Source organism: Sphingopyxis sp. DBS4, assembly GCF_024628865.1.
Lineage (GTDB): Bacteria > Pseudomonadota > Alphaproteobacteria > Sphingomonadales > Sphingomonadaceae > Sphingopyxis.
This window is the reverse complement of record NZ_CP102384.1, coordinates 2,395,348-2,508,839: the sequence shown is the minus strand read 5'-3', so window position 1 is coordinate 2,508,839 and position 113,492 is coordinate 2,395,348. Positions and strand designations below refer to the sequence as shown.

General features: G+C 66.2%; 105 protein-coding genes (2 of these 105 only partly in view). 54 read left to right on the top strand and 51 right to left on the bottom strand.

Features of this window, described 5'->3' with window-relative positions; genetic code table 11:
* The 8 genes from NP825_RS11930 to NP825_RS11895 form a co-directional block, all read left to right on the top strand.
* On the top strand, positions 1-351 hold the 3' portion of the coding sequence (locus NP825_RS11930) for a GspH/FimT family pseudopilin (RefSeq protein ID WP_257543687.1). It extends 126 nt beyond the left edge of the window; only the last 351 of its 477 coding nucleotides appear in the window; the start codon falls outside the window, past its left edge; it ends in the stop codon at positions 349-351.
* Positions 341-703: a type II secretion system minor pseudopilin GspI gene (gene gspI, locus NP825_RS11925; RefSeq protein ID WP_257543685.1), complete on the top strand. Its 363-nt coding sequence runs from the start codon at positions 341-343 to the stop codon at positions 701-703. Before NP825_RS11930 ends, gspI begins: the two co-directional genes overlap by 11 nt.
* Before the next feature lie 8 nt (positions 704-711).
* A complete protein-coding gene (gene gspJ / locus NP825_RS11920) occupies positions 712-1,422 on the top strand; it encodes a type II secretion system minor pseudopilin GspJ (RefSeq protein WP_257543683.1) in 711 nt (236 codons plus the stop codon).
* A complete protein-coding gene (gene gspK, locus NP825_RS11915) occupies positions 1,419-2,426 on the top strand; it encodes a type II secretion system minor pseudopilin GspK (RefSeq protein ID WP_257543681.1) in 1,008 nt (335 codons plus the stop codon). The genes gspJ and gspK overlap by 4 nt, the downstream gene beginning before the upstream one ends.
* A gap of 1 nt (position 2,427) precedes the next feature.
* Positions 2,428-3,573, top strand: coding sequence for a type II secretion system protein GspL (gspL, locus tag NP825_RS11910; protein WP_257543679.1), 1,146 nt, complete (start codon positions 2,428-2,430; stop codon positions 3,571-3,573).
* Positions 3,573-4,052 carry a type II secretion system protein M gene (locus NP825_RS11905; RefSeq protein WP_257543677.1) on the top strand — a complete coding sequence of 160 codons (480 nt, stop codon included), beginning with the start codon at positions 3,573-3,575 and terminating at the stop codon, positions 4,050-4,052. Before gspL ends, NP825_RS11905 begins: the two co-directional genes overlap by 1 nt.
* Positions 4,049-4,765: a type II secretion system protein N gene (gspN, locus tag NP825_RS11900; RefSeq protein WP_257543674.1), complete on the top strand. Its 717-nt coding sequence runs from the start codon at positions 4,049-4,051 to the stop codon at positions 4,763-4,765. The genes NP825_RS11905 and gspN overlap by 4 nt, the downstream gene beginning before the upstream one ends.
* A gap of 138 nt (positions 4,766-4,903) precedes the next feature.
* Positions 4,904-5,680: an A24 family peptidase gene (locus tag NP825_RS11895; RefSeq protein WP_257543672.1), complete on the top strand. Its 777-nt coding sequence runs from the start codon at positions 4,904-4,906 to the stop codon at positions 5,678-5,680.
* A gap of 172 nt (positions 5,681-5,852) precedes the next feature.
* Here the strand turns inward: NP825_RS11895 and pal are convergent, their stop codons facing one another.
* The 15 genes from pal to NP825_RS11820 all read right to left on the bottom strand — a co-directional run bounded on the left by pal (position 5,853) and on the right by NP825_RS11820 (position 15,850).
* The gene (pal, locus tag NP825_RS11890) at positions 5,853-6,362 is read right to left on the bottom strand and encodes a peptidoglycan-associated lipoprotein Pal (protein ID WP_257543670.1); all 510 of its coding nucleotides are present in this window, start codon (positions 6,360-6,362) and stop codon (positions 5,853-5,855) included.
* Between the two features lie 110 nt (positions 6,363-6,472).
* Positions 6,473-7,852, bottom strand: coding sequence for a Tol-Pal system beta propeller repeat protein TolB (gene tolB / locus NP825_RS11885; protein ID WP_374046490.1), 1,380 nt, complete (start codon positions 7,850-7,852; stop codon positions 6,473-6,475).
* Positions 7,849-8,676, bottom strand: coding sequence for a hypothetical protein (locus tag NP825_RS11880; RefSeq protein ID WP_257543666.1), 828 nt, complete (start codon positions 8,674-8,676; stop codon positions 7,849-7,851). The genes tolB and NP825_RS11880 overlap by 4 nt, the downstream gene beginning before the upstream one ends.
* 9 nt (positions 8,677-8,685) lie before the next feature.
* Positions 8,686-9,192, bottom strand: a complete 507-nt coding sequence (gene tolR / locus NP825_RS11875; protein ID WP_257543664.1) for a protein TolR — start codon at positions 9,190-9,192, stop codon at positions 8,686-8,688.
* Positions 9,192-9,890, bottom strand: a complete 699-nt coding sequence (gene tolQ / locus NP825_RS11870; RefSeq protein WP_257543662.1) for a protein TolQ — start codon at positions 9,888-9,890, stop codon at positions 9,192-9,194. Before tolQ ends, tolR begins: the two co-directional genes overlap by 1 nt.
* The gene (locus NP825_RS11865) at positions 9,884-10,348 is read right to left on the bottom strand and encodes a YbgC/FadM family acyl-CoA thioesterase (protein ID WP_257543660.1); all 465 of its coding nucleotides are present in this window, start codon (positions 10,346-10,348) and stop codon (positions 9,884-9,886) included. Before NP825_RS11865 ends, tolQ begins: the two co-directional genes overlap by 7 nt.
* Before the next feature lie 193 nt (positions 10,349-10,541).
* Complete coding sequence (gene ruvB / locus NP825_RS11860; protein ID WP_257543658.1) at positions 10,542-11,570, bottom strand: Holliday junction branch migration DNA helicase RuvB; 1,029 nt, start codon at positions 11,568-11,570, stop codon at positions 10,542-10,544.
* Positions 11,563-11,973 (bottom strand): GFA family protein, encoded by a 411-nt coding sequence (locus NP825_RS11855; protein ID WP_257543656.1) that lies wholly within the window; start codon positions 11,971-11,973, stop codon positions 11,563-11,565. Before NP825_RS11855 ends, ruvB begins: the two co-directional genes overlap by 8 nt.
* Positions 11,970-12,641 carry a hypothetical protein gene (locus NP825_RS11850; protein ID WP_257543654.1) on the bottom strand — a complete coding sequence of 224 codons (672 nt, stop codon included), beginning with the start codon at positions 12,639-12,641 and terminating at the stop codon, positions 11,970-11,972. The genes NP825_RS11855 and NP825_RS11850 overlap by 4 nt, the downstream gene beginning before the upstream one ends.
* Positions 12,638-13,237 (bottom strand): Holliday junction branch migration protein RuvA, encoded by a 600-nt coding sequence (gene ruvA, locus NP825_RS11845; RefSeq protein ID WP_257543651.1) that lies wholly within the window; start codon positions 13,235-13,237, stop codon positions 12,638-12,640. Before ruvA ends, NP825_RS11850 begins: the two co-directional genes overlap by 4 nt.
* Positions 13,238-13,446: 209 nt before the next feature.
* Positions 13,447-13,920, bottom strand: a complete 474-nt coding sequence (gene ruvC / locus NP825_RS11840; RefSeq protein WP_257543649.1) for a crossover junction endodeoxyribonuclease RuvC — start codon at positions 13,918-13,920, stop codon at positions 13,447-13,449.
* Between the two features lie 142 nt (positions 13,921-14,062).
* The gene (locus tag NP825_RS11835) at positions 14,063-14,809 is read right to left on the bottom strand and encodes a YebC/PmpR family DNA-binding transcriptional regulator (RefSeq protein ID WP_257543647.1); all 747 of its coding nucleotides are present in this window, start codon (positions 14,807-14,809) and stop codon (positions 14,063-14,065) included.
* A gap of 56 nt (positions 14,810-14,865) precedes the next feature.
* Entirely contained in the window at positions 14,866-15,183 is a 318-nt protein-coding gene (locus tag NP825_RS11830) for a YbjQ family protein (protein ID WP_257543645.1), read from the bottom strand.
* Between the two features lie 40 nt (positions 15,184-15,223).
* Positions 15,224-15,466, bottom strand: coding sequence for a DUF2312 domain-containing protein (locus tag NP825_RS11825; protein WP_058814959.1), 243 nt, complete (start codon positions 15,464-15,466; stop codon positions 15,224-15,226).
* 63 nt (positions 15,467-15,529) lie between these two features.
* Complete coding sequence (locus NP825_RS11820) at positions 15,530-15,850, bottom strand: DUF1244 domain-containing protein (RefSeq protein WP_257543639.1); 321 nt, start codon at positions 15,848-15,850, stop codon at positions 15,530-15,532.
* A 107-nt stretch (positions 15,851-15,957) separates the two neighbouring features.
* Here NP825_RS11820 and pyk point away from each other — a divergent pair, with 107 nt between their 5' ends.
* The 7 genes from pyk to NP825_RS11785 all read left to right on the top strand — a co-directional run bounded on the left by pyk (position 15,958) and on the right by NP825_RS11785 (position 25,569).
* A complete protein-coding gene (pyk, locus tag NP825_RS11815) occupies positions 15,958-17,412 on the top strand; it encodes a pyruvate kinase (protein WP_257543637.1) in 1,455 nt (484 codons plus the stop codon).
* A 333-nt stretch (positions 17,413-17,745) separates the two neighbouring features.
* Positions 17,746-18,519, top strand: coding sequence for an arginyltransferase (locus NP825_RS11810; protein WP_257543635.1), 774 nt, complete (start codon positions 17,746-17,748; stop codon positions 18,517-18,519).
* 82 nt (positions 18,520-18,601) lie between these two features.
* Positions 18,602-18,991, top strand: a complete 390-nt coding sequence (locus tag NP825_RS11805; RefSeq protein ID WP_257543632.1) for a DUF3060 domain-containing protein — start codon at positions 18,602-18,604, stop codon at positions 18,989-18,991.
* Positions 18,992-19,399: 408 nt separating this feature from the next.
* On the top strand, positions 19,400-21,835 hold the full coding sequence (locus NP825_RS11800; RefSeq protein ID WP_257543630.1) for a cyclic nucleotide-binding domain-containing protein: 2,436 nt from the start codon (positions 19,400-19,402) through the stop codon (positions 21,833-21,835).
* A complete protein-coding gene (locus tag NP825_RS11795; RefSeq protein WP_257543628.1) occupies positions 21,835-22,716 on the top strand; it encodes a hypothetical protein in 882 nt (293 codons plus the stop codon). The genes NP825_RS11800 and NP825_RS11795 overlap by 1 nt, the downstream gene beginning before the upstream one ends.
* A 17-nt stretch (positions 22,717-22,733) precedes the next feature.
* On the top strand, positions 22,734-24,671 hold the full coding sequence (locus NP825_RS11790; protein WP_257543625.1) for a cytochrome c3 family protein: 1,938 nt from the start codon (positions 22,734-22,736) through the stop codon (positions 24,669-24,671).
* A 49-nt stretch (positions 24,672-24,720) separates the two neighbouring features.
* On the top strand, positions 24,721-25,569 hold the full coding sequence (locus NP825_RS11785; protein WP_257543623.1) for a metallophosphoesterase: 849 nt from the start codon (positions 24,721-24,723) through the stop codon (positions 25,567-25,569).
* A gap of 34 nt (positions 25,570-25,603) precedes the next feature.
* Here the strand turns inward: NP825_RS11785 and NP825_RS11780 are convergent, their stop codons facing one another.
* The 7 genes from NP825_RS11780 to NP825_RS11750 all read right to left on the bottom strand — a co-directional run bounded on the left by NP825_RS11780 (position 25,604) and on the right by NP825_RS11750 (position 44,905).
* A complete protein-coding gene (locus NP825_RS11780; protein WP_257543621.1) occupies positions 25,604-26,548 on the bottom strand; it encodes a D-2-hydroxyacid dehydrogenase in 945 nt (314 codons plus the stop codon).
* A 108-nt stretch (positions 26,549-26,656) separates the two neighbouring features.
* Entirely contained in the window at positions 26,657-28,135 is a 1,479-nt protein-coding gene (cysS, locus tag NP825_RS11775) for a cysteine--tRNA ligase (protein WP_257543618.1), read from the bottom strand.
* Between the two features lie 46 nt (positions 28,136-28,181).
* Positions 28,182-36,917 carry a hypothetical protein gene (locus NP825_RS11770; protein ID WP_257543616.1) on the bottom strand — a complete coding sequence of 2,912 codons (8,736 nt, stop codon included), beginning with the start codon at positions 36,915-36,917 and terminating at the stop codon, positions 28,182-28,184.
* 30 nt (positions 36,918-36,947) lie between these two features.
* A complete protein-coding gene (locus NP825_RS11765; protein WP_306996672.1) occupies positions 36,948-38,696 on the bottom strand; it encodes a ShlB/FhaC/HecB family hemolysin secretion/activation protein in 1,749 nt (582 codons plus the stop codon).
* Between the two features lie 282 nt (positions 38,697-38,978).
* Positions 38,979-39,743 carry a hypothetical protein gene (locus tag NP825_RS11760; RefSeq protein ID WP_257543614.1) on the bottom strand — a complete coding sequence of 255 codons (765 nt, stop codon included), beginning with the start codon at positions 39,741-39,743 and terminating at the stop codon, positions 38,979-38,981.
* Positions 39,730-41,805 (bottom strand): adenylate/guanylate cyclase domain-containing protein, encoded by a 2,076-nt coding sequence (locus NP825_RS11755; RefSeq protein ID WP_257543612.1) that lies wholly within the window; start codon positions 41,803-41,805, stop codon positions 39,730-39,732. The genes NP825_RS11760 and NP825_RS11755 overlap by 14 nt, the downstream gene beginning before the upstream one ends.
* A gap of 4 nt (positions 41,806-41,809) precedes the next feature.
* Positions 41,810-44,905, bottom strand: coding sequence for a CHAT domain-containing protein (locus NP825_RS11750; protein WP_257543610.1), 3,096 nt, complete (start codon positions 44,903-44,905; stop codon positions 41,810-41,812).
* Between the two features lie 210 nt (positions 44,906-45,115).
* Between NP825_RS11750 and NP825_RS11745 the strand changes: the two genes are divergently transcribed.
* The 11 genes from NP825_RS11745 to NP825_RS11695 all read left to right on the top strand — a co-directional run bounded on the left by NP825_RS11745 (position 45,116) and on the right by NP825_RS11695 (position 54,480).
* On the top strand, positions 45,116-45,442 hold the full coding sequence (locus NP825_RS11745; RefSeq protein ID WP_257543608.1) for a DUF1476 domain-containing protein: 327 nt from the start codon (positions 45,116-45,118) through the stop codon (positions 45,440-45,442).
* Positions 45,443-45,452: 10 nt separating this feature from the next.
* Positions 45,453-45,686 (top strand): BolA/IbaG family iron-sulfur metabolism protein, encoded by a 234-nt coding sequence (locus NP825_RS11740; RefSeq protein WP_257543605.1) that lies wholly within the window; start codon positions 45,453-45,455, stop codon positions 45,684-45,686.
* Positions 45,687-45,736: 50 nt separating this feature from the next.
* Positions 45,737-46,069 carry a Grx4 family monothiol glutaredoxin gene (grxD, locus tag NP825_RS11735; RefSeq protein ID WP_257543603.1) on the top strand — a complete coding sequence of 111 codons (333 nt, stop codon included), beginning with the start codon at positions 45,737-45,739 and terminating at the stop codon, positions 46,067-46,069.
* Positions 46,070-46,347: 278 nt separating this feature from the next.
* On the top strand, positions 46,348-48,072 hold the full coding sequence (locus NP825_RS11730) for a cytochrome c biogenesis protein DipZ (protein ID WP_257543601.1): 1,725 nt from the start codon (positions 46,348-46,350) through the stop codon (positions 48,070-48,072).
* Between the two features lie 352 nt (positions 48,073-48,424).
* The gene (locus tag NP825_RS11725; RefSeq protein WP_257543599.1) at positions 48,425-48,793 is read left to right on the top strand and encodes a BlaI/MecI/CopY family transcriptional regulator; all 369 of its coding nucleotides are present in this window, start codon (positions 48,425-48,427) and stop codon (positions 48,791-48,793) included.
* Positions 48,790-50,496, top strand: coding sequence for a M56 family metallopeptidase (locus NP825_RS11720; protein ID WP_257543597.1), 1,707 nt, complete (start codon positions 48,790-48,792; stop codon positions 50,494-50,496). Before NP825_RS11725 ends, NP825_RS11720 begins: the two co-directional genes overlap by 4 nt.
* A 224-nt stretch (positions 50,497-50,720) precedes the next feature.
* Positions 50,721-51,638, top strand: a complete 918-nt coding sequence (locus tag NP825_RS11715) for an MBL fold metallo-hydrolase (protein ID WP_257543595.1) — start codon at positions 50,721-50,723, stop codon at positions 51,636-51,638.
* A complete protein-coding gene (locus tag NP825_RS11710) occupies positions 51,635-52,402 on the top strand; it encodes a hypothetical protein (RefSeq protein WP_257543593.1) in 768 nt (255 codons plus the stop codon). Before NP825_RS11715 ends, NP825_RS11710 begins: the two co-directional genes overlap by 4 nt.
* Complete coding sequence (locus tag NP825_RS11705; protein ID WP_257543591.1) at positions 52,399-53,022, top strand: DUF4230 domain-containing protein; 624 nt, start codon at positions 52,399-52,401, stop codon at positions 53,020-53,022. Before NP825_RS11710 ends, NP825_RS11705 begins: the two co-directional genes overlap by 4 nt.
* 71 nt (positions 53,023-53,093) lie before the next feature.
* Positions 53,094-54,083: a quinolinate synthase NadA gene (gene nadA / locus NP825_RS11700; RefSeq protein ID WP_257543589.1), complete on the top strand. Its 990-nt coding sequence runs from the start codon at positions 53,094-53,096 to the stop codon at positions 54,081-54,083.
* Positions 54,084-54,090: 7 nt separating this feature from the next.
* Positions 54,091-54,480, top strand: coding sequence for a hypothetical protein (locus NP825_RS11695; protein WP_257543587.1), 390 nt, complete (start codon positions 54,091-54,093; stop codon positions 54,478-54,480).
* A 3-nt stretch (positions 54,481-54,483) separates the two neighbouring features.
* On the opposite strand, the gene NP825_RS11690 is transcribed toward NP825_RS11695, so the two are convergent.
* Positions 54,484-54,678: a DNA-binding transcriptional regulator gene (locus NP825_RS11690; RefSeq protein ID WP_257543585.1), complete on the bottom strand. Its 195-nt coding sequence runs from the start codon at positions 54,676-54,678 to the stop codon at positions 54,484-54,486.
* A gap of 46 nt (positions 54,679-54,724) precedes the next feature.
* Complete coding sequence (locus tag NP825_RS11685) at positions 54,725-55,009, bottom strand: BrnT family toxin (protein ID WP_257543583.1); 285 nt, start codon at positions 55,007-55,009, stop codon at positions 54,725-54,727.
* A gap of 980 nt (positions 55,010-55,989) precedes the next feature.
* Here NP825_RS11685 and NP825_RS11680 point away from each other — a divergent pair.
* The 5 genes from NP825_RS11680 to NP825_RS11660 all read left to right on the top strand — a co-directional run bounded on the left by NP825_RS11680 (position 55,990) and on the right by NP825_RS11660 (position 63,134).
* On the top strand, positions 55,990-56,256 hold the full coding sequence (locus NP825_RS11680) for a GlsB/YeaQ/YmgE family stress response membrane protein (RefSeq protein WP_257543580.1): 267 nt from the start codon (positions 55,990-55,992) through the stop codon (positions 56,254-56,256).
* Between the two features lie 116 nt (positions 56,257-56,372).
* Positions 56,373-56,645, top strand: coding sequence for a GlsB/YeaQ/YmgE family stress response membrane protein (locus NP825_RS11675; protein WP_257543578.1), 273 nt, complete (start codon positions 56,373-56,375; stop codon positions 56,643-56,645).
* A 350-nt stretch (positions 56,646-56,995) separates the two neighbouring features.
* Positions 56,996-58,174: an efflux RND transporter periplasmic adaptor subunit gene (locus NP825_RS11670; RefSeq protein WP_257551388.1), complete on the top strand. Its 1,179-nt coding sequence runs from the start codon at positions 56,996-56,998 to the stop codon at positions 58,172-58,174.
* A gap of 43 nt (positions 58,175-58,217) precedes the next feature.
* Positions 58,218-61,634: an efflux RND transporter permease subunit gene (locus NP825_RS11665; protein ID WP_257543575.1), complete on the top strand. Its 3,417-nt coding sequence runs from the start codon at positions 58,218-58,220 to the stop codon at positions 61,632-61,634.
* A 234-nt stretch (positions 61,635-61,868) separates the two neighbouring features.
* Positions 61,869-63,134, top strand: coding sequence for a DUF445 domain-containing protein (locus NP825_RS11660; protein WP_257543573.1), 1,266 nt, complete (start codon positions 61,869-61,871; stop codon positions 63,132-63,134).
* Positions 63,135-63,162: 28 nt separating this feature from the next.
* On the opposite strand, the gene NP825_RS11655 is transcribed toward NP825_RS11660, so the two are convergent.
* Positions 63,163-63,954: an SDR family NAD(P)-dependent oxidoreductase gene (locus NP825_RS11655; protein ID WP_257543571.1), complete on the bottom strand. Its 792-nt coding sequence runs from the start codon at positions 63,952-63,954 to the stop codon at positions 63,163-63,165.
* A 47-nt stretch (positions 63,955-64,001) separates the two neighbouring features.
* On the opposite strand from NP825_RS11655, the gene pepN reads away from it, so the two are divergent.
* Positions 64,002-66,596 carry an aminopeptidase N gene (gene pepN, locus NP825_RS11650; protein WP_257543569.1) on the top strand — a complete coding sequence of 865 codons (2,595 nt, stop codon included), beginning with the start codon at positions 64,002-64,004 and terminating at the stop codon, positions 66,594-66,596.
* On the opposite strand, the gene NP825_RS11645 is transcribed toward pepN, so the two are convergent.
* The 6 genes from NP825_RS11645 to NP825_RS11620 form a co-directional block, all read right to left on the bottom strand.
* Positions 66,597-66,893, bottom strand: coding sequence for a hypothetical protein (locus NP825_RS11645; protein WP_257543567.1), 297 nt, complete (start codon positions 66,891-66,893; stop codon positions 66,597-66,599).
* Positions 66,894-67,114: 221 nt separating this feature from the next.
* Entirely contained in the window at positions 67,115-67,435 is a 321-nt protein-coding gene (locus tag NP825_RS11640; RefSeq protein ID WP_257543565.1) for a multidrug efflux SMR transporter, read from the bottom strand.
* A gap of 219 nt (positions 67,436-67,654) precedes the next feature.
* Positions 67,655-68,251 (bottom strand): ABC-type transport auxiliary lipoprotein family protein, encoded by a 597-nt coding sequence (locus NP825_RS11635; RefSeq protein WP_257543562.1) that lies wholly within the window; start codon positions 68,249-68,251, stop codon positions 67,655-67,657.
* An 11-nt stretch (positions 68,252-68,262) separates the two neighbouring features.
* Entirely contained in the window at positions 68,263-69,204 is a 942-nt protein-coding gene (locus NP825_RS11630; protein WP_257543560.1) for an MlaD family protein, read from the bottom strand.
* Positions 69,204-70,070: an ABC transporter ATP-binding protein gene (locus NP825_RS11625; RefSeq protein ID WP_257543558.1), complete on the bottom strand. Its 867-nt coding sequence runs from the start codon at positions 70,068-70,070 to the stop codon at positions 69,204-69,206. Before NP825_RS11625 ends, NP825_RS11630 begins: the two co-directional genes overlap by 1 nt.
* Positions 70,070-71,176, bottom strand: coding sequence for an ABC transporter permease (locus NP825_RS11620; protein ID WP_257543554.1), 1,107 nt, complete (start codon positions 71,174-71,176; stop codon positions 70,070-70,072). The genes NP825_RS11625 and NP825_RS11620 overlap by 1 nt, the downstream gene beginning before the upstream one ends.
* Before the next feature lie 89 nt (positions 71,177-71,265).
* Between NP825_RS11620 and NP825_RS11615 the strand changes: the two genes are divergently transcribed.
* Positions 71,266-71,985, top strand: a complete 720-nt coding sequence (locus NP825_RS11615; protein WP_257543552.1) for an HAD family phosphatase — start codon at positions 71,266-71,268, stop codon at positions 71,983-71,985.
* 102 nt (positions 71,986-72,087) lie between these two features.
* Here NP825_RS11615 and NP825_RS11610 read toward each other — a convergent pair whose 3' ends face one another.
* The 6 genes from NP825_RS11610 to lgt all read right to left on the bottom strand — a co-directional run bounded on the left by NP825_RS11610 (position 72,088) and on the right by lgt (position 78,020).
* Positions 72,088-73,380, bottom strand: coding sequence for a cystathionine gamma-synthase family protein (locus NP825_RS11610; protein WP_257543550.1), 1,293 nt, complete (start codon positions 73,378-73,380; stop codon positions 72,088-72,090).
* 84 nt (positions 73,381-73,464) lie between these two features.
* Positions 73,465-74,748: an MFS transporter gene (locus NP825_RS11605; protein WP_257543548.1), complete on the bottom strand. Its 1,284-nt coding sequence runs from the start codon at positions 74,746-74,748 to the stop codon at positions 73,465-73,467.
* A 111-nt stretch (positions 74,749-74,859) separates the two neighbouring features.
* The gene (pgeF, locus tag NP825_RS11600; protein WP_257543546.1) at positions 74,860-75,630 is read right to left on the bottom strand and encodes a peptidoglycan editing factor PgeF; all 771 of its coding nucleotides are present in this window, start codon (positions 75,628-75,630) and stop codon (positions 74,860-74,862) included.
* Positions 75,627-76,145, bottom strand: coding sequence for a GNAT family N-acetyltransferase (locus tag NP825_RS11595; RefSeq protein ID WP_257543543.1), 519 nt, complete (start codon positions 76,143-76,145; stop codon positions 75,627-75,629). The genes pgeF and NP825_RS11595 overlap by 4 nt, the downstream gene beginning before the upstream one ends.
* On the bottom strand, positions 76,142-77,206 hold the full coding sequence (locus tag NP825_RS11590; protein WP_374046489.1) for a class I SAM-dependent methyltransferase: 1,065 nt from the start codon (positions 77,204-77,206) through the stop codon (positions 76,142-76,144). The genes NP825_RS11595 and NP825_RS11590 overlap by 4 nt, the downstream gene beginning before the upstream one ends.
* Positions 77,199-78,020, bottom strand: coding sequence for a prolipoprotein diacylglyceryl transferase (gene lgt / locus NP825_RS11585; RefSeq protein WP_257551384.1), 822 nt, complete (start codon positions 78,018-78,020; stop codon positions 77,199-77,201). Before lgt ends, NP825_RS11590 begins: the two co-directional genes overlap by 8 nt.
* Positions 78,021-78,155: 135 nt before the next feature.
* On the opposite strand from lgt, the gene NP825_RS11580 reads away from it, so the two are divergent.
* From NP825_RS11580 to NP825_RS11570, 3 genes are all read left to right on the top strand, one after another.
* Positions 78,156-79,868: a class I adenylate-forming enzyme family protein gene (locus NP825_RS11580; RefSeq protein ID WP_257543541.1), complete on the top strand. Its 1,713-nt coding sequence runs from the start codon at positions 78,156-78,158 to the stop codon at positions 79,866-79,868.
* 161 nt (positions 79,869-80,029) lie between these two features.
* Entirely contained in the window at positions 80,030-81,274 is a 1,245-nt protein-coding gene (locus NP825_RS11575) for a cyclopropane-fatty-acyl-phospholipid synthase family protein (RefSeq protein ID WP_257543539.1), read from the top strand.
* 92 nt (positions 81,275-81,366) lie between these two features.
* Positions 81,367-82,524 carry a pyridoxal phosphate-dependent aminotransferase gene (locus NP825_RS11570; protein WP_257543537.1) on the top strand — a complete coding sequence of 386 codons (1,158 nt, stop codon included), beginning with the start codon at positions 81,367-81,369 and terminating at the stop codon, positions 82,522-82,524.
* Positions 82,525-82,535: 11 nt separating this feature from the next.
* Here the strand turns inward: NP825_RS11570 and NP825_RS11565 are convergent, their stop codons facing one another.
* Together NP825_RS11565 and NP825_RS11560 are read right to left on the bottom strand one after the other, a co-directional pair.
* The gene (locus NP825_RS11565) at positions 82,536-82,973 is read right to left on the bottom strand and encodes a DUF1801 domain-containing protein (RefSeq protein WP_257543535.1); all 438 of its coding nucleotides are present in this window, start codon (positions 82,971-82,973) and stop codon (positions 82,536-82,538) included.
* Between the two features lie 54 nt (positions 82,974-83,027).
* Positions 83,028-84,101: a tetratricopeptide repeat protein gene (locus NP825_RS11560; protein WP_257543533.1), complete on the bottom strand. Its 1,074-nt coding sequence runs from the start codon at positions 84,099-84,101 to the stop codon at positions 83,028-83,030.
* A 168-nt stretch (positions 84,102-84,269) separates the two neighbouring features.
* On the opposite strand from NP825_RS11560, the gene NP825_RS11555 reads away from it, so the two are divergent.
* The 8 genes from NP825_RS11555 (at position 84,270) to NP825_RS11520 (ending at position 91,389) form a co-directional block, all read left to right on the top strand.
* Positions 84,270-84,554: a hypothetical protein gene (locus NP825_RS11555; RefSeq protein WP_257543531.1), complete on the top strand. Its 285-nt coding sequence runs from the start codon at positions 84,270-84,272 to the stop codon at positions 84,552-84,554.
* A gap of 166 nt (positions 84,555-84,720) precedes the next feature.
* On the top strand, positions 84,721-85,374 hold the full coding sequence (locus NP825_RS11550; protein ID WP_257543529.1) for a hypothetical protein: 654 nt from the start codon (positions 84,721-84,723) through the stop codon (positions 85,372-85,374).
* 381 nt (positions 85,375-85,755) lie between these two features.
* Positions 85,756-86,973: an argininosuccinate synthase gene (locus NP825_RS11545; protein ID WP_257543527.1), complete on the top strand. Its 1,218-nt coding sequence runs from the start codon at positions 85,756-85,758 to the stop codon at positions 86,971-86,973.
* Between the two features lie 104 nt (positions 86,974-87,077).
* Positions 87,078-87,284: a hypothetical protein gene (locus NP825_RS11540; protein ID WP_257543525.1), complete on the top strand. Its 207-nt coding sequence runs from the start codon at positions 87,078-87,080 to the stop codon at positions 87,282-87,284.
* Between the two features lie 69 nt (positions 87,285-87,353).
* Complete coding sequence (locus NP825_RS11535) at positions 87,354-88,079, top strand: hypothetical protein (protein WP_257543523.1); 726 nt, start codon at positions 87,354-87,356, stop codon at positions 88,077-88,079.
* 42 nt (positions 88,080-88,121) lie between these two features.
* Positions 88,122-89,132 carry a low specificity L-threonine aldolase gene (locus tag NP825_RS11530; protein WP_257543521.1) on the top strand — a complete coding sequence of 337 codons (1,011 nt, stop codon included), beginning with the start codon at positions 88,122-88,124 and terminating at the stop codon, positions 89,130-89,132.
* On the top strand, positions 89,129-90,088 hold the full coding sequence (locus NP825_RS11525; RefSeq protein WP_257543519.1) for a DMT family transporter: 960 nt from the start codon (positions 89,129-89,131) through the stop codon (positions 90,086-90,088). Before NP825_RS11530 ends, NP825_RS11525 begins: the two co-directional genes overlap by 4 nt.
* A gap of 35 nt (positions 90,089-90,123) precedes the next feature.
* On the top strand, positions 90,124-91,389 hold the full coding sequence (locus tag NP825_RS11520) for a S9 family peptidase (protein WP_257543517.1): 1,266 nt from the start codon (positions 90,124-90,126) through the stop codon (positions 91,387-91,389).
* Here NP825_RS11520 and murA read toward each other — a convergent pair.
* The gene (murA, locus tag NP825_RS11515) at positions 91,376-92,659 is read right to left on the bottom strand and encodes a UDP-N-acetylglucosamine 1-carboxyvinyltransferase (protein ID WP_257543515.1); all 1,284 of its coding nucleotides are present in this window, start codon (positions 92,657-92,659) and stop codon (positions 91,376-91,378) included. The two genes, NP825_RS11520 and murA, sit on opposite strands and share 14 nt — an antisense overlap.
* A gap of 389 nt (positions 92,660-93,048) precedes the next feature.
* On the opposite strand from murA, the gene NP825_RS11510 reads away from it, so the two are divergent.
* Positions 93,049-94,020 (top strand): DUF3011 domain-containing protein, encoded by a 972-nt coding sequence (locus tag NP825_RS11510; RefSeq protein ID WP_257543513.1) that lies wholly within the window; start codon positions 93,049-93,051, stop codon positions 94,018-94,020.
* Between the two features lie 126 nt (positions 94,021-94,146).
* Here NP825_RS11510 and NP825_RS11505 read toward each other — a convergent pair whose 3' ends face one another.
* Together NP825_RS11505 and NP825_RS11500 are read right to left on the bottom strand one after the other, a co-directional pair.
* Complete coding sequence (locus NP825_RS11505) at positions 94,147-94,746, bottom strand: 2-hydroxychromene-2-carboxylate isomerase (protein WP_257543511.1); 600 nt, start codon at positions 94,744-94,746, stop codon at positions 94,147-94,149.
* Positions 94,747-94,946: 200 nt separating this feature from the next.
* Positions 94,947-95,672: an SDR family oxidoreductase gene (locus tag NP825_RS11500; RefSeq protein WP_257543509.1), complete on the bottom strand. Its 726-nt coding sequence runs from the start codon at positions 95,670-95,672 to the stop codon at positions 94,947-94,949.
* A 167-nt stretch (positions 95,673-95,839) separates the two neighbouring features.
* Here NP825_RS11500 and NP825_RS11495 point away from each other — a divergent pair, with 167 nt between their 5' ends.
* Complete coding sequence (locus NP825_RS11495) at positions 95,840-96,331, top strand: helix-turn-helix domain-containing protein (RefSeq protein ID WP_257543507.1); 492 nt, start codon at positions 95,840-95,842, stop codon at positions 96,329-96,331.
* A gap of 126 nt (positions 96,332-96,457) precedes the next feature.
* On the opposite strand, the gene clpS is transcribed toward NP825_RS11495, so the two are convergent.
* From clpS to NP825_RS11480, 3 genes are all read right to left on the bottom strand, one after another.
* Positions 96,458-96,823, bottom strand: a complete 366-nt coding sequence (gene clpS, locus NP825_RS11490) for an ATP-dependent Clp protease adapter ClpS (RefSeq protein ID WP_257543505.1) — start codon at positions 96,821-96,823, stop codon at positions 96,458-96,460.
* A gap of 191 nt (positions 96,824-97,014) precedes the next feature.
* Positions 97,015-97,743, bottom strand: coding sequence for a phasin family protein (locus tag NP825_RS11485; RefSeq protein ID WP_257543503.1), 729 nt, complete (start codon positions 97,741-97,743; stop codon positions 97,015-97,017).
* 123 nt (positions 97,744-97,866) lie between these two features.
* On the bottom strand, positions 97,867-99,648 hold the full coding sequence (locus NP825_RS11480; RefSeq protein WP_257543501.1) for an alpha/beta hydrolase: 1,782 nt from the start codon (positions 99,646-99,648) through the stop codon (positions 97,867-97,869).
* A gap of 115 nt (positions 99,649-99,763) precedes the next feature.
* Here NP825_RS11480 and NP825_RS11475 point away from each other — a divergent pair, with 115 nt between their 5' ends.
* Both NP825_RS11475 and NP825_RS11470 read left to right on the top strand, forming a co-directional pair.
* A complete protein-coding gene (locus NP825_RS11475; RefSeq protein ID WP_257543499.1) occupies positions 99,764-100,984 on the top strand; it encodes an LL-diaminopimelate aminotransferase in 1,221 nt (406 codons plus the stop codon).
* Positions 100,984-101,469: a DUF2721 domain-containing protein gene (locus tag NP825_RS11470; protein ID WP_257543497.1), complete on the top strand. Its 486-nt coding sequence runs from the start codon at positions 100,984-100,986 to the stop codon at positions 101,467-101,469. Before NP825_RS11475 ends, NP825_RS11470 begins: the two co-directional genes overlap by 1 nt.
* A 5-nt stretch (positions 101,470-101,474) precedes the next feature.
* On the opposite strand, the gene NP825_RS11465 is transcribed toward NP825_RS11470, so the two are convergent.
* Complete coding sequence (locus NP825_RS11465) at positions 101,475-102,065, bottom strand: NADPH-dependent FMN reductase (RefSeq protein WP_257543495.1); 591 nt, start codon at positions 102,063-102,065, stop codon at positions 101,475-101,477.
* A gap of 15 nt (positions 102,066-102,080) precedes the next feature.
* Positions 102,081-102,578 carry a murein L,D-transpeptidase family protein gene (locus tag NP825_RS11460; RefSeq protein WP_257543493.1) on the bottom strand — a complete coding sequence of 166 codons (498 nt, stop codon included), beginning with the start codon at positions 102,576-102,578 and terminating at the stop codon, positions 102,081-102,083.
* Positions 102,579-102,656: 78 nt separating this feature from the next.
* On the opposite strand from NP825_RS11460, the gene NP825_RS11455 reads away from it, so the two are divergent.
* Positions 102,657-103,550 carry a haloalkane dehalogenase gene (locus NP825_RS11455; RefSeq protein ID WP_257543491.1) on the top strand — a complete coding sequence of 298 codons (894 nt, stop codon included), beginning with the start codon at positions 102,657-102,659 and terminating at the stop codon, positions 103,548-103,550.
* On the opposite strand, the gene NP825_RS11450 is transcribed toward NP825_RS11455, so the two are convergent.
* Positions 103,540-104,829 (bottom strand): adenylosuccinate synthase, encoded by a 1,290-nt coding sequence (locus NP825_RS11450; RefSeq protein WP_257543489.1) that lies wholly within the window; start codon positions 104,827-104,829, stop codon positions 103,540-103,542. The two genes, NP825_RS11455 and NP825_RS11450, sit on opposite strands and share 11 nt — an antisense overlap.
* A 251-nt stretch (positions 104,830-105,080) precedes the next feature.
* Between NP825_RS11450 and NP825_RS11445 the strand changes: the two genes are divergently transcribed.
* A complete protein-coding gene (locus NP825_RS11445; RefSeq protein WP_257543487.1) occupies positions 105,081-105,458 on the top strand; it encodes a DOPA 4,5-dioxygenase family protein in 378 nt (125 codons plus the stop codon).
* Here NP825_RS11445 and NP825_RS11440 read toward each other — a convergent pair.
* The 3 genes from NP825_RS11440 to NP825_RS11430 all read right to left on the bottom strand — a co-directional run bounded on the left by NP825_RS11440 (position 105,455) and on the right by NP825_RS11430 (position 109,540).
* A complete protein-coding gene (locus NP825_RS11440) occupies positions 105,455-106,570 on the bottom strand; it encodes an ATP phosphoribosyltransferase regulatory subunit (protein ID WP_257543485.1) in 1,116 nt (371 codons plus the stop codon). The two genes, NP825_RS11445 and NP825_RS11440, sit on opposite strands and share 4 nt — an antisense overlap.
* 150 nt (positions 106,571-106,720) lie before the next feature.
* Positions 106,721-108,307, bottom strand: coding sequence for a phosphoglycerate dehydrogenase (gene serA, locus NP825_RS11435; protein WP_257543483.1), 1,587 nt, complete (start codon positions 108,305-108,307; stop codon positions 106,721-106,723).
* 105 nt (positions 108,308-108,412) lie between these two features.
* Positions 108,413-109,540, bottom strand: a complete 1,128-nt coding sequence (locus NP825_RS11430) for a phosphoserine transaminase (protein WP_257543481.1) — start codon at positions 109,538-109,540, stop codon at positions 108,413-108,415.
* Between the two features lie 170 nt (positions 109,541-109,710).
* Here NP825_RS11430 and NP825_RS11425 point away from each other — a divergent pair, with 170 nt between their 5' ends.
* From NP825_RS11425 to aspS, 4 genes are all read left to right on the top strand, one after another.
* A complete protein-coding gene (locus NP825_RS11425; protein WP_257543479.1) occupies positions 109,711-110,418 on the top strand; it encodes an extensin family protein in 708 nt (235 codons plus the stop codon).
* A 78-nt stretch (positions 110,419-110,496) separates the two neighbouring features.
* Complete coding sequence (locus NP825_RS11420; protein ID WP_257543477.1) at positions 110,497-111,357, top strand: cupin-like domain-containing protein; 861 nt, start codon at positions 110,497-110,499, stop codon at positions 111,355-111,357.
* A gap of 47 nt (positions 111,358-111,404) precedes the next feature.
* Complete coding sequence (locus tag NP825_RS11415) at positions 111,405-112,283, top strand: LOG family protein (RefSeq protein WP_257543475.1); 879 nt, start codon at positions 111,405-111,407, stop codon at positions 112,281-112,283.
* A gap of 198 nt (positions 112,284-112,481) precedes the next feature.
* Positions 112,482-113,492 carry the 5' portion of an aspartate--tRNA ligase gene (aspS, locus tag NP825_RS11410; RefSeq protein WP_257543473.1) on the top strand. It continues 771 nt past the right edge of the window, so 1,011 of the gene's 1,782 nt are visible here — the first part of the coding sequence; it begins with the start codon at positions 112,482-112,484; its stop codon lies beyond the right edge, outside the window.

The following is a 113,492-nucleotide window of genomic DNA, read 5'->3' as shown; positions in this document are numbered from 1 at the left end:
GAGGAGCGGACAGTGCGCAGCGAAGCCGATCGGCTCGCCGCGCGCCTTGCCGCCGCGCGCGACGTTGCGGTGATCGAGGGGCGCAGCATATCGGTGAGTTTCGCGCCCTCCGGCTATGGCTTCGAGCGGCGGATCGACGGCGCCTGGCAGCCGCTTCCGGGCCGCGCCTTCGAACAGCGGAGCTGGCCGAGCGGCATCCGCTTCACCGCGGGCGACGGACAGGCGGCGGCGCGCGTCCGCTTCGATCGCATCGGCACCAGCCCGACGCCGCAGGCGGTCGTGCTGAGCGGCGGCGACGCGCGCGAAATTGTGCGCATCTCGGCGATGGGGGAGGTCAGCCGTGGCCGATGACGCGCGCGGCTTCACCCTGCTGGAAATGCTCGTCGCGCTCAGCATCATCAGCATCGCGGCGCTGACGCTGGTGCGGCTCGACGCTTATGCGGTGCGCACCGCGGGCGATCTCGACGAAAGCACGATGGCGGGCATCGTCGCGCAAAACCGCGCGGTCGAGCTATGGACCGACCCGTCACCGCCGACGATCGGGGCAAGCGCGAGCAGCGTCGCCAATGCGGGACGAAACTGGCGTATCGAACAACGCGTCGCGCCGACCGCCGACGCCGCGCTGCTGCGCATCGACCTGATCGTGCGGCCCGAAAGCGGGCGCGGGCAGGCGGCGCTGACGATTATCAGGCCGTCGCGGTGAGGGAGGATATGACCCCACCGTGTGTCCCCGCGAAGGCGGGGACCCAGAGCGCCCTCGAGCGACGGTGCGCGCGCGCTCTTTGGACCCCCGCCTTCGCAGGGGAGCACGAAAGGGGCGACGAGCGCGGCTTCACGCTCGTCGAAATGCTCGTTTCGCTGTCGATCTTCGCGGCGATCGCGGCGATGGGCGTCGGCCTGCTCCGCAGCAGCGTCGATACGCAGGACGCGGTGCAGCAACGCCTGAAAGGCATGAGCGGGCTCAACCGCGTGCGCGCGGTGATGGCGAACGATCTGGCGCAGGCGGTGCAGCGTTCGACGCGCGGCCCTTCGGGTGAAGCCGTGCCCGCCTTTCTGGGCTCCGCCTCGGGCTTCGCTTTCGTTCACGCGGGCGCGCCGTCGGACGGCAGCGCGCGGCCTGAGGTCGAGCGTGTCGGCTATGCGCTGGTCGGCGGCGAATGGCGCCGTGCGACGCAGCCGATGCTCGACGGCACCGCGCTCTCCGACGGCGACCGGCTGGTCGATGAAGTCGCGAGCGTCGCCGTCCGTTATCGCGACGAGCGCGGCAACTGGTCCGAAAGCTGGACGAGCGACCCCGGCGACCGCCTGCCGCGCGCAGTCGAGGTGCGGCTGACCCGCACCGGCCGCGCCCCGCTGACGATGCTGTTCCTGACCGCTCCGGCTGCCCCCCCACCGCCGCCCGTGCAGGGGGCTGCGCCATGATGCGCGACGAACAGCGAGAGCGCGGCGCCGCGCTGCTGGCGGTGCTGTTGCTCGTCGCAGTGATGGCGGTGATCGCGGCGACCGCGCTCGACCGGTTGATGCTGGCGACGCGCATTGCCGGCAGCGCCGCGACGGTCGATCAGGGGCGTGCCTATGCCTTTGCCGCCGAGCAGATCGCGCTGCGGCGCGTCGCCAGCCTCGTCTCGCGCGACCCGACGCGGCTGACGCTTGAGGGCGGCTGGCTGGGGCGCGATTTCACCCTGCCGCTGCCCGGCGGCGAGGGGCGGGCGCGGCTGACCGATGCGAACAACTGCTTCAATCTCAACAGCCTGGTCGCCGAAGTGACGCCGGGCAGGCTCAGCCAGCGGTCGGGAGCGATCGCCCAGTTCGCAGCGCTGATGAAGCTGGTCGGCATCGATGACGGGCAGGCGCAGCAAATCGCAGGCGCGACCGCCGACTGGATCGACAGCGACAGCAACGAGGGGCCGCTCGGCGCCGAGGACAATGTCTATCGCGGGATGCAGGCGCATTATCTCGCCGCCAACCGCAAGATGGTGGACATCAGCGAACTGCGCGCGGTGCGCGGCGTGACCCCCAAAATCTATGCCCAGCTCAAACCCTGGATATGCGTGCTGCCCGAGGCCGATCCGGTGAAGCTCAACGTCAACACCCTGGCGCCCGAACAGGCGCCGCTGATCGCGATGCTGATGCCCGGCGAACTGACCGTCGCCGATGCGCGCGCGGCGCTGGCGACGCGGCCCGCCGGCGGCTATGGCAGCAGCGTGAGATTCTGGGAGGCGCGGGCGTTCGAGGGGCGCAAGCCGCCGCAGGATGTCGCCGAACAGGCCGGGGTGAACAGTCGCTGGCTGATGCTGACGACGAAGGTGACGATGGGGGACGGGGTTTTGACGGCAAGGTCGCTCATCGATGCCAATGGCGGCGCGGCCGGCGCCGGGCTGGCGTCGCCGCTGATCGTCCGCCGCGACTGGGGCGAGAGCGATTGAGATGAGCCGCACCCTGATCCTCTGGCTGCCCCCGGTGGCGGCGCTTGCGGACGAAACGGCCGTGCGCCCGGCGTGGCTGCGCGTCGATGATGGTGTCATTGTCGATTCGGGGCAGGACGACGGCTGGGTCGATGCATGGGAACGCCCGCAGGACGACGCTGCCGACGGTCGGCTGATCGCGCTGGCACCCGCTGCCGACGTGCCGCTGCGCTGGCACCATTACCCTGATGCCGCCCCGGCGCAGGCGGCGGCGGCGGCGCGGCTCGATGCGCTGAAGGACAGTCTGGGCGAAGCGTCCGCGCTGCACGTCGTCGCGGGCCAGCCCGCCGAGGCGGGGCAGGCGGTCCCCGTCGCGGTGACGACCCACGCCGCGATGACGGCGTGGACCGACTGGCTGGCGGCGCAGGGACTGTCGCCCGATACGATCCTTCCTGCGGCTGCGGCCGTGCCGCCGCCCGAGGCGGAAACGCTCTGGGCCGCCGAGGTCGGCGACGAGACGATCGTCCGCACCGCCGATCGCGCCTTTCTGTCCGACCCCGAACTCGATCCGCTGATCGCCGGCGAACGGACGATCGCGCCGCTCGATGCCGCGCAGATGCGTGAAGCGCTGTTGCTCTCGCTTGCCGCGCCGCCGCTCGACCTGCTCAGCGGCGCGTGGAAGCCGAAGCGGAACTGGGCCGTCGATCCGGCGCTGCTGCGGCTGGCGAAGCGGCTGCTGATCGCGCTGCTCGTCGTCAGCCTGATGGTGCCGGTCGTCCATGCGATTCGGCTGATGTCGGATAGCAGCCGCGCCGACGAAGTGACGGTAGAAACAGCGAAAAAGGCAGGAATTGCCGCGCCTAACGCCGAAGCGGCCGAGGCGGAGATCGACCGGCGCCTCGCCGCGGCGGGCGGCGGGCCGCTCGCTTTCTCGGTCCCGGCGTCGGCGCTCTACGATGCGATGCGCGATACGCCGGGCGTAACGCTCAAGAGCCTGGCGCATCGCACCGACGGCACGCTGACGACGACGCTCGCCGCACCGCGCGTCGACGACATCAACGCGGTGCTGCTCGCGCTGCAGGCGCATGGCTATCGCATCACGGCGCAGCCGATGGCGGGAGCCGACGGCCAGCAGATGGCCAATGTGACGATCCGGGCGGTGCCATGATGGACGCGGTGAAAAATTGGTGGGGCGGCCTGTCGATGCGCGAGCGCTGGCTCGTCGGCGTCGCGGGCGTGCTGGCGCTCGCGGTGCTCGGCTGGGTGCTCGGACGGCCGGCGGTTGCCGCCTTCGCCGACCTTGAAAGTCGGCACAGCGCCGCGATCGAGCGCGAGGGGCGCGTCGCGGCGAAAGTGCAATTGCTCGCGTCGCGGCCGGCGACGTCGGTGGCCGCGGCGGTTGATGCCGTGGCGGTCGACCAATATCTCGCGCAGTCGGCGGGCGAGATCGGGCTGACGCTCGACCGCAACGAGGCGCGGGGACAGGGGCAGGCGACGATCGCGATTGCGACCGCCAAGGCGCCGGTGCTGACCGACTGGCTCGCCTCGCTCGAGGGACAGGGTTTCATCGTCGATCAATTGACGATCACCCCGGCCGCCGACGGCACTGTCGGCATGACCGCCGAACTGAGAAAGGCCGGACAATGAGCGGGCGCAGGCGCTGGATGATCGGCGCGGCGTTGCTCGCGCTGCTGCTGATCGTCGCGACCTTTCCGATGCGGCTCGCGCTGTCGCTGTCGGGCGCGGCCGATGCGGGCATCGCGGCGCGTGAGGTTCGCGGGTCGGTGTGGTCGGGGACGCTGATCGACGCGCGGCTAGGCGTCTTGCCGCTCGGCACGGTGCGCGCGAGCCTGTCGCCGCTCGCGTTGCTCGGCGGCGATACAGAGCTTGCCTTCACACGCGCCGATGAACGACTTGGCGCGCTGTCGGGGCGGCTTCACGGAAGCGATCCGCGCGGCATGTCCGACGTCAACGGCGCGACTTCGCTGTCGGGCGGGCTCGGCATCGTTCCAGTTGACACGATCCGTTTCGAGGGTGTGTCGGTGCGTTTCGACGATGCCGGACAATGCGTCGAGGCGGCGGGGCGGCTGCAATTGATGGTGACCGCGCCGATCGCGGGGCTCGACCTGTCGCGCGGGCTGTTGGGGCCGATTGCCTGTGCGAACGGTCGCGCGCGGGCGGTGCTCGCCAGCCAGTCGGGGATGGAGCGGCTGGCGCTGTCGTTCGATGCGCGCGGGGCTTATCGTGCGCAATTCGCGATCAACGTCGATCGCGACCCGGCGATGGCGGCGGCGCTGACGGTGCTGGGGTTCAAGCCGGGGGCGAACGGATATGTGCTGACCGCGACGGGGCGGTTTTAGGGATGGTCTGAAAGCCCCGTTCTCCCGCGAAAGCGGGGGTCCATCTCCGGCCGGTGCGATCCGGGACCGATCGGATGATGGGTCCCCGCCTTCGCGGGGACACAGGGTTGAGCAAAGGCGGAGCGGGAAGGGCCGGAGATGATTGGATCGATCCTCGACGCCCTGCCTTTCGGCGCCGCCGTCCTTCTCGCCGGACTTATCGGCCTTACCTTTGGCAGTTTCATCGCGACGCTGGTGCTACGCTGGCCCGCTGGACGATCGGTATTGGGCCGCTCGCAATGCGACGGCTGTGGCCGGCCGCTTCGCGCGTGGGAGTTGGTGCCGCTGTTGTCGGTGTTCTGGATGCGCGGAGCGTGTGCGCGGTGCGGGGTGCGGATCGATCCGTTTCACGGACAGGTCGAGATCGCTTCGGGATTGATCGGCGTTGTCGCGCTGGCGCTCTTGCCCGGCACCGCGGGCTGGCTCTGGGCGCTGTTCGGCTGGCTGCTGCTGCCGCTCGCCTTGCTCGACGCACGGCATTTCTGGCTGCCCGACAGGCTCAATGCCGTGCTCGCGATCACTGGTCTGCTTCTGGCCGGTCCGATGCTTGGCGTCCCCTTGCTCGACCGCTGGATCGGGGCGCTTGCGGGCGGGCTGGTTCTCGCGGTTATCGCCTGGGCCTATCGCCGCCTGCGCAGCGATGAAGGAATGGGCGGTGGCGACCCCAAGCTCGTCGCGGCGATCGGCTGCTGGCTCGGCTGGCAGGCGCTGCCGCTGCTGCTGTTGCTCGCTAGCCTCGGCGGGCTGCTCTGGGCGCTTGTCGCGCACGGAAAAGGGGACCGGCCGTTGGCTCGACGGCCGGTCCCCTTCGGTCTTTTCGCTTGCGCCGCCGCCTGGGCGACGGTGCCGCTATGGCCGCTGCTTATCGCGCGATGACGCCCGATAAGCACCTTCCCTTCAGGGGAAGGATTGGGATGGGGTATTTTCAACCCGGTGTTCCCCCGCGAAGGCGGGGGGCCATCTGCGGTCGGTGCTATGCTGAACCGGTCGGAGATGGGTCCCCGCCTTCGCGGGGACACACCTGTATTTTATTCGCGGTCGACTTCGCTTATCGCGCGATGACGACGGTCACGGCGCGGCGGTTCTGTGCCCAGGCTTCCTCGTTCGAGCCGAGCGCCGCCGGGCGTTCCTTGCCATAGCTGATCACGTCGATCCGGCTCGGGTCGACGCCCAGCGTCGCGAGATAATTTTTCGCGGCATTGGCGCGGCGCTCGCCGAGCGCGATGTTATAGTCGCGGGTGCCGCGTTCGTCGGCGTGGCCCTCCAGCGTGACGCGCACCGCGGGATTGCGGGCGAGCCACTGCGCCTGGCTCTGCAGCGTCGCCTGATCCTCGGCATCGACGTTGTACTGATCGAAACCGAAGAAAATCCGGTCGGACGAAACATTGGCGACAAAGTCTTCCTGCGATCCGGGGACCACGCCGCCGGTATTCGTTCCCGTATCGGTGCCGGTTCCTTCGGGCGCGGGCGGCAGTTGTTCCGGCGCCTTCTTTGCACAGGCACCCACAGCAAGCATGGTGATCGCCGCGATCATCGCGGTGGTTTTGCGTATCGTCATGTCTTCTGTCCTCTTGTTGTTGCATTTTTCAGTCGTGACCGCGTGGGATTAACCCGCATTGAACGCAAAGAGTCAAACCCCGCGGATTTCCTTTGGTTCCGCGGCCGCGATCAGGGCAGGATCGGCCCCCAGCTCGGGTCCGATCCGTCCTGCGGCGTCGGCAGGCGGCGCAGGTTCACGCCGGTCAGGTCGACCTGCCACAGCGACGATTTGCCCGCCTTGCCCGGCGTGGTGCGAAAGAACTGGATGACGCGGCCGTTCGGCGACCAGGTCGGCGCCTCGTCCTGCCAGCTGTTGGTGAGCAGCCGCTCGCCGCCGCCCGATGGCGTCATCACGCCGACGCGGAACTCGCCGCCGCCCATCTTGGTGAAGGCAATCAGGTCGCCGCGCGGCGACCATTCGGGGGTCGCATAGCGCCCGCCGCCAAAGCTGATCCGCTGCTGGTTCGATCCGTCGATGTTCATCGTGTAAAGTTGCTGCCCGCCCGAGCGGTCGCTTTCGAACACGATCTTCTTGCCATCGGGCGAGAAACTGCCGCCGACGTCGATTCCCGGCGTGCTGGTCAGCCGCACCGGCGTGCCGCCCTCGGCCGAGATGCGATAGATGTCGGTGTTGCCGCCGACTGCCATCGAATAGAGGATCTGGCGGCCATCGGGCGACCAGCGCGGCGCAAAGGTCGCATTCTTGCTTTCGGTTACCAGCTTCTGCGTGCCCGCATTGACGTCGTAGATGAAGACGCGGACGCGGTCGTTCAAATAGCTGACATAGACGATCTTCTTGTAATCGGGCGAGAAGCGCGGGCTGAGCGCGAGCGCCTGGCCGTTGGTGATGAAGCGGTGGTTGCCGCCGTCCGAATCCATGATCGCCAGCCGTTTGATGCGGTTCCCCTTGGGGCCGCTCTCGGCAATGTAGGCGACGCGGCTGTCGAAGAAGGGCGATTCCCCCGACAGGCGCGAATAGATGGCGTCGGCGCATTTATGCGCGGCGCGGCGCCAGTCGGCGGGCTGGATCTCGTACCCCTGCCGCACCAGCTCGCTGCCGAGGTCGGTGTCGTAGAGGTAGCAGCCGACGACGAGCCCGCCGGTGCCGCTCGCCTGCACGAAGCCATGGACGACATTCTCGGCGTTCCGCGCCTGCCAGTCGGCGAATTGCGGCGCGCGCACTTCCGCCATGCTGATCGCGCGGACGCTGCCGGGACCGAGCGGCGCGTAGAGCCCGCTGCGTTCGAGGTCGGCGGCGATAACGTCGGCGATCTGCTTGCCGAGGCTCGCGGTGTTGAGCCCCGCGACATTGACCGCCGCCGGGGTCGCGAAGGCGGGGACCGCGATGACGGTGCGATCCTGCGACAGCGTGCCGGTGATCGATTCGCGCGGGCCGTCCGCCGGAGGCTGGACGACGGGCGGCTGCACCGACTGGGTCTGGGCGACCACGGGGCTGGCAACCGTCATCAGGAGGCCGGCGATCAAATATCTCGCAAGAGTCATGCTCATCTCACCTTGTCGAAGTCCAATGTGTAATTCTGCCAATAGCTGTAATTTTCTTCGGGCAAATCGAAGGGCGCGGCCGTTTCGACCGCCTTTTTCGCGCATTCCTGGTGGCGTGCGACCTGGAAGCGGTTGCTGTCATTCTGTCCCGACGTCGTCACGCTGGTGAAGCCCGCGAGTGCGCCCGTGGGGGTCAGCCGGAATTTGACGACGGTCTTCAGTTTCTCGACGTCGACCCCGCTGACCTTGCACCTGTCCCAGCGCGGGCCGACCTTGGCCTTGATGCTGACGTCGATCGAACGGCGCACCTCGGCCGAGGTCGTCGCGGCCGGCGCGCCCTTGCTCGCGGGCTGTTTGGGCTGCGTCCGCGACAGGCCGTCGACGATGCCGTCGAGGCGGCCGGTCGGGCGGCTCGTCGGCTTCTTCGCCGGGGCCTTCGGCGCGGGCTTGGGCGTCGCCTTTTGCGCGGCGGGGGGCATTTTCTTGGGCGGCGCTGGAACCGGGCGAGCGACCTGCTTCGGCGCGGGCGCCGGGGTCGGCCGCACGACCGGTTCGGGCAGCGGCGGCGCGGGGACGGGTTCTGGCGGCGCGGCGATGTCGTCCGCATCCTCTTCGCCCAGCCGTGCGGCGGGCGGGGTCTCGCTGATCACCGGCGCGGAGGACTGCGCCGCGGTTTCGGCGACCAGATCGACTTCCATCGGCGGATTGTCGAAACGCCGGTCGCCTGCGGTCCATTGCACCGAAAGCAGGCCGATCACGATGATATGCAGCGCCACCGCGATCGCGATGCCGGTCTTCTGATTCCCTCCGGGTGCGGATTGCGCAGCCATGGTCACCGCCTAGGGGTTCGTCTCTGAACCATCGGTGACCGCCGCTTCGGCCGGGGCCGGGGCATCCGATCCGGTGGTGACGAGCGCGATGCGCGTCAGCCCGGCACGGTTGAGCTCGCCCATCACGCGCATCACGCGGCCATAGTCGAGCCCCTTGTCGGCGCGCAGCATGATCTGGCGCGGCTTGTCGCCCTCTTTCTGCGCGCCGGCGATGGCATCAAGGCGGGCGGGAAGCTCGGCCTCTGGAACCACTTCGTCGCCGATATAGAGGGTGTCGTCGCCGTTGATCGAAAGCTGGATCGGTTCCTGCTCCTCGGTCTCGACCGGCTTCGCCCGGCTTTCGGGCAGATCGATCGGGACGGCGGAGGCGAGGAGGGGCGCGGTGATCATGAAGATGATCAGCAGCACCAGCATCACATCGACGAGCGGGGTGACGTTGATCTCCGCCATCGGCGCGCGGCGACCGCCGCGACCGCGCCGACGCCCTGCGCCGCCCGAAGGGCCGGTCATCGCCATCAGGCCTCGACCTCCAGTTCGCGACTGAACATCGCGTGCAGCCCGTCGGCGAAGCGGCCGAGCCGCGATTCGAGCCGGTTCAGCCGCTGCGAAAAGGCGTTGTAGGCGATCACCGCCGGAATGGCGGCGAACAGGCCGATCGCGGTCGCGAACAGCGCCTCGGCGATGCCGGGGGCGACGACCGCTAGGCTGCTGTTGTTCGACGCGGCGATCGCGGTGAAGCTGCGCATGATGCCCCAGACGGTGCCGAACAGGCCCACGAAGGGCGCGACCGCGCCGATGGTGGCGAGCGTGCCGATCTTTTCGGCCAGCCGGTCGACTTCGCCCGCGACGGCGCTGTTCATCGCGATACCCAGTCGCTCGCGCGTGCCCTCGCGGTCGACATTCCGGCCCTTGGTCGACCGGCGCCATTCGCCGATCCCTGCCGCGAGGATCTTCGCGCTCGGCAGTTCCTCGCCGCTGTTCTTGTCATAGAATTTGTCGATATTGTCGGCGCGCCAGAAATCGCGCTCGAACCCCTCCGACGCGCGCATCAGCTTGCCGACGCTGCGGCCGTGCGTGATGATCACCGCCCAGACATAGATCGACGCGAGTAGCAGCCCGATCATCACCGCCTTGACGATGATGTCGGCCTGAATGAACAGCGCGATGGGGGACAGCGTCGCCGCGTCGGCGGCCAGCTTGATATTGTCTAGCAAGGGTTGGTCTCTCCATTCATGATGGCGGTGAAACGGTCGGCCCAGCCCGCGGGCTGGCGGCGCGGCCGGCCTTCGGGTGACAGGAAGGCGGCGGTAACACGCCCCTCCGTTAACGTGTCCTGACCGCGAAGGATGCGCTGCGCGATGATCACGCTCGCGCCGCGCACCGCTTCGACAGTGCTGACGACGACGAGGTCGTCGTCGAGCTTTGCGGGGCTACGATATTTTATGGTCAGGTCGGTGACCGCCCAAGCGCCTTCGCCGCTCTCCATCGCCGCGCGCTGGTCGATTCCGGCGAGGCGCAGCATGTCGGAGCGCGCGCGTTCCATATAGCGGAGGTAATTGGCGTGATAGACGATGCCCGACAGGTCGGTGTCCTCGAAATAGACGCGCGCGCGGTAGTGATGCGCGGCCCCGACGAAGGCGCCGGGGACGAAGGGAGGAGGAACGGCCGCCATGGTTAAGACCGATAGCGGGGCATCGACTCGCCGCAAAGCCCTCTTCAACGGTTCGTCGCAGCGAAACGGCATTTGGTAGTTCCGTGCCCCTGCGAAGGCAGGGGCCCATCTTCAGACGGTCCATCCACTCGCAGAAGGCTGCAGGGTGTCGCAACGGCATGTGATGGACCCCTGCCTTCGCAGGGGCACGGGGCTATTTCCCCTGATCGAATAACCCGTCCTGCGTGCCCGTAGGCGGATTGAGGCCGAGATGCTTCCACGCGCTGGCATTGAGCATCCGCCCGCGCGCGGTGCGGGCGATCAGGCCGATCTGGAGCAGATAGGGCTCGATCACGTCCTCGATCGTGTCGCGCGGCTCGCTGAGACCCGCCGCGAGCGTGTCGGCGCCGACCGGGCCGCCGCGATAGATGTCGGCGATCATCGTCAGATAGCGCCGGTCCATCGCGTCGAGCCCGAGCGCGTCGACCTCCAGCCGGTTGAGTGCCGCGTCGGCGACTTTCGCGTCGACGATCTGTGCCCCCGCCACCGTCGCGAAATCGCGCACGCGGCGGAGCAGGCGGCCCGCGATACGCGGCGTGCCGCGCGAGCGCTTCGCGATCTCCAGCGCGCCATCGGGCGCGATGCCGAGGCCGAGCAGGCGCGCGGCGCGGCCGATCACCTGTTCGAGCTCGCCATGCGTATAGAAATTAAGCCGCACCGGAATGCCGAAGCGGTCGCGCAGCGGCGTCGTCAGCAGACCCTGCCGCGTCGTCGCGCCGACCAGCGTGAATTTGGGCAGGTCGATCCGCACGCTGCGCGCCGACGGCCCTTCGCCGATCATGATGTCGAGCGCGCGGTCCTCCATCGCGGGATAGAGGATTTCCTCGACCGCGGGGGCGAGGCGGTGGATCTCGTCGATGAACAGGACGTCGCCGTCCTCGAGATTGGTGAGCAGCGCGGCAAGGTCGCCCGCCTTGGCGATCACCGGGCCTGAAGTGGAGCGGAAGCCGACGCCGAGCTCGCGCGCGACGATCTGCGCCAGCGTCGTCTTGCCGAGCCCCGGCGGTCCGAAGAAGAGTACATGATCGAGCGCGTCGGACCGCGTCTTCGCCGCTTCGATGAAGATGCGCAGATTCTCGCGCGCCGCCGCTTGCCCGACGAACTCGGCGAGCGACTTGGGACGGAGCGCCGCGTCGGCGTCCTCGGGGGTGCGCAAGGGGGTGGTGAGGGCCGGCTCAGTCATAATGCTCTATTGCCTCGCCGGTAATCGAAACCCAAGGTTCCATCCGGTCCTCGTAAACCGAATAATCGGGTACGAAACCATGGCCCGGCTCGAAATTGCCGAGCGGTATTGCATAGGCGTCATGATAGGGCCGGGCTTTATACCAGACGCCCGAGCCGCAGGTGCCGCAAAAGAAGAAGTCGGCGGTGTTGCCGCTCTCGCCGGTATATTGCCACATCTTTGCGTTCGCTTCGCCCTCGATGCGGACCTGCTCGGCGGGAAAACGGACCTGCGCGGCAAAGGCGCTGCCGCTCCGCGCCTTGCATTCGCGGCAATGGCAGACCGACACGCGGATCGGCTCGCCGGTGCAGGTGATGCGGACCTGGCCGCAGCGGCAGGATGCGTGGCGGGTGGGGTCGGTCACTGACCGTCATCCCATTTTATAGGATCATGAGCTCGCATGTACTGCGCCGAATCCTGAACGCTTCGATGTGTCATCATCCAGCGCATGTCATCGATCCGAATTTTGCGATCAGGAGACAGTTCTCCCCATTTGCTCAAATAGGCCTCAATTGCGTCCGGATCGGATCGGCAATCGCGCATTACCTGTTGCCATTCGGTGATTGCTTCTTGGCCCAAGCGGCTAGGTACATACCCGCCTCCCATTGCGGCGCTAGCGGCGTCCCGAATTGTAAGACTGACGAAGTCGATCTTCGCATCAGCAATTTCGTCATCAGTTATGCCTAGCTCTCGAAGCCCGTTTTCAACGCGCATGACGCTTTGATAAACCCAATCGTCGCCAGACGCCCAGCGTCCGGTATTTACGGATGCTGCATTGGTGGCTCGTGCTTGAGTAACCGCTAATGCCTTCAGGCTCTGAAGCAGGTGTTCAGATTCTGAAATGTTTCGTTCAAGCTTGGCTTTCAGTGGACCGAACGACACCTCGATGAGCGATTCAAATTTTCCGGAGAGAGCGACCAGCACGACAGCACAAACAGCCATTACTGACGCTGCTAGATGAAACCAAGCCAAGGCAGTCACGCCGAGGACAAAGCAGATTTGACAGAGAAGGCGGCCCCAGTTTCTTTTCATTTGGCGGCCTTCTTGAGCGCCAGCCGTACCAGCGCGTCGAGGCTTGCCCCGGCACCCAGTTCCTCGCTTGCCGCCGCAACCGCAGCGCTCGCTTCGGCGGGTTTGAAGCCGAGGCCGGTGAGAGCGGCGACGGCGTCGGCGAGGGGGGCTGATGTGCCGGACAGGGCTGGATTCGAACTGGCGATCCCGCCCAGCGCCCCGGCTTTGTCCTTCAGTTCATGCGCGATCCGCTGCGCGAGCTTCGGGCCGACGCCGTTGGCGCGGGCGATCATGGCGCTGTCGCTGCTCGCCAGCGCGCGTTGCAAATCGCCGATCTCCAGCGCCGAGAGGATCGCGAGCGCCACCTTCGCGCCGACGCCCTGCACGCTGGTGAGCAGGCGGAACCAGTCGCGCTCCTCGGCCTTGGCAAAGCCGAGCAGGCGCAGGAAATCCTCGCCGACCAGCATTTCGGTGTGGATGGTCACATCGCCGCCGACCGGGCCGAGCGCATCCAATGTGCGCGCCGATGCTTCCACCAGATAACCGACGCCGCCGACGTCGATCACGGCATGGCCTGCGCCGCTTGAATCGAGCCGTCCGGTGAGTTTTGCGATCATGGAAGCCGTGCTAGCGCGGGGAGAACGAAAAGGGAATCAATTTCCCGCCGGCTGCTTTGCCACCTTCAAATAGCCCTTTCCTACATTATCCGGCTATGCCAGCCTTCATCAGGCTTTTCAGGCGGAGGGCACGGTCGGCCGAGTTGGGCGCATGATGGGGGCCGAAGGCGGCGTCGTTGGGCTGAACTTTCCTGAACTTTGGAATTTCGTCATACCGAGCTGCGATGGTTCGCATGGCAGATCGCGACTGCCAGCGCGTCGGCCGCGTCGGCGCCCGCGACCTTTGCGCCGGGCAGCAACACGCGCAGCATCGCCTGTACCTGTTCTTTCGCCGCGCCGCCGGTGCCGACGATGGCCTTCTTGACGAGGCGCGGGGCATATTCGGCCACGGGCAGCCCGCCGCGCGCGCAGGCGAGCAGCGCGACGCCGCGCGCGTGCGCCAGCTTCAACGTCGATTGCGGATTGTCGTTGACGAACACTTCCTCGACCGCCGCCTGTGCGGGGGCATGGTCGGCGATCACCGCTGCCAGCACTGTGTCGAGATGCGCGAGCCGGTCGGGCAGGGGCGCCTTGGCATCGGTCTTCACCTGCCCGTTGGCGATGTGACTGATCCGGCTGCCCTCGACGCGAATGATGCCCCAGCCGGTGCAACTGAGCGAAGGGTCGAGGCCGAGGATGATCACGTTCGCGATCCTCCCTGTGCCGCAGGCATGGGGAGGTGGCAGCCCGAAGGGCTGACGGAGGGGCGATGGCGCACCGGCCCCTCCACCACCGGCTTCGCCGGCGGTCCCCCTCCCCATCGCTTCGCGACAGGGAGGATTTGCATCAACCCAGTTTCTCCATCACCGCGTCGGGAATCTCATAATTACCCCACACGGTCTGGACGTCATCGTCGTCGTCGAGCGTGTCGATCAGCTTGAACAGGGTCTGCGCGACGCTTTCGTCGGCGATCTCGCTTTTCAGCGTCGGCTTCCACGCGAGCTTGACGCCTTCGGCCTCGCCGAGCTTGGCTTCGAGCGCTTTCGCGACCTCGTGCAGGCTGTCGACGCTGGTCCAGATGTCGTGGCCGTCCTCGGACGATTCGACGTCGTCGGCGCCCGCGTCGAGCGCGGCTTCGAACACCGTGTCGGCGTCGCCGGCCTTCGCGGGATAGCTGATCAGGCCGAGGCGGTCGAAGCCGTGGCTGACGCTGCCGCTGGTGCCGAGGTTGCCGCCGTTCTTGGCAAAGGCGGTGCGGACGTTGGTCGCGGTGCGGTTGCGGTTGTCGGTGAGCGCTTCGACGATCAGCGAGACGCCGCCGGGGCCATAGCCTTCGTAGCGGATTTCCTCGTAATTGTCGCCGTCGCCGCCCGCCGCCTTGTCGATTGCGCGCTGGATATTATCCTTGGGCATCGACTGCGCCTTGGCCGCGTTGACGGCCGCACGAAGACGGGCATTCGCGTCGGGGTCGGGCAGGCCCATCTTCGCCGCGACGGTGACTTCGCGCGCGAGCTTCGAGAAAAGGGCGCTGCGCTTCTTATCCTGCGCACCCTTGCGGTGCATGATGTTCTTGAACTTGCTATGGCCGGCCACAGCTACCTCCATCGGATGGAAAAAATGTGGCGCTGCCCCTAGCGCGGAGCGGGCGATCAGACAACCACGGCCGTTCCGCTGGCGGACACCATCAGCATCGACCCGTTCTGGCCGAGCACTTCATAGTCGAGATCGACGCCGATCACCGCATTGCCGCCGAGCTTCGCGGCCTCGGCCTCCATCTCGCCGAGCGCTTCCTTGCGCGCGCGGGCGAGGACATCCTCATATTTGCCCGAGCGGCCGCCGACGATGTCGGTGATGCTCGCGAACAGGTCGCGGAACAGGTTGGCGCCGACGATCACTTCGCCGGTGACGATGCCCAGATATTCGCGGACCGGATGGCCTTCGATGCTGTTGGTCGTGGTGCTGAACATCGTCACTCTCCTGTTGGGGGTTCAGGCCTGCCGGGCGGGCTCAGGCGATTCCGAGCGCTGATTTGTAAACGTCGAGGATCGCTTCCATTTCCTTGCGATCATGCACCGGCATTTTCCGCAGGCGCACGATCTGGCGCATGATCTTGGGGTCATAGCCCTGCGATTTCGATTCGAGGTAGACGTCGCGGATGTCGTCAGCGATGCCCTTTTTCTCTTCTTCCAGCCGCTCGATGCGCTCGATGAAAAGGCGCAGTTGTTCGTCGGACACGGTGGCTTCGCTCATTTTATACTCCGCTTGAGGTTTGGATGGGGTGGCGAGAATCGCCTCGGCGCCCGATTAGCGAGGTCAGGGATTCTTGGCCATGCTTTCTTCCATCCGCGCGAGCTGTTCGGGCGTCGCGGCGACATGGAAGCGCGCTTTCCACTCCTTGGTGGGCATTCCGTGGATTATCGCGCGGCCGGCCTCCTTGTCCAGGGCACCCGCTTCGGCGATCCAGTCGCCGAGGCAGTTGCGGCAGAATCCGGCGAGGCCCATCAGGTCGATGTTCGCGGCGTCGCTGCGATGTTGGAGCAAACGGACAAGGCGGCGGAAGGCCGCAGCGGCGGCGGCATCGTCGAGGCTGTCGAGCGCGTCGGTCTGGGCGCTCTGGTCGTCGCTGCAGGACATGGCGATATTCCTTCGTCTGGGGCGTTGCATAGCTATACGCGGCTTGCCTTCGCCGCAGCAACGCGCCTACGCATGCGTCCGGCATTTTTCCAGTCTTCGGAGCATCTGTGGTCCAGAGTTTTACGCCCCGCCAGCGCAAAGTGCGCATATTGGCGACGCTCGGCCCCGCGAGCGCGAATCCCGAGATGATCGCCGCACTCCACCGTGCGGGCGCCGACGCGTTTCGCGTCAACATGAGCCACGGCGACCATGAAGGCCATGCTCAGGTGATCGCCGCGATCCGCGCGCTGGAGAAGGAGACCGGGCGGCCGACGACGATCCTCGTCGACCTGCAGGGACCGAAGCTGCGCGTCGGAACCTTCAAGGACGGGCCCGCCGAACTGGTGAAGGGCGAAGGCTTTGTGCTCGACACCGACAAGGCGCCGGGCGACGCGGGGCGCGTCCATTTGCCGCACCCCGAGCTTTTCGCCGCGCTCGAACCCGGCACGCGATTGCTCGTCGACGACGGCAAGCTGGTGCTGCGCGTGCAGGCGGTTTCGCCCCAACGGATCGAGACGATCGTCGAGGTCGGCGGGCGGATTTCGGACCGCAAGGGCGTCAATGTCCCCGACGTCGTCGTGCCGCTCGCGGCGCTGACCGAGAAGGACCGCAAGGATCTGAGCTTCGCGCTCGAACAGCATGTCGACTGGATCGCACTCTCCTTCGTCCAGCGTCCCGAGGATGTCGCCGAGGCGCGGCGGCTGATCGGCGGCAAGGCGGCGCTGCTCGTTAAGTTCGAGAAGCCCGCGGGGGTCCAGCGGCTCGAAGAGATATTGGAGATCGCCGACGCCGCGATGGTCGCGCGCGGCGACTTGGGCGTCGAACTGCCGCCCGAGGCGGTGCCGCCGCTGCAGAAGCGGATCGTTGCGACCGCAAGGGCGATGGGCAAGCCGGTGGTCGTCGCGACCCAGATGCTCGAATCGATGATCGTTTCGCCCTCGCCGACGCGCGCCGAGGTGTCCGACGTTGCGACCGCCATCTATGACGGCGCCGACGCGATCATGCTCTCGGCCGAGACCGCGGCGGGGGCCTGGCCGGTCGAGGCGGTGACGATGATGGACAGCATCGCGCGCTCGGTCGAAAGCGATCCCGACTATTTCCGCCGCCTGCATTTCACCGAGACGCAGCCCGACGCGACCACCGCCGACGCGCTTGCCGAGGCGGCGGGGCGGATCATCCAGACGATCGCCGCCGACGCGATCATCTGCTTCACCGCCTCGGGCTCGACCGCGCGCCGCGTCGCGCGCGAGCGCCCGAACGCGCCGCTGCTGGTGCTGACGCCGAAGCGCGATGCGGCGCGGCGCATGGGGTTGCTGTGGGGCGCGCACGCGGTGCCGACCAAGGACATCGGCAGCTTCGAGGAGATGATCGCCAAGGGCAAGCGCATGGCGCTGCGCCACGGTATCGGCACGGCCGGGGCCAAGCTGGTGATGATGGCGGGGGTTCCCTTCGGCACGCCGGGGTCGACCAACGTGCTGCATGTCGCGACGCTGACCGGGGACGAACTGCGCGGCTATAGCTGACGCCTATTGTTCCGTCATCCCGGCCCTTCGACTGCGTTGGCAGGCGCTCAGGATAAACTTCCGCCAAAGGCGGAAGGCCGGGATCTCGCCGGTGCGTTATGGCGATAGGGCGAGATCCCGGCCTTCGCCGGGATGACGGCTGGGGAGTTTTGATTCAATCCGGCACAAAAGTTACCGCGCGATTCAGAAAATTTCGGAGTTGATTCAGTCCGGGACGGACAAAAATGGTAAATGATGTTTGCACCATTGACGGCAGGCGGCATAGTCGGTGCAAGTCGCGTGTCGGAACCCGCGTGGGAAGGGTTCGCATCATCGTCCGGAGGTCTGTCTCGCGTGTCCGCACCGTTCCGTTTTCCGCGCTTCTTCGTCACCAGCCCCGCGCCCTGCCCCTATCTGGAGGGCAAGACCGAGCGCAAGGTCTTCACCGAACTCAGCGGCAATAATGCGAACGAACTGAACGATGCGCTCGGCCGCATCGGGTTCCGTCGCAGCCAGTCGGTCGCCTATCGCCCGAGCTGCGCCGACTGTACGGCCTGCGTGTCGGTGCGCGTCTGCGCCGCCGAGTTCGCGCCGAGCAACTCGCAGAAGCGCACGATCCGCCGCAACCGCGACCTCGTCGCCACCGCCTGCAAGTCCTGGGCGACCGAGGAGCAATATGCGTTGCTGCGTTCCTACCTGGGCTCGCGCCATCCCAACGGCGGCATGGCCGACATGGACGAGCAGGATTTTGCCGACATGGTCGAGCAGACTCCGGTCGACAGCTATATGATCGAATATCGCGAGCCGACCGCCGACGGCAGCCGCGGCCGTCTGGTCGGCTGCTGCCTGACCGACCGGCAGGGCGACGGGCTGTCGATGATCTACAGCTTTTTCGATGCCAACCATCCGCTGCGCGAAGGGCTGGGCACCTATATCATCGCCGACCATGTGCTGCGCGCGGCGAAAGCCGGATTGCCTTACGTCTATCTCGGTTATTGGATCGAAGGGTCGGCGCGTATGGCGTATAAGGCACGCTTCCGCCCGCTCGAAAAGCTCGGCCCCGATGGCTGGTCACGCTTCGAGCCGATCGCATCGGACCGCATCGCGGCGATATTCGAATTGGCCTGACGCTTGGCCCGTTGACGCAGACCTTTTTCCATAGCATTGACGGGCAAGGGAATTTTCGAGGCGGGGAACGAAGGAGACGACCTTGTTCCGCTATCATCCTGCCGCGAAATTTCTGCTTCCCGCTCTTGCCGCCAGCCTTGCCTTCACTGCCGCGCCGCTCGCTGCGCAGCGGAATAACGGCACCGGAACGCGTGACGGCGCGGCCGTTAGCGGCGTCGATCAGGCGCACCGGATCGACTGCGGCGGACAGCCCGCCCAAGTATCGGGTTCGGACAATCATATCGAATTCGTGGGCGATTGCCCCAGCCTGACCGTCAACGGCGTGGACAACCAGATCAGCATCACGCTCCGCCCCGGTGCCCCGCTCACTGTGTCGGGCGTCGACAATGTCGTGACGTGGCGGATTGCCGGAAAGGGCAGGCCGAAGCTCGCAGTGAGTGGCGTCGACAATCAGGTGCGGCCGGGACGGTAGCCCCTTCATCGTCATTCCCGCGAAGGCGGGAATCCAGCTTTTCCCTTTCCCCTTTAATCTTCACGCTTTCGCGCCTTCCCGTGAAATTCAATCAATCTCACGCAAAGGCGCAAAGGCGCGAAGGAAGGAAAAAGCTGGATTCCCGCCTTCGCGGGAATGACGGTGGAAATGAATTAGGATGGAGGACACTTCCGCTTCTCATCCACTAGTTGCGAACGTCTCGCAGCAGCCTCTCGCCGGTTGACCTTTTCCCGCTTTCAAGGGCATAGCTCTTCATCCAGGACATAAGTCCGGGTCGCATCCATAGGTGATCGCTCAGGGGTGGGCGATTTGGGGGATTGGGATGCCTGTTCGCGCTTTCGTCAGCTTCGTCGCCGGGCATGATCGCCGCCGCAGGGATGCGCGCGCATGAGCGACGTCGTGAAGGTCGCGATCATCGGATCGGGGCCCGCCGGGCTCAGCGCCGCGGCGCGCGCGGGGCAGCTCGGGATGAGCCATGTCCTGCTTGAAAAGACCGACCATCTATCCGACACCATCTTCAAATATCAGAAGGGCAAGCGCGTCCTCGCGACGCCCGAGCGGCTGGACCTGCGCTCCGACTGCCGTTTTGCCGAGGGCGCGCGCGAATATATTCTCGGTAATTGGGACGAGGATGCCGCGAACAACAAGGTGAATGTCGTCAGGCACGCCGATGTCGCCGAAGTGACCGGCGAGAAGGGCGCATTCGTGATTCGGACCGCGAAAGGCGACGTCTATCACGCCGAAACGATCGTCCTCGCGATCGGGACGCAGGGCAACCCGAACCGGATGCGCTGCGGCGGCGCCGACCTGCCGCACATCATCTATCAGGTCGACGATCCCGAGGATTTCAAGGACAAGCATATCACCGTCGTCGGATCGGGTGACGCGGGGATCGAAAATGCGCTGGGCGTCGCCGAGGAAGCGCTGGAAAACACCGTCACCATCCTCAACCGATCCAAGGATTTCGCGCGCGCCAAGGCGAAGAACGTCTCCGACATGATGGAGGCGGGCGAGAACGGTTTCCTGTCGATCCGCACCGAGACGCAGCCCAAGCTGGTCGAACCCGGCTGGCTGACGCTCGAGACGCCGAATGGCGATGAAAAGATCGAGTGCGACGTGATCGTCGCGCGGCTGGGATCGGTCGCGCCGCGCGGCTTCGTCGAGTCGATGGGGATCGAGTTCACCGGCCCCGACCGCGAAGCCTTTCCCAAGCTGTCGCCGACTTTTGAATCGACGGTGCCCGGCATCTTCGTCATTGGCGCGCTCGCGGGCTATCCGCTGATCAAGCATTGCATGAACCAGGGCTATGACGTCGTCGAGTTCATCAACGGCAACATTAGCCTGACCCCCGCCGACGAAAAGGATCTGGCGGCGATCTTCGCGGGCTTGCCGCAGCAGAAATCGGTGACCGAATGGCTCGACTATCTGCGCGAGCGGGTGCGCATCTTCGCCGACGTTTCGCCGCTCCAGATGCGCGAGTTCATGCTCGATTCGAAGGTCGCTTTCTATCGCGCCGGTGAGGTGGTGTTCGAGAAGGGAGACCCCGGATCGTCGCTGTTCGCGATCGCCGACGGCCATGCCGAGGTCGAGGTCGCACCCGGCGTCACCGTGCCGATCGAGCAGGGATCGATTTTCGGCGAGGTCGGCCTGATCTCCGGCCGCAAGCGCGGCGCGACGATCCGCGCAGGCGCCGACAGCATTTTCGTCGAAGTGTCGCGCACCGCGGCGCTCAAGCTGATGGCCGCGGTGCCGGGCGCCAAGCGCGTGATCAACCGCATCTCGCTCGAACGCCAGTTGCTCCAGATATTCAAGGGCGGGCTGACCGTCGACGACTTGGGGCCCGTGGTCGACACCGCCGAGGTCGAGCGCATCCCCGCGGGCAAGGTGGTGGTGACTGAAGGCGAGCAGGGCGACGACGTCTATGTCATCCGCTCGGGCTCGATGGTCGTCGAGAAGGACATCGGCGGCAAGCCGATCTTCCTGCGCTATCTGCCCGCCGGCAGCTTCTTCGGCGAGATGGGCGTGCTGAGCGGCGCGCCGCGCAACGCGACGGTGAAGGCCGCGGTCGGCAGCGAAGTCATCAAGCTGACCGGCGAGAGCTTCCGCAAGATGCTCGCCGCGCGGCCGCAGGTGCGCGAGGCGACCGAGGCCGCGGTGGCCGAGCGCGCGCAGATGAACAGCTTCATCGAATCGCGCAAGGCAAGCTATTCGAGCGCGGTCGACCTTTATTCCGATACCGCGGGCTTCATCATGAAGGAGGGGCTGGGCGAAGCGACCGACGCGCTGCTGATCGACGAAAATCTGTGCGTCGGCTGTGACAATTGCGAAAAGGCGTGCGCCGACAGCCACGAAGGCCTGTCGCGGCTCGACCGCGAGGCGGGCAAGACCTTTGCGCATCTGCATGTGCCGACGAGTTGCCGCCACTGCGAGCATCCGCACTGCATGGCCGATTGCCCGCCGAACGTGATCCACCGCGGCCCCGACGGCGAGGTGTTCATGGAGCCCGGCTGCATCGGCTGCGGCAATTGCATGCGCAACTGCCCTTATGGCGTGATCCGCATGGAAGCCGCGCCGCCCGAGAAGCCGAGCCTGCTGCGCTGGCTGCTCACCGGCTTCGGTCCCGGCCCCGGCGAGCCGTCGCCCAAATGGACCAAGAAGCAATTGGGCGATGAAAAACCCAAGAAGATCGCGGTGAAGTGCGACATGTGCAAGGGCATCGCGGGTGGCCCGGCCTGCGTGCGTGCGTGCCCGACCGGCGCCGCGATCCGCGTGTCGCCCGAGGAATTCCTGTCGATCGCGCGGCTTCAGGAGGATGCGGGCTGATGGCATCGCTCTTTCAGCGGCGCCGCTCGAAGGCGACCCAGACCGAGCGCGTGCGCGAGCGGCGGCACGAGGGATTCCTGCGCTACGCCAATTTCCGCTGGGCGAAGATTTCGGGCGGGCTCTGCCTGCTGATCATCGTCTCCTATGCGCTGATCGACGTCACGCCGCGGCCGAGCGGCGGCACCTGGTATGGCTATACGCTGGGGACGATCGGGGCGCTGCTGATCCTGTGGCTGACCGCGCTCGGTTATCGCAAGCGCAAGATGACGAGCGATTACTGGTCCTTGAAGGCCTGGACCTCGGCGCATGTCTATCTGGGTTTGAGCCTGATCGTCATCGGGACGTGGCACACCGGCTTCCAGCTCGGCTGGAACGTCCACACGCTCGCCTGGGTGCTGATGATGCTGGTGATATTGTCGGGGCTGTACGGCGTCACCGTCTATGCGACCTTGCCCGCCGCGCTGTCGAATAACCGCGACGAGATGACGCAGATGCAGATGCTCGAGGCGATCCGCGCTTTTGACCGCCAGCTTCACACCGCCGCGCAGCCGCTGACGCCCGAGGATACCGCCCCGGTGCTCGCGGCGCTCGACGACGACCCGTTTGCGGGCGGCATCATGGCGCGATTGTCGGGGCGCTATCCCCGCTGCGCGACCGCCGCCGCGCTCGGTGCGCTCCGCGTATCGCGGAGCAGCAATGCCGAGGCGCGCGAGAAGGTGGTCGGCCTGCTCTCGCAGAAGGAAGCGGCGCTCGCGCGGCTGCGCCAGCATCTTCGCATTCGGGCTTTGCTCGAAATCTGGCTCTATGTGCATGTGCCGCTGACCTTTGCGCTGATCGCGGCGCTGTCGGCGCACATCATCAGCGTCTTCTTCTACTGGTAAGGCGGGGAGAGGGGACCATGAGCTTCATCCTGCGCCGCATCTCGACGACGAAGACCGGCAAGCAGATCATCCGCGACCAGGCGCTGCCGGGCGATACGATCACGCTCGGCCGCGACGCCGGCAACATCATCCATATCGCCGATCTGGCCGTGAATCCGCAGCACGCGACGATCACAAGCGCCGACGGCCGCCATGTCCGCGTCGCGGCGAGCGAGGGGCTGGGGTTCGATTTCAACGGCCGTACCGTCGACGCCGCCGACATCGACAGCGCCGCGGGCGCCGAACTGCGCTTCGGCGGCCACCGCCTGACGATCGCGCGCGAGGGCGACGACATCATCCTGCTCGTCGAGCGGATCGACGAATTGTCGCAGTCGTCGAAGGATGTCGACGAGGCCAAAGCCTTTTCGCTCGCCGGGGTGATGCCGGGCAAGCGGATGGGCGCCTGGACCTTCGGCATCATCGTTCTGCTCGCGTTCCTGATCGGACCGATCTGGGCGTGGCACAGCTTTCGGAATGTCGACGAGCGACCGCAGGGCTATCACGCCGACATGGCCTGGTCGTCGGGACCGCTATCGAGCGCCCACGCCAATCTGAAGGGTGATTGCCAGGCGTGCCACGTCGAGCCCTTCGTTGCGGTGACCGACAAGGCGTGCGTCGGCTGCCACACCGGCGAACACAAGGCGATGAGCATGGCGCACGCCAATGCGCCGACCGCGATGCTGCTCGCCGCGCGGCATCCGCCCGGGGTGGGCGAGAAGGTGCTCGCTGGGTTCGCGAAAGCGTTCAACCGCCCGCAGGGACGATGCGTCGACTGCCATACCGAGCATGAGGGCGCGGGGCCGATGCCCGCGACGCCGCAGAAATTCTGCGCCGACTGCCACGACGGGATGAAGGCGCGGCTGATCGATGCAGGATTCAAGCCGACGGTCGCCGATGCCGCCGATTTCGGCACGCTGCATCCCGAGTTCCGCCCGTGGGTCCATGCCGCGCCGGGCGCCAAGCCGATCCGCGCCTCGGGCACGGCGGCGCTGGACTATAATGGCCTCAAATTTCCGCACGACATTCACTTGAGCGCGACCAGCGGTGTCGCCCGCATGGCGGCCAGCTTCCGAGGCCGCTATGATTTCGGTAACAAGCTCGAATGCGAAAATTGCCATCGTCCGGAGAGCGACGGGGTGCGAATGAAGCCGGTCGAGATGGAGCGCGACTGCGCGATGTGCCACAGCCTCGCTTTCGAGACCGTCGGCGGCGTGACGCGCACCCTGCGCCACGGTGAACCCGATCAGGTCGTCGCCGATCTTTTCGCTTATTACCGCTCGACCCCGCCGACGCGGCCGCTGCAACTCGGCGGCATGGAGCGGCGTCGACCGGGTGCCTATGCCGAGGGGCAGGTCTACAACATCTATTTCCGCGAGGTCGCGGTGCGCCCGAACCGTGCAGAGGATGCGGTGCGCGCGGTCTTCTCGAAGGGCGGGGCCTGCTACGACTGTCACACGATCTTCGTGCCGGTATCGGGCAACCGCTGGCGCGTCCAGAAGGTCGTCCAGTCCCCGCGCTTCCTGTCGAAGGGCTGGTTCGATCACGCCGACCCCGGCCATGCCAAGGTCGAGTGCGCGACCTGCCATACCGAAGCGCCCCGGTCGAAGCGCTCCGAACAGCTTCTGGTTCCGGGGCTCGCGCCGTGCCGCACCTGCCATGTCGGCGAAAGCGGCGCCACGGTCGCAAAGGTGAAGGAGCCGACCCGATCCTCGTGCGCCATGTGCCACGAATATCACAGCGACGGGGGCAAGCCGTGGATGCCGGAACGCCAGCGCAAGAAAAAGGTCGCGATGGTTACCGATCATCCACCCCGGGAGGTCTATGCTGTGACGGCGATCACAGGTCCGGCGCGGCGCAAGCTTTATGATGTGACATGGCGCACACCGGTGCTGGGATTCGCAAGACAGGGCGGATGACGATGGGGCGGCCGCGACCAGGCGGCCGGAGCAGGGGCAGAGGACGGACATGCTGATCGCCCAGATCACCGATATTCATATCGGTTTCGATCCTGATAACCCCGCGGAATATAACCGCAAGCGGCTCGACGACGTGCTCGACGTGCTGATCGAGGGGCCGAACCGTCCCGACCTGTTGCTCGCGACCGGCGACATCACCGATCGCGGCGACCCCGACAGCTACCGCCGGCTGGCGACCGCTTTCTCGCGCTGCCCCTTTCCGGTGTGGCCGAGCGTCGGCAACCATGATCTGCGCGACAATTTTCACGCGCAGTTTCCGGGTTTTGACGACGGCAACGGCTTTATCCAATATGCGGTCGAGCTGCCCGAACTGCGGCTGGTCACGATCGACACGCTCGAGGAAGGGCGGCACGGCGGCGCCTTTTGCGACGCGCGGGCGGCGTGGCTCGACGCCGAGCTGGCGAAGGACCGGAACAAACCGACCTATATCGTGATGCATCACCCGCCCGTCGAAAGCGGCATCGAATGGATGAACACCCATCCCGACGAGCCATGGGTGCATCGCTTCACGGACGTCGTCCGCCGCCACGACCAGGTGCGCGGCCTTATTTGCGGCCACCTCCACCGCGCCGTCACCGTCGCGTGGGAAGGGCGCACGATCGCCATCTGCTCGTCGACCGCGCCGCAGGTCTCGCTCGACCTTCGCCCGATCGACGAGAACAAGCCCGACGATCGTCCGATGATCGTCGCCGAAGACCCCGCCTATGCGATCCACCGCTGGAACGGGCGCGAACTTGTGAGCTTCTACGACCACGCCGGGGCGCACACGATGCTCGCCAAATATGACGAGCGGCTGCAACCGCTGGTGCGCGAGCTGAAGGCCGAGCGGCCGGTCTGAACGCTTTTCCGTCGCGCTTGCGCAGACGGCGTTTTCAGTACCCCAGTGTCAAATCGACCCGCGGCTCGACCGGCTCGCCCTTGTGCCAGCGGCCCAGATTTTCGAGGAAACGTTCGGCGGCGCGGACGAACATCTTGTCCTGCGCGCGGCCTGAAAGGTGCATGGTGATGTGCGCGTTGTCGAGGCTCCACAGCACGTCGTCGGCGGGGAGCGGTTCGGGGGTGGTGACGTCGAGAAAGGCCGACGCGATCTGTTTCGCGTCGAGCGCTGCGACGAGCGCGTCCTGATCGACCACCGCGCCGCGCGCGATGTTGATCAGGGTCGCGGTGGGTTTCATCGCGGTCAGTTCGGCGGCGCCGATCATGCCGTCGGTTTCGGGGGTCGCGGGGACCGCGAGGATGACCCAGTCGAATTCGCCGAGCCGCGCGCGCCACTGGTCGGGGGTCAGCGTATTGGCGCCAGGGGACCGGCGCACGACGGTGACGTCGACCGCGAAGCCCTTCAGCCGCTCCTCGATCAGCTTGCCGATCGCGCCATAGCCGAGCAGCAGCGCCTTCGACCCATAGAGTTCGACCTTGCCCGGCGATTCGATCAGCCACTCGCGCCGCTCCTGCGCGCGGACGACGTCGCGATAGCCCTTGGCGACCGTGAGCATTCCCATCACGACATATTCGGCGATGGTGATCGCGTTGATACCCGCGCCGTTCGTCACCACCGTGCCGCGTTCCTTGAGCAGGTCGAGCGGCATGCCGTCGACCCCGGCATAGATCGAGTTGAGCCACTTCATCTTCGTCGCGGCAGTGACCGCGGCGGCCATGTCCTTCTTGTCGTACATGTCGAACCAGCCGATCTCGGCTTCGGGCGCGAGCGCCATCGCCTCTTCCTTGCTCATGAAGAAGCGCGGTTCGACCCAATCGGGCAGGCGGCTTTCGACGAGCGGCCGGATCAGGCCGGACAGGACGGTGATGGTTTTGGTCATGCATCTCCCCTCCCGCTTGCGGGAGGGGCCGGGGGAGGGCCTGTCCAAATACGCAACGGGTCGGGCCAACATGCCCTCCCCTAACCCCTCCCGCAAGCGGGAGGGGAATTAATTGTCCAGCCGCCAATCCCATCCCAGCGGGTCGCCGTCCATCACCTCGACACCTGCGGTGATGAGTTCGTCGCGCAACGCGTCGGAGGCGGCGAAATCCTTTGCCGCGCGGGCGTCCTTGCGGCGGGCGAGGATGGTCTCGATTGCCGGTTCGTTGATCGTTGCGGTTTTAGGGCGAAGCCGCAGCTCCTCGCGCGACAGCGTCAGCAGTTGCAGGCCGAGCACGGCGTCCATCGCCGCCAGCGTGGCGCGTTTCTGCCCCGCATCGACTTTTTTCATCGCTGCCGCCTCTTCGAGCAAAGTCAGCGCGACGGGGGTGTTGAGATCATCCGACATGGCGGCGTCGAATTTGGCGAGCAGGTCGGCAAGGCGGCGGTCGGCGATCTCCGCTTCGCCGGCATCGCGCACCGACGCGGCCGCCATCACCAGCCGCTTCAGCCGCGTCAGCGTGGCGCCGAGGCCTTCCCACGAAAATTCCAGCTCCGACCGGTAGTGCGCCTGCAGGCACATCAGGCGGTAAGCGAGGGGGTGGTAGCCCCGGTCGACCAGCAATTGCAGGCGCAGGAACTCGCCCGAGCTCTTCGACATCTTGCCGCCGCGATCGATCAGGAAATTATTGTGCATCCACATCCGGGCGCCCGAATGCTCGGCGCAGTCGAGGCTGCCGCAGCCGCGATAGGCCTGGTTCTGCGCGATCTCGTTCGGATGATGGATCTCGCGGTGATCGATGCCGCCGGTGTGGATATCGAAGGGCATCCCGAGCTCGGCCTCGCCCATCACCGAACATTCGAGGTGCCAGCCGGGCGCGCCGCGGCCCCAGGGCGAATCCCATTCCATCTGCCGCGTCTCGCCGGGCGGGGTCTTGCGCCAGATCGCGAAGTCGGCGGCGTGGCGCTTGCCCTCGACTTCCTCGATCCGGCCCTCCCCTTCGTCGGTCACCGCACGCGCGAGGCGGCCGTAATCGGCGACGGTCGAGACGTCGAAATAGAGGCCGCTGTCGAGCTCGTAGCAATGCGCATCGGCGATACGCTCCGCGAACGCGATCATCCGCGGCACATAGTCGGTCGCGACGGTCCATTTGGCGGGATCGCGGACGCCCAGCCAGCCGAGGTCGCGCTTGAATTCGGCGGTATAGAAAGCCGCGACATCCCACGCCGATTTGCCCTGCGAGGCCGCGGCCTTTTCCATCTTGTCGTCGCCGGCATCGGCGTCCGACGTCAGGTGGCCGACGTCGGTGATGTTGATGACATGGCGGAGTGTGTAGCCTTTGAACGACAGGGTGCGGCCGAGCGTGTCGGCAAAGACATAGGCGCGCATGTTGCCGATATGCTGATAATTATAGACCGTCGGTCCGCAGCTATAGACGCGGGCCTCGCCGGGATGGACGGGTCGGAAATCTTCCAGGCGGCGCGTCAGGCTGTTGAACAGCCGCAGAGGCGCGCCGGAATCCGCGAGCGGGGCAGGGGCGTCGGTCATATCCGCGCCCTTGCCCCGCTCCGGGGTGGTCCGTCAACCGAAAGGCTCAGGGCTGCGTGTCGGTGGTCGGCGTCCACAGATCGTCGTTGCCCGCGCCGGTCACCGGATCGTCGAGCAAAGGCTCGCCGGTCAGCGGGTCGAGGGCGCGCATCGTGATCAGCGCGGTCGGCAGGCTGGTGCCGTCGCCGCTGTCATCGTCGCCATCGACTTCCTTCTCGATCACGTCTTGGACCGGGAAGTTCGATTCATAGTCGGGCTGCTCGGGTGGGACGAAGGAGCAGGCGGCGACGCCGGCGATCAGGCAGCCGTTGAAGGTCGCCGCCGGGTTGTAGAGATCGGACGGGACCACCACGCCGCCGCCGTTGATCGTCAGCAGCGGGATCGTGTCGAGCCCCGTTACCTGCCCGTTCGGGCCCAGATGCACCCCGTTGAGCACGATCCGCGCATTGCCTTCGGTCGCGACATTGAGCCCGCCCGCGCCGAAGGTCAGGCCGCGCCGCTGGGCATAGTCGGTGCCGCTGCCGCTGTTCTGGACATAGGCATTGCCGTTGAAGTTCATGCCGCGCGCGAAAAGCGCCCCTTCGTCGAGGGTGATGCCGTCGTTCTGCGCCAGCCGCGTTTCGATCGCCTCGAGCGTGGTGGCATTGGCAACGTCGTCGATGGCCTCCGGCGTGGCGACGATGATATCCCTCGACCGCATGTTGAGCTGTCCGCCCGGTGCGTCGTTCGCGCCGACCAGGCGCACCGAACCCTGACCCAACAGGACTTCGAGCGCCGTGTCGGCGCGCAGATTGAGCGCGTTGGTGTCCGAAAGCCCGGTCAACTGGACATCGCCGAGAACGCGCATCTTGCCCGGCGTAAAGATCGACAGCGATCCGGTGGCGCCGAGATTTGCCCCCGACCCGCCCGCGGTCATGGTGAAGTCGTCGACCACGACATCGGGCTGCGCGGTTCCGCCGACCAGCGATGGGGCGGCGACGAATACCTCCGGCGCAAATATATCGACATTGTTGCCGAAGACGCGCGTCAACTCGTCGGCATCGATATGATAGCCATCGCGCGTCCCGGTGCCGCCGACGAAGGTCTGCTGCTCGTTGTTGCTGTTCTGGAACGACAGCCCCTGCGTCACGCCTGCCGTGCCGACGCGCGCGGCGCTGCCGATCTCGATATCGCCGGACGCCAGCGTGATATTCTCTCCGGTCACGATGCCGCTGATCTGCACCGACGTGAAGGCGTTTGCGTTGAGCGAACTCGTCACCGTGACATTGTTCAGCGTGACGGATCCGTTTGTCGCCGAGATGTTGGCGCTGTTCGCGGTCAGCGTATCGATGCTGATCCGCTCGCCCGCGCTGGCCAGGTCGACACGGCCCGCGATGTTGCCGTTGACGACGACCAAATCGCCGCTCGTTCGAACCGCCGCATCGCCGACATCGGTGACCAGATTGGCGAAGGTCAGATTGCCGCCATCGCCGATGAACAGGCTATCGCCGCTCGCGTCGACATCTCCGGTCGATGTCAGCGAGCCGAGGTTGATGAGGCCGTCGCTGCTGGCGAGAGTCGTCGCGCCGCCGCTTTCGACCCGGTCGGCGGCAATTCCCGTTGCACCCGCGAGGTTCATGTCGCCGCCGCTCGCGACGCCGGTCACGGCAATCGCGCCGTTGGCGGTCAGCGTGACATTGCCTTGCCCCGTAATGCGGCCGCCGTCGATGCCCGCGGCCGAGGCGATGACGACATCGCGTCCCGCGGTGAGCGTCTGGAGCGCGTTGCCGCCGGGGGTGGCCAGATCGGCGAGTTGGACGTTGCCGGCGTTGATCGCGATATCGCGACCCGCCTGCACGGAGCCGGTGACGTTGGCGGTCCCGGCCGCATCGACGACCACGTCGCTGAACGCGTCGAGCCCGGCCAGCGTCGTATCGCCGCCCGAGGTGCGGATGCTGCTGTCGCCGCCGGTGACGCCGAGGCCCAGCGTCTCCGCGCCGTTCAGCGCGATCGTGGTCGCGGCGGTCAGGAAGATGTCGTCGCCCGCCGACAGACCGCTCGCGCCGACCGACGCGCCCGACGACCGAAGGTCGATGTCGGCGCCGTCTAGCGAGGTCGATCCTTCGCCCTGCCCGATGGTGAAGCCGCCCGTCGGGGAATAGTTCAGCAGGAAGCCGTCGGGCCCGAGGCCGGTCGCGCTCACGTCATTTGCGATGACCGCACCCGTGGCCCGCACATCGAGATCGTCTCCGACGCTGATTTCCGAAAGGGTCGCGGGGCCTTGCGCGAGAATGAGCATGTCCTCGCCCGCCGCGGCGTTGGTCAGCGCGACCGACCGGCCGTTGACGCCGAACATCCCGCCGGCGCTGCTGTCGGTCAGGGTGACGTTGCCGGCAGCATCGACATAGACGTTGCCGCCGCTCGGCAGATCGGGGTTGGACGAGTCGGGATAGCCGCCCGTCGCGCTGACCGACGCGACGACATTGCCGCCCGCGCTTAGTAGCGCGTCGCCGCCGGCGCTATAGGTGCCGCTGATGTTCCCGGCCGCCAAAACGGAGATATTGCCGGTGATGGCGGCGTTGTCGATCGCGACCGCGCCGGTCGTGCCGGTCGCCGAAAGCGAAGCGGCGGCGGTGACGCTGTCGGTGTCGATGCTGCTGCCCGCCAGATGGACGTCCGCGCCCGCGACGATCGATACCCCGGTGACCGTGCCCGGATCGCCTTCCGACGTGGTCGTGTCGAGATCGACATAGCCGCCTGCGTCGAGCGCGTCGAAGGCAATCGATTGTCCGTCGATGTCGATGAAGCCGCCCGCGGTCGCATCCGCCAAGTTGACGGCGCCCACCGCGCCGATGTCGAGGTTGCCGCCCGCGACCAGCGGTCCGGTCGCCGTGATCGTGCCGCCCGAGGTGGCGGTCAGATTGTTGAACGCGCGGACATTGGCGGCGGCGATGCCCGCGTCCCCCGTCAACATGATGTTCGACAGATCGGCGGGCGTCGTCACGATCTGCAGGAAGGAGATCGTCGGCGACGAGGGGATTGGAGCATAGACGATGCTGCGGTCGTCGCGGCCGGTTCCGGTCGTCGCGGCGTTGGTGACGCTGACCAGCCCGTTGGCCTGGACGGTCAGGTCGTCGCCGGCGGTGATACCCGACAGCGTCGCCGTCGTTCCGGCAAGGACGAAGACATCCTCGCCTGCGCTCGCTCCGGTCAGGCTCGCCGCGCCGTTTGCCTGAACGCCCAGCATCGTTGCAGCGCTGCTGTTCGTCAGGGTCACATTGCCGTCGGCCTCGGCGAACACATAGCCTTCGGAGGTGAAACTGCCCGATGGGTCGACATAGCCGCCCGCGGCATCGGCTTCGGCGGTCACATTGCCATTGGCATTGAGATTGACGTTGCCGCCCGCGCGATAGGTGCCCGAAAGATCGGTACCGGCAAAGACCGAAATATCGCCTGCGACATTGGCCAGACCGATCGCGGCATTGCCCGTGTTCGCGGTCACGAACAGCGATTGGCCGGACTGAACGGTCCCGTCGATGTCGACGCTTCGTCCATTAAGGCTGACGCCGCCGTCGGCGGTGATATTGGTGCCGACGATGCCGTCGGTGGCGCCCGTGCCCGACGCATTCAGCGACACGAACGTGCCCGCGTTCGCATTGTTGAAGTCGATCGATCGCGCGGTGACGGCGATATGGCCGCCCGCGGTCGAATTGCCGAGATCGGCGGTCGTCACCACATTGATGTCGATATCGCCGCCGGCGATGATCGAATTGAGTCCGGTGCGGAAGCTGTAGGTATTGGCCAGGAAGTCGTCCACCGCCTCGGCATGTTCGATGACGGCGAGGTCGTTGGCGGTGATGACGATATCGTTGCCCGAAATCCGGTCCGCGATGACGCTGGAGACCGGGCCGATGCCCTGAAGCGTCAGCGTGCCGCCGGCGCTCAGCAGCGTGCCGGGGTCCGCGTTGATATTGAGCCCGCTCGATATCGACAGGTCGCCGGCGGCAGAAAGCGTCGGCGCTGCGCCGCGATCCGTATGCGTGACATGGACCGTATCGAAAGCGTCGATCGTCAGATTGCCGGTAGCGCTCACCTGACCGTCGCCTTGCGCGTCGATGTCGACGCCGCCGTTGGTGCGCAGCGTCATGTCGCCCCCCGTGGCGGCCGTCGTGGCGATCGAACCGCCGGTCGCGGTCAGGAAGATTCCGGGCGATGCCGGCGTGGTGTTGCCGTTGACCGGCTCCGCATACCCCGTCGCTTCGGCGGTCAGGCTGTTCATCGTGATCGCGCTGTTGTCGGCACGCAGTTCGATGCGCCCGGCAAGGCTGCCGTTCGCCTGGATGCTCGTGTCGCCGAGGGTGATCCCGCCGGTGCCGCCGGGCGTCGTCAGTGCCTCGATGACGACGGTGCCGCCCTGATCGGCAACCGTGCCGCCGAAATTGCCGTCGCTGCCCGATCCGGTGCCGCCGTTGCCGCCGGCCCCGGACACGCCGCCGACGGTGATCGCGACGGGCGCGCCGTCCGACGTGACGGTGCCGCCGTTGGCGAACAGGTGGACGATGCCGCCGAGTGCGCCGCCGCCGGTCCCGCCGTCGCCGCCGGTGAGCATGGGCGCGTTCAGATTGTTGCCGCCGTTGCCGCCGTTGCCGCCGGTCCCGCTGCTGCTGAAATCGCCGCTGAGGCCGATCGTCGCGCCGTTGCTCGCGGCGACCTCGATGATTCCGCCCGCGCCGAACCCGCCGTTGCCGCCGCGCCCGGCGACGGTCGGCGCTGCCAGGGAATCGCCGAAGACGGTGCCGCCGTTGCCGCCGGTCGCGCTGGTAAGGAAATTGCTCTGCGAGACAACGGCTTCGGCATCGGCGCCATTCGCTTCGACACGCGCGGTGCCGCCTATGGCGTCGCCGCCATTGCCGGCGTCGCCCGAATCTCCGAAGCCGCCGTTGCCGCCCGTTGCGCTACTGTCGAGAGCGAGCGTCAGCTGGCCGGCGTCATGATTGTCGATGATCGCCTGAGCGGTGCCGCCTTCGGCGAGGCCGCCGTCACCGCCGGTGCCTTCCGACGGGCCGTTGCCGCCCTGGCCGCCGGTCGCGATCGCGCGGGCGGACAATCCGCCGGAGGGGCCCAGGGTCAAGGCGGTCGTGCCGAGATTGAGCGTTGCCGTGCCGCCGGCGGCCGCGCCGCCGTCGCCGCCAACGCCGCCGCCGATCGACGGACCCGTGCTGCTCGACGAATACATGGTGCCGCCGGTGCCGCCATTGCCGCGCGCCTCGGCCACGACGATATCGGAGGTCAGGCTGCCCGAAATCAGGTTGAGCGTCGCGAGGCCGCCGTTGCCGGTTCCGCCGGCGCCGCCTGCTCCCGCTTCGAGACCGTCGGTGAAGAAGTCGCCACCGCTGCCGCCGGTACCGCTGGCATAGGCGCCGAGGACGCCCGCATTGACGACCGCGGTGCCGCCGATAGTGATCGTCGCCGTTCCGCCCTGACCCAACCCGCCCGTGCCGCCGTCGCGGCCGAAATCGGGGTCATCATTGCCCGTCAAACCCTGTCCGCCCTCGCCGTTCGCCGTCACGACGACCGAACCGCCGTTGGCGTTGAAGGTGCCGCCGGTCAAGCTGAGCGTCGCGAGCCGGCCGATGCCGTTGCCCGCTTCGCCGCCTTCGCCGTTCGCGGTGATCAGCACATTGCCGGTGGTCACGGCGCCGCCGGTCTGGGTGAAGGCGACGCTGCCGCCGCGTCCTTCGCTGCCGTCACCGCCGATGCCGTCCGCGGACAAGGCGATGCCGGTCGTGCTCGTCGAAGTGGTGAGGCTACCGCCCTGCATGTCGAGCGTGATCGTGCCGCCCCGCGCATCGCCCGGCCCGGAGACGAAGCCGTCATAATAGGCGCCGGCGATGCCGTTGGCCTGGGCTTCGAGCGTATCGACCGACAAGATGCTGTTCGCACCGGCGCCGACCCCGATCGCTATCGTCCCGCCCGTCGCCAGCGACGCGCTGCCCGGATCGTCGCGGCCCGAGGTGGCGTCGGCATTCAGCGTGAGACCCCGCAGGCGGATCGCGCCGCCATCGGCGATCATCCGGATGCCGCCGCCGGTCGCGGTGCTGCCGTCGGCGCTGATCCCGTCGATGGCTGCCGCCTCCAGTTCCGAGACGCCGGCTGCGGTCGCGGCGACGGTGCCGCCGCCGCGCGCGATGATCGAGACGTTGCCGCCCCGTGCGGCGCCGTTGTTGCCGTCGGTGTTGACGACGCTGCCGTTGGCGCGCGCCTGATAGGCTTGGGCGGAGAGGGTACCGCCGGTGTCGGCGAGGAAATCGACCGAGCCGCCGGTGCCGGTGCCGGCGCTGAGCAGCGGGGAGATGTTCGAGCTGCCGCCGAAGGCGTTGCCCGACAGGATGGCCATGCCGCTGATCGTGCCGCCGGTCGTCGCCGAAACGCCGATCGTGCCGCCGCTGCCGCTGCCGGCATTTTCGTGGAGGCCCGTGGCGGCGGTGCCGCTGGCGTCGAGAAGGACCGAGCCGCCGGACAGGCCCAGCACCGATCCGGCGCCGACGGCCGAAATGGCGATTGTGCCGCCTTCGGCGTCGCCGCTTCGCGCGGTCGTGCCGCTACCGCTACGGCCCTCGCCGCTGACGGCGCTTGCATTGATGGTGAGCGAGGTCATCTGCGCGTTGCCGCCCAGCACCTCGACCACCGCGTCGCCGCCGGTCGCGTCGCCGCCACGTGCATTTTCGCCGCTCGCCGCATCGAAATCGCCGGCAGAGCCGCCCGCCGCCGATACGTCGATGTCGGTGAGGCCGGTGCTGCGGGGCGAGGTGCCGGTGGCGTTGAAGCGCAGCGTCGCGGTGCCGCCGATGCCTTCGCCGCCGTTCTGCGACGCCACGGGGCCGGTCAGCGGGTCGTCAACGTCGCCGCCGCCGCCGATCCCGGTGGCCGCGAGACTGGTCTGCGATGCCTGCAGCAAGCTATTGGCTCCGGTCGCTTCGACCAGCGTGTCGCCGCCGTGCCCGATTCCCGACTGGTCGAGGCCGAAGCCGCCTTGGCCATTGGCCTCCAGCGTCAATCCCGCCGTGGTGGAAAGGCTGGCGCCGTTCTGGACGCGAACCGTCGCGGTCCCCCCGGTTCCCGCGCCGCCGGTATCCGCGATGTCGAAACCCGATGAGGGCAGCGCGCCATATCCGTTGGCGTGAAGATAGATATCGCCGCCGCTGAGCGAACTGCCCGCGCCCGCGACGGTGAGCGTCACCGAGCCGCCGGTTCCGTCGCCGCTCGCAAGGCCGCCGTCGTCGAAACCGCCGAAGGCGTCGGCGGAGAGAGAGAGGCCGCCGCTGGCGATCATCTGCCCGCCGTTGGTGATGGTCAGGCCGGCGCTGCCGCCCTGGGTGTCGCCGGTCGCGGTGCCGAAAAAGCCCGGCGCCGAGATCGAGGTGAGGCCCTGGACGGAGAGTTGGCCGCCCGCGACGTTGATCGCGGCATCGCCGGGTGTCGTGGCGTTACCGCCCGAGACGACGCTCAGATTGCCTGTCACGAAGCCCACGCGGCCGGCATTGATGGTCAGCGTGGCGCTCGTGTCGCCGGTGAAGAAGCCGTCGCCTTGAATCGCGAAGCGCCCCTGCTGCGGCGGGGGGACGAAGGTAAAGGGGCCGCCGGTCGGGACGACGCCGAACGGCTGGCCCAGAAAGGCGCCGCTGGCATGGGCCTCGACATTGCTGCGAAAGATGATGTCGTTGACCGTGATGTCTGCCGCCGCGGCGGCGGGGTTGCGGGTGAGATAGGCCTCTCCCGTAAAGGCATTACTGGTTACGTCATAGCCCGCCGACAGGATGACGCGGCCGTCCGAATCGGTCTGAGCCGATGCCGCTGCGTCCTGATAGCCGACCTGACCCGATACCAGCATCGTCACGGCATCATTCTTGGGGATCGCGACCATGTAGATGCGTTGCGCGGGCCCCGATGCCTGTTGTTCGGGGCCCGTGGTGATGCCGGTGTGCGTAATCGCCTGGCCGCCTGTGGCGCCGACCCCGACTTGGATGTCGAACAGCCCCGCGTTCATCGTGATGTCGGCCGCTTCGGCGGCGACATAGGCGGCCGAGCCATAGACCTCGACACGCCCCGCCTGTGTGACGCGCGGCGCGACGAGCGCGACATAGCTGCTGCCGGGGGCACCCAGCTGGTTCGCATGGATTTCACCGTTCACGGTGACCCCGCGCGTACTGCCGGGCGTCGTGGCCATGAAGCGGATGCTGCGGACCGTCGGGTCGGTCGGATCGGGCGAGCCGAAAAATCCCCCGCTAGTGTCGATGTCGCTTGTCGTCAGCACGAGGCTGCCGACATTGATCACGCCGGAACTGCCGATCAGGATGCCGCCTGCGTTGTAGAACCAGATGCTGCCGCCCTGCGTGCCTGACGTCAGGCCGATATAGCTGTTGATTTCCCCGTTCAGCGCGATCTGGCGACTGAGCGAGCCGCCCGCACCGTTCACGAAGCGGTTGAGAACGACATAGTCGCCGGTGCCGTTGAAATTCCAAGTGCTGCCCGACGGCAGGAAATCTATGTCGCCGGTCCCGGTCGTGTCGGTCGGCACCCAGTTGATGATCGTCTGGGCATCGGTAACGCTCACATTGGTAGTGTGGTTCGCCGCATCGGTACCGATCGTGACGGTACCCGGCGGGTTCAGCGCGCTTCCTGCGACCTGCGCCTGTGCCGGGCCGCCATAAGCGAGCGCCATGATGCCGGCGGCGATCGCGCAACTGCTGAGGAGGCGCCGCTTGCCGTTGCGAACGGGCGAGGGAGTGGCGGTGGCACGCATGGCGGTGGTCCTTGCTGCAAAGGTCATGGCTCAGCGCGCCTTCACGCCGAACTGGGTGGTGAGCGACACCAGGAAACGCGGATTGGGCCGCTCGGCCAGAAAGCCGCCCTTGTTGAGCGGCACGGCCAATGTCATGTCGAGGCGGCCGAGATTGCCATAGGCAAGGCGCAGGCCGCCGCCGCCCGAATAGAGTTTTTGCGGATTGAGCCCGTTGAAGCTGCTGTCCTTGTTCCACACCCACGCGGCGTCGAAGAAGACGAACGGCTGGACCGCGAAACTTTTGGTGTTGCCGGGGATGAACGAGCCGTAGCGCGCCTCGGCCGACACCGCGACGCCGCTGTCCCCGATCACCGTGCCAGGGTCGAAGCCGCGGCCGACGGTGAAATTGCCTCCCGAAAATTCCTCATAGGCGACGAGCGGATCGCTGGCCCATTGCGCGCGCGGCGCGACCGCCAGCGTAAAGGATTTCGCGGGCCGCCATTCGGCCTGCGCGCTGGCGCGGACGAGGAAGGCGTCGGGCTTCGCCTCGATGCGGGTCAGCGGGATCGCGCCGGGCAGGAAACAGGCCGCCCCGCCGGGGCCGCAATCGTCGCTGGCGCCAAGGGCGTTCAATCCCTGCCGCGCTTCGATCGAGGCGCCGAGCGACCAGCGCGGTTCCGATGGGCTGTAGCCGTTCTTGCCCGCGATCGACGCCGGGTCGATCCAGCCCGCGTCGGCGCGCAGGTTGAGCACGCGGATGCGGTCGCGGTTGAGCGGCAGCGGGCCGAGCTTGATGTCCTGGTCGATGATGTCGAGCCCGCCGCCCAGCGTCACGCGCCGCGCCTGCGTCAGGACGAGCGGATAGGAAGCGAACAGACTGACGATCTGGGTGTTCGACTTGACCGGGAAGCCGGTGATGTCGGGGCGGGTCCAAGCGTAGGTGTAACTCGCGCCGAAACGCAGCCCTTCGCCGCCGACGCGGAATTCATGCGCGAGCTGGAGCACATTCTGTTCGTCGAAATCGGGCGTCGCATAGAAGCTGAGCGTGGTCAGGTCGCCCATGCCGGTCAGGCCGGCGATGCGCGCGCGGGCGATCCCGCCCCAGCGGCCGACATCCTTCGAGCCGAAATTCTGGGCGTTGAAATCGAAGACGGCGGGGGTGCGGACCACCGTGACCTCGCCGACCACTTCGCCGGGCGCCGCACCGGGACGCAGCGTCAGCCGTGCGTCAAGGCCGGGGATATCGCGGGCGAGGAGCAGATAGCGTTCGGCGTCGGCGATGTTGAACACCGGCTGATCGTCGAGCCGCGACAGATAGCGCTGAAGCAGGCCTTCATTCGCGCCGGCGTCGCCGCGCACCTCGACCCGCGTCATCCGCGCGGACAATATGTCGAGCTTGATGACGCCGTCGTCGATCGTCTGCGGCGGCACGCGCACCGCGGCGAGATAACCTCGGGCGCGCAGCATCGTGGCGGCACGGTCGCGGATGTCGCAAACCACCGCGACCGGCAGTTTCTGTCCGACCTTGTCGTGCCAGCTTTCGCCCAGCATCGACGTGTCGATGCCTTCGCCGCCCGAGAATTGCACCTCGCGCACGGTCACCATGACATCGGCGAATTCGGGATTGGCGAGCGGACAGGGGGCGCGTTCGATGCTGTCGTCGGCCGCGATCACCCGTTCGCCCGGCGGCGTTGCGGGGGGCAGGGCGGGGCGCTGGATTTCCTCGCGTGTCGGTACCGACGACGCGACCGGGGGCGCGACCTGGGCCTGCGCCGCCAGCGGCAAGCTCAGGGCGATCAATCCCGCCGAGCAAGCGCCTGTTTTATAAATCGTCTTGCGGATTCGATCGCGCGCGGACCGCGCGTTTCCGCCAAGCTCCAGAACCCCCATGCCCGTCATCCCTACCCCTTGCGTACCTCGTGCGCCCGCCATACCGCGCGCACCCATAGCTCATGCCCCGCCGGTTGCCCGGCAGTGCGAATTTTCGACCCAAGGAAAGGACTTTGCCGCTTTTCTTTATGGCAGCTTTTTCGCACTATTATCAGATGGGCAGGGCGGGTTCAATGCCCGCCCATTGATCGATTAACCACCCGTTGTTTCGGCATCCGACATCGCGCTGACCAGCCGGTCGAGCTGCGGCGTGCAGCCCTTTGCCATCAGCATGTCGACCGAGCTTTCGGCGCTGTCGGGCAGCGGCCCCATCGGCGTGAAGCGGATGGTGACCGGCTTCGCCAGACCCGCGCCGGAGAGACGGTAGTCGACCCCATATTGCAGGGGCATCGCCTCGGTCGGCCATTTACGGAAATTCGCGCCGGCGACGATCGCGACTGTCTCTTCCTTGCCGTCCTGCTCGATCTTCAGAAGCTGGTCGGTGTCCATGTTCGGCCGCCACAGCGTCAGCCGCGCGGGGTCGGCGACGCAGAAGGTGCCGCCTTCGCGAAAGTCGACCAGCCACAGGTTCGGGGCGCGAACGTCGACCGGCGGGGGTTCGTCCGCACCGCGTGAAAATCCGCCACGCGACCGCATCGTGGGGCCGGTCGACAGCATCCGCGTCACGGTCGCGCCCATCGACTGGCTGGCCTGGATGGTGCCGGTCGCGCCGAAGGTGCCGGGCCCTGACAGCGTGCGCGTCTTGCCCGCCTGCATGAGAACGATCTTGTCGCCCGAGACGAGCGTCAGCCGGTCGGTCGACTTGAGCTTGGTGCCGGTCGGATATTTGCCGGCGGACGGCCCCGTCGAGCGCACGACCATCGACTGCGCGGCGGCGGTGCCGGCAAAGGCGACCACGGCGATGGCGGCAGCGGCGGTCAGGCCGATGCGCCGCATCGGAACATCAGGAAAGGACATAGCTTTCTCCCTTTTCGGTCTCGTTCAGGCGTTCGATCAGGAACATGATGGAGGAATCCTTACCGAACTCCTGCCGCAATGCTGTGGCGGCGGTCACATAGGCTTTTTTATCGCCCACGGCGTGCGCCGCGACAAGCGCCGCGATGCGCGCGCGCTGTTCGGGCGACAGGTCGGGGCGGGGTGTCAGCACGTCGACCGGCTGTGCCCGGCCGCGCAACGTGACGCGGCCCATCGGCACCAGATCGTCGCGGCCCGCGCGTTCGGCGGCTTCGGCCGAAAAGAGGACGCCGGTCTTCAGGCTCTTGTTCGCCGATTCGAGCCGCGATGCCGTGTTCATGCTGTCGCCGAGCGCGGTATATTGGATGCGCCCCTCGCCGCCGAAATTGCCGACGATGGCGTCGCCGACGTGCAGGCCGACGCGGGTCATGCCGATCGGCGGCACGTCCTCGGCTGCCAGGTCGACCCGGAAGGCCTCGCCCGCCTGATACATGGCGACCGCCGCGGCGGCGGCCTTTTCGCCATCGTCCGCCCGGCTGATCGGCGCCCCCCAAAAGGCGACGACGGCGTCGCCGACGAACTTGTCGATCGTTCCGCCATGGTCGAGCACGATGTCCGACAGGCGGTCGAGATATTCGTTGAGCAGCCGCGCGACCGTTTCCGGCGTCGTCGCATGGCTCAATTTGGTGAAGCCTTCGAGATCGGTGAAGATGCAATAGATGTTGCGCCGCTCGCCGTGGAGCGAGAGCTGGTCGGGGTCGCGCATGATCTGCGCCGCGATGTCGGCGGGCAAATATTTTCCGAGCGCCGACTGCGCGAAGGCGCGCTGGCGCGACCCGATCGTGCGCGCGGCGGTGCCGACCCCGGCATAGCCGAACAGCCAGCCGATCGCCCAGCCAAAGGCGGGAAGGGTAGTGGTGTCGACATGGTGGCCCTGCAGCCAGAAGGGGAAAGCGGCGAAGAAGGCCATCTGGCCGAGGAAAGCGAGCGCGACCCAGCGTGCGCGCATATCGATGAGGCTGGTGAGCCCGCCCGCGAGCACCACGAGGACCGCCAGCACCCAGAGCGCCGGGCCGGGCAGCGGATTGGACCAGTCCTTGTCGAGTTGCTGCGCCAGCATATGCGCGTGGACCTCCAGCCCGATCATGGTCTCGTGCAGTCCGGTGATCGGATCGGTGAAGCGGCTGAGCGGCGTGTTGAACTGGTCGTTGTCGATCACGTCGCCGCCGATCAGGACATAGCGGCCCCTGATCAGCTCCGAAAAGCCGGCGCGCGTTTCATCGTCCATCGGCATCGCGAACGTGTCGATCGGGATGTTCGCGAAGACCGGCTCTTCCTGCCCCTTTGCGACGCGTGCGGGAACGAGAAAGCGGATGTTGCCGCGATAATCGGCATGCGCCGGATCGACGGGCGCAAGCGCGTTCGCCATCAACGGCGGCAGCCCCTTGGGCCGGTCGGGCCAGTTGCGGATCACCCCGTCGCCGTCGGTGCGGAACAGCACGCTGGTCGGCTTCGTCGTTGCGGTCGTGACATCGGCCAGATAGGATTCGAGATATTTCTGCTGTTCGTAGAAGATCGTGTTGGGGTTGCTCGCCTGCTCCGCATAGGCGAGCCAGGTCGGCGTCTTCATCGCGCGAAGCTGTGTCTTCAGCAGCGCGTCGTCGGGGCGGGGAGAGTCGAAGACGATATCGATCCCGATCGCTTTCGCGCCCATCTGGTCGAGGTTGCCCAGCGCGTTGGCGAGAATCGTACGGTCGAGCGGCGAGCGGATGCCAGTGTTGAACAAGGTCTCGTCATTATAGGTGATCATGACGATGCGCTTGTCCTGTCCGACATGCGGCGCCATCAGCGTCGCGCGTGCATCGTAAAGCGCGCGTTCGGCGTCGCCGACGAGCGGCATCTGCCAGCTCAGCCGCGCAAACAGGATCGCGACGATCAGGAACAGGATCGTCGCCGCCATGCGCGACGGACCAAGCTGCATCACCAGCCGGCGAACGCGTTTGCGCAGCGGAACCGCAGTGGGGCGCGCCTCCTCTGGCGCAAAATCGGTGGTCGCCGTCGCCATCAGATCAGAGGGCCGAATGGCCCGCGGTCCCTTCGCTTTGCGCCGTGGCGGTGGTGCCGTGGAGCAGCGGCTGACCGCCGTCGCCGATGATCGCGAAGCCCGCCCAATAATAAGGGTGCGAGGTGCGCTTGTCGTCCATGAGCTGCATCTCGCTCGTCCACAGCGCGTCGGCGATACTTTCGCCCTGCCGCGCCGTGAACAGGCCGCCGATCAGCCGCTTGGTCGCGTCGAAATCGTCGGGTGCGGGCCAGTGGCTGGCGATCACCGAACGCCCGCCCGCGCCGATGAAGCTGCGCACCAGCCCGTCGAGCGCGTTGCCGCCGCCGCTCGCGACGCCCGCTTCGCGCGTCGCCGCGACGGTCGCGGCGCCCGCGGTGTCGCACGCCGACAGGATGACGAGGTCGGCGTTGATCTTCAGGTCGAAAATCTCCTGGAAGGTCAGCAGGCCGTCCGAATCCTGATCACCGAACGAGGTGACGAGTGCGGGCCGCGCCGGGCAGGAGGGGCGCGGTGCGGTGACGAGCCCATGCGTCGCGAAGTGGATGATGCGATAATCGGACAGGTCGCCGCGGCTCTTGACCGCCGTGTCGGTGAAGGCGCCGCCGGTCAGCAGCGTCGCGGCGCCGCGGTCCATCGTGCTGCTCGCGGTGACGAGTTCGGCGGCGGAGATCGGCCGGCTCCACTGGCTGACGTCCCACTGGCAGCTTCCGTCGACGCCGCCGCCGGCCGCGCCGCGGGTGCCCAGCGACGGCAGGACGCCGCCCCGCACCGGCAGATTTTCGCCGAGACCGAAATATTCGTGCTTGGCGTCGGAGGGCGCCGTCTGCCGCGCGTTGCGGAACGACAGAGCCGACACCGCGGTGCTCGGCCGCGTCGACCGGCCGAGCCAGGCGATGCCGCGCATGTCGAACGCGTCGGCGTTCGGGTCGGCCAGGCGCTGTTCATAGGCCGCGAGCCCGGTGTCCGAGGTGATGAGCAGGTTGACCGGCAACCGCAGCATCGCGCCGTCGGGCTCGAAGATCAGGTGCGGGACGCTCGGCAGCCGATCGGCGACGGGGCCGAAGAGCTGGGTATAGAGTTTGCGCGCCGTGGCTGCGTCGAAGGGATAGGTGACGCGCTTGCCATTCTCGACGATGGAGATGGTCGAGCGGATCGTGTCGACCGCGTTTTCGAGCCCCTGCGCGCTGATGTCGCTGCGCCACAAGGTCGCGTCGCCCGGGCCGATCAGCATCGCATAGACCGAATCGCCGACGACGAGCATCTTCAGATAGGCTTCGTCGGGACGCAGCACCTGTTGCAGTTCGGCAAGGTCGAGCTTGCCCGGCGCGACGACGCGATATTGCGGATAGGCGGCCAGCTTGGTGACGGTTTCGGCCTGCTGGAACGACAGATTGTCGAGTTGGATCTTGAGGTCGGCGCGCATCGCATTGACCTCGGCCGTTTCGGGCATTTGCGCGAGCCGCGCATCCTCGATCCGCGCGCGCTCGACATCGCGGTTCAGCGTCGTCGCCTGACGGAACAGGCGCGCGCCGTCGTCGCTGCCCGCCGACAATTCGCGCGCGAGAAGCGCCTGCGTGTCGGCGACGCCGGGGCGGACCTGGAGCTGGCTGGCGACGAAAAAGTCGCCTGCGGCCTTGGGATCGGTCGCGGCGCGGCTGGCGAGCAAGCGGTAATAGGGCGCCATCATATTCGCCATGCCCGTAGTCGAGCGCTGCGAACCGGCGAGCGCCGCGACGACATCATGATAGATGGCGAGCGCCTTGTCGTCCTCGCCTTGCCGGGTGAGGAAGGCGGCATAGCGCGCGCGCGCCGATGCGAGCGCGTTGGTTTCCGGATATTCGACCGCAAGCGCGCCGATCGATTCCTGGAAGCGCGCGTCGGCGGCGTCCTTGTCGCCAAGCGCCTCTTCGGCAAGCGCGAGCTCGCCGAGCATCTGCGAGCGCAGCCGGACGATCGAGGTCACGCGCCCTTCGCGCACCGCGAGCGCGTCGGCGAGCCCCTTGATCTGCGCCGCTTTCGCCGCCTTCGCATCACCGCGCAGCCGTTCGACCGTGCCGAGCAGGTGAACCGCCTGCGCGTCGATGATCTGCGCGCGTTCGGTCGGAGTCAGCCGTTCGCGGTCGCCCGCCTGGCGCACCGCGCGCGCATTGGCACCGCTGTTGACCCCGGCGACGATCTGGGGCGTGAGCGTCACCGCGCTCCCCTCTACCTGGACTTCGTTGGTCAGCGGCGGGATCGGCGTTTCGAGCAGCGCTGCGGCGCCGTCGTAATCGCGCTGATTGAGCGCGTGGATCGCGCGGAAATTGCGGCGGAGGCGAAGCTGCACCGGGTCGCTCGTCGGGATCGCCTCGACCTCCGCGAACAGGCGGTCGGCTTCCGCGAATTCGCCGAGATTCGAGCGTTGAAGCGCGCGGTTGAGCGTGAATTCGGTCGGATCGATGCCGGCCGCCGCCTGGTCGCCTTCGGTGCGAAGCGACAGCGCTTCGAAAAATTCGGCGGCTTCGGCGTAGTCGCCGCTATGGTTGCGGCGATAGCCCTCGGCCAGCGCCTTGTCGACGTCGATGGTTCCGGCGAGCGTCCGCGCGAAACCGTCGCCGCCGCCGATGGAGGTTGTCGCGACCTTGATCTGCCCCGACGCGATCTTCCTGTGCCGGATCGATTCGAGGGCGAGGTTCAGCGCGTCGCCATAGGCGGCGAAACCCTCGACCGTATAGGCGGTGTTGCCGACGGCCTCGATCCGCGTCTGCCACGCGACATCGCTGTCCTTGACCGTGCAGGTGCCGTCGGCGGCGCAGGCGATGGCTCCGGTGCGGCCCGTCTCGATGCGGGCGCGGGCCTCGTCGGCGCCGGCGCGCAACGTGCGGACATAGCCGACGGGCTGGCTGGCGTCGCGGCAGACGATCACCCAGGCGCGGTCGAACATGCCCTTGATCACTGAATCGCGCACCGTCGCCTGCACCTCGCAGAGCGCGCCGCCCTGATCGCCGATCGAGAAACTGTCGCGAAGAGTCGGGTCGTCGGGCTGCGCCAGCGCGGGGGACGATACGCCTGTGACGAGCGCAGCCAGAATCGGCACGAAAAACGGACGTCGAACGGTCATCACCAATCCCCCAAAGACGAGCTTCGACGCGCCATGCCTGCGATGTCGGGGGCATGGCGCAGTCTATACGCTGCGGTACGACCCATTCCCGTCGCCGCGGACCCTAAACCCTTCGCCTGCAAAAGGGAAGTGATCTGCCGCACAGCCGCCTTGCGCGCCGGCACGGGGCGACCTATCTGGAGGGGAGATTTTCCCATTGAAGAGGACAAGATGAGCGCATTCGACGATCGTGAACGGGCCCATGAAGCGAAATTCGCACGCGACCAGGACGTGCAGTTCCGTATCATCGCGCGCCGCAACCGGCTGATCGGCGAATGGGCCGCCGAACGCATGAGCCTGACCCCCGAAGAGACCGACGCCTATGCGAAGGCGGTGGTGCAGGCCGATTTCGAGGAAGCGGGTGACGAGGATGTGATCCGCAAGCTCGCGGGCGATCTGACCGCCGCGCAGGTCGAGATCAGCGATGCCGAAATTCGTGCCGCGCTCAACGAAAAGGCGGCCGAGGCGCGCCGCCAGTTCATCGACAGCGAGAATTGAGGCTGGTCCGATGGGAATGCGCGAAGATGATCTGAAGGCGATGATCGCGGCGGCGCTTCCGGGCGCGGTGGTGACGATCACGGACCTGGCGGGCGATAACGAGCATTATTCGGCGCATGTCGTCAGCGAATCCTTTCGCGGGCTGACCCGCGTCGCGCAGCACAAGGCGGTCTATGCCGCGCTCGGCGGACGCATGGGCGGCGAACTTCATGCCTTGCAATTGACCACCGCCGTTCCTTCATAGGGGCGAGACGCGAACCCTTTTCGGCGCACCCGCGCCACCGGAGACTTGATATGAGCGACCCCGCCACGCACGACCGCATTGCCAAGCTGGTCGCCGACCACCCCGTCCTGCTGTTCATGAAGGGCACGCCGCTGTTTCCCCAATGCGGCTTTTCGTCGCGCGCGATCGCGATGCTCGACCGGCTCGGCATCGAATATGACACCGTCGATGTGCTGCAGGACATGGAGGTCCGTCAGGGGATCAAGGAATTTTCCGACTGGCCGACGATCCCCCAGCTCTATGTGAAGGGCGAATTCATCGGCGGCAGCGACATCATGATGGAGATGTGGGAAGCCGGCGAACTGCACCAGTTGATGGACGGCGTTCCGACGCGGGCGGAGTAGAACTCATCCCGTCGCCCCCGCGCAGGCGGGGGCCGCTGGAAGCTTTAGCCAAATGTGATTGGCATCCTTCGTCATTGCGAGCGCAGCGAAGCAATCCAGAGCGGTTTACGCACATTCTGGATTGCTTCGCTGCGCTCGCAATGACGATTCCAAAATGGGCGGCGCCATGCCGCCAGCGGCCCCCGCCTGCGCGGGGGCGACGGCGTCGATTGTAACGTCTCGACGCCCGGCTTCGTATCTGGAACATATCTCCGGTCGAAGCATGTGAGGCGTGGCGCGTGATCCTTTTCCTACTGGCCTATCTCGGCGGCGCGCTGACCATCGTCAGCCCGTGCATCCTGCCGGTGCTGCCTTTCGTCTTCGCGCGCGCCGATCAGCCCTTCGTGCGCAGCGGCTTGCCCCTCCTGATCGGGATGGCGATCACTTTTGCGGGGGTCGCGACGCTGGCGGTGGTGGGCGGCGGCTGGGTCGTGCAGGCGAATGCATACGGGCGCATCGCCGCGCTCGTCATTCTCGGCTTGTTCGGGCTGCTGCTGCTCTTTCCGTCGCTTGCCGACCGCGCGACGCGGCCGCTAGTCGCGCTCGGCGCCCGGTTGTCGCAGAACGCCGCGGGTTCAGCGCGCTCGACCTTCCTCTCCTCGCTGCTGCTGGGGTTTGCGACCGGATTGCTCTGGGCGCCGTGCGCGGGGCCGGTGCTCGGGTTGCTGCTGACCGGCGCTGCGCTGAACGGCGCGAGCGCCGCGACGTCGCTGCTGCTGCTCGCCTATGCGCTCGGTGCGGCGACCTCGCTTGCGCTGGCGCTGCTCGTCGGCGGACGGGTGTTCGCGGCGATGAAGCGCTCGATCCGCGCCAGCGAATGGCTGCGCCGGGGGCTAGGCGCGGCGGTGCTGGCGGGGGTGGTCGCGATCGGCCTCGGCCTCGATACCGGGCTGCTCACGCGCCTGTCGCTCGCGAGCACCGCGCGCTTCGAACAGTCGCTGCTCGACCGGCTGCACCCCGACGGCGCGATGCCGAAGGCGATGCCCGGCGACGATATGCTGGCCGACAAGGGAGTGTTCCCGTCGCTCGCGGGCGCAACAGGCTGGCTCAATTCGCCGCCGCTCGCTGCCGAGGAACTGCGCGGCAAGGTCGTGCTGATCGATTTCTGGACCTATTCGTGCATCAACTGCCTCCGGACGCTGCCCTATGTGAAGGCTTGGGAGGCGAAATATCGCGACAAGGGGCTGGTGGTGATCGGGGTCCATACCCCCGAATTCGCCTTCGAGCGCGACCCCGCCAATGTGCGCAAGGCGATCGCCGACCTTGGCATCACTTACCCGGTCGCGCTCGACAATCGCTATGCGATCTGGCGCGGCTTCGACAATAAATATTGGCCCGCGCATTATTTCATCGACGCCAAGGGGCATATTCGCACGGCGCGCTTCGGCGAAGGCCGTTATGCCGAGTCCGAACGGATCATCCAGCGGCTGATCGCCGAAAACGGCGGTGCGGTCGGCACGATGGACGCGGTCGAGGTCGCTGCGACCGGCGTCGGCGAGGCCGAAAGCTCGCGCAAGGACCGTTCGCCCGAAACCTATGTCGGTTACGCCCGCGCCGCGAATTTCGTTTCGCCGGGCGGGTTCGCGCGCGATGCGCGGCATGATTATGCGCTACCCATGCTCGCGAAGCGCAACGACTGGGCGCTCGGCGGCGCGTGGATCGTCGGCGGCGAACATGCGGTGTCGGCCGCATCCGGTGCGCGCATCGCCTTCCGCTTTCGCGGCCGCGATCTGCACCTCGTTCTCGGCGCCGCCGATGCGAAGAAGCCGGTGCGGTTTCGAGTGACGATCGACGGCAAGGCGCCGGGCGCTGATCACGGTCTCGACACCGATGCGCAGGGGAATGGCGTGGTGACCGGGCAGCGGCTCTATCAACTCGTGCGCCAGCAGGCGCCACGGGACCGGACCTTCCAGATCGAATTTCTGGACCCCGGCGTTCAGGCCTTCGCCTTCACTTTTGGCTGATGGCGGAAGAGCGTCCGGGGGGCGGGGCCTGACGGCCGCTCCGCCCCCCGTCTGCTTCGGGGGTAAGTGGGGTTGTCCCGGTGGGGGCAGGGGGCATCAGGGACCAGACCGATACCCCCCACCGCTCCATTGAGCGGAACACTCGGGAACATCCGATACCATACAAGCCCCGTGCCAATTCGCCGCCTTCGCCGTTTCGGGCGCGAGACGCTGGTTAGCGATATCTTACCGATGGATGGGGGTGTCAAAAAACCCGACACATAAGCGTTTGCTTCGTTCAGCCGGCGTTCAGCCGAATGACTACACTTGTAGTCGTATTGCGAACAGGCGCCAGCAAGGGAGGGGTTCCGATATGGCGGAGCGAGCAAGCGAGTCGGAGATGCAGGTGCTGTCGGCGCTGTGGGACGAAGCCCCGCAGACCGCCGCCGACCTGACCCGGCGGATCGGCACGATCAACGGATGGACGCAAGCGACGGTCAAGACCTTGCTCGCGCGGCTCGTCCAGAAAGGCGCGGTGACGGCCGAGGCCGATGGGCGCCGCTATCTCTATCGCCCCGCGATCGACCGCGCCGAAGCGGTCGGCGAGGAATCGCAGCGCTTCGTCGACCGCCTGTTCGGCGGCCGCGTCAGCCCGCTGATCGCGCATCTCGCCGAACGTGAGGCCTTGTCGGACACTGACATCGCCGAGATCGAGGCCTTGCTGCGGAAACTCAAGTCATGAGCGGCGCGATGATCCTTCAGGCGTGGGGCGACACGATGATCGCCACCGCGCTACTCATCCTGACGGTGCTGCTGATCCGCAAGCCCTTTGCGCGGCATTTCGGGCCGCATCTGACCTATGCGCTTTGGCTGGTGCCGGCATTGCGGTTGATCCTGCCGCCGCTGCCCTTCGCCGACCCGGTGACGGTTGCGGCGACGCCGACGGTTCCGGCCGATGTGGTGCTGATCGAGATGGTCGAAGCGGCCCGTGCGGCGGGAACGCCCGCTGTGGCGGTCGCCCCCTCGGGTTCCACCTGGGCGCTTGCCGACGCGCTGCCGTTGATTTTCATCCTGTGGGCAATTGGCGCTCTCTTCGTGCTGATTTCGGCCTGGGCGGCGCATCGGCGCTTTCGGGACGCGGTGCTGGACGGGGCGGTCGAACTCGAGCCGCTCGGCACCATCCGGCTGATCATGACGGGGGCGGTCGACGGCCCGGTCGCCTTTGGCCTGTGGCGGCGCTTCGTCGCGGTGCCGCAGGATTTCTTCGCGCGCTATGTCGCCGAGGAACGGGCGCTCGCGATCGATCACGAACTGGCGCATCATCGCCACGGCGACCTTTGGGCCAACGCCGGTGCGCTGCTGCTGCTCGCGGCGCAATGGTTCAATCCCCTGGCCTGGCGGGCGATCCGCGCTTTCCGCTTTGATCAGGAGGCGGCGTGCGACGCGCGCGTGCTGACGATGGCCGACGACGCTCCGCGGGGCCTCCGCACCGCGCGCTATGCAACCGCGATCGCCAAGGCGGCGGTCGGCTCGCGGCTGTCACTGGCGGCGCCGATGGCAGTTCACGACAATTTGCAGGAGAGGCTGACGATGCTCACGAGAGACGATATTTCGAAAAAGCGCGGTCTGGTCGGCAAGTTGCTGGTCGGCGGCGCGACGCTTGCCGTGCTCGCGGCGACCGCGACGCTGGTGCCCGCTGGTATCGCCCGGGCCGGAACGCAGGAAGCGGACATTCCCGCGCCGCCGGAGCCGCCCGCGCCGCCTGCTGTCCCTGACGCCCCGCTGCCGCCCGAGGCGCCGTTGCCACCCGAAGCACCCGCCGTGCCCGAGGGACATGGCGTGATAATCTTTACCTCACAGCAGGATGGGCAGGATGCGGCCAGCGACGGCAAGAAGCGCGAGGTGCATCGCGTCGTGATCCGCGAGCGCAGCGAAACGAGCGACGGCACAGCGCCTAGCGCGCGCCGCGTGGAATTTTCGATGCCGGGCAGCCTGTCGCGCGAGGACGTCATCGCGACGTTGAAGGAACAGGGCGTCACCGGCGCGCAGGCCGACGCGATCGCCGACAGGCTCGAGGCGAAGCGCAAGGCGCGCTTCACGACCGCCTTCGCGCTGCCTCCGATGCCGCCCATGCCCCCGATGCCCGCGAGCAGCTGGACCGCAAGCGATGGCCGGGCGCTGGCCGTCGCGCATTGCGGCAACGGCGCGGACGTGGCGCCGATCGTCAACCGCGACGAGACGGACGGCGGCAAGCACAGCCGGGTGGTGATGATTCGCTGCGGCGATACGGCAGAGAGCCGGGCAGCGCGGCTTTCGGCGCTCCGCAAGGCGCGCGACAGCTTCGCGCGCGGCGAGACGGCACGGTCGCTTTCGGAGAGTATGCGCGCCAAGGTCGCCGCCGATCTCGACGGGGCAATCGCCGAGACGGAGAAAGCGGACCAATAGGGAATCGGGCCGCGAGCCGGCGCTCGCGGCCCGCCAGCTTCGCCGCCGACCCTCGTCCCCGGTAGGGTCGCGGCAGGGGCGGGGAAAGGGAGCGGGATGGACCGCTCCCTTTCTCTCGTCCTCGACATTTTATGACCTAAATGACTTCGCAGGCCGCTCTCGGACCGGCGCTTTTTCGCCCTCGCGCTCTTTTCCTTTGCCGGGCGCGATGCCACATGGGGCGGATGAGCGAAGACAAGCCTTGGCCCGATACGATCCGCGCCGGCGAGTGCGAGCAGCACGAACCGCTGGTGCGCCGCGTGCTCGCGCCCAATCCGTCGCCCTATACCTTCACCGGCACCCAGACCTGGATCGTCGGTGCAGGCCGCGACGTCGCGGTGATCGATCCCGGCCCGACGGGGTCGGGGATGAGCATCGGCGATCCGCCCGACGCCAACGGCGCGGGGCATGTCGACGCGATCCTGCGCGCCACGGAGGGGCAGCGCATCGCCGCGATCCTCTGCACCCATACGCACCGCGACCATAGCCCCGCCGCCGCGCCGCTCAAGGAAGCGACCGGCGCGCTGATCATAGGCTGCGCGCCGCTCGCGCTTTCGGACGACGGCCCGCGCGCCGACTCTGCCTTCGATCCGACCTATGCCCCCGACCGCGTGCTCGCCGACGGCGAACGGGTGTCGGGCGACGGCTGGACGCTCGAAGCGGTCGCGACGCCGGGGCACACGTCGAACCACCTCTGTTTCGCCCTGGCCGAGAGCGGCGCCGTGTTCACCGGCGACCATGTCATGGCCTGGTCGACCAGCGTCGTCAGTCCGCCCGACGGCGACATGGCGGCCTATATGGCGAGCCTGCAAAAGCTCTATGACCGCGACGACCGCGTCTATTATCCCGCGCACGGCCCCGCGGTGAGCAAGCCCCGGCAGCTCGTGCGCGGGATGCTCGGTCATCGCCGCCAGCGCGAACGGCAGATCTTGCGCGAACTCGAAAAAGGGGCGGCTGTGATCCCGGTCATGGTCAGCCATATGTACAAGGGACTTGATCCGCGCCTGACGGGTGCGGCCGGCCGTTCGGTGCTGGCGCACCTGCTCGACCTGAAGGCGCGGGGAATCGTCCGCGCCCGCGAAGAGCAATGGGAGCTTGCATGATATTGTCGCTGATTCTGGCTGCTGCCGCGGGAACCACCGCGCCCGCGTCCGACCCGGTCGTCGCGCTGGTGGCTGGCGAGGGGGCGAGCCGATGCCTGCCCGACCACAGCCTGTGCCTGGAGGTTCCGCCGGTCGACGGCGGCGATGCGAGCGAGGCCGTGCTGCGCGTCGTATCGCCCGGTTCCGCGCCGGCTTCGCTGCCGCTGCCCGAATTTGCCGCGGCGGAAACGGTTGCGCTTTGGCCCATGCTGATCCGGGGCAAGGACGAAGGCGGCGCGCCGCGCTACCTTGTCGGTGTTCTCAGCGGGCAGACGAGCATGTATTCGGGGGGCGGCGGTTCGGCCTCGCAGCTTCACCTGCTCGAACTCAGCGCGGCGCCGGGTGCGGTGCGACTGGGGGGTGAGGCGATCGAATTGCCGTGGGACGGTTCGCTGATGATCCGCGCCTGCTTTTCCGAAGCCGATATGAAGGACCGGATGGAGGCCTGCCACGACGAATATGAGTTCGGCGCGGGGCTGACCACCGCCGCTTCCCCCGGCGATGCCGTCTTCCCTTCGCTGACCTATCGCACCGTCGCGACCGCCTTTCCGCGCACGTCGCGCCGGTCGGACGACAACAGCGGCACGAAGCTGAAGCGCGCCGACCTCGTGCGCGCGGAGGATCCCGCCTGCACCTATGACCGGGTGCTGCGCTACGATGCCGCGACTGCGCGCTACGAACCCGATCGGCCCTTGCCCGATTGTTCGGATTACACCGTCCCATGACCCGGACCGCACCCCGTCTGCTTCCCCGCCTTATCCTGCTCGCCGCGGCGGCGCTGTTCGCGCTCGCGGCGTGGTGGGCGGTGTCCGCCTGGCGCGACTGGCAACGCGGCTATGATCCCGAGACCGTCGTCGCGGCCAGCCTGCAGGGGCTGCGCGAGCAGAATGTCCTCGTGCCCTTCACCGCGCGCTATGTCGCGGTGGTGACCTCGACGCAGTCGCGGCTCGGGCTGGAGGCGAAGAAGACGCTGATCATGCCGGGCATCGTCCGCTACGAGCTCGACCTCGGCCGCCTCGCGCAGTCCGACCTCGACTGGGACGGCAGCGCGAATGCGCTGACGGTAACGCTGCCGCCGCTGCGGCTCGCGGGGCCGGAGATCGATATCGATGCGATCAGCGAATATCGCGACGGCGTGATCCTGCTGACGCTCACCGACGCCGAAAAGACCCTCGACGCCGCGAACCGCAAGGCGGCGCAGGAGGAACTGATCAAGCAGGCGAAGGGGGCGACGCCGATGCGGCTTGCGCAGAATGCCGCGCGTGCGGCGGTCGAGCAGAGCTTCGCGATGCCGCTGAAAGCCGCGGGGATCGATGCCAGGGTGACCGCGCGCTTCGTCCAATGACGCAGCGAATTGCCCTGCCGCCGGTCGCGGTGTAGGGCGACGCCACGGCAAGGACCATATAAGGAAAAGCCATGACTGCTCCCATCCGCGAGAATCTCTCGGGCCTAGACCTGCGCGCCGAAATCGACCGCCTCCGCAAGGAGCGCAACGCCGTCATCCTCGCGCATTATTATCAAAAGCCCGAAATTCAGGATCTCGCCGATTTCGTCGGCGATTCGCTGGAGTTGTCGCGCAAGGCGGCGGATACCGACGCCGACGTCATCGCCTTTTGCGGCGTCAAGTTCATGGCCGAAACCGCGAAGATATTGTCGCCGGAAAAGATCGTCGTGTTGCCCGACATGGACGCGGGGTGCAGCCTCGAGGACAGTTGCCCGCCCGAGCAGTTCAAGCGCTTCCGCGCCGCGCACCCCGATCATATCGCGCTGACTTACATCAACTGCTCGGCGGCGGTGAAGGCGCTGAGCGATGTCATCGTCACCTCGTCGAGCGCCGAGACGATCATCAGCCAGATCCCGCCCGAGCAGAAGATCATCTTCGGCCCCGACCGTCACCTCGGCGGCTATCTCAACCGCAAGTTCGGGCGCGAGATGCTGCTCTGGCCCGGCGTCTGCATCGTCCACGAGGCGTTCAGCGAGACCGAGCTGCTGAAACTCAAGGCGCAGCATCCGGACGCACCGGTCGCGGCGCACCCCGAATGCCCGCCGCACATCATCGACCATGCCGACTATGTCGGGTCGACGAGCGGTATCCTGCAATTCGCGAAGAGCTTTCCCGGCGACACGCTGATCGTCGCGACGGAACCGCACATCATCCACCAGATGGAACTGGCGCTGCCCGAGAAGACCTTCATCGGCGCACCGGGCGCGGACGGCAACTGCAACTGCAACATCTGCCCCTATATGGCGCTCAACACGATGGAAAAACTCTACCTCGCGCTGCGCGATCTTCAGCCGCGGATCGAGATGGACGAAGAGCTCCGTGTCGCCGCAAAGAAGAGCCTCGACCGGATGCTCGAAATGGCGTCGGGGACGGTGGGCAAGGGCGATCTGGGGCGGGCGTGACGATCTGATGCAATATTCGTCCGCTTTTGAAGAATTCGGTTACAAGCTGGAGAATGTTCGGCAGGACTGGAGCGCTCAAAACGCTACCGGCGTGTGCATCACGATTTGGAAGCGGCGGATGAACTGGGACGAACTGTCCTATGACACCAGGCTACATAAATCGTCGGTCGATATTTGGAGCGAGAAGTCCGGAAACAGGAAACGCATCGTGCATGCGCAACGAGCGCTGAACGATTTTGAGGGATGGATTGATGCCATATTGATCAGTGGCGAACCTGGCGTCAGCTACGAGGATGCCCAATTGTGGATACCCTCGGAGAAAGGCGGCAAACGCTGGCGGGTCGTATTTCTGGATCAGGCAATCGGTCACATTCGTCTGGAAGCGCAACTTCCATAAGGATTACCCCGCCACGGCCCGCTTCGCCCGCTCTGGCTCCGCCGCGATCACCTTGAGATAGGCGCGCACCGCCGGAGGCGGCATGTGGCGGCCGATCTCATATTGACGGATGCTGGTGACCGGGATGCCATAGGCACGCGCGAACTCCTCCTGACTCATGCCGAGCCGGTTGCGGAGCATCCGGATGCGGCGGCCCATCAGGCCGCGTTCCAGGCCGGCGACGGAAACGTCCCGGTCTTCGGGATCATTCGGGTCCGCCGGTATCGCTATCATAGTCTCTTTGTTCACGTGCATTGCTCCGCCTGACTGAAATCATTCTCACCACATGGCCGCGCCAGACGTGGACGGCGGTGTACAGTTTGCCGCTCACCAGTCCGATAGCCTTGTAGCGTTCCTCTTCATCGCCGATTCGGATCGTCGGCACGATCACATGATCGGGGTCGGCGAATATCCGTTCGCCGAAAGCCAAGGGCAGCCGATGCTTGAACCGGTTTATGCTGTCCTTGTCGGCGTCATATTCAACGTCCATGCTGCAATATATGTGTTTCACATAGTATGCGCAAGCGAGTCGCAGTCGTGATTTGCATGATGCGATGCAGCAATTGAATCCAAAAATGCTGCGGTGCTGTTACAAAAATGCTGCAGCGAATCCGCTTGTTGCTAATGCCGGACTTATCCACAAGCGCGGAAGGTTTGCGGGGCTTTTGCGTGCTTTTTCTGTTGGCGGTCCGGCCGGTTCGTGACAGCTTCCAATCATCGGACGACAGAGACGCCGGATCGCCGAAACCCAAAGGGTGGTTGCAAGACCAGCCGGACGGAAACGGGCAGAACCGACGAGGACATCGACCGGTACCCGGTCACGGAACGCAGCGATTCCCACGAGTTGAGGCGGACCCGATCGGACAGGAAATGCAGTCCATCGCTTCGGAAGAGCGACTGCTTCGGCAGAGGCTCGGACAAGATGATGAAGGGCTTTCCAGGTGAGGCCGGCCCCCGAAAGGGGGCCGACCGAACCATCGCCGGATCGGTTCGGTGCCGGTTGCGACGCCTCGGTGTGATCGCTGGTCGAAAGACGAGCGGAACGCCTTGACGCGGAGCGCGGTGCGGGAACGAAAACGGATAGTGGGGGCTGGCAGCGATGCCGGCCCCCATTTCGCATGCGCCTCGCGCGGGGGCCGTCTTTCGTCGAGCGCGTCGACACGGGCCCGTTCCGCTTCGCTTGCAAATCCGCTCCGCTCGCAAAGACGATGCCGGTCATCGGGTTCCGCATCCGTTCGCGACATCTCTTCTTCGAATATCGTCCGCCTGTGACGGCGATCACATCGCGCCCGGCGACGGCCGCCTATCGCCGTCGTTGCGACCCGGAGCAGTTCCCCGACCGGAACTGATCCCCCTGTCCCGGCCGCGCCCTTCGGGGAGGCGGCCGGGAACCTTTCTGCCCATTCTCGCATTATTCTTCCATCGCCGAGCGGCGGGCGCATCTCCGCCCGGCTCGCGAGAGGGAGGGTCATGAGCGGACTCATCGTCATCCTGATCGTTGGCGGCGTCATCGGCTGGCTGGCGAGCATCGTCATGCGAACCGACGCGCAACAGGGCATTTTCCTCAACATCGTCGTCGGTGTCGGCGGCGCGTTCCTCGGCAGTTTTCTGGGCAATCTCTTCGACAAGGGAGCCAGCCTTGCAAGCTTCGACACGATCGGGCTGCTCTGGGCCTTCGTCGGGGCGCTCGTGCTGCTTGCCGCCATCAATCTTGTCCGGCGCGGCCGCGTTCGTTGAGCGCGCCGATGCCCGCCGCGCGCGCGCCGCCATTTCGCTAGGCGATTGCAGATATTTAGGTTAGCATCGACCCGCCTGTTCCATCAGGCACCATAATGATCGTAGGGGGTCAGAACATGATTGATTTCATTATCGCACTCGTCATGGGCGGCATCATCGGCTGGCTCGCCAGCATCGTGATGCGCACCGATGCCCAGCAAGGCATCTTCCTCAACATCATCGTCGGCTGTATCGGCTCGATCCTCGGCCGGGTGCTGCTCGGCGGTTTTCTCGGCGGCGGTCATCTGCGCGGCGATGCGTTCGACTGGCGAACGCTGGTGACCGCCTTCATCGGCGCGATCATCTTGCTCGCCGTCATCAACCTGTTCCGGCGCGGCCGGGTGCGCTGACGCAAGGCGCGCTCTGACCAAAGCTGGTGTCCCGATCCGGTCCGGATCGGAACCGGCTGAAATGGGGGCGGTCGACCCGGGTCGGCCGCCCCCATTGTCATCGCACAAGCACTGGAAATCATGGGCAGGCTTCCTTATTGCGCTGTTCCCTGAGGGGATGGGGCGGCTCCTTGGGGGGACGGAGAAGCGGCAATCTTTGGCCTCTTGCACGCGGTGATTTAATAGGATAACACACCTTCAGAGGATATCCTGCCCCCGCGGGCCGGGCGCTTTGCCGACGGCGACGCGCGACCGGCGGTCGCGGGCGGCGGAGGGGACGTGGCGTGAACTACGAACGGAAAGTGGATTCGATGGACAGCCTGGCGGGGACGCAAAGCTATTACGAAGAGGCGGACAACCGCCGCAAGCGGACGCGGCTGATCATCGGCGTCGTGCTCATCGCGCTCGCGCTCGCTGCGACCTGGTTCGCCTTTTCGAGTGCGAAGGGCGGCGGTGCGGCATCGGCGGACGGTGCCGGGGGAGCCGGCGCGCAGACCATCCCCAATGTGACGGTCCTGGTTCCGGGCCGCGTGCCGGTGGTTGCGGCGATCTCGGTCAACGGCACGATCGCGGCGCGGCGCGAGATGCCGGTCGGCATCGCGGGCGAAGGAGGGCAGGTGGTTCGCGTGCTCGTCGAGCCCGGCCAGTGGGTCGGCGCCGGACAGACGCTCGCCGTCATCGACCGGTCGGTGCAGGCGCAGCAGGCGGCGAGCCTTGCCGCCTCGATCAAGGTCGCGCAGGCCGATGCCGATATCGCGCAGTCGGAGCTCGACCGCGCGCAGGCGCTGGTCGGCCGCGGCTTCATCTCGAAGGCCGATCTCGACCGCAAGCGCGCGACCCGCGATTCGGCGAATGCGCGCGTCCGCGTCGCGCAGGCGCAATATCAGGAGGCGGTTGCGCGCAACGGCCGGCTCAACATCGTCGCGCCCGCGGCGGGGCTGGTGCTGACGCGCCAGGTCGAACCGGGGCAGGTCGTCGGTGCGGGCAGCGGCGTCCTGTTCCGCATGGCGAAAGGCGGCGAGATGGAAATGCTGGCGCAGCTTGCCGAGGCCGATCTTCAACGCGTCAAGGTCGGCACCCGCGCGACGGTGACCCCCGTCGGCACCGCGCTGAAGATCGCGGGTCAGGTGTGGCAGGTCTCGCCGATCGTCAACATGGACACGCGGCAGGGCACGGTGCGCATTGCGGTTCCCTATAGCAGCGCGCTGCGCCCCGGCGGCTTTGCCGATGCGCGGCTGGTGGCGGGCACCGAACAGGCGCCGCTCCTTCCCGAAAGCGCGGTGCAAAGCGGCCCCGAAGGCAATTTCGTGCTGATCGTCGACGACAGGAATCAGATCCAGCGCCGCCCGGTCAAGGTCGGCACGGTCACCGACGGCGGCGTGTCGATCGCCTCGGGCCTGACCGGCACCGAAAAGGTCGTCGTGCTGGCGGGCGCCTTCCTCAACCCCGGCGACAAGGTCAAGCCGGTGGTGCAGAAATCGTCGCAATAATATCGATCGCGTCCGGACAGCGCGCGCAAAAGGCGTTTGAATCATGAGCTTTCGCAACATTTCCGCCTGGTGCATCCGCAATCCGGTGCCGCCTGTCGTGCTGTTCGTCCTGCTGCTGCTCGCGGGCATCGTCAGCTTCAACCGGATGGACGTGAACCAACAGCCCGACGTCGAATTCCCGGCGGTGCAGGTGGTCGTCATGCAGCCGGGCGCGGCACCGTCCGAGCTCGAGACGCAGGTGACCCAGCGCGTCGAAGCCGCGATCCGTAGTGTCAGCGGCGTCGATGAAATGTCGTCCTATGTCGGTGAGGGCAACAGCCGCACCTTCGTCCAGTTCGCGATCGGAACGCCGATCGATCGCGCCTACAACGACGTCAATCAGGCGGTTCAGCAGATCCGCAGCGACCTGCCCGACGGCATTCTCGAACCGCAGGTCGCGCGCGTCGACGTCGCGGGCGGGCCGATCACCTATTTCGCGGTCGAGGCGACCGACATGACGCTCGAACAGCTTAGCTGGTTCGTCGACAATACCGTCGCCAAGGAACTGCTCTCGATCCCCGGCATGGCGAAGGTCAGTCGGTCGGGCGGCGTCGATCGCGAAATCCGCGTCGTCCTCGATCCCGCGCGGATGCAAAGCTATGGCCTGACCGCCAGCCAGGTGAACCAGCAGCTTCGCCAGGTGAACGTCAACGCCGCCGGCGGCCGCACCGAAATCGCAGGGGCCGAACAGGCGATCCGCGTGCTCGGCAACGCTGCGAACGCCTTTCAACTCGGCGAAACGCGGATCTCGATCGGCAACGGGCGGACGATTCGGCTGACCGATGTCGCCAAGGTGACCGACGGCTATGCCGAGCAGCGCAATCTCGCCAAGATTCGCGGCAAGCAGGTGCTGGCCTTCTCGATCGAAAAGGCGAAGGGCGCGTCGGATGTCACCGTCCACGACGAAGCGGTCAAGAAACTCGCGGAGATCAAGAAGAACAACCCGAAGGTCAGTTTCAACACGCTCTTCACGCGCACCGAAGACACGAAGGAGCAATATCGCACTTCGATGGCGGCGATGATCGAGGGCGCGGTGCTGGCCGTCGTCGTCGTCTTCCTGTTCCTGCGCGACTGGCGCGCGACGCTGATCAGCGCGCTGGCGATCCCGCTGTCGGCGATCCCGACTTTCTGGTTCATGGATCTGATGGGCTTTTCGCTGAACGGCCTGTCTTTGCTGGCGCTCAGTCTGGTCGCGGGGGTGCTCGTCGACGATGCGATCGTCGAGATCGAGAATATCGTCCGACATATGCGCATGGGCAAGACCGCCTATCAGGCGGCGATCGACGCCGCCGACGAGATCGGTCTCGCGGTCGTCGCGACGACGATGTCGATCGTCTCGGTCTTTCTGCCGGTTGCGTTGATGCCCGGTGTTTCGGGCCAGTTCTTCATCCAGTTCGGCCTGACCGTCGTCTTCGCGGTGCTGGTCAGCCTGGCGGTCGCGCGCATGATCACGCCGATGATCGCCGCCTATTTCCTGTCGGCGCAGGGCGAGGCCGAGCATGCCGGGGGGCCATGGGTCGACCGCTATGAGCGCATCCTTGCCTGGACGCTCGATCATTCGAAGCATCGCGCGGTGCGCGCGCGCTATGAGGAGGTGCCGACGCGGCTCGCCTTTCTGTCCGTGCCGCTGGCGGCGGCGGCGCTCGCGGGGCTTGCAATGGTGATAAGCTATTACCAGCCGGTTCCCGTCGGCCAGGACGGCCCCAATCCGGCGCTGCATTTCCTGCTGAAAACGCCGCTGACGATTGTCATGGCCTATCTGGTCGTCGGGTTGCTCCAGATCGTCGTGGGCGGTGTCGCTTACGCGATGGGGATGCGCCGGTGGGCCTTTACCCGCTGGGCCGCCTTCATGACGCGGCGCGCCCGGGCGCGGCTTTCCGACCATCGGGTGTGGATCGTCGGCATCGGCTTCGCCGCCTTCGTGATGAGCATCGTCCTGTTCGCGACGCTGCCGCAGCAGTTCCAGCCGACGACGAACGGCGATTTCAGCCAGGTAAAATATGAGCTGCCGCCGGGATCGACGCTGGCGCAGAGCGAGCATATCGCCCGCCAGATCGGGCAGATCCTCGACAATAATCCGGTGGTCGAAAAGGCCTTTTACGATGTCGAGGTGGGCGGCGGTAACGCCTTCATCACGCTCAAGAAACACCGCGACGTCAGCAGCGTCGATTGGGAACGCGGGTTGCAGCCCAAGCTGACCGCCATTCCCGATGCGCGCGTGACTTTCCAGAGCCAGTCGGGTGGCTTTTCGGGCCGTGACATCACGATGGTGATCGGCGGCGATGACCCGGCGCTGCTCGAAAAACACGCGCTGAAGATCGTGGCGGAGATGAGCAAGCTCAAGGAAATCCGTTCGCCGCGCATCGAGGGCGACATTCCGCGGCCCGAGATCATCGTCAATCCGCGCATGGACCTGGCCGCCGAACTCGGCGTCACCACGGCGGCGCTCAGCCAGACGATCCGCATCGCGACGCTGGGCGATATCGACCAGAATGTGGCCAAATTCTCGCTCTCCGACCGCCAGATCCCGATCCGTGTGCTGCTCTCCGAAGATTCGCGCCGCAGCCTCGCGACGATCGAGAACCTGCCTGTGCCGACGTCGAGCGGCACCACCGTGCCGCTCAAATCGGTGGCCGAAATCGGCTTCGGTGCCGGTCCGACCGAGCTGCGCCGCTATAACCAGACGCGGCGCATCGTGATCGGCGCCGACCTTGCCCCCGGTCTCGTCACCGGCCAGGCGCAGACGAAGATCGATGCGCTGCCCGCGGTGAAGAACATGCCGCAGGGGGTGCGCAAGATCCTGCAGGGCGAGGCGAAGATGCAGCAGGAACTCACGATCAACTTCACCATTGCGGTGGTATCGGGGCTGCTGCTCGTCTTCTCGACGCTGGTGCTGCTCTATCGCCGTTTCCTGTCGCCGCTGGTCAATATGTCGTCGCTGCTGCTGGCGCCGCTCGGCGGCCTGCTCGGCCTGCTGATTACCGGCATGGAAATCTCGATGCCCGTCTATATCGGCTTGCTGATGCTGCTCGGAATCGTCGCGAAGAATTCGATCCTGCTCGTCGATTTCGCGATCGAGGAGATGGACAAGGGCATCGGCAAGACCGAGGCCCTGCTCGATGCGGGCCGCAAGCGCGCGCAGCCGATCGTCATGACCACGGTCGCGATGGTCGCGGGCATGGTGCCGACCGCGCTGTCGCTGTCGGGCGACGGCGCATGGCGCGCGCCGATGGGCGTCGTCGTGATCGGCGGCCTGACGCTGTCGACGCTGCTCACTTTGCTGATCGTTCCCGCGGGCTTCAGCCTCGCCGACAGCATCGAAAAGCGCCTCGGCCGCTTCTTCTCCAGCAATCTCCTGACCTACCGGAAGGGCGACGATACGAAGCCGCACGCCGCCCCGGCGCCGCACGCGGCGGAGTAAGGGAAGACCCGAACCGATACGGATCATGCCGAACCGGATGAAATCCGAACCATCCGATTCCCCGAGCGAAGTCGAGGGGCTCGTTCGAGCGAAGCGAGAACCCGCACCGTCGCAGCCTCGACTGCGCTCGGCATGGCCCCTCGGCTTCGCTCGGGGAATCGGTGTTTCTGGAATACACGGTTCAATGGAGTCGCGCCGGTTGCAACCTTCGGCGCGTTTCGCCATTTGATGAGGATGACCGACCGCGCTTCCCCCCGGCCGATTGGCGTTGCCGTTCCGACCGGCGGGCTCAATATCCGTATCGTTGCGACCGGGTTGCTGATCGTGATGGCGGCGATTTTCGTGGCCGCCAAATATTATCAGGATGTCCATCCCGCGGTCGGCTTCGTCCGCGCCTTTGCCGAGGCGGCGATGGTCGGCGGGCTGGCCGACTGGTTCGCGGTCACCGCGCTGTTCCGCCACCCGATGGGTCTGCCGATCCCCCATACCGCGATCGTGCCGCGCAACAAGAACCGCATCGGCGACACGCTCGCGCGTTTCCTGCTCACCAATTTCCTGTTGCCGCGGCTGATCGCGCGCAAGATGCAGACGCTCGACGTCGCGGGCGCGGTCGGCAAATTCCTGTCGCAGCCCGCCGAGGGCGGCGGGCGGCTCAAGCTCGGCGCCTCGCGGATCATCGCCGATGCCTTGGGCGCGCTCGACCAGCAGCGGCTGGGCGGCATGGTCAAGTCGGCGATCGCCGACCGCCTGCGCGAACTCGACGTCGCACCGCTGCTCGGCCAGGCGATGCAGGCGGCGCTTGCCGAGGGGCGGCACCAGCCCCTGCTCGACGCGATGGTCAAATGGGGGTCGAAAACGCTCGAGCTCAACGAGCATCTGATCCACCAGATGGTTCACGACAACAGCAATGCGATCGTCCGCTTCACCGGGCTCGACGAAAGCATCTCGAACCGCATCGTCGCGGGCCTGTCGAAGCTGCTTGCCGAAATGGCGGCCGACGAGACGCACCCGCTGCGCCTCCGCGTCGAGGAAGGGCTCGCCAAGATGGCGCTCGACCTTCAGCACGATCCCGAGGTCAAGGCGAAGGTCGCGGCGGTGCGCGACGAACTGCTCGAGAACAAGGCGGTCAAGCGCTGGCTCGACGGCCTCTGGGAACAGGGACGCGGCGCGCTGCTCAGGGCGGCGCGTGACCCCGAAACGATGCTCGCGGGGCGCATCGGGGAACTCGTCATCCAGTTCGGCGCGATGCTGGGCGAGGACGAGGCGATCAAGCGCACCCTCAACCGCTACGCGCGCCGCGCGGTCGTCGGCATGGTCGACAGCTATGGCGAGACGGCGCTGAAGCTGGTGTCGGACACGATCCGCGGCTGGGATGCCAAGACGATCACCGATCGGCTGGAAAATGCGGTCGGCGACGACCTGCAATATATCCGTATCAACGGCACATTGGTCGGCGGGCTGGTGGGGGTGGCGATCCACGCGGTGGATATCTGGATCTGACCGTCGCCCCCGCCTTCGGGGGACGAGGCTACAAGCAGGCGGCTAATCCCTCGCGCCACGTCGGATATTTCGGCGCCCACCTCAGCAATCGCTTCGCCTTGCCGTTCGCGACGCGCCGGTTCTCGGCATAGAAAGCGCGCGCGGCAGGCGACAGACCCGCATCGTCCAGCGACTGGAGCGGTGGCGCCGGCGCGCTGAGCATCGCGCACCCCCATTCGACGAGCCGGTTCTGATGGCACGGTTCGTCGTCGGCGAGATTATATATCCCCGCCGGTCCCGCGAACGAGGCGATGACGCCGCCTGCGATGTCGTCGACATGGATGCGGCTGAACACTTGCCCGGGCAGGTCGATCCGGTGTGCGCGGCCTTCGCCGATGCGGTCGAGGATCGAGCGGCCGGGGCCGTAGATGCCGGGAAGGCGGAACAGGCGCGCATCGCCGCGCAGCGCGGCCCACGCGGCATCGGCGGCGTTGCGGTCGGCGCGGCGGCCCCTGACCGGCGCGCTTTCGTCGACCCACGCCCCGCCGGTATCGCCATAGACCCCTGTCGAGGATAGATAGCCGACCCAGGTCGCGGGCGCGACGGCGATCGCCTCTCCATAGCGCGCGAGTACCGGATCGGCGCCATTGGTCGGCGGCACCGACGACAGGATATGCGTCGCCGAGCGCAGCGCGCCGAGCACCGCGGCCTCGTCCGCAAACGCCAGGCTGTCCGCGCGGCCATCGCGCGTGGTGCCCACGACCTCCCAGCCGCGCGCGCCGAGCCGTCCGGCGAGGTGCCCCGCTGCATAACCCATTCCGAAAATCAGCATCTTCGCCATCGCAGCGCTTATTGCGCGCTTGGCGCCCCGCGCCTAGACCTTCGCGCATGACCGACGCTTCTTCCTCTCCCGCCGTTCCCGTCACCATCCATCGCGGCGACTATCGCCCGCCCGAATGGCAGATCCCCGACATCGCGCTCGATTTCGCGCTCGGCATCGACGAAACGCGGGTAAGTAGCGCGCTGTCGGTCGTCCGCCATGGCGATGCGCCGGTGCTGCTGACGCTGCGCGGCGACGGGCTGACGCCGCGGGACGTTCGCGTCGACGGCGAAAGCTGGAACGGCTGGCGCATGGAGGGGCCCGACCTGATCGTCGATCTGGGCGACCGCGCCGCGGCGACGGTCGAGGTCGACACCGTCATCGATCCGGCGGCGAACAGCCAGCTCATGGGGCTCTATGCCTCGAACGCCATGCTCTGCACCCAGTGCGAGGCCGAGGGCTTTCGCCGCATCACCTTCCACCCCGACCGCCCCGACGTCCTGAGCCGCTACAAGGTGCGGATGGAAGGCGACAAGGCGAGCTTCCCGATTCTGCTTTCGAACGGCAATTGCGTCGCCTCGGGTGAGGGCGAGGCGGGTAACCACTGGGCGCTGTGGGAGGATCCGTGGCCGAAGCCCTCCTATCTCTTCGCGCTCGTCGCGGGCGATCTCGTCGTCAACCGCGATGAATTCGTCACCCAGTCGGGCCGCAGGGTCGAACTCGGCATCTGGGTGCGTGAGGGCGACGTCGAGCGCACCCACCACGCGATGCAGGCGCTCAAGGCCAGCATGGCGTGGGACGAGCGCGTCTATGGCCGCGAGTACGATCTCGACCTGTTCAACATCGTCGCGGTCAGCGATTTCAACATGGGGGCGATGGAGAATAAGGGGCTCAATGTCTTCAACACCCGCTATATCCTCGCCGACCCCGACACCGCGACCGATGTCGATTATGACGGGATCGAGGGCGTCGTCGCGCACGAATATTTCCATAACTGGTCGGGCAACCGCGTCACCTGCCGCGACTGGTTTCAGCTCTCGCTGAAGGAAGGCTTCACCGTCTTTCGCGACCAGAGCTTTTCGGCCGACATGGGCTCGCCCGCGGTCAAGCGGATCGAGGACGTCCGGCTGCTCCGCGCCGCGCAATTCCCCGAGGATGCGGGGCCGCTCGCGCACCCGATCCGCCCCGACAGCTATCAGGAGATCTCGAACTTCTATACCGCGACCGTCTACAACAAGGGCGCCGAGATCATCCGCATGATGGCGACGCTGATGGGGCCGGAGCGTTTCCGCAAGGGCACCGACCTCTATTTCGCGCGCCACGACGGCGAGGCCGCGACGTGCGAGGATTTCGTGCGCGCGATGGAGGAGGGCGGGAACATCGACCTTGCCGGGTTCCGCCGCTGGTATGAACAGGCGGGAACGCCGCGGCTGGGGCTGGTGCTGGTCGAAGAGGGCGGCGACTGGTTCCTCGACGTCGCGCAGACGGTGCCGCCGACCCCGGGGCAGCCCGACAAGCAGCCGGCGATGATGCCGCTGCGCATCGCCGCCTTCGCGATGGACGGTAGCGGTGCCGCGCTGCCCGACACGCTCGTCACGCTGACCGATGCCGCGCAGCGTATCGCGCTTGGCGCCTTCGCGGCGCGCCCGGCGCTTTCGGTCAATCGCGGTTTCTCGGCGCCCGTGATCGTCGATTTCGAGCGCGCGCCGGGCGAACTCGCGTGGCTCGCGGCGCACGACGACGATCCCTTCGCGCGCTACGAGGCGTTGCAGCAGTTGATGCTCGACACGCTCGTCGCGGCGGTATCGGGCGAAAAGGCCGATGCCCGGGCGGTGATCGATGCGGTCGGGCAGACGCTCGCCGGGCGCGCCGCCGACGCTGCTTTCGTCGCCGAGGCGGTGTTGCTGCCCAGCGAAGCCTTCATCGGCGACCAGATGGTCACTGTCGACCCCGACGCGATCCGGCGCGAACGGCTCGCGCTGCAGGCGGCGATCGGCGACGCGCTCGAAAGCGAGTGGCGCGCGATACTCGCCGAGACGGCACCGCCCGCGACCGACCTCACCCCCGCCGCCAAGGGTCGCCGCCGGCTGCGCGGCGTCGCGCTCGCCTATCTTGCCGCGACCGGCCGCGCCGACGTCGAGGCGCTGGCATTCGGCGTCTTCTCGGGCGCCGACGGCATGACCGAGCGACAGGCGGCGCTCGCGACGCTGGCGCATGGCGACAGCGACGAACGCGTGGCGGCGCTCGACATCTTCTACCAGCGCTATCGCGACAATCCGCTCGTGCTCGACAAATGGTTCCAGGTGCAGGCCTGGTCGATGCGTCCCGACACGGTCGCCGCAGTGAAGGCGCTGGCGGAGCATCCCGATTTCACCCTCGCGAACCCCAACCGCGTCCGGTCGCTCTACGGCGCCTTCACCGGCAACCAGGCGGCCTTCCACCAGGCCGACGGTGCGGGCTACCGGCTGATTGCCGATCTCGTGATTGCACTCGATCCGAAGAATCCGCAGACCGCGGCCAAGATGATCCCGCCGCTCGGCCGCTGGCGCCGCTTCGACGACGCGCGCGCGGCGATGATGCGGGCCGAACTGGAGCGCATCCTGGCGCAGCCGGGCCTGTCGCGCGACACGACCGAGCAGGCGAGCAAGAGCTTGATGGGATGATTAGGCGTGCCTGTGTCTTGTCCACAGGACGAGATAAACGAACGAACTCAGCAAGGCGGTAAAACAGAGGATAAGAACGAGGCCGAAGCCGTCCATCAGCCCACCCTCGCCGCCAAGCATCGTATAGCCGCCGATCGTAACGGCGATCCAGACCGCGTAGGAAACGGCCATCGCGGATGCTTTGGCTGATCGACTCGATGTTTCGAGCATACGGAGCCAGAGATACGCTGTTCCAAATATCACAGCGCCTTGCGCGATCGGGAAAAGCAATAATAGCAAAACCGTAATGACGCCCATCGAGTGACCTTCCGCAATGAATTAGCCGAAGTATATTTAGGTCGTCGATCTTTGCAATCGACCGTTGGGGGGCAATGCTTCGATCGCTTCTGTTCGAGATAGCTTTGTCGTTCCCGCGAAAGCGGGAACCCAGAGCGAGCGTCGGCTGACCCCACACTGGGTTCCCGCTTTCGCGGGAATGACGAGGTTAAGAGATGCTAAGCGTCGCTTCCGGCCCTTCATCACCCCGTCGAAAACAGCTTCGTCCCGACCACGCCGACGACGATCAGCGCCATGAATCCGACCTGCGCGCCGCTCACCTTCTCGCCGAACAGCACGATCCCGCCGATGATGACCCCGACCGCGCCGAGCCCGGTCCAGATCGCATAGGCAGTGCCCGCCGAAATCTCGCGCATCGCCAGCGCGAGCAGCGCCATGTTGACGAAGCTCAGCGTGACGGGAATCGCCGACGCCTGCCACGTCCCGAGCGTCGCGGCCCATTTCAGGCTCAGCGCCCAACAGATTTCGGTGAAAACGGCGATGGCGAGGATGATCCATCCCACGAGCATGTCCTTTCAGATCGGCGGGCTCGTGGAGAGAGCGCATGCCGGAAACCCGAAAGAGGCACGCAAGGCGGCGCCCTTAAAGCATGATCGGTTGAAGTGAAAGACTGTCGTGCCCCTGCGAAGGCAGGGGCCCATCTCCCACCGGTTCAAGATCGCGCGGATCGGAGATGGGCTCCCGCCTTCGCGGGAGCGCGCAGTCTTTTTACCAAAAGAAGATTAGCCTCCCAGCCAGTCCGCGACCTCGACCGCGACCTTGTTCGCGGCGGCGGTCAGCGCTTCGCCGACGGGTTTCGCCTCGATCTTGCCCGCGATCGGCTCCCGCACCTCGAAGCGGCGCTGGGTGACGCTCTTGCCGCCGGCAGAGACCAGCATTGCCTGATAGACGACGACAGCCTCGTTCGCGCGCGCGTCGACCCCGAAGTCCATGAGCTGCCCTGCGAGCTGCTCGCCCGGCGCGGTCAGATATTGCCCCTCGTCGAGCACGACGCGCGAAGTGCGCGCGGCGACGGTTTCGGAGACGAGCCGCTGGAACAGGCGTTGCGGCGCCTCAACCCATTGCGCATCCTTGACATAGGCGACGCTGGCATCGTCCTGCTGCACCGGAATGCGCGGGGTACGCAGCTTCTGCGGCGCGGTGGGAATCAGGATGGTCAGCGTCGCCGCGTCGCTCGCGGTGCGCGCGGTCCCGGCGGTCGGTGCCGCGTCGGCGTCGAGCGTCAGCAGGAAAGGCGGGGTCTTGCCGCCCAGCCCGATGCAGCCGGAAAGCGTCACCGCCGCAGTTGCGACAAGCAGGGAAGTGCGGAGCGTTCGCATTGTCGGCATCCTCATTTCTTGTAATCGGGCAGCTTGCTACCGCCCAGCACCGCGCCCGCGCCCTGTTGGTCGAGCTTGTCGGTCAGGCTCGACAGCGAGGCGGAGGTGCGGCGCAGGTCGCGGATCAGCGCATTGGCTTCGGGAACGGTGGTGTCGCTGAAGGTCTTGAGCCCCGGCCGCGCGTCGGCGATCGCCGCCTCCAGCGTCTTCATCGATTCATTCGCCGATTGCAGCGTATCGCGCAGATTCGCCATCGCCGGATCGACGTTGCGGTCGATCGTCCCCTGCGCCGAGGCGGCGAGATTGCCGATCTGCTCGGCGGCGTTGCCGGTCTGCTGGATCGCGATGCGCGTGTCGGCGAGCGCCTTTTCGAGCGCCGGGCCGTTGCGCGCGAGGATCGCGGTCGACGCCTCGACATTGTTGAGGATGCCCTTGATGCTCGCCTGATTCTCATCGTCGACGAGTTCGGCGAGCCGCTCGGACAGCGTCGAGAGGCGTTGCAGGAGCTGCGGCGCGGTGTTCAGCAACTCGCCGAGTCCGCCGACGCGCGTCGGGATGACGGGCTTGCCCGCCGGCCCCTTGTCGGTGATCGGCGGCGCCCCCTTGACCGCGCCGTCGAGCGAAATCTGCGAGACGCCGGTGAAGCCGACGCCTTCGAGCGCGGCGGTCGTGCCCTGGAGGATCGGCACGCCCTCGTTCACCTCGATCCGCACGCGGACGAACTGCGGATCGTCGGGCCACAGCGCGATTTCGCGGACCTGCCCGGCGGGAACACCCGAAAACTGCACCTGCGCGCCCTTGTTGAGGCCGTCGACCGACTGTTTGAAGAAGATGTCATAGGCGCGTTTCGTGCCGCCGCTGTCGTTCGCGAGCCAGACGAAGAACACCGCGAGCGCGGCCATGAAGAAGAGGACGAACGCGCCGACAAGCACATTGTTCGAGCGTGTTTCCATCAGCTTTTCCTATCCTGCCGCTCTGCCGCGATATTGCAGCCGGCGGCCGCCCGGCCGCGCGGGCCGTTGAAATAATCCTGTATCCACGGATGCTCGGTGGCAAGCAGTTCCGGGATGGTGCCGACCGCGATCACCTTCTTCTCCGCCAGCACGGCGACGCGGTCGCAGGTCGCATAGAGCGAGTCGAGATCGTGGGTGATCAGGAAGACGGTGAGCCCCATCGTGTCGGCGAGTTCGCGGATCAGTTCGTCGAACTTGGCGGCGCCGATCGGGTCGAGGCCCGCGGTCGGCTCGTCGAGAAAGAGCAGCGCGGGGTCGAGCGCGAGCGCGCGCGCAAGGCCGGCGCGCTTGACCATGCCGCCCGACAGTTCGGCGGGATATTTGGGACCGGCATCGGGGGGCAGGCCGACCATCGACACCTTGTAGGCGGCGATCTCGTCGAGCAATTGCTGGTCGAGCCGCGGATAATATTCGCGCAAGGGAACCTGGATATTCTCCGCGACGCTCAGCGTCGAAAACAGCGCGCCGCCCTGGAACATCACCCCCCAGCGGCGACGGAGGTCGCGCGATTCCTCGGCGTCGGTGATGGTGTCGAGCGTCTTGCCGTAAACTTCGATCTCGCCCGCGGTCGGGGTCTGCAGCCCGACGATCGAGCGCATCAGCACCGACTTGCCGGTCCCCGAGCCGCCGACGACGCCCAAAATCTCGCCCGAGCGCACGTCGAGATCAAGCCCGTCGTGGATCACCGCGTCGCCGAACTGGTTGCGCAGCCCGCGGATACGGATCGCATATTCGAACGTCTCGGGCCGCACCGCTTCCGCGGCCGCAAGCTCTTCCCGAATCTCGGCCTGTATCTCTTCGCTCATCAATTCCATCCCAGCGACGAGAAGAAGACCGCGAAAAAGGCGTCGAGGACGATGACGAGGAAGATCGCGGCGACGACGGCGGAGGTTGTGCGCTTGCCGACTTCCTCGGCATTCTGGCGCACCTGCATCCCTTCGTAGCAGCCGGTGACGCCGATCAGGATGCCGAACACCGGCGCCTTGATCAGCATGATCCAGAAATCGTGCATCGGGATGATCTCGCGCAGCCGCTGCACATAGGTGAGCGGCGGGATGTCGAGCCCCGCCCAGCAGAAGACGCCGCCGCCGATGATCGCGCAGATACTGGCATAGAAGCCGAGCAGCGGCATGGTGATCGTCGAGGCGGCGACGCGCGGCAGCACGATCGCCTCCATCGGCGAAACGCCGATCGTGCGCATCGCGTCGATTTCCTCGGTCAGCTTCATCGTGCCGATCTGCGCCGCAAAGGCCGATCCCGATCGCCCCGCGACCATGATCGCGGTCATCAGCAGGCCGAGTTCGCGGATCGAGGCGCGGCCGACGAGGTTGATCGTGAACACCTCCAGCCCGAATTGCTCGAGCTGCACCGCGCCCTGCTGCGCGATGACGATACCGATCAGGAAGCTCATCAGGCCGATGATGGGGAGGGCATCGACGCCGACGGTCTGGAAACGGGTGACGACCGCGTGCCAGCGCAGCCGCCGCCGCGCGCGGATCTGGATGCCCAGCGCGATGATCATCGCGCCGAAGAAATCGATGATGCCGATCAACTCGCCCCATACCGCGAGACTCGCCGCGCCGACCTGTTCGAGCATCCGCTCGATCGTCGAGCGGCGGCCCAGGTGGACGCGATATTCGCTCTTGTCGTCCTTCAGCGCCTCGAGCAGCCGTTCGGCCTCGGGGCTCGCGCCGGTGACCTTGGCGCCATATTCGTTGACGGTGCGGGTGACGATCCAGGCGCCGACGGTGTCGATCCTTTCGACCCCCGACAGGTCGATCGACGCGACCGGCCCGACCGCGTCCAGCCTTTGCGGAAGGTCGCCGAGACGCGCCAGCGTCAACCGGCCGGTAAAGCGAACCGCGGCCCCCTCGGCGCCGTCGCTGTAATCAAAGTCCGCTCTGGCCACCATCTCGCGGGGGACATTGTCTTATTTGCCGTGGCGCGGCAAGCAATTCCCGCCTCTTGGCCGCAGCGGCGCGGCGCCCTATTGTCGGTTCCATGGAAACGCCGTCCGCCCCGTCCGCACCCGATCCCGTTCATCGCGTCGCGATGTACGACATGGACCGGACGATAACGCGATCAGGGACTTACAGCGGGTTCCTGATGCACGTTGCGAGGCGGCGCCAGCCGTGGCGTCTGCTGCTGCTGCCGCTCGTCGGGCTTGTGGGTGCGGGCTATGCGTTGCGTCTGATCGACCGGTCGCGGCTGAAAGCGATCAACCTCCGCCTGCTCGTCGGCAAGCGCTTTCGCCGCAGCGAAATCGCGCCGCTCGCCGAAAGCTATGCCGACAAGGTGATCGCGCGCGGGCTGCACGCCGCGGCGCTTGACCAGATCGCTGCCGACCGCGCCGCGGGGTATCGGCTGCTCCTCGCGACCGCGTCCTTCCACCTTTATGTCGATGCGATCGCGCGGCGGCTCGGGATCGACGACGTGCTTGCGACGCGGCTCGACGAAGCCGACGGCGGCGACCATGTCCACGCGCGGCTGGCGGGCGACAATTGCTATGGCGAGGCGAAGTTCGCGCGCATCTCGGACTGGCTCGCCGCGAATGACATCACGCGGGATCAGGCGTATATCCGCGCCTATTCGGATCATGTCTCCGACCATCCGATGCTGCACTTCGCCAACGAAGCGGTCGCGACGACGCCGTCGCGCAAGCTGAAGAAGCTGGCGCCGACGATGGGCTGGCAGGTGGTGGATTGGCGGAAAAAGAAATAAACCGTCATTGCGAGCGAAGCGAAGCAATCTCCAGCCATCGTTCCGTCTTGCCGATAGCTGGAGATTGCTTCGTCGCTCCGCTCCTCGCAATGACGAACGGGCTCAAACCGCGTCCAGCGCCTGCGCGAAATCGGCGATCAGGTCGTCGGCATTCTCGATCCCGATCGACACGCGCACCAGATTGTCGGTGATGCCCAGCGCCTTCTTGCGCTCTTCGGGGACCGACAGGTGGGTCATCGCGGCGGGGTGGCTTGCCAGCGTCTCGGTGCCGCCGAGGCTGACGGCGAGCTTGGCGATCTTGAGCGCGTCGAGGAAGCGGAAGCTCTCGGCCTCGCCGCCCTTGATGAACAGCGAAAAGGTCGACCCCGCGCCCGAGCAATGGCGGTCGAAAATATCCTTCTGGCGCGGATCAGCAATGAAGCCGAGATAACCGAGCCCCTCGACCTTCGGATGATCGCGCAGGAAGGTGCAGACCTTCAGTGCATTCTCGCCCGCGCGGCTCATGCGCAGTTCGAGCGTTTCGAGGCTGCGCAGCAGCATCCACGCGGTGTTGGGATCGCAGATCGTACCGATCGTGTTACGCATCGGGCGGATGACGTCGATCAGTTTCTGGTCGCCCGACACGCCGCCCGCCACGAGATCCGAATGGCCGCCGGCATATTTGGTGAGGCTGTAGACGACGAGTTCGGCACCCTGCTTCAGCGGCTGCTGCCAGAGCGGGCCGAGGAAGGTGTTGTCGATCGCGATCGCGGGCTTCTGCTCGCCGGGGAAGACCGCGTCGCGCGCCGCGCGCACTGCCTCGACATCGACGAGCGCGTTGGTCGGGTTCGCCGGGCTTTCGAGATAGACGAGCGACACCTTGCCGCCCTTTTCGTCGGCCAGCGCCTTTGCGCGCGCCAGGATCGCGTCGAGTTCCTCGCGCGTCGCGCCGGCGGGAAAATCGACGAAGCTGATCCCGAAGCGCGACAGGATGCGCGCGATCAGCGTCTCGGTCGCGGCATAGAGCGGCCCCGAATGGACGATCACGTCGTTCTGACCGACGAGCGCGAGGAGCAGCGTGGCGATCGCCGACATGCCGCTCGAAAAGACAAGGCTGTCGTCGGCGCCGTCCCAGACCGCGAGCCGGTCCTCGAGGATTTCCTGGTTCGGCCCGTTGAAGCGCGAATAGACGAGACCGTCGGCGGGGCCCTGGCGCTTGCCGGTGATATGCTCGAAGAAACGCTTGCCCGCCGCGGCGCTTTCGAAGGCGAAGGTCGAGGTCAGGAAGATCGGCGGCTTCAGCGATCCTTCGGACAGCACGGGATCATAGCCGAGCCCCATCATCAGCGTCGCGGGACTGAGGTCGCGGTCGCCGATTTTCTTGCCGTTCGTCTTGGGGGTGCCGCGCATGGCCATGGGAATGCTCCTGTGAATGATCGGCCACGCTATAACAGCACCGGTTTCGATTGTAACTAAATTGCGCGGGCCAATCCCACCCGATCAATCCTCGACGATCAGGCTGCGGTCCCTCGTTTCGGGCAGCAGCAAGGTCGCGACGCCCGCCATCGCGATCACGGCGGCGACATAGAAATAGAAGAGCCATTCGACCCCCTGGCCCTTGAGCCAGAGCGCGACCATCTCGACCGTGCCGCCGAAGATCGCATTGCCGATCGCATAGGGGAGCGCGACACCGAGCCCGCGAATATGCGCGGGAAACAGTTCGGCCTTCACCAGCGCATTGTTCGCGGTATAGCCGCTCTGCAGGGTCAGCGGCACGAGGATCAGCAGCGTCGCGGTCACCGGCGAGGTGACGGTTTCGAGCGCGAAGAAGGTCGGCGCCGCGACGATCGCGCCGCCGATCCCGAACAGCAGCAGCATCGGCTTGCGTCCGAAGCGGTCGGCGAGCGCGCCGAACACCGGCTGCATCGCCGCGAACCACAGCAGCGCCGCGGCAATGATCCAGGTCGCGGTCTCCTTGTCGAAGCCGACGCTGTTGAACAGGAATTTCTGCATATAGGTAATGTAGGTATAGGCGCCGAGCCCGCCGCCCGCTGACAGCATCCCGACGAGGATGCTTTCGCGCCGATGCTCTTTCCACAAGAGCTTCGCGGTCGAAACCGGGCGGTCGACCGCCTGATTCTCGAACGACGGCGTTTCGGCGAGGCTGCGGCGCAGCACATAGACGCCGAATGCGAGCAGCGCGCCGATGACAAAGGGAATGCGCCAGCCCCAGGCGGTCAGTTCGGCCTCGGTCAGAAAGGCCTGCAGCACGATCGCGACGAAGATCGCGCAAAGCTGGCCGCCGATCAGCGTCAGATATTGGAAGCTGGCCCAGAAGCCGCGATGCGCGCGCGGCGCCATTTCGGACAGATAGGTTGCGCTCGCGCCATATTCGCCGCCGAGCGACAGGCCCTGGAGGATGCGCGCGGCGATCAGCACCGCGGGGCCGAACAGCCCCGCCTGCGCATAGGTCGGCGCGGCGGCGAGCAGCAGCGAGCCGCCGAACATCAGCGCGACCGACAGCGTCAGTCCCGCCTTGCGCCCGCGCGCGTCGGCGAAACGCCCCATCGCCCATGCGCCGATCGGCCGCATGACGAAGCCGACGGCAAAGATCGTCGCGGTGCTCAAAAGCTGCGCGGTCGGATCTTCCTTTGGAAAGAAGACCGGGGCGAAATAGATGGCGAAGGCGGCATAGGCGAACCAGTCGTACCATTCGACCAGATTGCCCGCCGAGCCGCCGATGATCGACAGCAGGCGCTTGCGCGGTATCGCCAGGGCTTTCATTCCGTCCCCCAATTCTATCGGTCTTCACACGTCATCCCGGCGAAGGCCGGGATCTCACCCCATCGTTCTGACGCACCGGCGAGATCCCGGCCTTCGCCGGGATGACGAAGATTAGCTTGGCTGTTTGAGCCCGATCACCGAAATCTGCCGCCCATAGCCATTCTCTTGCCTGTGGCACGCGCGGCGATAGCTGAAATAATCGGCTTCCTCCGCATAAGTATCCTGCCCGCCGATGGCGACCGTCGCGACGCCCGCCGCGGCGAGGCGCGCGGCGACATAGGCGGCAATGTCGAACATCGCGTGCCCCGGCTGGCTCGCCGCGAAGAAACGCTCGTTCGCCGGATCGTGGGCGACGAAGCGCTGCACGAAAGCCTCGTCGACTTCGTAGGAGGCGCGGCCGATGCACGGGCCGATCGCGGCGACGATATGCGCGCGGGTCGCGCCCAGGCTTTCCATCGCGTCGAGCGTCGCGTCGGTGACCCCGGCGATTGCGCCTTTCCACCCGGCATGGGCGGCGCCGACGACCCCCGCCGCCGCATCGGCGAACAGCACCGGGATGCAGTCGGCGGTCAGGATGCCGAGCAGCAGGCCGGGGGTGCGCGTCGCGAGCGCGTCGGCCTCGGGCCGCGCGGCCAGATCGCTCGCCGCATCGACGATGACGCAGCGGTTTCCATGCACCTGATAGAGGCCCGTCAGTGCCGCGCCGGGCAAGATCGCATCGGCGGCGCGGCGGCGGTTCTCGGCGATCAGCGCCGGATCGTCGTTCGACCCGAGCCCGCAATTGAGCGACGCGAGATCGCCGCTCGACACGCCGCCGTGGCGCCCGAAGAAGCCGTGCGGCACGCCCGCGAGCGGCGCGGCGGTGGTGAAAGGCGGGGTCACAGGTCAAGCCTCCAGATACGGTCCTCGTCGATATGGTTGCCGACGCGAAACGCGTTGCGTCCGATGTCGACGAAACCATAGCGGCGATAAAAGGCCTGCGCGCGCGGATTTTCGGTGAAGACCGACAGATAGAGGATCGATGCGCGCTCCCGCGCCCAGCTGATTCCCCAGTCCATCAGCGCCGCCGCGACCCCGGTGCCCTTGGCTTCGGGCGCGACGTAAAGCTGGTGAAGTTCGGTCGCGTCGGCGGTGGGATGCCCTGCGGGAATCGGGAAATCGATCGGGCCGAGTTTCGCGAAGCCGAGGATCGCGCTGTTGCCGCCGCGGATCAGCGCGATCGTCCATTCGGGGTCGGCAATCTGCGCCGCGATTCGCGCGGGCGGATTCCAGTCGGCGAGGAAGGCGGCAAGGTCTGCGGGGTCGTAGATATGGCCGAAGGTGTGGACGAAGGACGCCTCGGCGAAGCGCGACAGTTCCGCGGCCTCTTCGGCGTTCGCAAGCTGGATGGCGGTCATGCGGGGTCTCCGGTAAATCCTGCCGGCTGCGGCCAGCCGGGGGCGGTGAGGGCGATCAGCTTGAACAAATCCCCCATCGCATCGGCTTCGACAAGCCGGTCGCGTTGGCCCTTAAGCTCGTCGGCGCGCCCGGGCGCCGCGGCCGTCAATGTTTTCAGCCGCGCGTCTATGCCGAGCCGGCGAAGCCAGTCGCCTTGCGTTGCAAGGTCGCTGACCGCCACCCCGGCGGGCCGTGCGGCCTCGGCGAGCGCGGTGAAATCGACATGCGCGGTCAGGTCGGCCTCGCCGGGATTGGCGAAGGGATCGGCGAAGCGATGGGCCTTGACCGCCTGCAACGTGTCGCCCGCGGCGGGTCCGGCATGACCATAATCGATCGTCAGCATCGCGCCGCTCTGCCGCGCGAGACGGAAGGCGCAGCGCTGGATGATCGCCGCCGCGACCGGCGCGGTTTCGACGATCGTGTCTTCGGGCTGGCCGCAAAGGGCAGGGGGAATGGCGTCGTCGGCCGGGATCGAGCCTGCGATGGGTGCCAGCCTCCCGTCGCGGCGTTCGACCATGCGCTCGCGCCAGCCTGTTGCCGTGCGGACATATTGGTGGATCGGCAGCGCATCGAAAAATTCGTTCGCGACGATGACCAGCGGCGCGTCGCCCGGCAGCGCATCGACCTCGTCATGATGCTCGGCCCCCGCCAGCCGCGCCGATTGGGCGGCGCGCAAGGCCGGGCTCGTCTCGACCAGATGGATGCCGAGCGGCGCGCAGCCGAAGCGCGACGCCGCGCGCAGCGCATCGGCGGCGAGCGTGCCGCGGCCGGGGCCGAGCTCGACATAGCGGAAGGGCGGGCGCCCCGCGCGGGTCCACAGGTCGGCGATCCAGAGGCCGATCAGTTCGCCGAACATCTGGCTGATCTCGGGCGCGGTGGTGAAGTCGCCCGCCGCGCCGAGCGGATCGCGGGTCGCATAATAATGCGCGTTCGCGGCCGCCATATAGTCGGCGACCGTCGTCGGCCGGGCGGCGCCGATATCCTGGATCAAGCGTTCGGGGGTCGGCGGAGCGTCACGCAACGCTGTCCGTCCCCGCGATCGGCTCGACGCGCTGGCGGCGTCCCTTCGCGGTTGCGACGAGCCAGACGCCGGCGAGGATCATCGGCACCGTCAGCAACTGGCCCATCGACAGGCCGGTCATGTCGACCACCCACTGGCGCTGGACGTCCGGCTCACGCACGAACTCGACGGTGAAGCGGCTGAGGCCATAGACGATCGCCGCGAGCCCGAACAGGAAACCCGGCTTGTAGCGCGCGTCGGTGCGCCAGAAGAAGAAGGCGAGCACCGCCATCATCACGATTCCTTCGAGTCCGGCTTCGTAAAGCTGGCTCGGATGGCGCGGTTCGGGGCCGCCGTTCGGAAAGACGATCGCCCAAGGGACGTAGGCGACGCGGCCCCACAGCTCGCCGTTGACGAAATTGGCGAGGCGGCCGAGGAACAGCCCGATCGGCACGACACAGGCGATATAGTCGCAAAAGCGCAGGAAGCTCAGCTTTTCCTTGCGCGTCACATACCAGATGGCGATCAGCACCCCGATCACCCCGCCGTGCAGCGACATGCCGCCGTCCCACAGGCGAAAGATATCGAGCGGCTTTTGCGAATAAACCTCGAAATTATAGAAGAGGACGTAACCGAGCCGGCCGCCGAGGATGATGCCGAGCATGGCATAGAAGATCATGTCGTCGGCATGGCGGCGCGCCATCGGGGCGCCGGGCTGCGCGATCAGTTTGAGAAGATACCAATAGCCGAGGAAGATGCCCGCGAGATAAGCGAGCGCATACCAGCGGATCGGCAGGCCGAAGACGCTGAACGCGATCTCGCTATGCTCTCCCATGAATTCCCGGAAGTTAAGATATTGCGTCGCTTCGGCTAAGGTTGCAAAAAGAAACATATAGTCGCGCTGTCCTTCCCCAGGAGAGGCCTTCCCCATAGGGGGTAAGGCGAGCGAGACCAAGAGGAGAGATGCCCCATGCCTTCCGCGCTCGATCTGCGCCTGGACGCCGCTTACGACCTGATCACCGGTCCGGGCGGTCCGATCGCGGTCGGCTCCGTCGAACGTTCCGGCCGCGAGCTGCCCTTCATCACCAACGCGCCGACGAATCTGGCCGACTATGTCGCCTATTTCAGCGCGCTGCACGGCGACGCGACCTTTCTGGTCGAAGGCGACGAACGGCTGAGCTTTGCCGAGGTTCATGCCGCGGCACGCCGGGTCGCGGCGGCGCTGATCGACGGGCATGGCGTGCAGCGCGGGGACCGCGTCGCCATCGCGATGCGCAACGCCAACGCGTGGTGCGTCACCTATCTCGGCATCCTGCTCGCGGGCGGTTGCGCCACTTTGCTCAACGGCTGGTGGCAGGGCGCCGAACTGGCGGCGGGGATCGACGATGCCGAAGCGATGCTGGTCATCGCCGATGTTCAGCGCGCCGCGCGGCTTCGGGAACCCGGCGTCAAGCACGGCGCGAAGCTGATCACCCTCGACATCGCGCAGCCGCTGGACGCCGCGCTTGCGCCGATCACCGACGCGGGCGGCAGCGCCGATACCGCGCTGCCGGCGCTGACCGGTCAGGATCTCGCGACGATCCTCTTCACCTCGGGCTCGACCGGCCAGTCGAAGGGCGCTTTTTCGCGGCACGAGGCCATCGTGCAGGCGATCTTCAACTATGTGACGCAGACCGCGAGCATCGTCCACCTGCTGACCGAGGACGGGCAGATGTCGGATATCCAGCCCGCGACGCTGATCTGCACGCCGCTGTTTCACGTCACCGCCGAAATCCCGGTGTTCCTCCAGAGCTTCGCACTCGGCCGCAAGCTCGTGCTGATGCCCAAATGGAGCGCCGACGAGGCGATGCGGCTGATCCAGGACGAACAGGTCAATTATTTCGTCGGCGTGCCGCTGATGAGCTATGAAATTCTCGTCAGCCCGAACCGCAAGAACTACGATCTGTCGACATGCAAGAGCTACGCCGGCGGCGGTGCGCCGCGCCCGCCCGAACATGTCCGCCGCCTCGCGACCGAGATGGGCGACGGCAAGCCCTTGCTCGGCTATGGCCTGACCGAGACCAACGCCGTCGGCTGCGGCATCATCAACGAAAATTACCTCGAAAAGCCGCTGTCGACCGGTCCCGCGTCGAAGCCGCTCGTCGATCTCGCGATCCTCGACGACAATGGCGACGAACTGCCGCAGGGTGGCGTCGGCGAGGTGTGCATCCGTTCGGTATGCAATTTCGAGGGCTATTGGAACAATCCCGAAGCGACAAAGGCGGCCTTCTTCGACAATGGCTATTTCCGTTCGGGCGACCTCGGCTATGTCGACGCGGACGGCTATCTGTTCATCGTCGACCGCAAGAAGGACATCATCATCCGCGGCGGCGAGAATATCAGCTGCCAGGAAGTCGAGGCCGCGATCTACGAGCACCCCGAGGCGAACGAATGCGCGGTCTTCGGCCTGCCCGACGAGCGGTTGGGCGAAGTCGTCGGCGCAGTGATCTGGATGAAACCCGGCAGCGCCGTCACCGCCGAGGACATGACCGCCTTCCTCGGCCAGCGCCTCGCGCCCTACAAGGTGCCGCTCAGGATCTGGATGTCGAACGACGCGTTGCCCAAGCTCGGCAGCGAAAAGATCGACAAGGTGACCCTGCGCAGTCGATACCGCGAGCAATATGCGGCGGAGGTGGTCGCCTGAGTTCGCGTGCCATGTTGGCGTCATTGCGACCCCGGTGAAAGCCGGGGGCGCAACGACGAAGAGCTTCAATTCAAGACCTCTCCCGGCGACCGCATTGATTATGAACGCAATCTCGTTATCCTGAACCGGCAGGGGCATAAAAAGATGATGAGGTCGCGCCCATGTCCATTCTCCGCCCCTTCCTGTCGCGCGTCATTCGTCACGGCCGGCTGACGGTCGTCGATCCCGACGGCCATGCCGAGCATTTCGGCGAACCCGCGACGGGCTTTCCGGAGGTCGCGGTGCGCTTCGCCACCCGCCGCGCGATGCGCCGCGTGATCCTCGACCCGCGTCTCGGCGCGGCCGAGGCGTTCATGGACGGCGAGATGGAACTGACCGACGGCGACATCATGACGCTGATCGGCCTCCTGCGCATGAACACGCCGTGGGATCGCGGCGCGAAGCTCAAGGACAAGACGTGGCTCGGCCGGCGGATCGAGGGGGTGAAGACCCGGCTCGGCTCGGTCAACCGCCGCCGCCGCTCGCGTGCCAATGTCCAGCATCATTACGACATCGGCAACGATCTCTACCGCCTCTTCCTCGACGCCGACATGCAGTACAGCTGCGCTTACTGGCCGCGCGCGGGCATGACGCTCGACGAAGCGCAGGCGGCGAAAAAGGCGCATATCGCGGCAAAGCTCGCGCTGAAACCGGGGCAGCGCGTGCTCGACATCGGCTGCGGCTGGGGCGGGATGGCGATCACCCTTGCGAAGCTCGAACGGGTCGAGGTGTTGGGGATCACCCTGTCGGACGAGCAACTCGCGCTCGCCCGGCAGCGTGCCGAGGCGGCGGGGGTCGCCGACCGCGTCCGCTTCGAGCTGATCGACTATCGCGACCTTGCGGTGCGCGAGCCGGGGCGGTTCGACCGCATCGTCTCGGTCGGCATGTTCGAGCATGTCGGCGCGCCGAACTATGACGTCTTTTTCCGCGCCTGTGCGAACCTGATGACCGCCGACGGGGTGATGCTGCTCCACACGATCGGGCGCTTCGGCAAGCCGGGCGCGACCGACGCCTTCACGCGCAAATATATCTTCCCCGGTGGCTATATCCCCGCGCTGAGCGAGACGCTGGCGGCGAGCGAGAAGAGCCGACTGATCGTCACCGATGTCGAGACGCTGCGGCTGCATTACGCACTGACGCTGCGCCAATGGTATGCACGGACATTCGCGCACGAGGCCGAGATCGTGGCGATGATGGGCGAGCGCTTCTTCCGCATGTGGACCTTTTACCTCGCCGGCGCGACCGCGGCGTTTGAGAGCGGCGGGATGGGCAATTACCAGATCCAGTTCGCGCGCAGCCGCCACGCCCTGCCGCTGACGCGCGACTATATGGCCGAGGCCGAAGCGACATATCGCGAGACTGTCTGAACAGGGGAATCCCTTGGTTGGAATCTCTTCGACCAAAGAGCTATGAGCCGGCCGGGGGCCATCCCCTCTCTCTAATCTTTCGGGATCGCACCATGACCAATTCGTCCCCGTCGCAGGGCATCGCGCCGTTCCAGGCCATCGAGATCAGCGCCCTCGCGCGCAAGCTGCGCGCGGAAGGGCGGTCGGTGATCCATATGGAGTTCGGGCAGCCCGCCGACGGCGCTCCTGCCGGTGCCGTCGCGGCGGCGCGCGCCGCGCTGGATGAACCCGACATGGGTTATTGGGAAAGCGTGCCGCTGCGCCGGCGCATCGCGCGCCATTATGGCGAGCATTATGGCGTCGACCTCGACCCGCAGCGTATCCTGCTGACCTGCGGTGCCTCCCCGGCGCTCGTGCTGGCGTTGCTGACCGGCTTCGCGGCGGGCAGCCGCGTGATGATCGCGCGGCCCGGCTATGTCGCCTATCGCAATTCGCTGCGCGCGTTGCAGATGATCCCGGTCGAGGTCGAATGCGGCGCGGCCGACCGCTTCCAGATTCACGCGCGCCATATCCGCGAAGCCGACCCCGCGCCCGACGGCCTGATCGTCGCGAGCCCCGCCAATCCCACCGGAACGATCATTCCGCCCGCCGAGCTCGCCGAGCTTGCCGACGCCTGCCGCGCGCGCGGCGTCCGTATCATCTCCGACGAAATCTATCACCGGCTGAGCTACGGCGCCGAAACGCATAGCATGCTGCAATATGACCCCGGCGCCTTCGTCATCAACAGCTTCTCAAAATATTACGGCATGCCCGGCTGGCGCCTCGGCTGGATCGTCTGCCCGCCCGATATGGTCGCCGGAGCGCGCGCGCGGCTCGGCAATCTGTTCCTGTCGCCGCCCGCGCTCAGCCAGCAGGCGGCGCTCGCGGCCTTCGACTGCGAGGAAGAACTCGACGCGCGGGTTGCCATGTATCGCCGCAACCGCCAGTTGCTGATCGATTGCCTGGGCCGGATCGGCATCACCGACATCGCCCCGTCGGACGGCGCTTTCTATGTCTATGCCTCGATCGCCCATCTGACCGATGACAGTTTGTCGCTGTGCAAGCGGCTGCTCGAGGACACCGGCGTCGCCACCGCGCCGGGGCTCGATTTCGACCCCGAACGCGGCGCCGGCTTCATCCGCTTCAGCTATGCCGTGACCACCGACATGGTGCGCGAGGCTTGCGCGCGGCTGGAGGATTGGTTCGGCAGCCGCTGGCCGATGTCCGGTTAGAACTTGTTGCCTCAGGTCGGATATTTCGCGTTCATCTCCGCCCAGCCCAATGCAACGAGGCGTTCGAGAATGCCCAGGTCCACGTCGGCGAGCTTGTTGATATAGAGACAGACCTTGCCCGTCTTGTGCTTGCCGAGTGCCGCGAACAGCGCGTCGGCCTCCTTCTGCCGGTCGCCGTAATGCTCCATCAGATAGATCGTCATCGCCGCCTTGCGCGGGGAAAAACCCGCCCGGCACATCGTCCCCGAACGCCCGCTGTCATAGACATAGTCATAGCTGCCATAGCCGATGATTGACGGTCCCCACATCTTCGGCTCCAGCCCGGTCACGCGGCGGTGGATAGCATCGACGATCGCTGCCTCCTCGCGCCGCCGCGCGTCGGGCAGTTCGGCGATAAAATCCACCACCGCGACGTCGGTGGCGCGTGTCTTGTTTTCGGTCTTGCCCATGTCTGGCCTCCGACGTCCGGATAGCGGGTCGAAGACCTTGTGCCAAATCGCCGCTCAGCCGTCGCAGTCGTTCCAATAATCCTTGTTGGTCGTGCAGCTTTGCAATCCCGAATAATGATTGACGACGCACACCGTCTTCATCGGGCAGGCTTTCCGGACGCGCGGCTTATATTCGGGCGGCGCCTTGGCCTTGGTGAAAGCCCCGGCGACCTGCTGTTTGAGCGGGATGAGCTGGCCGCGGATCGTGTCGTCGCCCTTCGCGATCCCCTGATCCATCCAATAGAGAATCTCGTCCTCATGGGGCAGCGGGTTCTTCATCTGGAGCAGCGACGAGGCTGCCATCACCGCGCCATAGACTTCGCCCTGGTCGGCGACGATCCGCGACAGGCGATAGGCAAGCGCGAAGTCCTTCTTGGTGCCGGTGCCGCTGTTGATCATGTCGACCGCCATGATCGTCGCATAGAGGTGCCCGCGCTCGGCCGCCGCCTTGAACGCTGCAAAGGCCTTCTTGGGGTCCTTCTTCGTGCCGAGCCCTTCCTGATAATAGAGCCCGCTGCGATAGAGCGCATCGACATGGCCCGCCGCGGCGGCCTGTTCGATCATCGCGAAGCCGGTCGCATGATCCTTCTTCCCGCCGACGATGCCCGCCGAATAGAGCGTGCCGACATTGTAGAGCGCGACCGGATCGCCGAGCTTCGCCGCCTCCTGCATCAGCGCCAGCCCGTCCTGCGGGGTGCCGCCGGGGACGCCGCCGTTGATCCATGAGAGGCCGAGTTCCATCAGCGCCGCGGGATCCTTCTGCCTCTCGATATAGAGGCGCGTCGCGTCGCGCCCTTCGGGGGTGCGGATCTGCCAATGGCCGCCGCGCGCGGTCATTTCGGGCAGCGGCGCAGGGCAGGGGGTGCCGGCATTGGCCCCGGCTTCATAGCCTTGCGCCCAGGCGATCGCCGCCGCCGACACGGTGTTGCCGCCCTTGCGATCGCTCACCAGCCGGTCATAGGCGTTATGGCAATCGACCTGCTGATTATATTCGCGCGTCGGGTCTGGCATCGATCCCTGCCCGCCTGCGCCCGACACCGAAGCCGTCAGCACCAGAAACGGCGCCGCGAAAGCCAGCCAAACCCGCATCCTATCCCCCCTCGACGCATGGTCCCGCCGCGAGTTTAGATGACCGGGCGCGCGCAAAATTGTAAAAACGCGCCAGCGAACCGAAGAGAATGAAGGGGTGGTTTCCATTCGGAGATTGCGTTCTAATCTCGGTTTTCCATTTCCGGAGTCGGGAAAGGCGGAAAGATCATGCGGTCGCTCCTATCCGGCCTGTTGCTGTCGCTGCTCGCGGTCGGGTTGATCGCCACCGACCCGGCCTTTGCGAAGCCGCAGGAAGCGGTGCTGACGCCGCAATCCTATCGCCGCAACTGCATGATGTGCCACAAGACTGCGGTTCCCGAAGGCCTCGACCCCACGATCACCGCGGGCGTGCGCCCGCCCCACCCGACCCGGTCGCGCGACGCCATGCCCGGCGTCACATGCTGGCGCCGCTGCGAAAAATGCTGGCCCCGTCCGGGCAGGGCGAAGCGGTGAGGGAATACGCTGGAATTGGATTGCGGTGACGGGTGCGGAAATCCCCAATTGGAATTTAGGGGTTTACGCACCTGTCACCCTAATTCCACGATAACTCCGCGATTTCGATTGAGACTCACGCCGCCGGGGCTTGCTAGGCTCTGGCGGCTTGTGAGGAGTTGGGGGCGTGACCCGCATCCGCTTGAGCACCTGGTCCACTTTTTCGCGGTCGGTTTCCATGGCGTGGCAAGACAGAGAAAGAGAGATCAAAACCCAAGAGGGCACTCAGCGCCTCATCGGTGAGGTCTGCATGATATGGGCAGCCATCGACAACGATATTACCGAACTAATGATGTACGTGCTTGAGACTGGACCAGACCAAGCCGCCATTCTCAACACCGCCCTGCGCGAAGTCGCTCCTCGATGCACCGTCTTGGAACGACTGCTCATTGCCTCAAGCTACGATGAGGAGTGGGTAGACTGGCTGTGCCGGATGTTAGCCAAGACCCGCGACGATCTGTCGCCACGTCGCAACCGATATGTGCACGATCGATGGTTCATCGGGATGGAAGCCATGCAAAAGCGCAACTCTCAGGTTAAGACACCGAAGCCCCAGTCCTATCAGCGTAGGGCCATCGTTTACGACGAGGAGGAAATCGTCACCGTTGAGAAGCTCCAAGAGTGGTGCTTTGACGGCTACGATATTCATGAAGCCTTAGATCAAGCGATCCACGACCTTCGCTACTGGTATCTGTCAGAACGTCCTCTAGAAGCTCACAAGCAAGACTTTCTGGGCCGCTCATCTGCTCGCTATAAACGATATGGCCCAAGCGCTTCTTGAGGCTCTGCGTCAGGCTGCGGAGCAGAAACTTGCATTACGGTGACAGGTGCGAAAACCCCTAAATAGCCCGCCCGCAAAAGCTGCTGTCCTACAAAACCGCGCCGGGTTAGCCTCCATCACATGTCGCGCTTCCGTCTCTTTTCGTGCTCGAAACCGCCTTTGTCCACGGCCCGCCTTAGAGCGACAAAGGAGACAGTTTCGGCGCGCACGACCGTATCCTTTGTCGCTTTAAGCGCCGCGGCTCGGCCGGCGCGATGCTCGCGACCTCGCATCGCGCGTGAAGTTGCGCAGTTTTCCGCCCGTTCGTCTGATCAGCCCGTTGCGCCGCGCGGGCGGGCCTGCTAGCCGCGCCCGCACTGTCTCCCGCCAGAAGGTGTCCCCATGTCCGAGTCCATCAAGCGCGTCGTCCTTGCCTATTCGGGGGGGCTCGACACCAGCGTCATCCTGAAATGGCTGCAGGTGACCTATGGCTGCGAGGTGGTGACCTTTACCGCCGACCTGGGGCAGGGCGAGGAACTGGCGCCCGCGCGCGCCAAGGCCGAGCTGATGGGGATCAAGCCCGAACATATCTATATCGACGACGTCCGCGAGGAGTTCGTGCGCGATTTCGTCTTTCCGATGATGCGCGCCAATGCCCGCTACGAAGGCGATTATCTGCTCGGCACCTCGATCGCGCGGCCGCTGATCTCGAAGCGGCTGGTCGAGATTGCGAAGGAAACCGGCGCCGACGCGGTCGCGCACGGCGCGACGGGCAAGGGCAATGATCAGGTGCGCTTCGAACTGTCCTGCTATGCGCTCAATCCCGACATCAAGGTGATCGCGCCGTGGCGCGAATGGGATTTGACCAGCCGCACCGCGCTGATCGATTTTGCCGAGAAGAACCAGATTCCGGTGCCGAAGGACAAGCGCGGCGAAAGCCCGTTCAGCACCGACGCGAACCTGCTCCATACCTCGTCGGAGGGCAAGGTGCTCGAGGATCCGTGGGAAGAAACCCCCGACTATGTCTATTCGCGCACGGTGAACCCCGAGGACGCGCCCGACGCGCCCGAATATATCACCATCGATTTCGAGCGCGGCGACGGCGTTGCGCTGAACGGCGTGGCGATGTCGCCCGCGACCTTGCTCGCGGCGCTCAACGATCTCGGCCGCAAGCATGGCATCGGCCGCCTCGACCTCGTCGAGAACCGCTTCGTCGGCATGAAATCGCGCGGCATGTACGAGACGCCCGGCGGCGAAATCTATGCCCGCGCGCATCGCGGCATCGAAAGCATCACGCTCGATCGCGGCGCGGCGCACCTCAAGGACGAGCTGATGCCGAAATATGCCGAGCTCATCTACAACGGCTTCTGGTTCGCGCCCGAGCGCGAGATGCTGCAGGCGGCAATCGACCATAGCCAGGAAAAGGTGTCGGGCACCGTCCGCCTCAAGCTCTACAAGGGCAACGCCAGCGTCGTCGGCCGCAAGTCGCCGCACAGCCTCTACAGCGAACGCCATGTGACCTTCGAGGATGACGCGGGCGCCTATGACCAGAAGGATGCGGCGGGCTTCATCAAGCTCAATGCGCTGCGCCTGAAGCTGCTCGCACGGCGCGATCGCTGATCCTGCGGGACGGCGGGCGCGTCCCTTCGCCACCGGATTGGCGATCGGGCGGCGGAATGCTATAGGATTCGCGGGGGTGCTGCCGACAGAAAGGTTGGTGGCCGATGTCCGACGGCCAGTCCGAAGAATCTTCGCCCTATGATTGGCGGCCTTGTTCGCTGCTCTTTCCCCGCATCGCGAAACTGATGACGCGCGACGGAACCTATACGCGGCTGATCCTGCCGGGGGACTATTTCGCCCGGCGGTCGCGGACCTTTGGCTATTGGATGTATCGCCATCGCCACGAGCATGACCGCGATCAGGGCGACTGATATTGGGGCTGGCGCGGTCGCCGGGCAGGCGGCAGAAGGGATGGCCTTTCGCGGCAGGGGACATCGCCGGTGCGTAATTTCGATTTTTCCTCGTGGCAGAGCATCGGGGCCACCCTGCTCGGGCTGGCGCTCTTCACGCTGATCGGCGTCGGCATCCGCCTGGTGGTCATGATGACGATCCAGCAGCGCCGCGAGCGGATCAACCGCCAGATCAACGAGCGGCTGCGGACGCTGATCGCGGCCTACAAGACGCTCGGCGGCTCGTTCACCGGCAATCTGGCGGTCGACCCGCGTCATCTGCGCGACCTCCGCCGCGCCGGAGCCGAAACGGCTGCCGGAACGGAGGCCGCGGGCGCCGATTCGGATCGGCCGCGCCGGATTCGCGACGCGGTCGAGGCGGCGCTGTCGGATATCATCCTGCTCGGCACCGCCGACCAGGTCCGCCTCGCGAGCCGCGCCGCACGCGAACTGGTCGAGGGGCGCCCGGTCCACGTTCACGATCTGGTCGTCGCGCTGCGCGACTTCATTCGCGACGCGCTCGATCTCGACCCCGTGCCGTCCGACTCGGCGATCCCGCTGCAAGGCCCGACCCGGCCTTCGAGCGGCGGAAAAGGCGGCGGTGCGGGCCGCGGCGGCGAAGGCGGTGGAGGAGGAGGGCGCGGCGGCGGCGGCGGTGGCATGGGCGGCGGAATGGGCATGGCGGGCGGGCTCGGCGTCGTCGGCGGTGCCAGCCTCGCGCATGGCACGGCGGGCGGCGACGATGCCGATGATCCGGCGGGACTCTCAAAAAATTAATGCGTTAGCGCGGCGCGCTTTCCTGCGCTAAGGGGCGCCTCGATGACCGCCTCGCGCTTTTTCTCCGACAATGCCGCCGCCGTGCATCCCGCGGTGATGGAGGCACTCGCCGCCGCCAATCATGTCGATACCGCCTATGATGGCGACACGCTCAGCCAGTCGCTCGACGCGGCCTTTTCGGAGCTGTTCGAGACGACATGCGAAGTCGTCTGGATTTCGACCGGCACCGCCGCGAACAGCATCATCCTCGCCCACTTCGTGCGGCCGTGGCAGGGCATCCTCTGCTATGAGGAAGCGCATATCGAGGTCGACGAGTGCGGCGCGCCGACCTTTTATTCGGGCGGCGCCAAGCTGATGACGCTGCCCGGTACGGGGGCGAAGATCGACGCCGAAGCGCTCAAGGCGCGGATCGCCGGCATCCGCAAGGACGTCCATCAGGTGCAGCCGGCCGCGATCAGCATCACCAATGCGACCGAATATGGGCTGGCGTGGCGGCCGGACGAGGTGGGTGCGATCAGCGAGATCGCCAGAGCCAACGGCATGAAGCTTCACATGGACGGCGCGCGCTTCGCCAATGCGGTCGCTTTCCTCGGCTGTTCGCCCGCCGATGTGACGTGGCGCGCCGGAGTCGATGCCCTGTCCTTCGGCTTCACAAAAAATGGCGCGATGATGGCCGAGGCACTGGTCTTCTTTGGTGGCAGCGGCGGCGATGGGGTGCGCGAGCTCAAAAAGCGCGGCGGCCATCTGCTCAGCAAGGGGCGCTTCGTCGCGGCGCAGATCCGCGCGATGCTGAAGGACGATCTCTGGCTCACCAATGCGCATGGGGCCAATGCCGGCGCGGCGGCGCTCGCGGCGGCGTGCGGCGGCCGGCTGATGTATCCGGTCGAGGCGAATGAACTGTTTGTCCGGTTGAGCGCCGCCGAGGCGACGGCGCTGCGCGGACGGGGCTTCGATTTCTATGACTGGGGCGAAGGCGCCGCACGCCTTGTCACGAGCTGGGATCAGGACGCCGCGGCGGTCGCGCCGCTCGCGGCCGCCATCGCGGCGCTATGAACGAGCAACCCGCGACGCTCCTCACCCCCCGCGTCCTCATCCCCTTCGCGCTGGTTACGCTGATCTGGGGATCGACGTGGATCGTTATCAAGGGGCAGCTCGGCGTCGTGCCGCCGAGTTGGTCGGTCACCTATCGCTTTTTGGTCGCGGCGATCGCGATGTTCGCCTTTGCGGTGCTCCGGCGCGAGCGCCTGTTGCTGGAACCCAAGGCCATGGCCTTCGCGGTGCTGCTCGGGATCGCGCAGTTCACCTTCAACTTCAATTTCGTCTATCGCGCCGAACAGCATATCACCTCGGGGCTGGTCGCAGTGCTTTTCGCGTTGCTGATCGTGCCGAATACGCTGCTCGGGCGCTTGCTTTTGAAATCGCCGCTGGAGAAGCGCTTCCTTGCCGGCGCCGGGATCGCGATCGTCGGTGTCGGGCTGATGATCCTCCACGAATATCGCGCCGCAGCGCTCGGCGCGGGTGAGGTGCTGTTCGGCACCGCGTTGACGCTTGCGGGGGTAATGAGCGCGTCGACCGCCAATGTCATGCAAGGGACCGCGATCGCGCGGGCGCAATCGATGGTCGTGATGATCGCGTGGGCGATGCTGTTCGGCGCACTTGCCGATGGCAGCTATGCCTGGATCACTGCAGGGCCACCGGTGATCGAGGCGACGCCCGTCTATCTCGGCGGTATTCTTTACCTCGGTATCGTCGCGAGCGCGGTGACCTTTCCGCTCTATTTCAACGTCATCCGCGCGGTCGGGCCGGGGCAGGCGGCGTGGTCGAGCGTGCTGATCCCGATCATCGCAATGGGTTTTTCGACGGCGTTCGAGGGCTATCGCTGGGCGCCGCTGTCGATTGCGGGCGGCGCGGTCGCGCTTGTCGGGCTGGTGATCGCTGTCGCGAAACGGCCCGAACGGCCGTCGGTCAGCGGCAATATGGTGTCGGTCCCGGTCGAACCGGAGTCCTGATTGTCACGGCTGTCTTATGTCGATAAGACGGTTTCATGAAAATCCTCTCCATCGCAATCGCCCTTGTCGCCGCCGCCGCGGCAACTCCGGCATCGGCCCAGGGCGCCTGCCAGCCCGGAACCTATCGCGCCGCGGACGGCGATTTCGTCGTGCTGGTGCCGTCGCCGGCGGTTTCCGAACCGGGCCTTCGCTATCAGTTCCGCGACGGGCGCCGCGGCGCCACGAACGAAGCGGGCCCGCCGCTGGCCTGTGATGCGGGCGCGGTGACCGTCGCGGGCAAGGCGTGGACGCGGATCGCTTTTCGCGAAACCCCGGCGACCTTCGACAGCGTCGAGACAAAGCTGACCGGAATGCTGATCGAGCCGCCGGACGCCGACCCGCGGCGCCCGCTGGTGGTGATGGTGCACGGTTCCGAACGCAGTTCGCCGATCGGCGGCCTCTATGGCTATGCGATGGCCGCGCAGGGGTTGTCGGTCTTCGTCTATGACAAGCGTGGCACCGGTGGGTCGGAAGGCGAATATACGCAGAATTTCGAGTTGCTCGCGACCGATGCGGCGAAGGCGCTCGACACGGCGCGGCGGATGGCGGCGGGGCGGTTCGGCCGCGCGGGCTTCTTCGGCGGCAGCCAGGGCGGCTGGGTCGCGCCGCGCGCCGCGACGCTGACCAAGGCCGATTTCGTCGCGGTCGGCTTCGGTCTTGTCGCTTCGCCGATCGAGGAGGACCGCGAGCAGATGGTGTCGGAAGTCCGCGCCGCCGGACGGGGCGCCGATGCCGAGGCGCTCGTCGATCGCCTGTCGAAGGCGACCGCAACCTTGCTGCTGTCCAACTTCGCGCAGGGCTATGCCGATCTCGATGCGGTGCGGAGCGAGATGGCGGGCAAGCCGTGGGCCGCGAAGGTGGAGGGCGAATATAGCGGCGCGATGGCGCGTCTCTCCGACGCCGAATTGCGCCGGATCGGGCGGGCGCGCTTCGACAATCTGGAGCTGATCTGGGATTATGACGCGGTCGCGGTGCTCAAAAAGCTCGACACGCCGTTGTTGTGGGTGCTGGCGGGCGAGGACCGCGAGGCGCCGATCGAAACGACGCGCGGCGCATTGATGGACCTCAAGGCGACAGGAAAGCCGGTCGACGTCTATCTCTTTCCCCAGACCGATCACGGCATGTGGGAATATGTCCAGCATCCCGACGGATCGCGCGACGTCACGCGGCTCACCGACGGCTATCTGAAATTGCTCGGCGACTGGATCAAAGGCGACGTGCGCGGTGCCTACGGCCGCGCCGAACATCTTACCCCGCGCTGATCCGTTCGATGTCGGCGCCGACCGCCTGGAGCTTTTCTTCCAGCCGTTCATAGCCGCGGTCGAGGTGGTAGACGCGGTTGACCTCGGTCTGCCCCTCGGCGGCGAGACCGGCGATGATCAGGCTCATCGAGGCGCGCAGGTCGGTTGCCATCACCGGCGCGCCGATCAGCTTGTCGACACCGCGGACGATCGCGGTGCGGCCCTTGACCTGGATGTCGCAGCCCATGCGCGCCAGTTCGGGAACGTGCATATAGCGGTTCTCGAAGATTGTTTCGGTGAACAGCGATGCGCCGGTGCCGAGCGTCGCCATCGCCATGAACTGCGCCTGCATGTCGGTCGCGAAGCCGGGATAGGGTGCGGTCGACAGGGTGACCGGCTCGGCGCGGCCCGACATGGCGACGCGGATGCCGGCCTTGGTCTCCTCGACCGTCGCGCCGGCTTCGCGCAGTGCGGCGAGTGTCGCCTCCATCTCGTCGGCCTTGGCGCCGACGAGTTCGACATCGCCTTCGGTGATTACCGCGGCGCAGGCGTAGCTGCCCGCCTCGATACGGTCGGCCATCACGCGATAGGTCGCGCCGTGCAGCCGGTCGACGCCCTCGATCGTCAGCGTTTCGGTGCCGATGCCGTCGATCTCGGCCCCCATCGCGGCGAGGCAGTTGCAGAGGTCGACGATCTCCGGCTCGCGCGCGGCATTTTCGAGCACGCAGGTCCCTTTGGCGAGCACCGCCGCCATGACCGCATTTTCGGTCGCGCCGACTGACACGACCGGGAAGGTGAACTTGCCGCCCGCCAGCCGTCCGCCGGGGGCGCTCGCCTTCACATAGCCCGAGGCGAGCTCGATTTCGGCGCCGAAGGCTTCGAGCGCTTTCAGGTGGAGGTCGATCGGGCGGTTGCCGATCGCGCAGCCGCCGGGGAGCGACACGGTCGCTTCGCCCGCACGTGCGAGCAGCGGGCCGAGGACGAGGATCGAGGCGCGCATCTTGCGCACGATGTCATAGGGCGCGACGGTCGAGGTGAGGGTGGTCGCGCGCGCGGTCATCACGCGGCCGAAATCCTCGGGCCGCGATCCCTCGATCGTCGTCGAGCAGCCGAGCTGATTGAGGAGGTGGCCGAAGCCGTCGACGTCGGCGAGCCGCGGCAGGTTGCGCAGGGTTAGCGGCTCGTCGGTGAGCAGCGCGCAGGGCAACAGGGTGAGCGCCGCATTCTTGGCGCCGGAGATGGGGATACGGCCCTTGAGTCGCTGGCCGCCGCGAATGACGATCTGATCCATCGGCTGTCCTTAGCGGATGCGCTGATGCGCGCAAGCGGATGCCGTAGCGAAGCTTAAAGCGACAAAATATACGGACGTGCGTATCCGGTTCGTCTCCTTTGTCGCTTTAAGCCGAACCGCAAGCCGATTGCCTGAAGCCACAAAGGGTCCGCGTGTGCGCATCCAAATCATGTCCTTCATGGCTTCAGGGCGAGGGGGCACGGCCTGTTTCGTGCGCAGGATAAGCACGGCGGAATAAAGTAGGAAAGCCGATTTGCTTTCCCGCATTCGTTTGCGGCGTCCGGCATTTGGCGATGGCGTTCGCGGTGAAAATGTGAAACCATCCGGCGCAGGTTAGTCGAAGGAAATGAGGACTGTAGGGCAAGGCATTCAACAGGGGAGAAACTGCTATGCGAAATCCCGTCGTCACGGCCGTCACCGCCGCATCGTTCGCCGTCAGCCAGCTTGCCGTTCCGGCCTTTGCCCAGACGACTTACCCCTATCCGCCGCCAAGCGGATCGGCGGGATATGACCGGGATTATGCGGGCACGATCCGCTGCGAGTCCCGGAACAACCAGCGGCAGCGCTGCAAGGTCAAGACCAGCAATCGCGTCGAGCTGGTCCGGGTGATCGGCGGGCGCTGCTCGAAAGGACGCGACTGGGGTTTCGACGCCAATCAGATATGGGTTTCGGGTGGGTGCCGCGCCGAATTTCGCTACGGCTATTCGAGCGGGGGCTCCTATCCCGATCGCGATTATGCCGGGACGCTCCGCTGCGAGTCGCGCAACAATCGCTACGAACAATGCAATGTCCAGACGAATGGGCGCGTCGAATTGCTCCGCAAACTCGGCGGCAAATGCAACGCCGGGCGCCAATGGGGGTATGACGCGAACCTGATCTGGGTGACGAACGGCTGCCGCGCCGAATTCGGCTATGGCTACGCCAATCTCGCGCCGCTGCCCGGCCCGAAACCCGAAAAAGACAAAGGGCCGAGCACCGGCCTGATCATCGGCGGCATCGTCGTTGCCGGCGGGTTGCTCGCTTTGCTTGCAAGCCAGAAAAAGAAGAAGGACGACGGCAGCACGCAGGAAAGTACATCGCCGCCGGCCGCGAGCGGCCCCGCGACGCTCAGTGCCGACCTCTCCGGTCTCCCGAGCGCTTCGCGTTCGTCGGTGCAGAATTGCATGAACGACGCCGCACGGCAGATCGGCGCAACCGGCGGAACGCGGCTGTCCTACGACAAGCTCGTCTCATTGGAGCAGGGCAACGGCGGCTGGCGCATCCGCGCTGCGATGACCGCGACCTATCCCGACGGCGCGAAATCGCTCGAAATGTATTGCCGCGCGACGCCGAGGGAGATCGTTCAGCTCGATTTTAACTGAGGAGCGGCGTCAGGAATGCGTTGGCGCCGGCTTCGGGGTGGGAGCGGCCGTTGAAGGATGGCGCTGCTTTCCCCTCCCGCCTGCGGGAGGGGAGATAGAGTGTCGCCTTTCGGTCGCAATCAGCCCTTAACCCAGCGCTTCCTCGACCTGACCCAGCCGGTCCTTGCCGAAGAACATCTCGTCCCCGACGAAGAAGGTCGGGATGCCGAACACGCCGCGCGCGACCGCGGCCTCGGTGTTGGCGGCGAGTTTTGCCTTGATCTCGGGTTCCTGCGTGCGCGCGAGCAGTGTGGGGCCGTCGAAGCCGCTTGCCGAGAGAAAGGCCGCGGCGACCTCGGGATCGTCCATCTTGAGGCCGTCTTCCCACATCGCGCGGTTCACCGCATCGACATAGTCGTCGAGAATGCCCTCGTCCTCGGCGACGATCGCGCCGCGCATGATGAGGAGCGTGTTCACCGGGAAATGCGGGTTGAGGCGGAATTTGGTAAGGCCGTGCTTCGCGATGAAGCGCCGCATTTCCAGATTTTCATAAGCGAGCTTCGCGGGCGCGTCGGCATATTGGACCATCGGCGCCTTGTTGCCCGTCGCCTTGAAGATGCCGCCGAGCAGGCATGGCGTGATGACCAGGTCGGCGCCCGTGCGATCGAGCAGTTCGGGCAGCACCTTCAGCGTCAGATAGGCGTTGGGGCTGCCGAAGTCGAAAATGAGTTCGAGAGTCTTGGTCATGCTTCAAATCCTTTCCCTTCTCCCCTTGCGGGAGAAGGATAGGGAGCCTTATCGCGAAGCGATTAGGCGGACTTGGATGAGGGGTTGCGAGCAAAGCTCGCGCGATCCCGCGGATCGCATACCCCTCACCCAGCTATGACTAGGCGGCAGAGCCGCCAAGTCTCCGCAACCCTCTCCCGCAAGGGGAGAGGGAATTTCCATCACCATTTTTCTCCCCATGGGCGAAGATCCAGTTCGTGCGTCCACGCGCTTTTGGGCTGTTTGTGGAGCATCACATAATTGGCGGCGATCGCTTGCGGACTCAGGATCAGATCCTGCGCCTTGGCATGATCGAAATCGGGATGGCGGCCCTTGATGAACTCGGTGTCGATCGCGCCGTCGATCACGACATGCGCGACGTGGATGCCCTGCGGCCCCAGTTCGCGCGCCATCGACTGCGCGAGCATCCGCAGCGCCGCCTTGGCGCCCGAGAAGGCCGCGAAGCCCGATCCGCCGCGCAGGCTGGCGGTCGCGCCGGTGAAAAGGATGGTGCCGCGGCGGCGTGGGGTCATGCGCTTCGCCGCCTCACGGCCCATCAGGAAGCCGCCGAGGCAGGCCATTTCCCAAACCTTGGTGAAGACGCGGGTGGTGGTTTCCGCGATCGGGAAATTCACATTGGCGCCGATATTGAACACCGCGACCTCGACCGGGCCGACCTCTGCCTCGACGCGATCGAACAGGGCGATCATCGCGTCCTCGTCGCGGGCATCACCGGGAAAGGCGCGCGCTTGGTGCCCGTCATCGCGGATCGACTGCGCGAGCGTTTCGAGCGCGTCGGCATTGCGTTCGCGGCGGTTGACGCAGGCGGTGAGCCCCTCGACGGCGAAGGCGCGCGCGATCGCGCCGCCCGTGGCGTCGCCGGCGCCGATGATGACGGCTGCGGACATAAGCGAATCTCCTCTTGCGGGCGATAGTAACTATGATAATCATAGTGACAAGGGATTTCTTTCTTCGTCACCCCCGCGAAGGCGGGGATCCAGCTTGATGGATCGACGAAAGCGTGGAAGCTGGACCCCCGCCTTCGCGGGGGCGACGAAAAAACGGGATAAGCGAAATGCCCAAGCGCGCCGATCTGTCGGATACCTATTGCCCCGTCGGCCGGTCGGCCGAGCTGCTCGGCGACCGCGCGGTGCTGCTGATCCTGCGCGATCTGTTCTTCGGGCGGCGGCGGTTCGAGGCGATCGCGGCGAACACCGGACTCGGCCCGCAGCTCGTTTCGGCGCGGCTCAAGCGGCTGGTCGCCGAGGGGGTGGTCGAGCGCCACGCCTATCAGGAGCGGCCGCCGCGCCATGAGTATCGCCTGACCGCCAAGGGCAAGGATCTGTTCGATGTCCTCTATGCGATGCGCAACTGGAGCGAGCGCTGGGCCTATGCCCCCGGCGAGACGGGGGGCGGGCCGGCAATGCGCTACACGCATCGCGCCTGCGGCACCGATGTCGGGACGGCGACGGTCTGTCCGGGTTGCGGCGAACCGCTTCGCTATGGCGATTTGAAGGGGGAGCCTTCGGCGGCGCTCAAGGCCGAACAGGCGGCGCGGGGCGGGTAATCGAGATTGTCATTGCGAGGAGCCGAAGGCGACGCGGCAATCTCCAGCTATCGGCCTTCGCACAAAGGCCGATAGCTGGAGATTGCTTCGCTCCGCTCGCAATGACGCGGAAATCGTGAGAGGGGGTTACGCCTTTTCCAGCGTGCACTGAAGCGGGTGCTGGTTCTGCCTTGCGGCGTCCATCACCTGGGTGACCTTGGTTTCGGCGACCTCGTAGCTGAAGACGCCGCAGACGCCGACGCCCTGCTGGTGGACGTGGAGCATCACCTGCGTCGCGCGTTCGATGTCCATGTTGAAGAAGCGCTGCAGCACCATCACGACGAACTCCATCGGCGTGTAATCGTCGTTGAGCAGCAGCACCTTGTACATCGACGGCTTCTTGGGCTTCGCGCGTGTGCGCGTCGCGATGCCGACGCCGGGGGTGCCGGACGTATCGTCATCCTTGCCCGCCATGGCGCGGACGATGTGAGGAATGGAGGCGGGAAGCATCATCATCGGGAATATCGCAAGCCGGGGCGGAATCGCAAGAGGGCGGGTGTCGGCATTTTTACCGATTGTTCGCCATGCGGTTTCTGCAAAAGCAAGAACCGCCCGCTTCCGGGGAGGAAGCGAGCGGTCTTGGGATGTCGGCGCGGACGGGGAGAGGAGGGGGGAAGGCCCGCGCCAACGGGAAGAGGAAAGCCTTAGGCTGCCTTCATCTTCGAGGTGATGACCGACACGCGGTTCGAGATCGGCGCGAAGCTGTCGTTCGTCAGCTTGACGACGAGTTCGCTGGTCTTCGAGGTCTGCGCGACAGCGGCGTCGAACGCCTTCTTGCTGTTCTCGGCATAAAGCTTGAAGAATTCGGTCGGCGACTTGACGGCGGTGTAGCCCTTCAGCGCGGCCGACGTGTCCTCAAAGCTCTTGCGAGCGAAGGCGACGCCTTCCTGGCCGAGGGTTTCGATGCCCTTCGCGGCGATCTTGCCGGCTTCGACGAGCGCTTCGACGTTCGCCTTGTTGAATTCGACGGCTTCCTCGGCAAGCTTGCTCGACTTGGCGAGCGCTTCCTTCGAGCGTTCCTGGAAGTCGGCGGTCAGCGCTTCGGCGCGGGTCTTGGCGTCTTCGGCGAACTTCTTGACGGTGTCGTTCATGGTCTTGAATCCTTTGGCGGCGGCGGCAACCGGCTTCGGTGCGGCCTTGGTCTTGGGGGCAATAGTCTTTGCGGCCGCGTTCTTGGGAGCGACCTTCTTCGCTGCCGGCTTTGCGGCTTTCTTTTGGACCGGCTTGGCCTTCGCCGCGACGGTCTTGGTCTTCACGGGCGCCGCGGCAGGGGCGGCAACGGCCGGCACGACGGGAGCGGCCACCGGCTTGGCGGCGGTTTCCAGCGTCGCGGCTTCGAAAGCCTTTTCGGCACTATCCATCTTGGTAGCCATCGGGACAACTCCTTTATGTTGCAGTGCACAATATAGGAGTGGATCGGCGATTTCAAGAGAAAAATTGTGCAGTGCACAAAAATAATCGGAGTGCCGGCCCGAAAGCGCTATAAAGCCCGGATATTACCGTTGTTTGACGTAACGTCCGGGGGCGTCCTCGATCGCCTTTCTGGCGCCCTTGCCGGGGATGCGCGCGCCTTTGGCGGGCGCTTTCGCGCTGTCCTGTTCGGCAATCCAGCCGATCCAGTGCGGCCACCAGCTTCCCTTGGTCTCGGTCGCGCCCGCGACGAAGTCTCCCAGCGTCGCGGCGTCGTTGTCGCCGGTCCAATATTGATATTTGCCCGCGGCGGGCGGGTTGACCACGCCCGCGATATGGCCCGCGCCCGCGAGCAGGAAGGTCTTCGGCCCCGCCAGATGATCCATCAGCCGCCAGACGCTGGCGAGCGGCGCGATATGATCCTCGCGCCCCGCCTGGATATAGGCGGGCGTCCTGATCTTCTTGAGGTCGATCGGGGTGCCCATCACCGACAGGCTGTTCGGGATCACCAAGCGGTTGTCGCGGTAGAGATCGACCAGATATTGCCGGTGCCACTTGGCGGGCAGGTTGGTGACGTCGCCGTTCCAGTAGAGCAGGTCGAAGGGCGGATAGTCGTTGCCGAGCAGATAATTGCCGACGACATAATTCCAGATCAGGTCGCGCCCGCGCAGGCTGTTGAAGGTCGCGGCCATGTAGCGGCCGTCGAGGAAGCCGCCCGCGGACAACTGCTGGAGCAGCGCGAGATATTGATCGTCGACGAACATCTTGAGGTCGCCCGCGAGCTCGAAATCGACCTGCGCGGTGAAGAAGGTCACCGACTTCACCTTGTCGGCCTCGCCGCGCGCCGCGAGCATCGCGAGCGTCGCGGCGAGCGTCGTGCCCGCGACGCAATAGCCGATGCTGTGGACATGCGGCACGTCCAGCAACTCGCGCACCGTGTCGATCGCGTCGACCTGCGCCGCGATATAATCGTCCCAGACGATTTCGCTCATCGACGCGTCGGCCGACTTCCACGACACCATGAACACGGTCAGCCCCTGTTCGACCGCCCAAGCGACGAAGCTTTTCGCGGGATTGAGGTCGAGAATGTAGAAGCGGTTGATCCACGGCGGGAAGATGACGAGCGGGACGGTGAAGACGTCCTTCGTCGTCGGCGCATATTGGATGAGCTGGTAAAGGTCGGTTTCGTGGATCACCTTGCCCGGTGTCGTCGCGATATTGCGCCCGACCTCGAACGCATCGGGATCGACATGGCTGAGCTGCCCGCGCGCAAGGTCGGTCAGCATATGCTTCAGGCCCTTGAGCAGGCTCTCGCCGCGGGTCTCGACCGCGCGCCGGATGACCTCGGGATTAGTGATCGCGAGATTGGTGGGTGACAGCGCCTCGGTCATGCTCTTCGCCGCGAACTCCATCTTGGCGCGGGCGTGCTCGTCGAGCCCGGCCATCGTGCGGGTCGTCGTCAGCAACTGGTCGGCGAGCAGGCCATAGGTCTGCCGGATCAGCGCGAAGGCCGGGTTCTGCGTCCAGTCGGGGTCGGCGAAACGCTTGTCCTTCGGCGCGTCGGTGGCGGCGGCGGCGGCCGCGAAGGGCGGCTTCAGCGCGGTCAGCGAGGTCCAGAAGGCGGCGCCCTGTTCCCACATTTTCGCCGATTGCTCGGCCCATGCCTGCGTCGTCGGATTCTGCAGCCAGCTTGCGGGATCGAACAGGCTCGCCGTGGCGCCGTTGCCCTCGGTCGCCTGAGCCATCGCATAGTCGAGCATCATCTGCTGCGCACGGCCCATGACGCTCGCCCAATGCTGCATGTCCTCGGGCGACGGCATGAAGGGATTCGGCGCTTCGGTCGTCTCGTCCTTACCGGTATCGCTCATGCTCGTTCCTGCTGGTCAGTGCGGATATAATGCCTATAACAAGCCGCGATGCGGCTGGCGAGATTGCCGCTCGCGTCAACCTGCTCATAACGAAAAGGAGTTGTTCTAGTTTCCCATGTCCGAAGATGAATTCTATCGCATCAAGCGCCTGCCGCCCTACGTCATCGCCGAAGTCAATGCGATGCGTGCGGCCGCCCGCGCCGCGGGCGAGGACATCATCGACCTGGGGATGGGCAACCCCGACCTGCCGCCGCCCGCGCATGTGATCGAAAAGCTCTGCGAAGTGGCGATGAAGCCCGACGCGCACGGCTATTCGCAGTCGAAGGGCATTCCCGGCCTCCGACGCGCGCAGGCCAATTATTACGGCCGCCGCTTCAACGTCGACCTCGACCCCGAGACCGAGGTGGTGGTGACGATGGGGTCGAAGGAAGGGCTCGCCAGCCTCGCGACCGCGATCACCGGCCCCGGCGACGTCGTGCTCGCGCCGAACCCCAGCTATCCGATCCACACCTTCGGCTTCATCATCGCCGGGGCGACGATCCGTAGCGTGCCGACGACCCCCGACGAGAATTACTGGCGCGCGCTCGACCGCGCGATGGCCTTCACCGTGCCGCGCCCGTCGATCCTTGTCGTCAACTATCCGTCGAACCCGACCGCCGAGGCGGTCGACCTTGCCTTCTACGAACGCCTTGTCGCCTGGGCGAAGGAGAACAAGGTCTGGGTATTGTCGGACCTCGCCTATTCGGAGCTTTATTACGACGGCAACCCGACGCCTTCGATCCTGCAGGTGCCGGGCGCGAAGGACGTCGCGATCGAATTCACCTCGATGTCGAAGACCTATTCGATGGCGGGCTGGCGCATGGGCTTCGCGGTCGGCAACAAACGGCTGATCGCGGCGATGACGCGGGTGAAGTCCTACCTCGATTATGGTGCCTTCACCCCGATTCAGGCCGCGGCCTGCGCCGCGCTCAACGGCCCGCAGGACATCGTCGCGAAGAACCGCGAACTCTATCAGAAGCGCCGCGACGTGATGGTCGAGAGCTTCGGCCGCGCCGGCTGGGAGATTCCGAGCCCGCCTGCATCGATGTTCGCCTGGGCACCGCTGCCCCCCGCGCTCAAGGAGATGGGCAGCCTGGAGTTTTCCAAGCAGCTCCTGACCCACGCCAAGGTCGCGGTCGCGCCGGGCGTCGGCTATGGCGAGGACGGCGAAGGCTATGTCCGCATCGCGATGGTCGAGAATGAGCAGCGCATCCGGCAGGCCGCGCGCAACGTGCGCAAATTCCTGGCGATGCACGGCGTCAACACGCCCTCGGTCGCGGCCGGCGGCGGGGGCTGATGGCGGCATCCGCGATCGGCGCCATCGCGCAGACGATCCAGCTCTCGGTCACGCCGGTCTTTCTGCTGGTGGCGACCGGGAGTCTGCTCAACGTCTTCACCGGGCGGCTCGCGCGCGTCGTCGACCGGTCGCGGGCGCTGATGGATCGCTGGGCGAACAGCGCGGGCCCCGAGCATGAGCGCATCGTCGCCGAACTGCGCGTGGTCGACCGCCGCATCAAGGTGATCAACAATTCGATCGGCGCGGCGGTCGCGTGCGGCATCGTCGTCTGCCTGCTCGTCGCCCTGCTGTTCACTCAGGCGTTCACCGGGCTCGACCTGAATGTCGCGGCGGCCTGGGTGTTCGTGGTCGCGACGCTGTTGCTGCTTGCGTCGCTGATCCTGTTCCTGATCGAGGTGCGGCTGGCGATCCGTACCATCCATGTGCCGATGGAATTGCTCGAGCTCGAGGAAGCGGGCTGGCGCGAGCGCGAGCGCCGCCGCTGACCCGATCAAAAGGGCGGGTCGACCTTGGCCCGCTGCGCCGCGGCGGCGTCGATCCACCAGCCGAGATCGTCGGCGAAGCGCGGAAAGGCGCGTTCGAGCCGCACGCCGTCCTCGCCCGTCGGTCGGCCCTCGGCATCGAAGGCGCCGCCGATGCGCGCGAGACCGAGCGGGGTCGATGTGACGACCATCCCCATCGCACCCAGCGTCGTCCGCCACGCGGTGGCCGAGCGCACGCCCGCGAAGGGCCCGGCCGAATAGGAAGCGATGGCGGCGGGGCGCCAGGCGAATTCGGGCAGATAATGGTCGACGAGATTCTTGAGTCCCGGTTGCAGCCCGCCATTATATTCGCCGACGACGAAGATGAAGCCGTCCGCGGCGGCGATCGTCGCGGCGAGCGCGGCCATGGCGGCGGGGGCCTCGCCCGCCGGGTAATCGCTGTGCCGCCGGTCGAGGATCGGCAGGCCGACGGCCTGCGCGTCGATCAGTTCGCCCCGGTCGCCGCGCGCCGCGAGGGCGTCGACGATCGAGCGCGCGAGCTTGATACCCTGCCGGTCGCGGCGATAGCTGCCATAGAAAACGAGAATGTGGCGTGCCATGCGAAAAACTCCGGTTCAGGGGCGGATGGTGATCGGGGTGCCGTCGGGCACGCGATCCCATAGCTGCTTTATCTCGGCGTTGGACAGCGCGATGCAGCCGTCGGTCCAGTCGCGCGCGATCGGCAGGCCGGGCCGCCCGTTCGGCTGGCCGTGGATGAAGATGTCGCCGCCCGGCGAACGGCCGCGCGCCTTCGCATAGGCGCGGTCGGCGGCATTGGGATAGGAGATGCGCAGCGACAGATGATAGCGGCTGTTCGGATTGCGTCCGCTGATCCGATAGTCGCCCTCGGGCGTGCGCTCGTCGCCTTCGAAACGCTTGTGCCCGATCGGGGCGTCACCGAAGCGGATATTGGTATAGCGCACGACCTCCCGGCCCTTTGCATAGCCGATCAGCACGCGGTCGCTCTTGTCGACGAGCAGCCGGTCGACCGTCGTCCCGGCGGAAAGCGGCGGCTGCGCATGGGCGGTGCCGCAGGCGATGAGAAGCAGCGAGAAGGCAGCGGCGGTGCGCATCGCGCCACTTTAACGCATCGCCCTGCATGGACAAGCGCCGCGCGCTGACTAAGCTGTTTGCGGGGAGAGGGGGAATATATGCGGATTTATCGCACACCGGACGCGCGCTTCGCGGGGCTGCCGGACTGGCCTTATGCGCCGAAATATGCCGAGATCGCGGGCGGGCTTCGCGTTCATTATGTCGATGAAGGCGCCGCCGATGCCCAGCCGGTGCTGATGCTGCATGGCGAACCGACCTGGTGCTATCTTTACCGCCACATGATCGGGCCTGCGGTCGAGGCGGGTTTTCGCGTCGTCGCGCCCGACCTGATCGGCTTCGGCCGTTCGGACAAGCCGCTCGACCGTTCGGACTACAGCTATGCCGCCCAAGTCGCGTGGATGCGGGCGTTGATCGAGGCGCTCGATCTTCGGAACATGATCCTCGCCTGTCAGGACTGGGGTTCGCTGATCGGCCTCCGCCTCGTCGCCGAAATGCCCGAGCGCTTTGCCGGGGTTGCGCTGGCGAACGGCGGATTGCCCGAGGGGCAGCCGGCACCGCGCGCCTTTGCGATCTGGCGGGCCTTCTCGCGCTACAGCCCGGTCTTTCCGATCGGCCGGATCGTCAAGGCGGGCGCGAAGCGCGAATTGAGCGCGGCCGAGGTCGCGGCCTATGACGCGCCGTTCCCGACGAAAGCGTCGAAGGTCGCGGCGCGTATCTATCCGTCGTTCGTGCCGCTCGGCGATAATGTCGCAGTGCCCGACCAGCAGCGCGCCTGGGCGGCACTGGAACGGTTCGACAAGCCGTTCCTCTGCTGCTTTTCCGATGGCGATCCGATCACCCGGGGCGGCGATGCGCCGTTCCTCGGCCGGGTGCCTGGGACGGCGGGCATGCCGCACCGGACGCTGCACGGCGGTCATTTCATTCAGGAGGACGACCCCGCGGGCTTCGTCGCGGCGATCCGCGATGTTGCGGCCGCGGGCGTCAATCGCTGAACGGATCGCGGATCAGGATCGTGTCCTCGCGCTCGGGGCTGGTCGAGACGAGCGCGATCGGGGTTTCGATCAGTTCCTGCACGCGCTGGATATATTTGACCGCCTGCGCGGGAAGGTCGGCATAGCTGCGCGCGCCCGCGGTCGATTCGTGCCAGCCGTCCATCTCTTCGTAGATCGGCTCGACCTCGGCCTGGTCGGCGGCGTGGCTGGGGAAATAATCGAGGATCTTGCCGCGCAGGCGATAGCCGGTGCAGATGCGGATCGTGTCGAAGCCATCGAGCACGTCGAGCTTGGTGAGCGCGATGCCGGTGACGCCCGACACCGCGCAGCTCTGGCGCACCAGCACCGCGTCGAACCAGCCGCAGCGGCGCTTGCGGCCGGTGACGGTGCCGAATTCATGCCCGCGCTCGCCGAGCTGCTGGCCGGTCGCGTCTTCCAGTTCGGTGGGAAAAGGCCCGCTGCCGACGCGCGTCGTATAGGCCTTGGCGATGCCGAGCACGAAGCCGACCGCCGAGGGACCGAGCCCCGATCCCGCCGCCGCGGTGCCGCTGACCGTGTTCGAGCTGGTGACGAAGGGATAGGTGCCGTGATCGACGTCGAGCAGCACGCCCTGCGCGCCTTCGAACAATATGCGCGCGCCGGCCTTGCGCACCTTCTTGAGGCGCTTCCACACCGGCTGGGCATATTCGAGCACATAGTCGGCGATCTCGGCGAGGTCGGCCTTCAGTCGCTCGCGGTCGATCGGCGGCTCGCCGAAGCCGGCGCGCAGCGCGTCGTGATGCGCGGTCAGGCGGTCGATCTGCGGGTCGAGCTTGTCGAGGTGCGCAAGGTCGCAGACGCGGATCGCGCGGCGACCGACCTTGTCCTCATAGGCGGGGCCGATGCCGCGTCCGGTGGTGCCGATCTTGCCCGCGCCCGCCGCAGTCTCGCGAAGCGCGTCGAGGTCGCGGTGAAAGGGCAGGATCAGCGCGCAATTGTCGGCGATTGCGAAATTGTCGGCGTTGATCACAACGCCCTGGCCGCGCAGCTTGGAGATCTCGTCGCGCAGCGCCCAGGGATCGAGGACGACGCCGTTGCCGACGATCGACAGCGTCCCGGTGACGATACCCGAGGGGAGCAGCGACAGCTTGTAGGTCTGATCGCCGACGACGAGCGTATGGCCGGCGTTATGGCCGCCCTGGAAACGGACCACCGCGTCGGCGCGGCTGGCGAGCCAGTCGACGATCTTGCCCTTGCCCTCGTCGCCCCATTGCGACCCGATGACGGTGACATTTGCCATGATGCTGTCCTGCTGAACCGGGCCCGAAAACGCAGAGCGGAAGCCCGGCGCGGCCTTAGCGGATTTGAACGGAGAGGCAAGGGTGGTGGTGCAGAGAGGCGCAGCTCAATTTCTTTCGTCATTGCGAGCCCTTCGACTGCCTTGCAGGCGCTCAGGATGAACTGCGCGAAGCAATCCAGAGCGGGTTTAAGCCGCTCTGGATTGCTTCGCCCGGCGTTGCCGGGCTCGCAATGACGTGGTTTAAGGGCGCAATGACGAACCCCGACGCTCCCTATCACGCCCATATCTATTACGATCCCGCCGAACGGCCCGTCGCTACGGCGCTGCGCGATGATTTCGGCCGCGACCCCGCGATCCTGCTCGTCGGTCCGATGATCGATGCGCCCGTCGGGCCGCATCCGATCGCGCAATATGAGGTGCATTTCCTCGCTGCGGCGCGTGCGGCTGTTGTCGCGGCGATCGAAGCGACCGGACTGCGCGCGCTGGTTCATCCGCTGACCGACGACGATCTTGCCGATCATACCAGCCTCGCGCACTGGATCGGCACGCCGGTCGAACTCGATGTGACCGTGCTGGATCCGCTGGGCGCCAATCAGGGAATTCCGCGGTTCGGAGTATCGGATTTCTAGACCTCGATCGGCCCGTCCGGTCCCAGCACGAACCCGCACACCAGCCGCTTCGCATCGTCGCCGTCGGACAGCGCCGCGACCGTCTGCCAGCCGTCGGCGCGCAGGCTCGCGGCGATGGCGGGGTCGTGGCCAAGGGGAAGGAAAATGCGGCGCTCGGCGCCATTCTCGCTGCCGAGCCCTTCGTCGATGAGCGGGTCGGGATAAAGCGAAAAGCCGACTGCGGGCTCTTCCTCGGTCTCGCCGACCGGGATCGCATAGCCGCCGCCGCGGCCGATCGCGTCGCCCTGGCCGGGGACGAAAATCTGGAAGCCGAACCAGCTTTGATAGGCGAAGCCGTGGCGTTCGGTCGGGTCGAGCGTCAGGCTGGCACGGCCGCGCGCCGGCGCGGCAATCGCCTCGAGCGCGTCGATTCGTGCCGCGAGGACGCCGGTAGTGTCGAAGGCGCGGAGGTCGGCGAGCGCCTGGTCGAAGGGGCCGGCAGCGCGGAGCAGCGGCAGCCATGCCTCGGCGCCGAGGCGGACGAGCGCGCCCGCATCCTTCGCGTCGAGCGCGTCGCGCAGGCTCTCGACGCTCGCCGCGACCGGAAGCGGGCCGCTCGCGAGCAGGTCGACGACGTCGGGCAGGGTGAAATCGATGGTGACGGGACCGATGCCAGCCGCCTCCAAGGCGTCGATCGCGACGGTGACGATCTCGCGCGCCGCGGCGACGCTGTCGCTGCCGATCAGTTCGGCGCCGACCTGCAGCATCTCGCGCGCCGGACGAAGCTGGCTCGCGCGCAGTTTTACAATCTGTCCGGCGTAGCAGAGGCGTAGCGGGCGTGGTGCGCTCTTGAGCAGCGAGGTGGCGATGCGGCCGACCTGTCGCGTGATGTCGGGGCGCAGCGCGAGCGTGCGCTGCGACACCGGATCGGTAAAGCGGAGCAGGTCGCGCGCGGTGCGGTCGTCATCGCCGCCGAGCGTCTCGCGAAACTCGGCGAGCGGCGGCGACACACGGCCATAGCCGTGCGCGCGCATCGCGTCGACGAGCGCGCGGATGACGCGCGACGCCGCCTCGGCCTGCGCGGGCAGGCGGTCGCGGAGCCCTTCGGGCAACAGGGCAGGAGCCTTGGTCATGGGGGTGGCCTTAGGCGGGTGGCGAGGGGGATTCAATATTTCTCCCCTCCCGCTTGCGGGAGGGGTCGGGGGAGGGCCTGTTTTTTCAAGCCGGACCCTCGACATGCCCTCCCCTAACCCCTCCCGCAAGCGGGAGGGGAACTGGGCGGATCAGAACTTCAGCCCCTTCACCGTCTTCACGCCGGGAAGCTGGCAGAGCTGCCACAGTAAGGGCTCGGGCATCGGCGAATCGAGGCTGAGCAGCAGCACGGCTTCGCCGCCCGCGGCGCGGCGGCCGAGGTGGAAGGTGCCGATGTTGAGCCCCGCTTCGCCGAGTGCAGTGCCGATGCGGCCGATGAAGCCCGGCGCGTCCTCGTTGACGATGTAGAGCATGTGGCCGTCGAGGTCGGCCTCGACCTTGATCCCGAACATCTCGACGAGGCGCGGGTCGCCGTTGCTGAACAGCGTGCCCGCGACCGAGCGGTCGCCGTCGCTGGTCGCCACGGTGACGCGGACGAGGGTGTGATAGTCGCCGTCGCGGTCATGGCGAACCTCGCGCACGTCGAGGCCCCTTTCGCGCGCGAGGTGCGGAGCGTTGACCATGTTCACGCTGTCCGAATAGCGGCGCATCAGGCCGGTGAGCACCGCGGCGGTGATCGGCTTGAGGTTGAGCTCGGCCGCCGCGCCCTCGACCTCGACCGAGATGGTGGTGAGGTTGTCGTGCGCGAGCTGGCCGACGAGGCTGCCGAGCTTTTCGGCGAGGCTCATATAGGGGCGCAGCTTCGGCGCTTCCTCGGCCGAAAGGCTCGGCACATTGAGTGCGTTGGTGATGCCGCCGGTCAGCAGATAGTCCGAAATCTGCTCGGCCACCTGGATCGCGACATTGACTTGCGCTTCGTCGGTCGAAGCGCCGAGGTGCGGCGTACAGATGAAGTTCGGGGTGCTGAACAGCGGATGGTCGGCCGCCGGCGGTTCGGTCGCGAAGACGTCGAGCGCCGCGCCCGCGACATGGCCGCTGTCGAGCGCCTCTTTCAGCGCCGCCTCGTCGATCAGCCCGCCGCGCGCGCAGTTGATGATCCGCACGCCCTTCCTGGTCTTGGCGAGATTTTCCTTCGACAGGATGTTCCGCGTCTGGTCGGTCAGCGGCGTGTGCAGCGTGATGAAATCGGCCTTCGCCAGCAGCGTGTCGAGGTCGGCCTTTTCGACGCCGAGCTCGACCGCGCGCTCGGGGGTCAGGAAGGGGTCGAAGGCGACGACCTTCATGCGCAGACCCAGCGCGCGCTCGGCGACGATGCTGCCGATATTGCCGCAGCCGATCAGGCCGAGCGTCTTCGAGGTGAGCTCGACGCCCATGAAGTCGTTCTTCGGCCATTTGCCTGCCTGTGTCAGCGCATTGGCTTCGGGAATCTGGCGCGCGAGCGCGAACATCATCGCGACCGCATGTTCGGCGGTGGTGATGCTGTTGCCGAAGGGGGTGTTCATCACGATGACACCCTGCTTCGACGCCTCGGGAATGTTGACGTTATCGACGCCGATGCCGGCGCGGCCGACGACCTTGAGGTTCGTCGCAGCGGCGAGCACCTCGGGCGTGACCTTGGTGGCCGAGCGGATCGCAAGGCCGTCATAATCGCCGATGATCGCGATCAGCTCTTCCTTGGTCTTGCCGGTGATCTCGTCGACCTGGATGCCGCGCTCCTTGAAGATCGCGGCCGCCTTGGGGTCCATCTTGTCGGAAATCAGAACTTTGGGTGCGGTCATGTCACTGTTCCTCTACTCTCGTCATCCCCGCGAAAGCGGGGACCCAGTTCCAGCGTCAGCGATGGCAGCACTGGGTTCCCGCTTTCGCGGGAATGACGATGGAAATTATTTGCGGAGTTCGGTGTAAGCCCAGTCGAGCCAAGGCCCGAGCGCTTCGATATCGGCGGTATCGACGGTCGCGCCGCACCAGATGCGCAGCCCCGGAGGCGCGTCGCGATAGCCCGCGATGTCGTAAGCCGCGCCCTCCTTTTCGAGCAGCCCGGCGAATTTCTTGATGAAATCCGCGTCGGCGCCCGCGACCGACAGGCAGACCGAGGTCTTCGAGCGGCTGGCGGGATCGGCGGCGAGGTGGGAGAGCCAGTCGCGCTCCGCGACGATCGTGTCGAGCGCGGCGGCGTTGGCATCGCTGCGCGCTTTCAGCCCGTCGAGGCCGCTGAGCGACTTCGCCCATTCGAGCGCGAAGATCGCATCCTCGACCGCGAGCATCGACGGGGTGTTGATCGTCTCGCCCTTGAACACACCCTCGGCGAGCGCGCCCTTCGACATCAGGCGGAACACTTTCGGCAGCGGCCAGGCGGGGGTGTGGGTTTCGAGGCGTTCGACCGCGCGCGGGCCGAGGATCAGCACGCCGTGACCGCCTTCGCCGCCGAGCACTTTCTGCCAGCTGAAGGTCGCGACGTCGATCTTGTCCCACGGCAGGTCGTAAGCGAACACCGCGCTGGTCGCATCGGCGAAGCAAAGCCCCTCACGGTCTGAGGCGATCCAGTCGCCGTTCGGGACGCGAACGCCGCTGGTGGTGCCGTTCCAGGTGAAGAGGACGTCATTCGACCAGTCGACCTGCGTCAGGTCGGGAAGCTGGCCGTAATCGGCGCGGATGACGGTGGGATCGAGCTTGAGCTGCTTGGCGACATCGGTGACCCAACCTTCACCGAAGCTCTCCCACGCCAGCGTCGTGACCGGACGCGCGCCGAGCATCGTCCACATCGCCATTTCGAAGGCGCCGGTGTCGCTGCCCGGAACGATGCCGATGCGATGCGTGTCGGGGAGCTGCAGCATCTCGCGCATCAGGTCGATGCAGTACTGCAGGCGCGTCTTGCCGATCTTGGCGCGGTGCGAGCGGCCAAGCGATTCGGTGTTCAGTTTTTCGGTGGACCAGACCGGCGGCTTGGCGCAGGGACCGGAAGAAAAATAGGGGCGCGTCGGGCGCACCTGTGGCGTCGTCACTTCACTCATCATAGTCTCTCCTTGCAGAGAGCGCGCGCGGCGTTGGGACCGCGTGGCCCGGCGCCGCGTTTAGGGAGAGGGGCGTAACTGTCAAACAAAATGCGTAAGCCGCGCGAAATTTTCGACGAGCCGTAAAAAGGTATACGGCTTGTTAACGATATCGTCGGTATTTTGACGCCATGCCGATTCCGCTTTTCCTGAGGCCCCGAATCCTGTTTGCCGCGACCGCGATGCTCGCGCTAACCGCCTGTTTCGGCGCGCCCGAGGTGATGAAGCAGAGCGGCGGAAAACGGACGGCCACGACGACATCGACGCCCCAGCGTCCGCAGATCACGGGAACGCCGTCCTTCACCAGCGCCGAGGCGCAGCAATGCGCGTTCGACCTCCAGCAGGCCGGGGTGCGCTTCACCCCGCTGCCGAACCAGGATCATGGCGGCGGGTGCAGTTCGATCGATTCGGTGAAGCTGCTCGACATCGGCACGCCGGTGACGAACCTGGGACCGATGACCTGTCCGCTCGCGCGCAATTTCGCGGCCTGGGCGCGCTATGCGGTGAAACCCGCGGCGCGCCAGTATTTCAGGACCGAGGTCGTAAAGATCGAGACCTATGGCACCTACAGCTGCCGTAATATCTATGGCGGCCGTTCAGGCCGGTTGTCGCAGCACGCCTCTTCCAACGCGATCGACGTCGCGGGATTCGTGCTCGCCGACGGGCGGCGGATCATGCTCGACGGTGGGTGGAAGGGCGACAAGGCGTCGCAGGATTTTCTCCGCGCGCTTCACAAATCGGCGTGCCGCCGCTTTGGCACGGTGCTAAGCCCCGATTATAACGCGGCGCATTACAATCACTTCCATCTCGACATGAGCGGGAATGGTTATTGCCGTTGACGGACCGCCTGCCGCGCGGCTTCGCTGGCGATCTTTTGCCCTAACCATTGTTTTACTCGCGTGGCATAGACTGGGCGCATGGCGGACCCTGTCTTTTCCCGCGAGGCGCATGCCGCCTTCAGCGCGGCTTATCCCGGCGTGCCGACGCATCTGACGCACCAGATTGCCGGCCATCCGTTGCTGGAACTCGGTGCGTTGCAGCAGTTGGCCGGCCGGCTGCGCCGCGAAAGCCTGGAGCATAATGCGGCGGTCGATCTGCCGCTGGGCATTTCCAATGCCGATACGCCCGCCAACGGCCTGTCGGTGGAGGATACGATTGCGCAGATCGACCAATGCGGGTCGTGGGTCTTGCTCAAGACGATCGATCAGGATCCGGCCTATGCCGCGCTGATGCGCGAAGTGCTGGGCGAGATCGAGCCGCTGGTCGAATCGCGCACCGGCGCGATGATGCGGCTGGAGGGATTCATCTTCATCTCTTCACCGCGCGCGGTGACCTCGCTGCATTTCGACCCTGAATATAATATATTGTTCCAGGCGCGCGGCTCGAAGACGATGACGCTGTTCCCGACCGCCGATCCCGACATCATCGGCCAGCCCTTCTTCGAGCAATATTTTGCAGGGGGGCCGCGTAACCTGCCCTGGCGTGAGGAATGGGCGGCGCGCGGTCGGGCGATCGACATCGCGCCGGGCGAGGCGATCTATGTCCCGATCCTCGCGCCGCATTGGGTGCAGACGCACGACGCGGTTTCGGTATCGCTGTCGCTCACATGGCGCAGCGAATGGAGCTTTCACCATGCCGACGCCTGCCGGTTCAACCGCCGGTTGCGCGCGCGCGGGCTGAACCCGGCCGCGCCGCGCCTTTATCCGCGAAACAATCGCCTGAAATCCTATGCTCAGCGCGCGCTGACGCGGATCGAAGCGAGGTTTCCGTCCCGATAGCGACCCCCGGCTTGGCAAAGCCATGCGAAGCGAGTAGCCGCTCGCTAATGGCAAAAGACAAGCAACCCCATCGTTCGCGTTTCCACAAGGCAAAGGACGACGCGCAGTTCGCCAAGCAGGCGACCACCACTCCGCAGACCGCCGATCCGGCCTATAAGCTCGCCTTTCAGGACAAGGATTTCCTGCTGCGCGAGGATCTGCGCCCGGTGCGCTTTCAGCTCGAGTTGCTCAAGCCCGAGCTTCTGCTCGACGAGGCGAAGATCGAGTCGACGCTGGTCATCTATGGCTCGGCGCGCATTCCCGAGCCGCAGGCCGCCGACGGACTCGAAGCCGCGGCGACCGACGACGTCCAGCGCAACATCGCCCGCCACCTCAAGGCCAAGGCCAAATATTATGACGAGGCGCGCAAGCTTGCGCGGCTCGCGAGCCAGGTGCCGTGCGACGAGGACGGCTGCCGCCACTTCGTCGTCTGTTCGGGCGGCGGGCCGTCGATCATGGAGGCCGCGAACCGCGGTGCCGCCGACGAGGGGCGCGAGTCGATCGGCCTCAACATCGTGCTGCCGCACGAGCAGGCGCCGAACCGCTATGTGACCCCGTCGCTGAGCTTTCAGTTCCACTATTTCGCGCTTCGCAAGATGCACTTCCTGCTTCGCGCGCGTGCGGTCGCGGTCTTTCCCGGCGGTTTCGGCACCTTCGACGAGATGTTCGAGCTGCTGACGCTGATCCAGACGGGCAAGATCAAGCCGATCCCCATCGTGCTGTTCGGCAAGACATTCTGGAACCGCGTCGTCAATTTCGAGGCACTGGTCGAGGAAGGCGTCGTCAGCGCCCGCGACCTCAATCTGTTCCAGTTCGTCGAGACCGCCGAAGAGGCGTGGAAGATCATCCAGGAGTTTTACGCGAACGCCGAACATTCCTCTCAATAGAGGTGGACGGGCGGCCGGGCGCCCTTCCATTTCTCTGCGCCATCCGCGGATGCCGCGCGAACCTCATTCTTCGTTTCCGCGCCGCCGCGCGAACCCGATTCCTGCCTCAACCCTTGACAAATGGTGCGCCGCATTGCCTTAGGCGCGGCCATAAATCACGTTCGCGTGATATTTTCCAATCACTGAAAGACGATCGAAATGCACGCCTATCGCACCCATAATTGCGGCCAGCTTCGCGCCGGGGATGTCGGCCAGAATGTCCGCGTTTCGGGCTGGGTGCATCGCAAGCGCGACCATGGCGGGCTGCTCTTTGTCGACCTGCGCGACCATTACGGGTTGACGCAGATCGTCGCCGACAGCAGCGATGCGGCGTTCGCGACCCTCGACGGCCTGCGCGCCGAAAGCGTCGTGACGATCACGGGCGACGTCGTCGCACGCTCGGCGGAGACGGTGAACGCGGGCCTGCCGACCGGCGCGATCGAAGTGCGCGCGCGGGACGTTTCGGTCCAGTCGATGGCGGCCGAGCTGCCGATGCCGGTCGCGGGCGATCAGGACTATCCCGAGGATATCCGCCTGAAATACCGCTTCCTCGACCTGCGCCGCGATCGTCTGCACAAGAATATCCTGCTGCGCTCGAACGTCATCGCGTCCTTGCGCCGCCGCATGGTCGATCAGGGCTTCACCGAATATCAGACGCCGATCCTGACCGCTTCGTCGCCCGAAGGCGCGCGCGACTATCTGGTGCCCAGCCGTGTCCATCCCGGCAAATTCTACGCGCTGCCGCAGGCACCGCAGATGTTCAAGCAACTCCTCATGGTCGCAGGCTTCGACCGCTATTTCCAGATCGCGCCCTGCTTCCGCGACGAGGATGCGCGCGCCGACCGTAGCCCGGGCGAATTCTATCAGCTCGATTTCGAGATGAGCTTCGTCACGCAGGATGATGTGTTCAATGCGATCGAGCCCGTGCTCGCGGGTGTATTCGAGGAGTTTGCGAACGGCCGGTCGGTGACCCCGGCGGGTTCGTTCCCGCGCATTCCGTATCGCGAATCGATGCTGAAATACGGCAACGACAAACCCGACCTGCGCAATCCGCTGATCATCACCGACGTGTCGTCGCATTTCACGGGATCGGGCTTCGGTCGCTTCGCCGACATCGTCGCGGCGGGCGACGTGGTGCGCGCGGTCCCGGCGCCGGGGACGGCAGACAAG

Excerpts from the sequence above, each read along its gene's own strand:
- gspJ (WP_257543683.1), top strand. The coding sequence starts at position 712 with ATGACCCCACCGTGTGTCCCCGCGAAGGCGGGGACCCAGAGCGCCCTC.
- NP825_RS11455 (WP_257543491.1), top strand. The coding sequence starts at position 102,657 with ATGCGGATTTATCGCACACCGGACGCGCGCTTCGCGGGGCTGCCGGAC.
- cysS (WP_257543618.1), bottom strand. The coding sequence starts at position 28,135 with ATGACCGACGCCCCTGCCCCGCTCGCGGATTCCGGCGCGCCTCTGCGG.
- NP825_RS11530 (WP_257543521.1), top strand. The coding sequence starts at position 88,122 with ATGACCGCCTCGCGCTTTTTCTCCGACAATGCCGCCGCCGTGCATCCC.
- NP825_RS11720 (WP_257543597.1), top strand. The coding sequence starts at position 48,790 with ATGAGCGGCGCGATGATCCTTCAGGCGTGGGGCGACACGATGATCGCC.
- NP825_RS11635 (WP_257543562.1), bottom strand. The coding sequence starts at position 68,251 with ATGCGAACGCTCCGCACTTCCCTGCTTGTCGCAACTGCGGCGGTGACG.
- NP825_RS11480 (WP_257543501.1), bottom strand. The coding sequence starts at position 99,648 with ATGAGCGATACCGGTAAGGACGAGACGACCGAAGCGCCGAATCCCTTC.
- serA (WP_257543483.1), bottom strand. The coding sequence starts at position 108,307 with ATGACCGCACCCAAAGTTCTGATTTCCGACAAGATGGACCCCAAGGCG.
- NP825_RS11465 (WP_257543495.1), bottom strand. The coding sequence starts at position 102,065 with ATGGCACGCCACATTCTCGTTTTCTATGGCAGCTATCGCCGCGACCGG.
- NP825_RS11605 (WP_257543548.1), bottom strand. The coding sequence starts at position 74,748 with ATGAAAGCCCTGGCGATACCGCGCAAGCGCCTGCTGTCGATCATCGGC.
- NP825_RS11485 (WP_257543503.1), bottom strand. The coding sequence starts at position 97,743 with ATGGCTACCAAGATGGATAGTGCCGAAAAGGCTTTCGAAGCCGCGACG.
- NP825_RS11575 (WP_257543539.1), top strand. The coding sequence starts at position 80,030 with ATGTCCATTCTCCGCCCCTTCCTGTCGCGCGTCATTCGTCACGGCCGG.
- ruvA (WP_257543651.1), bottom strand. The coding sequence starts at position 13,237 with ATGATCGCAAAACTCACCGGACGGCTCGATTCAAGCGGCGCAGGCCAT.
- nadA (WP_257543589.1), top strand. The coding sequence starts at position 53,094 with ATGACTGCTCCCATCCGCGAGAATCTCTCGGGCCTAGACCTGCGCGCC.
- NP825_RS11475 (WP_257543499.1), top strand. The coding sequence starts at position 99,764 with ATGTCCGAAGATGAATTCTATCGCATCAAGCGCCTGCCGCCCTACGTC.
- tolB (WP_374046490.1), bottom strand. The coding sequence starts at position 7,852 with ATGAGCATGACTCTTGCGAGATATTTGATCGCCGGCCTCCTGATGACG.
- NP825_RS11685 (WP_257543583.1), bottom strand. The coding sequence starts at position 55,009 with ATGGACGTTGAATATGACGCCGACAAGGACAGCATAAACCGGTTCAAG.
- NP825_RS11655 (WP_257543571.1), bottom strand. The coding sequence starts at position 63,954 with ATGGCGAAGATGCTGATTTTCGGAATGGGTTATGCAGCGGGGCACCTC.
- NP825_RS11705 (WP_257543591.1), top strand. The coding sequence starts at position 52,399 with ATGACCCGGACCGCACCCCGTCTGCTTCCCCGCCTTATCCTGCTCGCC.
- clpS (WP_257543505.1), bottom strand. The coding sequence starts at position 96,823 with ATGATGCTTCCCGCCTCCATTCCTCACATCGTCCGCGCCATGGCGGGC.
- NP825_RS11770 (WP_257543616.1), bottom strand. The coding sequence starts at position 36,917 with ATGCGTGCCACCGCCACTCCCTCGCCCGTTCGCAACGGCAAGCGGCGC.
- NP825_RS11560 (WP_257543533.1), bottom strand. The coding sequence starts at position 84,101 with ATGCGGGTTTGGCTGGCTTTCGCGGCGCCGTTTCTGGTGCTGACGGCT.
- NP825_RS11750 (WP_257543610.1), bottom strand. The coding sequence starts at position 44,905 with ATGACCGTTCGACGTCCGTTTTTCGTGCCGATTCTGGCTGCGCTCGTC.
- NP825_RS11495 (WP_257543507.1), top strand. The coding sequence starts at position 95,840 with ATGCCCAAGCGCGCCGATCTGTCGGATACCTATTGCCCCGTCGGCCGG.
- NP825_RS11905 (WP_257543677.1), top strand. The coding sequence starts at position 3,573 with ATGGACGCGGTGAAAAATTGGTGGGGCGGCCTGTCGATGCGCGAGCGC.
- pepN (WP_257543569.1), top strand. The coding sequence starts at position 64,002 with ATGACCGACGCTTCTTCCTCTCCCGCCGTTCCCGTCACCATCCATCGC.
- NP825_RS11830 (WP_257543645.1), bottom strand. The coding sequence starts at position 15,183 with ATGTTCAGCACCACGACCAACAGCATCGAAGGCCATCCGGTCCGCGAA.
- NP825_RS11680 (WP_257543580.1), top strand. The coding sequence starts at position 55,990 with ATGAGCGGACTCATCGTCATCCTGATCGTTGGCGGCGTCATCGGCTGG.
- NP825_RS11460 (WP_257543493.1), bottom strand. The coding sequence starts at position 102,578 with ATGCGCACCGCCGCTGCCTTCTCGCTGCTTCTCATCGCCTGCGGCACC.
- NP825_RS11820 (WP_257543639.1), bottom strand. The coding sequence starts at position 15,850 with ATGTCCTGCAGCGACGACCAGAGCGCCCAGACCGACGCGCTCGACAGC.
- lgt (WP_257551384.1), bottom strand. The coding sequence starts at position 78,020 with ATGGGAGAGCATAGCGAGATCGCGTTCAGCGTCTTCGGCCTGCCGATC.
- NP825_RS11500 (WP_257543509.1), bottom strand. The coding sequence starts at position 95,672 with ATGTCCGCAGCCGTCATCATCGGCGCCGGCGACGCCACGGGCGGCGCG.
- NP825_RS11420 (WP_257543477.1), top strand. The coding sequence starts at position 110,497 with ATGGCGGACCCTGTCTTTTCCCGCGAGGCGCATGCCGCCTTCAGCGCG.
- NP825_RS11895 (WP_257543672.1), top strand. The coding sequence starts at position 4,904 with ATGATTGGATCGATCCTCGACGCCCTGCCTTTCGGCGCCGCCGTCCTT.
- NP825_RS11850 (WP_257543654.1), bottom strand. The coding sequence starts at position 12,641 with ATGAAAAGAAACTGGGGCCGCCTTCTCTGTCAAATCTGCTTTGTCCTC.
- NP825_RS11510 (WP_257543513.1), top strand. The coding sequence starts at position 93,049 with ATGCGAAATCCCGTCGTCACGGCCGTCACCGCCGCATCGTTCGCCGTC.
- NP825_RS11785 (WP_257543623.1), top strand. The coding sequence starts at position 24,721 with ATGCTGATCGCCCAGATCACCGATATTCATATCGGTTTCGATCCTGAT.
- NP825_RS11695 (WP_257543587.1), top strand. The coding sequence starts at position 54,091 with ATGCAATATTCGTCCGCTTTTGAAGAATTCGGTTACAAGCTGGAGAAT.
- NP825_RS11445 (WP_257543487.1), top strand. The coding sequence starts at position 105,081 with ATGACGAACCCCGACGCTCCCTATCACGCCCATATCTATTACGATCCC.
- NP825_RS11555 (WP_257543531.1), top strand. The coding sequence starts at position 84,270 with ATGCGGTCGCTCCTATCCGGCCTGTTGCTGTCGCTGCTCGCGGTCGGG.
- NP825_RS11520 (WP_257543517.1), top strand. The coding sequence starts at position 90,124 with ATGAAAATCCTCTCCATCGCAATCGCCCTTGTCGCCGCCGCCGCGGCA.
- NP825_RS11760 (WP_257543614.1), bottom strand. The coding sequence starts at position 39,743 with ATGTCCTTTCCTGATGTTCCGATGCGGCGCATCGGCCTGACCGCCGCT.
- NP825_RS11710 (WP_257543593.1), top strand. The coding sequence starts at position 51,635 with ATGATATTGTCGCTGATTCTGGCTGCTGCCGCGGGAACCACCGCGCCC.
- NP825_RS11525 (WP_257543519.1), top strand. The coding sequence starts at position 89,129 with ATGAACGAGCAACCCGCGACGCTCCTCACCCCCCGCGTCCTCATCCCC.
- NP825_RS11505 (WP_257543511.1), bottom strand. The coding sequence starts at position 94,746 with ATGACCAAGACTCTCGAACTCATTTTCGACTTCGGCAGCCCCAACGCC.
- NP825_RS11645 (WP_257543567.1), bottom strand. The coding sequence starts at position 66,893 with ATGGGCGTCATTACGGTTTTGCTATTATTGCTTTTCCCGATCGCGCAA.
- NP825_RS11620 (WP_257543554.1), bottom strand. The coding sequence starts at position 71,176 with ATGGTGGCCAGAGCGGACTTTGATTACAGCGACGGCGCCGAGGGGGCC.
- NP825_RS11470 (WP_257543497.1), top strand. The coding sequence starts at position 100,984 with ATGGCGGCATCCGCGATCGGCGCCATCGCGCAGACGATCCAGCTCTCG.
- NP825_RS11430 (WP_257543481.1), bottom strand. The coding sequence starts at position 109,540 with ATGAGTGAAGTGACGACGCCACAGGTGCGCCCGACGCGCCCCTATTTT.
- NP825_RS11415 (WP_257543475.1), top strand. The coding sequence starts at position 111,405 with ATGGCAAAAGACAAGCAACCCCATCGTTCGCGTTTCCACAAGGCAAAG.
- NP825_RS11740 (WP_257543605.1), top strand. The coding sequence starts at position 45,453 with ATGGGAATGCGCGAAGATGATCTGAAGGCGATGATCGCGGCGGCGCTT.
- gspN (WP_257543674.1), top strand. The coding sequence starts at position 4,049 with ATGAGCGGGCGCAGGCGCTGGATGATCGGCGCGGCGTTGCTCGCGCTG.
- NP825_RS11580 (WP_257543541.1), top strand. The coding sequence starts at position 78,156 with ATGCCTTCCGCGCTCGATCTGCGCCTGGACGCCGCTTACGACCTGATC.
- NP825_RS11570 (WP_257543537.1), top strand. The coding sequence starts at position 81,367 with ATGACCAATTCGTCCCCGTCGCAGGGCATCGCGCCGTTCCAGGCCATC.
- NP825_RS11540 (WP_257543525.1), top strand. The coding sequence starts at position 87,078 with ATGTCCGACGGCCAGTCCGAAGAATCTTCGCCCTATGATTGGCGGCCT.
- NP825_RS11545 (WP_257543527.1), top strand. The coding sequence starts at position 85,756 with ATGTCCGAGTCCATCAAGCGCGTCGTCCTTGCCTATTCGGGGGGGCTC.
- pal (WP_257543670.1), bottom strand. The coding sequence starts at position 6,362 with ATGACGATACGCAAAACCACCGCGATGATCGCGGCGATCACCATGCTT.
- NP825_RS11630 (WP_257543560.1), bottom strand. The coding sequence starts at position 69,204 with ATGGAAACACGCTCGAACAATGTGCTTGTCGGCGCGTTCGTCCTCTTC.
- NP825_RS11825 (WP_058814959.1), bottom strand. The coding sequence starts at position 15,466 with ATGAGCGAAGCCACCGTGTCCGACGAACAACTGCGCCTTTTCATCGAG.
- NP825_RS11715 (WP_257543595.1), top strand. The coding sequence starts at position 50,721 with ATGAGCGAAGACAAGCCTTGGCCCGATACGATCCGCGCCGGCGAGTGC.
- NP825_RS11755 (WP_257543612.1), bottom strand. The coding sequence starts at position 41,805 with ATGGCGACGGCGACCACCGATTTTGCGCCAGAGGAGGCGCGCCCCACT.
- tolR (WP_257543664.1), bottom strand. The coding sequence starts at position 9,192 with ATGGCGATGACCGGCCCTTCGGGCGGCGCAGGGCGTCGGCGCGGTCGC.
- grxD (WP_257543603.1), top strand. The coding sequence starts at position 45,737 with ATGAGCGACCCCGCCACGCACGACCGCATTGCCAAGCTGGTCGCCGAC.
- NP825_RS11595 (WP_257543543.1), bottom strand. The coding sequence starts at position 76,145 with ATGACCGCCATCCAGCTTGCGAACGCCGAAGAGGCCGCGGAACTGTCG.
- NP825_RS11725 (WP_257543599.1), top strand. The coding sequence starts at position 48,425 with ATGGCGGAGCGAGCAAGCGAGTCGGAGATGCAGGTGCTGTCGGCGCTG.
- NP825_RS11660 (WP_257543573.1), top strand. The coding sequence starts at position 61,869 with ATGACCGACCGCGCTTCCCCCCGGCCGATTGGCGTTGCCGTTCCGACC.
- NP825_RS11790 (WP_257543625.1), top strand. The coding sequence starts at position 22,734 with ATGAGCTTCATCCTGCGCCGCATCTCGACGACGAAGACCGGCAAGCAG.
- NP825_RS11800 (WP_257543630.1), top strand. The coding sequence starts at position 19,400 with ATGAGCGACGTCGTGAAGGTCGCGATCATCGGATCGGGGCCCGCCGGG.
- NP825_RS11440 (WP_257543485.1), bottom strand. The coding sequence starts at position 106,570 with ATGACCAAGGCTCCTGCCCTGTTGCCCGAAGGGCTCCGCGACCGCCTG.
- NP825_RS11865 (WP_257543660.1), bottom strand. The coding sequence starts at position 10,348 with ATGGCGGCCGTTCCTCCTCCCTTCGTCCCCGGCGCCTTCGTCGGGGCC.
- ruvB (WP_257543658.1), bottom strand. The coding sequence starts at position 11,570 with ATGACTGAGCCGGCCCTCACCACCCCCTTGCGCACCCCCGAGGACGCC.
- NP825_RS11565 (WP_257543535.1), bottom strand. The coding sequence starts at position 82,973 with ATGGGCAAGACCGAAAACAAGACACGCGCCACCGACGTCGCGGTGGTG.
- NP825_RS11690 (WP_257543585.1), bottom strand. The coding sequence starts at position 54,678 with ATGGGCCGCCGCATCCGGATGCTCCGCAACCGGCTCGGCATGAGTCAG.
- NP825_RS11880 (WP_257543666.1), bottom strand. The coding sequence starts at position 8,676 with ATGGCTGCGCAATCCGCACCCGGAGGGAATCAGAAGACCGGCATCGCG.
- NP825_RS11425 (WP_257543479.1), top strand. The coding sequence starts at position 109,711 with ATGCCGATTCCGCTTTTCCTGAGGCCCCGAATCCTGTTTGCCGCGACC.
- gspK (WP_257543681.1), top strand. The coding sequence starts at position 1,419 with ATGATGCGCGACGAACAGCGAGAGCGCGGCGCCGCGCTGCTGGCGGTG.
- NP825_RS11675 (WP_257543578.1), top strand. The coding sequence starts at position 56,373 with ATGATTGATTTCATTATCGCACTCGTCATGGGCGGCATCATCGGCTGG.
- NP825_RS11670 (WP_257551388.1), top strand. The coding sequence starts at position 56,996 with ATGGACAGCCTGGCGGGGACGCAAAGCTATTACGAAGAGGCGGACAAC.
- NP825_RS11625 (WP_257543558.1), bottom strand. The coding sequence starts at position 70,070 with ATGAGCGAAGAGATACAGGCCGAGATTCGGGAAGAGCTTGCGGCCGCG.
- NP825_RS11615 (WP_257543552.1), top strand. The coding sequence starts at position 71,266 with ATGGAAACGCCGTCCGCCCCGTCCGCACCCGATCCCGTTCATCGCGTC.
- murA (WP_257543515.1), bottom strand. The coding sequence starts at position 92,659 with ATGGATCAGATCGTCATTCGCGGCGGCCAGCGACTCAAGGGCCGTATC.
- gspL (WP_257543679.1), top strand. The coding sequence starts at position 2,428 with ATGAGCCGCACCCTGATCCTCTGGCTGCCCCCGGTGGCGGCGCTTGCG.
- NP825_RS11795 (WP_257543628.1), top strand. The coding sequence starts at position 21,835 with ATGGCATCGCTCTTTCAGCGGCGCCGCTCGAAGGCGACCCAGACCGAG.
- NP825_RS11665 (WP_257543575.1), top strand. The coding sequence starts at position 58,218 with ATGAGCTTTCGCAACATTTCCGCCTGGTGCATCCGCAATCCGGTGCCG.
- NP825_RS11780 (WP_257543621.1), bottom strand. The coding sequence starts at position 26,548 with ATGACCAAAACCATCACCGTCCTGTCCGGCCTGATCCGGCCGCTCGTC.
- NP825_RS11610 (WP_257543550.1), bottom strand. The coding sequence starts at position 73,380 with ATGGCCATGCGCGGCACCCCCAAGACGAACGGCAAGAAAATCGGCGAC.
- NP825_RS11450 (WP_257543489.1), bottom strand. The coding sequence starts at position 104,829 with ATGGCAAATGTCACCGTCATCGGGTCGCAATGGGGCGACGAGGGCAAG.
- NP825_RS11745 (WP_257543608.1), top strand. The coding sequence starts at position 45,116 with ATGAGCGCATTCGACGATCGTGAACGGGCCCATGAAGCGAAATTCGCA.